Raw genomic sequence first — 112776 nt, forward strand, 5'->3', positions numbered from 1 at the left:
ACTATATACGTGTAAACGTTTACAGTTGGATTGTTACTGCGAATGCAGGCGATACCTAATCAAATAGAAAAGTGTTTAGCTAATTTATTTGTTTTCGTATAGGCTGCATTTTTCTTTTACATAAGGAGAGCTGGTGCGAATAGATGATTGTCAATAAAAAATTTAACAATAACGTTTTAATGTCTGTAGATGACAAGGGGCAGGAAGTAGTGTTGATGGGAAATGGTTTAGCGTTCTCATGCAGACCGGGAGATTTGGTCGATGAAAGTAAGATTGAAAAGACCTTCGTGATAGAGAAACATGATTTTCCAGAACAGTTCGTTCATGCACTGACAGATATGAGTGAAACCGAGATACAGATCATTAATAAAATATTAGAAGATGCCTCTGTTGCACTCAATACCGTATTTAGTGACTATCTATATCTTGCTCTAGCTGACCATATCCGTTATGCTTTGAAACGTTATGATGAACAGACAGAATTGACAAACCCACTTTTATGGGATATCGAACAAATATATCCGCAAGAATTTAAAGCAGCATTATCGGCTCTGAACACGATTTTGGAATATACAGGAAAACCGTTAAAAAAGGATGAGGCAGCTTATATTGCACTTCATTTTGTAAATGCCCAGCAAGAGAGCCTACCTTTATCTGAAACGATCAAGACACCAAAAATGATCAAACAGATCATCCGCATTATTGAATATCATTATGCGATGGAACTGGATAAAAATTCGGTATCTTATCAGAGATTTTTAGTCCATATGAGATTTTTTGCTCAGCGTGTAATCGCAAATGAGAAACTTGAGCATAACGAGTTATCCGTATTCACTCATCTAAAAGAGAAATGGAGCCGTGCATATGGATGTGTAGAAAAAATTGAAGCATTTATCCAACGCCAGTATCAGAAAGAAATTGGTGAAGACGAAAGATTTTATTTGATGGTCCATATCCAGCGTATGACAGGGTATGAAGAAAATTAAAAGGATTGTTACTGAAATCAGGCGATACCTAAACATAACTGCATTTTTGCGGTTTCGTTTAGGTATTTTATTTTATACTAGGAGGACATTATGAAAAAAATAGATACATTTAAAGATGATTTTTTATGGGGTGGCGCAATCGCCGCAAGCCAGATTGAAGGAGCATGGCAGGAAGATGGAAAAGGAATCGGGATATGTGATTTATTCGCATATCATCCAGAGAAAGATACATCATCGCTCCATAGTTCTCATATGACAAAAGAAGAAGTAGCCTTTGCACTGCAGGACAAAGATGGATATTATCCAAAGCGTTATGGAATTGACTTCTATCATACATACAAGGAAGATTTAAAATATCTAAAAGAAATGGGATTCAAAACACTACGATTTTCAATCAATTGGTGTCGTATTTTCCCAAACGGGGATGATGCAGAGCCAAACGAGAAAGGCTTGCAATTCTATGATGATTTTATCAATGAGGTAATTGCCAATGGTATGGAACCAATCGTTTCCATGCTCCATTATGAGATACCAATTGGGATCACGCAAACTTACGGAGGATGGAATCATAAAAAAGTCATCGACTTATTTTATCAATATGGGAAAACACTACTTGACCGTTATGGGGATCGTGTCACCTACTGGATTGCAATCAACCAGATCAATTTATTCCATATTGAACCATTTAATTCTCTGGGAATCTGCATTGACAGTATGGATAATTATGAAGAAGCGGCGTATCAGGGAATTCATAACCAGATGGTTGCGACAGCGATGGTGAAACAATATGCAAAAGAACATTATGGACAGGTGAAGATCGGAACCATGCTTGCAGATTTAACAGCATATCCGGAAAGTGGCAAACCTGAGGATGCAGTTCTGGCGCTTCACCATAATCGTATGAGCTATTATATGAGCGATGTTGCCTTCAGAGGATCATATCCTCAATATATCCTTCGTTATTTCATGGATCATAACTATTGTATTGATATCAGTGAGGCAGAAGAGATTCTATTAAAAGAAAATACTCTAGACTTTCTTGCAGTATCGTATTACTTCTCACAAATGGTTTCCTATGATGCTTTGCAGGATGATTATATCGGATCTGTAAAAAATCCATATCTGAAAACAAATCCATGGGGCTGGAATATCGATCCGAAAGGATTGTATCACTGTATTTCTCAATACTGGGATCGCTACCAGAAACCGATCATGATTGCGGAAAACGGATTTGGACAGTATGATAAAATAGAAGATGGATGCATTCATGATGATTACCGCATTGCATATCTAAAGGCACATATCGAACAACTGAAAGAATGTATCAAAGATGGCGTTGACGTATTTGCCTATTGTTCTTGGGGTCCGATCGATCTGGTTAGTGCCTCTACTCAAGAAATGGAAAAACGCTATGGCTTCATTTATGTAGATCAAGATAATTTAGGCAATGGAAGCAAAAAACGAATCCGCAAAGATTCCTTTGCTTGGTATAAAAAAGTAATTGCATCAAATGGTGAGGAATTATAGGAGGTCATTATGAAATATACTACATTAGTAAAAGATATTGTTAGAGAATGTGGGGGTAAAGAAAATATTCAAAACGCATGGTGCTGTACAACAAGATTACGCTTTAATATGGTGGATATGGGAAAAGTACAGGTAGAGCATATTCAAAAGCTTCCTCATGTTATGGGTACACAGGAGAAAAATGGACAATTCCAGATTATCATCGGTAATGATGTAGAAGAGGTTCTGGGAGAATTGATGCCACTTCTGGATGTTAAACCAAAGGAACCAGTAAAAAAAGAAAAAGGAAATGTCATCAGCACACTGATAGAGACGATTTCGGCAATTTTTACGCCAATCCTTCCTGCAATCATTGGCGCCGGTATGTTAAAATGCCTGCTTTCCATTCTTACCCTTGCCGGTATTGCTACGGAAACAAGTGACCTATATCAACTTCTCTATATGGTAAGTGATGCAGCATTCTACTTCCTACCATTTTTAATCGCAGTCTCCGCTTCAAGAAAGTTTAATACCAATGAGTTTTTAGGTGTAACGGTTGCCGGTATTCTGCTATATCCTACCTTGATCAATGGAGCAGCGCAAGGGTTAGAGCCAATGATGATTTTTGGTCTTCCGATACCCTATCTATCATATAGCTCCTCAGTGATTCCGATTATCTTAGGTATTTATCTATTTAGTATAATCTACCGCTTTTTGGAGCGTGTGATTCCTAATATATTCCGTTTTATTCTAACGCCGATGCTTGCGATTTTAATTACCGTACCATTTCTGTTGATGTTATTGGCACCAATGGGATTCTATATTGGAAATTGGCTGTCTGCAGGACTGATCTGGCTGTTTGATAAAGCAGGCCCAGTTGCTGGATTTATTCTGGGAGGCGCTAACCCTTTGATCATTATGACAGGTATGCATTATGCATTTATGCCTGCAGCAATTCAAAGTATTGCTACCAATGGATTTGATAACTTCTGGCTTCCATTTGCATTAATTTCTAATTTAGCAACTGCCGGAAGTATCCTTGCTGTCGTTATAAAAACGAAAGAAAAGGATGGTAGAGCATTTGCATTATCCACAATGATATCCAGTGTTTTTGGAGTTACTGAACCTGGATTATATGGGGTTCAGCTTAAGTTAAAGAAACCATTATACTGCAGTATGTGTGCAAGTGCGATTGCTGGCTGTGTTGCAGTTCTGTTAGGCGCAAGAACATATTCCTTCTCAGCTCCGAATATTTTGATTTTGCCAACATACATTGCACCGGATGGTGATATCAGTCCAATGATCGCAATTATCGTCGGTTTGCTAATTGCATTTATACTGGCATTGGTACTTACATTATTCAGTAAGTGTAAAGGCTTATCTGAACCAACAAAACAAGACAAACCAGTGGCTACAGATAAAGAAGAAAGCATCTACTCACCAATCCATGGCCGCTATGTACCTTTAGAAGATGTACAGGATATGACATTCTCCAGTGGCGCAATGGGAAAAGGATTTGCCGTATTGCCGGAAGATGGACACGTTTATGCTCCTGTTGATGGAGAAATTATCATGATATTCCGAACGAAACACGCCATGGCAATACGATCAGTATCTGGTATGGAAATTATGATACATATTGGTATTGAAACAGTCAACCTGGATGGTAAATACTTTGATGTTAAGGTAAAAGAAGGCGATTTTGTGCATAAAGGAGATCTGTTAAGTGTATTCGACTTGGAAGCATTACGAAAGGAAGGGTATGATCTGACTACGCCTGTTATTCTGACGAATGCCAGTGAGTTCCCTGAAATTGCTGTACAGACAGAAACAAAAATGCTGGATACAACAAGCGTGGTTATGAATAATCAGAGTTTGTAATATTGATACATCATTTTACATACTACTATAGAAAAGAAGACAGTGTCCCTACATTGTCTTCTTTTTGTAATATTTTGTAACAAGCATACTATCATACCATTTGTAAGAGATTGTTTGGTCTTATTTTCAGCCATTTTTTATCATACGTACAAGATAAGCTTGCATTTAATCATACATTAAATCATCTTACTTCAATAAAATGAAAAGTATGGTATCGTTGAGAACATAATCGGTAATTATCTCATAACGGATAAATAGATGATTATTATCAAGTATGGATCGAATATTTTATTCTTGTATTCCTTTTAGCGTTGTAGTTCTAGCTTGTTCTAATATTTTTGCATTTTGTATCTTAAAGAAACAGTTTTCCTGATAATTTTGAACAAAATAACAAGAAAACAATACATTTAAAATAAATGAAATGGATTCTTCTGTCGCAAAATTTGATATCTTTGTATATAGACGTTCTTTTGAGGATATTGTCAAAACACAATCCGTATGCTGACGTATAAAATTATCTCCACCACCGGTAATACCTATCAGTGGCACGCCTTGAGCTGCAAGTGTTTTTACATGAGAAATCGGATCTGCATTTTCATTATTTCCTGAATAAGATATGATCATAGCACAATCATCTGGACCTAGTGTTTTCGACATAATACCGGATTCTCCGGATCTTGCGATATCTACCTGTTTCCCTATCGTCACAAGCTTCCTGCGAAAAAGTTCTCCTAAATAAATATTGGGACTTAATCCGAAAATCACAATATGATTTGCCTTTAATAAATATTGTGTCGCTTTTTCTATCTGTTCATCCTCCATAAGATCTGCGGTATCCTGAATACTTTCGATTTGAAGTTTTTTCATTTTATTGATCAGATCTCTTGTGGAATCTCCTTCTTTAAACGGATAATTTACATCTACATCGCCTTGATGTGTCTGTTGATACTTAACCTCTGCGATGAATGCTTTCATAAAGTCCTTCCAACCGTCAAAGCCTAACGTCTTTGCAAATCGAGTAACCGTTGCTTTCGAAGTATAAGTGTATTCCGCTATTTCTGTAATTGTATAATGATAAAGATTTGCTTGTTGTTGCATGACAAATTCTCCAACTGCATGTCTTGCGTCATGATGTGTCATCATCAATTCCTCTATTTTCTGAAACAGATACATAAAGATCCTTCCTCTCATTATCTTCATTATACAGTATAGGCAATATGAAATCATTCGAATTGGAAAAAAACTGTATAAATCTATTTCTTGAGTATGACCGTCATCTATGTTTTTCCTTATATAAAATCAGAACAATTTAATACCAATCATGTTTTTCATTACGATCAAGATCTCGAATTTGTTTCATTTCTTTTTCGGTCAATGAAAATTTGAATATATCAAGATTTTCTTTGATATGTTTGGAATCGCTAGAGCCCGGTATAACAATAACACCTTTCTGTAAATTCCACCGTAATATCACTTGTGCTGAAGAAACACTATGAGCCTTGGCAATCGCAGAAATCGTATCATCCCCCAATAGTTCAGCAGTATGTCCTCTACCTCCTAGTGGATACCAACCTTGTACAACGATTCCAAGATTTTGAATATAGGGGATGACTTCATTTTCCTGATAATATGGATGGATTTCGTTTTGTATAAGAGCAGGTGTAATATCAACCTGTGGCAAAAAGTTTTCTAATTCTTCCACATACCAATTAGATAAGCCTATCGAATGGATCTTGCCATCTTTTACAGCTTGTTCCATTGCCTTATATGCATCAACATCATGGTCCCCAGGATGATGTAAAAGCATCATATCAATATAATCAAGACCCATACGTTCTAAAGCTTCATCAATTGCACTTGTTGCATTTAAAAACTGATTAGGATATAGCTTTGTGGTAACGAAGATTTCTTCTCTAGGCACATCAGATTCTCTAACGGCTCTACCTACTGATGCTTCGTTATGATACATATATGCGGTATCAACTAAACGTCCGCCATGATTCAAATGAGTCATTACCGAATGATAGCAGTCTTCATCTGAAAGGCTGTAAGTTCCTATTCCTAGAATCGGCATTTCATAACCACTATTCAAGAGTACAGTTCGTTCATCAAAATCAAATTTGCCGATTTGTTTCGTTGAAGTCTTACGCAATCCGTTAGTTTCAAGCCAAGTTGCGATTTCTTCTTTAGTTGTATTAGAAGAGAAACGTTGTCCATCCAACCAAGTTGCATGGTCTGCAAGAAAATGAAGTTCATGATCACTTGATCCTATATCACTACTCTGAGAAGTGCAGAATGGTAATATCGTTTTTTCTGAAAAATCGTAGCTTTCAAGAAAAGTGCTTATGATTCTTGGCGCCTGTCCATGCCAAATAGGATAGCCCAGAAGGATCGTGTCATATTGTTCCATATTCTTGATATTCCCTGATATAGCAGGACGTACATCCTTATCATTTTGTTCTTTATCCGCACGTCCATCTGTATAGTAAGCAAGATCTTCTTCTGTATATGGCTGTTTTGGCACGATTTCATAAATATCTGCATTCAGGATTTCTTTTGCATATTCTGCTAGATGTTTGGTTGTTCCTGTAGCAGAAAAATACACAACTAATGTTTTATTTGTCACTGTCCCATTTCCTTTCTCATTTGTTGAAACTTGGGCTTTTGAAGCATTATCTGATTGTTCTGATTTGTTGTCGCAAGCAGTTAGAGTTAACAGTGTAATAAAAATCATACATATCGTGATTGCTCGTTTCATCATTGTATCCACTCCTTATCTTTTTATCGCAAAGATAATCCAAAATCTTTTAATTCCTTCAATTTTTCCATTGAGCCATTCTGTTCACCATAGGCTGTAAACACGCCCATATCTTCTAAACCTAGGTAGTCAATAAAATCCCCTTTAAAAGAGAATAATGCTCCTTCATACATAGCATCATCACCAGAGCTTAAAATCATCGCAACTTTCTTAAGAAGTGGTGGTTTTTTCGGATAAGCAACAGAATAAAAGCGGTCGATCACACACTTCAATTGTCCAGATATACCGTGATAGTAAATTGGTGAAGCTATCACAAGCATCTCTGTTTCTGTTAAAAGATGATAAATTTCCTGCATATCGTCTTTTTGAACACAAGTACCATTTCCTTTTGTATGACAGTATTCACAGGCTAGACAGCCTTTGATTTTTTTCCTGCATACATCTATCACCGTTACTTTATGTCCTGATAATTCTGCACCTTCCTGAAATGCTGTTATCATCACTTTCGTATTTCCATTGGGACTTGGACTTCCATTCAGCACTAAAATGTTCATGATTTTCCTCCAATTGTCTTCAATATCTTTGCTGGCACTCCACCAACTATCCTATTTGCTGGCACGTCTTTTGAAACGACTGCTCCTGCTGCAATGATTGCATTATCGCCAATACTTATCCCTGGTAGTAAGGTAACATGTGCGCCAATCCAAACGCCCTTTCCAATATGAATAGGAGCAGGACGATTATCTGTTCTTTCACTTGGATCATGACCATGATTAATCGTGGCCATTACCACATTGGATCCAATCAAAGTATTGTCATCAATATAGATACCACCATGATCTTGAAAGTGACAGCAACAGTTAATGAAGACATTTTCTCCAATAAAGATGTTCTTTCCACATTCAGTATAAAAAGGTGGAAACAAGGAAAATGATTTAGGTACAGGTTTTCCTATCAGTTTAGAAAATAGTGTCTGAATTTCATCCATATCATGATATCCATTGTTTATTTCTGATGTGATCTGCATTGCTTCTGTTGCAAGTTGATGCATGATTTCATACATTTTTGATCCTCTGCTCACTACCTGACCTTTTTTTAAATAGTCTAAAACTTCTTGTGTTGTCATATAAAACAGTTCCTCAACTATCTGTATGATTTTTCAAAAATAGCTGCACAATCCTCATCATTTAATTCACAAGGATTGGCAAGGAACAATCCACCCATGGTTTCCCTGGCATTGATCGCTAAAGTCATACACTCTGATTTTTCAATTCCATAATCACTCATTTTTAAATCTGCAACACCGCATGCTTCCTGTAATGAAACAAGTGCAGTAATAAAATCTTCTGGTTTATTGGCATCTTTTATTCCCATTGCTTTTGCCATCTTAACAAACTGATCATCACAAGCATGTTTTTCAATAAAATAATCAGCAAATGCTTTTGAAATCATGATTAGTCCTGCACCATGAGGTAAATTATGGTGATATGCGCTCATTGCATGTTCCATACTGTGCTGTGCAGTCGTTGAGGTCAATTGCATCGCCATACCTGCCATCGTGCTACCATAAGCAATGTGCTCTCTTGCCTCTATATCCTTGCCATCTTTAACAGCACGAGGCAGGTATTTTGCGATATTTTCAATCGCAGAAAGAGCAATTGTTTCACTTAAAAGATTAATACCTTTGGACATCATTACCTCTGTGTTGTGAAACAATGCATCAAATCCTTGATAAGCAGTGTATTTAGATGGTATCGTAACCATAAGTTCTGGATCCACCAATGCCATTACAGGCGTAAGAATAGGATTACCAAAACCTATTTTTTCTTTTGTTTCTAAATTAGAGATGACACCCCAACAATTTATTTCAGAACCCGTTCCTGCTGTTGTTGTAATCGTTACGATTGGAAGTCCTGCTTCTTTTAATGGCAATGCTTTCCCTGTGCCTCCAACAACATAGTCCCAAAGATCCCCATCATTAGTCGCCATTGCTGAAATTGCCACTGAGCTGTCAAGTACGGCACCACCACCAAGAGCAACAATGAAATCACAATGATTTTCTTTCGCAAAGGCAGCACCTTCCATGACGATCTCACGAATAGGATTTTCCATAATCTTATCAAATACTACTGCTTCTATGTTTGCTTTTTTAAGTTGTTCAAGGGTACGATCAAGCGTTCCGTTTACCTTTGTTGATTTTCCATTTGAGGTAAGTACAATTGCCTTCTTTCCCGGCATTGATAACTCACTCAATTGATTCAGCATTCCTCTGCCAAAATAAAGATTTGTTGGATTATTAAAATTAAAGTTTATCATAAACAGTCCTCCTATATGGTTTCTTTTTGTAATTTATAAACTAAAAAATCTAGACAATCGATTTGTTCTTGCTCTTTTCGAACTTTACCGAGTAATTCATACTTATAGTTTTTAAGTAATGGCAACATATCTTGTGCATTTCCCTTTTTCACAAAAAACATGCATTTTAGAATAAGTGCTTCATCACAGCCCGCATCTTTTAAGTTTTGATATATCATACCTTGTCTATCTGTTGCTTCTGCCACTCTTTCACCTCCTACACTTTGATTATATTTTCCAAAACGCATTATGTCTAATACCTATAATTCATATCACATTATTCTTGACGAGAATAATGGTGATTGTTATACTGAGTATACTGTAGAATAGATCAAGGAGATGTCATATGGAAATACGTGTTCTTCGTTACTTTTTGGAAATCGCCAGAACCGGCAACATGTCAAGAGCCTCAGAAACGCTACATGTGTCACAGCCCACATTATCAAAGCAAATGAAAGAGCTAGAAATAGAGCTTGGAAAGAAATTATTTCGTCGTGCAAGTGTAGGTCTGATCCTTACTGATGAGGGAATGCTACTTCGAAAACGCACCGAGGATATTTTGGATATGATTGATAAAACAATGGATGAATTTGGGGCTCTTGATACAGTAACAGGTGGAGAAGTACATATTGGGTGTGCAGAATCTCATCAAATTAAATACCTGGCTCGCATCATAAAAAAATTCAGAGAGAATTATCCCCTATTTCACTATCATTTAACAAGTGGAAATACTGAACAAGTGATCGAACGCCTTGATAGAGGACTCATTGATTTTGCGGTAATCGTAGAGCCTCCTAATTTATCAAAGTATAACTATATCGAAGTACCTGAAACAAATGTATGGGGACTTGTTATGAAAAAAGATGACCCTTTAGCACTCAAGAAAAAGATTGAAATTCAAGATATCATAGGTCTTCCTCTGATATGCTCAGCTCAAGCTATGAAAGTGGATATTCCTAGGTGGTGTGGCGAATATATAGACCGTTTAAATTTATCTGGTACGATCAACCTTGCCTATAATGGGTCTATATTGGTGAAAGAGGGGGCTGGCTATATGCTGACCTTTGATAAATTAATCGATACCGGTATGGATAGTTCCTTGACTTTTCGTCAATTATATCCGACCCTAGAAACTAAAATGTATATCATTTGGAAAAAATACCAGGTATTTACACCAATTGCTGAATTATTGATCAATGAGATGAAAAATGAGTTAAAACAAACACAGTAACGATATAGCGTTGTTGTTTAGCGTTTATAAAGAAATAAATTTGACAAAAAAAAGGTTGTACCTGTAGCATCCATATTGCCTCGTACAACCTTATTTCTTTTATCGTTCCATCATACTGATGGATTCGATTCCTACACTTCCACCTCGTACAACCTCAATCGTCTTAAATTCTTCTTTCATTAATTTGATGACAGCATCATTTTTGGTAGCTGTTTGTACAAATTCCAACAACAAACTATCTCTACCATAATCAATGACCTTTGCTTTGAATGTTTGCGCAATTTGAAATAGCTCGGTTTTTTCTTCTAAAGTACAGTTTTGTACTTTTACATATAAAATTTCTTTCATTCGTACAAAGATATCTGTAAAATCAATCACTTTGATTACTTCAACCAATCGATTCAGCTGTTTTTTGATCTGTTCGAATGTTTCATCATCACTAACCGTAGCGATGGTCATTCTAGATATGGTTTCATCCTCAGTGGTTCCTACAGTCAAACTATCAAGATTATAGGACTTTCCAGAGAACAAACCTGATATTTTCGATAATACACCTACTTGATTTTCTACATACAGTGATATCCATCTTTTTTTCATACCATTTCCATTCATGATATTCACGCACCTCTCTTATAATATGCTAACAATCCATGATCATATCCTTCAGTGTTCCATTTGGTTGTATCATAGGATAAACCAAATCTTCGGGATTGATCAAAAATTCAATGATGACCGGTGTTTTTTTACTGTTCATCGCTTCACGAAATGCCGGTTCTATTTCTTCCTTTTTACTAACTCGAATACCTTTTGCGCCATAGCTTTCTGCCAATTTCACAAAATCAGGAGTATATTCAGGACAGGATACTTCGCCACAACGATTTCGACATGCGGCACCAGAACGAAGACAAGTCATTGCATAGCGTTTTCCATAGAACAGTTTTTGCCATTGTCTTACCATACCTAAATTATTATTGTTGAAAATACAGGAGATAATAGGAAGTTCTTCTAATACCGCAGTTGCTATTTCCTGAATATTCATTTGCATACCGCCATCTCCTGAAATCGAAATCACAGGCGTATCCGGATTTCCTATTTTTGCGCCAATGGCACCAGGAAGTCCATAACCCATGGTTCCTAATCCACCTGACATCAACAAACGTTTCTTATGTGTAATTTCCAAAAATTGTGCTGTAAACATCTGATGCTGACCGACATCGGTTACAACGATAGCTTCTTCAAATAACCGATTGATCGTTTCAATGATATCCTGAGGTGTTAAATCGGATTTCTTTTTCATCATCAAAGGATGTTCTTGTTTCCATTCATTGATTTGCTCTTGCCATTTTGAAGTGTTGCATTCATCAACATATTCCAGCATCTTATCAATTGCTTCCTTTGCATCAGCTACGATCGGTATATCTACTTTAATATTTTTAGAAATCGCTGCGGTGTCTATATCAATATGAACAATATTTGCATTAGGCGCAAAAGAATGTAGTTTCCCGGTAATACGATCATTGAATCTGGTACCGATGGAAAATAATAAATCACATTCATTTACAGCCATATTACAAGCATAAGAGCCATGCATACCAATATTTCCGATATAAAGCGGATGAGTTGTCGGTATCGCTCCTCTTCCCATAATTGTTGTAATGACTGGCACATTTGTTTTTTCTGCTAATTGAGTGAAATCCTCATTGGCATGAGCGATATTCACACCACCTCCGACAAGAAACAATGGTCGTTTTGCTTTTTGAAGCATTTTGATTGCTCTTTTCAACTGTCCGATATGTACCCCGGTATAAGGCTTATATCCACGAATATTTACCTTATCCGGATAATTCGCATCTCCAAGCTCACCCATAACATCCTTCGGTAAATCGATCAATACTGGACCGGGTCTTCCACTAGAAGCAATATAGAATGCCTCTTTGATGATACGTCCCAAATCCTCTCTATTTCTTACAGTAACGCCATATTTTGTAATACTACGTGTGATTCCAACAATATCTACCTCTTGAAACGCATCATTTCCGATAAGATTTCTTGCGACCTGTCCTGTAAAACATACCAATGGAACACTGTCGTAATAAGCTGTCGCAATGCCTGTAACAAGATTGGTTGCCCCAGGTCCGCTTGTCACAAGACACACACCAACCTTACCTGTCGAACGTGCATACGCATCTGCTTCATGTACCAATGCAATTTCCTGACGTGGTAAAATAATTTTCATACAATTCTGCTTATATAGCTCATCACTGATATCTATCGTACATGCTCCCGGATAAGCAAAAATAGTATCCACACCCTCTTCCTGAAGTGCTTTTACCAATAATTTGTTTCCACTGATTTTTTTCATAAGCATACCTCCCAAGTTTTATTTCTTATACTGTAACACAATCTTCCTTGGATTAAAACACCTTAATTGCATAGAAATGTAATCGCTCCCACATTTTTTTGCATAAAATTACATTTATTTTGCCTTTTATCTATCATTTTTACATATCCTTGTGATCTGCATCATCATAAAACAAAAAAATAGCATCTCTATTAAAATGCTATCTTGATTAGGCTAGTCTTTCTTCCATAATCATCTCTTCAAATGCAAGCTTCTTTAACATAGGTTCCATCTTTTTGGAAAACATACCGATAAGTTTCCCTGTCAAAATTGCTGAAATCAAGGTACCCTCTCTTATCGCAATGATACCGCCAAAGGAAACAAGTGATATGATTGCTCCAACGGAAATAAACATACAATCAGATAAAATCTTACTTTTTGAAAAAGATAACTGAAATCTTTGCGCAACTGCCAAATTGAATCCTTCTGGTGCATTGGGAACAATATCCATCGTAATATATATGGTTGCCCCGATTGCACAGATCACAACTCCTATCAGCATCACAAACAGTCTACTTATATAAGCATCCGGCTGTAAGAATTGAAGCATATGACCGGTGAAATCCACAAAGAAACCAAAACATATACTAAAAGGTATTTGTAATAAATCTTTTTTCTTAAATTGATCTTTTAATAAGATCCATTGAATCAATACGAGTATGGTATAAGTACTGACTGTAATCGTACCTAAAGATATTTGAGATGCCTCACTAAGCGGATAGGTAAACGCCGATACCGGTGATATGCCCAAAGCAGATATAATAGACAAATTGATACCAATCGTAATCAAAAATAGCCCAAATAAATATAATAGAATACGTATCCACATCTTCATAAACAACACTCCTCTTCTTTGTTATGAATTCATTGTACCCTCGATATTTAACTATGTCTAATACCTATCCTGTATTCTTTTCCATGCCAAATAGGCATAAACTAGCTTAGGATTCATAGCTTTAAGATGATATAACTTCTTTTTGATAAAGAACTAGTACTACTCTTTTGAACCTTCCTAATACATATTAAATACATAGAAAACTCATGGTAAGATGTAAAATACCACCTAACATTATAGAATCTATACCTCTCACTTGAATAAAAAGTCCATAAAGTGTAGTCTTGATCGTCGTACCTAAATTGGTAGCTGCTAGGAATCATCCATTTCCAAATTCCGGCTCACTGTTCACTGTACTAGTAATCCGATATTGATTGATATTCTCGGCTACTCTTACCAATCCCCAAGCAAAAGTTATCATTCTCTCATAAAGAAAAGCGCAAAATAGATGATATAAGTATAAAGATAATGACGTTATATTTCATATCATCTTTTTATCTTAAACTTGGTTTCCCATATCAAAAGCTTCTTTGCATAGTTCAGGATGATTCAATAGTTCTTTTTTCGTATCCAAAGCTGTACCGTAAACCACGCCTTTTAAACTAGCCTTATCAAAGCAATCGATCCATCCTTGTAGACCTTGAATAGCAACATCCATAGCACTCTTTTCTTCATCTGCTGCAGAAGTCATTAAATAGATATCTCTAAATTGATAGTCTATCGGATATAAAGGATTGCTTCTATCTAAAAGGGTTTTCATCTGTGCACACATTGAATAAAAATAAATTGGTGTCGCAAATGCAATCACCTCTGCTTTCGCCATGTTAGAAACGATAACGTCTAGATCATCATGTTGGATACAATGTCCGTCTTTCTTCACTTGACATGCCAAACATCCTTTACAAAAAGACAGTGTTTTCTCAGATAGTGAAATAAGCGTTACCTCATTACCTGCCTCTTTTGCGCCTTTCGCAAATGCCTCAGCCAATCCATATGAATTTCCCATTTCTCTTGGGCTTGTGGAAATAACCAATACTCGTTTACTCATTTTTATCCTCCTCTAAATTTTTCTGTTTCAACACTTCTATCAGAATATGTATCATATCAGTACATACTTGTTTTCTTATACAGTGTCAAAGCTTATCTTTCACAAAGAACACTTGTATTCTAGCATCTGCATTTCTTCTATACAAATGCTTTTATTAAATAGCTTCCTATGTTTTACAAGCATAGTAGATTTTGTTATAATGCAACTATAGGAGGCGATGTTCATGGAACTAAGAGTCTTGCAATATTTTCTGGCAATTGCACGAGAACAAAGCATTTCCAAAGCTGCGGAATTTTTACATATTTCTCAACCCACATTATCCAGACAAATCAAGGACATGGAGGAAGAGCTTGGAAAGCAGCTGTTCATTCGAGGAAATCGTAAAATCACACTTACAGAAGAAGGAATGATCCTTCGCAAACGCTCCGAAGAGATTTTAAATCTTGTGAAAAAAACAGAGGATGAAATCGCAATAAGTGATGATATCAGTGAAGGAGATATTTATATTGGCGCAGGTGAAAGCCATGCAGTTCATCTATTGGCAGATGGCGCAAAACAACTCCAGATGAATTATCCGAATATTCGCATTCATATCGCCAGTGGGGATACCAAGGATGTTTTGGAAGATCTTGATAAAGGATTGATTGATTTCGGTTTGTTGTTTGGAACCATCGATAAATCAAAATATGAATATTTAGAACTTCCTCATAAGGATACCTATGGTATTTTGATGAGAAGAGATTCTCCACTAGCAAATAAAGAAGTCATAACACCAGAGGATTTATGGGATAAACCCTTAATTTGTAATCGTAACACCCAACATAATGAAAACGAAATCTTTCAATGGTTAAAAAAGGATGCATCAGAAGTAACTTTGATTGCATCTTATAATCTTTTGTATAATGCTTCCATCATGGTAGAAGCGGGTATCGGGTATGCCTTCGCTTTAGATCACATTATTAATGTGAGCGGTAATAGCTCTTTGTGTTTTAAACCGCTATCTCCTCAATTACCGACTACTATGTTCTTTGTTTGGAAAAAATATCAGGTATTTTCTAAGGCCGCAGAAAAATATTTAGTACAAATGCAACAGATTTTATCATCATGATACCAAAAACGTAGGAACTCATAAAAATCCTATGTTTTTATTTTGTATTTAATAATTCAAAAGTCACGGTTACATCTGTTTTTCCTAAAGCCTGTTCAAGCCCTGTTGGATCATCGATCTTCCCTAATTTTGTATAAGGAAAAGTTGTAACGAAATCTTTATAAAACAAGACTAGACAGTCATCATTATATAAATATAAATCTCCTGTATGGATTTGGGAAACATGTTGTTGTGATTGGGGTAACCCTTCAGAAAATTCATAATATTTTTCATTTCCATGTAATTCCTTCATCATCACTGTCATGGGAAATCTTTTTAATAAAGCTTGTACTGTTTCATTATCATATAAACTTGCGGTGACTCTTTGTTCACCAATGCTAAGCTGTATTTTTCTCATGTGCTCTCCCTCTTCATTTTGTTTGATTGCATCTACTTTTTCGATTGAGATAGTTCCATTGAGTTGTGATATATGATCTCTTCCTGATATCACTTCACCTAATTCATATAAACCATCTGCGGCTTCACTTTCACCATAAAACAAAACCACATCTCCCCAAGGCTCATAATAGGCAATCGTATCGATCGCTCCCTTTGAAAAAGGAGTGTCCTTTATATCTAGCTTTTCAGGTGGATATAATATTTTTTCATTATCTCCATAATTTTCAACTTCGATCGTTAATGGTAATTGATCATAAAATGATTTTGCTGCTGGTGAATTATTTAATTCTAATATCATAATTTGATTTTGATTTCCTTCTATGATGACTTGCTTACTGCTTTCAATCTTTTGTTTTTCCGGCATGGACTTATCACACCCACTACATATGGATAATAGAAACAAGACCATATACAAGAATCTTAACTTTTTCATAGACATCCTCCTCTCTCTTTTTCATTATAGAATCCAAATATCCTACTATCAAATACTTAGTTTGTATGTTGTTTTATAACCGAAAAGCATAGATGTTATAGTAACACGAACATCAGTAATTAAAAGCGATTACTTATATCTATTGATATCAATTAAATTCTTATTTACATATAAGTAAATTACATATATCATGTATAAGAAAGTGTTATTTTAGTTGTGTCATGCTAAATCATACAACTTAATTTACTAGGAGGTTATTTTGATGCAAGATAAAGTTAGAACGTTTGTTAATGATTACTCAGTTAATCATAATGAAAAAATATGATATATTGATTTAGTAAGTGAAATAGGTGAATTAGGAAAAGAAATACTAAAAGCTACGGAGTATGGAAATAAAAAAGTTATTACGAATACAACTAGCATAGAAGAAATGGGAGATTGTTTATTCTCTATTCTAGCCTTATGTTGTGAAATGAATATAGATGCAGAAGAAGCTCTGAATTTTGCATTAAATAAGTATAAGCAACGTAATGAACTCAAAGGAAATATTGGTTCAAATACGTAATCTTCTATATTTAACAAGATGGTAATTATAACCCAGAATCAATGAATTTTCATTTATGCTCGTTTTCTCATATTGTACCATTTTTATATATCCAAAAAAAGAAGCAGATTTTCATCTACTTCCTTTGCTGATTATTATTTTTTTGATAAACGTGTTTTTAATATTTCTAAAGAATCACAGCTTAAAATATGTATGGTAGCTTCTTCTAATTGCTCTGGAGTTAGTGTTAATAACCACTCTCTTGCATCTTCATGATATTTGGCTTGAATCAATGCTTGAAGCGTTGTAATTTTTCCTTCAATTAATCCTTCATTTTTTCCATCAGCTTTTCCACTATCATACATCTCTTGCTGTATCGCTCTATCTCTGATTTCCGCAATCTCACTTTGTACTGCATACGACCATAGATCCTTATCATTTTGCAAATCATCATATTTTTTCATATACTGATCCACCACGCCTTCCTTTGCTTCCAGTATAGCATCGTATAACGTATTTATAAATAGGTAATCGTAAAAAAGAAGCAGATTTTCATCTACTTCCTTTGCTGATTATTATTTTTCTGGTAAACGTGTTTTTAATATTTCTAAAGAATCACAGTTTAAAATATGTATGGTAGCTTCTTCTAATTGCTCTGGAGTTAGTGTTAATAACCACTCTCTTGCATCTTCATGATATTTGGCTTGGATCAATGTTTGAAGCGTTGCTTGAAGCGTTGTAATTTTTCCTTCATTTTTTCCATCAGCTTTTCCACTATCATACATCTCTTGCTGTATCGCTCTATCTCTGATTTCCGCAATCTCACTTTGTACTGCATACGACCATAGATCCTTATCATTCTGCAAATCATCATATTTTTTCATATACTGATCCACCACGCCTTCCTTTGCTTCCAGTATAGCATCGTACAACATATTTATAAATAGGTAATCGTAAAAAAGAAGCAGATTTTCATCTACTTCCTTTGCTGATTATTATTTTTCTGATAAACGTGTTTTTAATATTTTTAAAGAATCACAGCTCAAAATATGTATGGTAGCTTCTTCTAATTGCTCTGGAGTTAGTGTTAATAACCACTCTCTTGCATCTTCATGATATTTGGCTTGAATCAATGTTTGAAGCGTTGTAATTTTTCCTTCAGCTTTTCCACTATCATACATCTCTTGCTGTATCGCTCTATCTCTGATTTCCGCAATCTCACTTTGTACTGCATACGACCATAGATCCTTATCATTCTGCAAATCATCATATTTTTTCATATACTGATCCACCACGCCTTCCTTTGCTTCTAGTATAGCATTATCGGCTTCGTTTTTAAATAGGTAACATAGTTTTTCTACATCTGTCATGTCCTTTACTTTTTTATTCAAATATTTCAGTGATGGCAACGATACAAAATATATGACCGCCATATCATTCTCTAACAATGGTCGACCCGTTTTTTTCATCATTTCATAGCGATTGATCAACTCATGATCTTCGTCCATTTCAAAATCCACAAAGATGATTAGATAGGTCGGATGGAAAGTGGTGTAATCATTTCCTCTATTCAATTGATCTAACATCATCCTCATCAAATACATAAAGAATCGCTTCTTTTCAGTAGCCACAGCACCATAGCTTTGCATTTCAATATTGTATTCTCGTCCCTCCTTGTCCTTGACATGCACATCCATGACAATTTTCTTCCCATCAAACGATATGGGAAGGTATTCTGTTTTTTCAACATAACTTTCCACTGGCTCAATACCTGTAATATCTTTGATCACAGTATCTCTGATATTACGAGATATTACATCCTCACCGGATAAAGCATACTTAAAACAGACATCATTACGATAACTAACTTTTACTTCATTTTTCTGCAAATCATTATTCATTTTAAAACCTCCTTTGTAAGTAAAGGTATTGCAGCCAAGAAACCCTTACATATATCTAATACGTAAAGAAGGTGAAAAATCCTAAAAATAAGAGAGAAAAATTTATGATATTTTCTTAAGATTTATGAATTACGACAAATACGGACAATATAACCTAATAAAATAAACAAGACACTCATTAGAATTTGATAATCATACAAATAAAACTATTAAGATTCCACATGCTTTTCATATTCATCTTAGGCATAGCTTTCTATTTATCATAAGTATTTGAAATAGAAACGATTGTAGCTATACTGAAATAGAAGATCTTCCATGGTAATTTTTTCTATCAACGAAACTCCACAAAACGATATTCCCTATGCTATACTAAAAGAAAAGGAGGGCGTCTCTTATGAGAAAGTTTTTTTCTATTTTCACTGTATGCTTCCTAATATTAGGAACATCTGGATGCATACAAAAAACCGACACCCAGAAGGCACAAACGGTTAATGATAAACAAAACAAAGAAGATACTGCCATAGATTCCAACAAAATATTGATTGTTTATTATTCAAGAAGTGGTAATACGGAACAACTTGCACAACTTATTCACAGCTATGTTGGTGGCGATATGATTGAACTTGAAACAGAAAAACAATATGCTGAGGATTATGATACCATATTAGAAGAAGCCGAAAAAGAACTGCAAGAACAAGCACGGCCTGCATTAAAAAGTACGATTGAGGACATCTCACAGTACGACTATATTTTCATAGGTTATCCTATCTGGTGGGCAGACACGCCTATGGCTATTCTAACCTTCATGGAAAGTCATAGCTTTGCGAATAAAACACTAATTCCTTTCTGTACCTCAGGTGGTGGTGGATCCGGTTCCAGTTTTGAAAGTATCACAAAAGCAGCAAATCAAGCTACAGTTCTAGAAGGGTATTCTATTATAGATACGAAGATAGAAACTGCGGCTCCTGAAGTAAAGGAATGGCTTAAAAAAATTGGTTTTTAAAATTATATAAAAACTGCTCAAATGTGGTGACACATCCAAGCAGTTTTTTTCATTTAATCTAAGTCATCTCCATTTGATGCAATTACCTGTTGATACCAATAGAAGGAATCTTTTTTATAACGATCTTTTGTTCCGTTTCCTTCATTATCTAAGTCTACATAAATAAAACCATAGCGTTTTTTCATTTCACCTGTAGATGCACTAATCAAATCAATACAGCCCCATGGTGTATAAGCTATTAAATCTACTCCATCTTCTATTGCTTCTTCCATAGCCTTAATGTGGCTTCTTACATATTCAATACGATAAGGATCATGAACACTTCCATCTTTTTCTAAAGTATCTGTTGCTCCTAAACCATTCTCTACAACCATAACAGGAATCTGGTAGCGATTATAAATTTCGTTTAGATAATAGCGAAGCCCATCAGGATCCATACCCCATCCCCATTCAGAATATTGAATATAAGGATTTTTTGCACCTAAAGATAAATTTCCAACACCATCCATTTCTACATTATCATGTGTTGTGACACAGCTCGTAGAATAGTAGGAGAAACTAAAGAAATCAACCTTACCCTTTAATAAATCCTGAGCATCTTGCGGTTCCATATTGAGAACGACTTCATCTTCTTTCCACACTCGATTCGCAAAAGCCGGATAAGCGCCTCTCACCATAACATCGCCACAATAATAGAAAGAATCTTGCATTTTCTTTTGTGTTTTTAATACATCTTTTGGATCACAAGTTAAAGGATAAGAACACATACCCGCAATCATGCATCCAACTTTAAATTTTGGATTAATTTCATGTGCACGTTGTACAGCTTTTGCGCTTGCGACAAATTGGTTATGTAATGCTTGATAATTTTCTTTCAATTCGTCTTTTGTTAAATTTGGCCAAAACTCTTTCACCATTAACTGATTATTAATCTCATTAAAGGTTAACCAATAAGTAACCAAATCTTTATATTCGTGAAATATCACTTCGCACAAACGACCAAAAAGCTTAATAAGCTCACGATTACTCCATCCTCCTAGTTCTTCTTCTAAATATAAAGGTGTATCATAATGCGATATTGTTACCAATGGTTCTATATGATATTTCCTTAATTCTTCCAATACACTACGATAGAATGCCAATCCTTCTTGATTTGGTTCTTTTTCAATACCTTTAGGAAAAATTCTTGACCATGAAATACTCATCCGAAACATCTTGAAACCCATTTCGGCGAATAATGCAATATCTTCTTTATAGCGGTGATAGAAATCTATTCCCTCATGATTAGGATAATAATAGCCATCTAAAACACATCCTTTTGCATCTTTAGGTAAGGATCCTTCAAATTGTGAAACTGCTCCTGTAGTGCCATCAGATAAACGATAAGTTATTAGACGTGATGTTGTTGCGGTTCCGCCTGTTGTAACATCGGTTCTAGCAGGGCCACGTCCTCCTTCTTGCCATCCACCTTCACATTGGTTTGCTGCTGTGGCACCACCCCAATAAAATCCTTTTGGAAAACTCATATTTTTATCCTCCTTAACATATTGCGGTGAGTAATTCTTCACCGATATTTACATGTTTTGTATTCATTTCTACAATATCCAAATAATTATCACTATTTGTTATGATGATTGGTGTTGATAAATCATAGCCTTTAGCTATTAAATCATCACGTTCAAAATTCAGTAGTTCTTGTCCTACTTTTACTTGATCCCCTTGTTTTACTAAAGCATGAAACCCTTCTCCTTCTAAACGTACTGTATTCATACCTACATGAATCAAGACTTCGCATCCATCTTCTGATACGATTCCAATAGCATGTTTTGTAGGAAATAGAGTTCTTATTGTGCCATTACATGGTGCTTTTACAACACCTTCTTCTGGAATAATGACAACCCCTTTTCCTAAAGCACCGCTAGAAAATGCCTCATCGTTAGAATCATTTAATGAAATAATTTGACCTTTCATAGGTGATACGATAGTTTCCTGATGGATTGTTTTAGGTGAATCTATTTTTTCAGGAGCTTCTACAACATCATCTTTATACATCATATAAGCAACAATAAATGAGAATACAAATGGAATCACTACCATAAGAGCAATAGGAAGTATCTCAGCACCTGCTGGATTCAATAATCCTAATAAACCGACAACTCCCATCCCTGCATAAGTATACGCAGTGATATTCGTTATGGCTACTATAAGACCTCCAATAGCACCACCGATACAAGATATTACAAACATCTTTATTCTAGGTAATGTAACTCCATAGATTGCTGGTTCTGTGACACCAAAAATTCCAGAAATAAATGCAGGAAGTGCTACTGATTTTAACTTCTGATCTTTTGTCTTTAGATATATAGCTAACACAACACCAATTTGAGCGAAACTTACGCAACTGGTAAATGCTAATATCTGACTTGGATGTCCCTGCATAAGTTCCATAAAAGGAAACATTACTAGTACACCATGAACACCAAACAATACCAATATCTGCCATGTACCTGCTAATAAAGTTCCTGCAATCAAAGGACTGATATTAAACAAGAACGTAATTGCTCCATTAATTCCTACACCGATTAAGTTAGCCAATGGCCCAACAATAATGAATGTCAACGGGAAACAAATTAATAATGTAATCAATGGTGTCGCAAAACCACGAAATGAGGATGGTATGATTTTATTAAAGAATTTAAAAAGTGGTGCGGCTATTGCTATGCCAAATACTGCTGGTAAAAAAGTAGAGGTATATGTAGCATTCACGACGTACCCAAATAAACTAATATCTATACCTTGGATAGCTGGATAACACAGTGCTGCAGATAGAATGAAACCAAATACAGGATCTATTTCTAGCTTTTTCGCTACATTATATCCTAATAATAATGGCATAAACCAGAAGAAACAATCTCCTGCTGCATTCAATAATGCATAAATACCGGATTCAGGTGTAATACCTACCATGGTCGCAACTACAAGTAGACCTTTGATAATACCACATGCACACATTAAATTTAAGGTTGGACCCATCGCTGCCATTACAACCCCCAAGATTCGTTGCATGACACTTCCTTTTGGTTTTACTTCTTCATCTGAATTAGTTGACACATTGTCTAATCCTGCTTCTTTACAAACTTCCTCATACACATAAGGTACGTGCTCGCCAATTACCACCATGTATTCACCCATGGCTTTCATTACGGTAATGACACCATCCAAATTCTTCAGATAGTCATCATCTGCTTTCTTTTCATCTAATAAATTAAATCGTAAACGAGTAACACAATGACGTAAACCAGTGATGTTTTCTTTCCCACCGACATGGGCAATAATATCTTTTGCTAAACTGTTATACTTTTCCATTTTTGTTTTCCTCCATTTTATAAAAAGTATGTAATATGAAGGTTAAGCCAACTTAATGTTACCATCCTATATGTGAAAAGTTTTCATATTCTATCTCATCACATCCTTTTCTTTTATTTCTGATCGATCATTTCTTCCTTTATATACCGCTCGCTGAACGTGAATAGTTAAATACAATTTTTCTTCATCAGTGAGCGTATACTGATATTTCTTTTCTAAAAACGTTCCTATTTTACATACACATTTATACGAAGTTTCATATTTTACTTTGACAACATCCAAGAAATCTAAATCATCTTCACTTTGATACTGTTTTTTTGCAAATAAGCGTCGTGCAAAGAATTTCAAATGTGTAATAAATCGGTAATAATAAGCAGATTTTGTATCAAACTCAATAGAGAAATAATACTTTACAATATTTGTGATATCTTGTATAACTTTGGTTATGTTATAGACTTCTTCCATATTTGAATCATCCATTTCTGCATTGACCAAATGGAGAGCAATATAGGCTGCTTCTGCTTCAGGAAGACGTACTTTAAAGGTTTCTTCGATAAGATCTAAAGACTTACAGCCAATTTCAAATTCTTCTTCATAAAATTGTTTGATATCCCAAAGTAAACCATTGGATATATTTACACCATCCAAAAATCTCTGCATAGTCGCATAAAGATGATCACTTAACGATATCAATAAACTATCATTCATCTTTTTTCCCAGATCGACCCATGCCATTTCAATGATCTTATTGGATGTTTCGATATATTCTAAGGGGATATCACATAACAATTGCTCTAATTGCTTTGTTAGTGTACTACGTGCCAAGATAAAGACTTTATTAATCATGGCTTGATCAATTTCATCACCAATATGTTTCTTATACCCAATGCCTTTTCCACAGACGATTTGTTCTTTTCCCTCATCATTAAGTGTGATTAATGCATTATTTGTAAGAATTCTTTGTATTATCATATTCTACCCTTCTTTCCCTTTACACATAAAAAACCTATTCACAATACGAAAAACAATCGTTTGTAAATAGGTTAAGCTCGTCTTGATGACAATTACCATCCTAATTGCATTTTTATAATAACACAAGAAATACCGTTATGCAAGCGTTTTCCTAAAATGTTTTCAACCATAAAAATTAGAATAAAAGTCAGAATATACATCATAAAGAAATAACCCTAACTTTTTAATAATTCTATTTCTTTTTCACTAGTAAATAGCTTTCTTCTATCAGATTGATCACCTTTTCAAAGGTAGCTCTTTGATTCAACATGACCGTTATCCAATATTTCTTATTCATATGGTAAGCCGGAAAGAAACTTTCATGATCTATCAAGCTCTCTATCGTTTCAGGTCTTACTTTCAGATTGATGACATCAATGACACCTTCTTTTTTCATTCCTAAATAACGATATGGAATTCTCATCATCAACGCAAACCATTTCTTAGATTCCGGTATCTTAAAAACAGCATAGGTTGGCTGATTATCCCAAGGATATTCAGGATCTACTTGATACGCCTCTTTCATATGAGAAAATATTTCATTTCTAAGTCCGATCGGTGTCATACATGTTTCTATGATATCCTGAACCACTACCTCAACTTTTTTTCTGATTTCTGTCACAAAGCTACCGGATGCTGAGGATAATTGAAAGGGTATATATTCCTCATTCAACTCTTTATCATACACATTCACACGAAACCTTTGATCATTTATTTCAATTTTCAGATATAAAGTTTCATTACATTCTTGTTGATAGGTATATCCATTCCTACTTTCACAAAAACCATAAGCTTTTAAGGCAGAAACATTTAATTCATAGGCATCTAAAATCGCATCCTTATTCATCTTTAACACCCTCTCTGTAAATCATTATATCTACTTTTGATATTATCTACAATGAATTCGTGTTGATTCTAATGCTCATCATGAATTTACCAATAAATAATTACTTGTATCTCATAAAATATCTTCTATAATGTAAGAGTGTTTAAGGAAGGATCGGTGATGATATGACAAAGTTTGATTTACATATGCATTCATGCTATAGCAAGGATGGCGAATTTACACCAAAAGAGCTGATTCAGATTGCAAAAGAGAAACAGTTACAATATGTTGCCTTAAGTGATCATGATTGTATGCGAGGCATTGATGATATGATAGAAGAAGGTGCTAAGCAACATATACAAGTTATTCCCGCAATAGAGTTTTCAACGCTATTCACTCCGGATATCGAATGCCATCTTTTAGGTTATGGATTTGATTATCATCAAGAGTATTTTATTCATTTACAGGATAAACTTCAAAAACTTTCCGATGATGCGTTTACGATAAGAGTTCAAAAATTTAAAGAAATTTATGGAATCGAAATAGATGAAAAGCAAATCATTGAAGAAGCGAATGGAAATAACCCTTGGTTTTTATTGTGTACCAAGATTTTTCAAGACCCGGCAAATGCGAATATCAAAGACTTCCAAGATTATTTACCGGGAGGTAAACGATCTGATCCTGCACCTGTCAATTTCTTTTGGGATCAATGTCAAAAAGGATCACCTTTATATGTTCATGTCGCATATCCTTCCTTTGAAGAAACTGTACAATTGATACATGATGCCGGTGGTATTGCCATCCTTGCACATCCTTTTCAAACCTTTTATCAAAGAGAAGATTTATTACAAATGGCAATCAATTATGGAATCGATGGAATTGAGGTCTACAGCAATTATCATGAGCCAAAACATAATCGATTCTATGAAGAATTTGCGAAAAAACATAACTTATTGATGACCTGTGGAAGTGATTTCCATGGTAAGTTAAAGCCAAGTATTCAGATGGGAGATTTTGGTGAAGAAGTCATTCATAGTGATATGATTTTAAACCGATTTTTAGATGCTTTAAAATAGATCATACAATCAGACATGAAAAGAGATTTCTGAAATGATGAATGAAACATACAGTCATTTTCGAAATCTCTTTTTTGCGTTTTTATTTTGTTTGCTTTATATATTCTTTTACATTCTTTTCTACAACACTGAAAGGTGCAGAACCACTTTTTAGAATTGCCTCATGGAATTCCTTCTCATTGAATTTATCCTTAAGTGCTTCTTGAGCATCCTTTTTCATATTTGCCATTTGTACATAGCCAACATAATACGAAATAAATGCAGTAGGGTTTGCTTGGACTTGATAATAGAAACTATCGATATCAGAAATGTCAAGACCATAATCTGTTAGGAATTTCTGTGTTTCTTCTTTTGTCCAGCCTTCATAATGAATACCAATATCCGCAAGGGCAATCAAACAGTCTTGATATACCATCATATTCTGATGTAACTTTACTACATCCTCAGATACGCCATCAAGGTATTTTAATACATATAGCTCTACATAGGTTGCATAACCCTCAGTATAACCAAGATAATTGGCAAGGCTGTTTCTCCATGGATCTTGGATATTCTTATAAGCATATCCAATCTGATACATATGACCCGGAACTCCTTCGTGAGCAACTGTTGAAAATGTTTCTAAAGATTGAACATCCAAAGCATCTTTTAACATATTTACACGAATTTGTTTTGGCGTCGTACCATCAAGTGCTGGAATATTAAAATATGCCGCAACACCACCAGATGCAAGATCTTCACCAATAGGTTTGATTTGATAGTCCAGATTACCTATTGAAGGGAAATCTTCTTTTATTTCTGTTTCAAGATCCTTCAACATACTTTCAAAATCTTCATATTTTGTTTTAATTTCGTCATTTATATAGGACTCGTATAATTCTGTTTGATCAGTGATGATTGACTGAAAATTTAATAAAGATGATTTTAACATACTCATCAATTCCTCTTTGACCTCTTTTACAGATTTATCCAAACCAGTAGCCTGTTTAAATAATAATTCATAATATTCTTTTCCATTTTTTATATGAGAAAGACCCATTGTTTGATTTTTAGATGGATCAAGTTCATCCATCACTTTCACAATATCACTATAGGTTGGCAAGAAATATTCTTGGAATACGTTCTTCAATTCCTCTTTATAAAATGATGTCTTTTCCTCCCCTAACTGAAGATGATCTATACTTTCATTAAGACCAATCAACACACTACTGTCTACATCTTCTTTTACGACCTTTTCACAATATTCCTTCACGTTATTGATATCCAACATCAAAGTACCCTTTTCTTCTTGTTTCTTTGTATAATCAAGAATACTGTCCATATATGGTCTTACCGATTTCATCAATTCTATGACATCCTTGACATCCTGTTCATTACGTAATGTCCAATCAGAAAACATAGTAGGAAGCTGTGTGTGCATTCCTGTCATGGATTCTAAAGGCATTGCCATATAATCAAACTTAGAATCATTCATCTCCAGAGTGTAATCCATCATAAACTTATAAATATCGTATGTGTCTTTCTGCTCATCTGTCAGTGCATCTCGATCAATTTTCGCAAAAGCTGTTGCTGAGCTGTTTGTAAGCTCTCTGTTTTCCTCAAAGACAGCCTCTGTCATTTCTCTGTCGATTTGAATCTTGGTTTTACTTGTATCCACCCCATAATTTTCTGGATGCTCCAAAATAATATGTGTGTTAGGATAGCTCATTTCCATTGAATCCACAAACTCTTGTTGCATAAAATCATCAAATTTTTTCTGTTCCTCAGCATAATCCTTCTGAGAGCATCCACCGATAGATAATGCCATCAAAACGGATAAAGTAAGAAGCGTGAGTCTTTTCGTTGTTTTCATATAATCTCCTCTCTTGTATTACCTACATTATAGCGAACAGTAATCGAAGAAGCAATTTATATTCGAAGGATATTCCTTTCATCGTGATATCATCTAGTGAATAGTCTATCTAAATATTTTGTATTCAATAATAGATTAACCGTGATAAACTCCCCTTGATAACATACTGCCCAATTATGAAACACAAATGGAAGCTGTTTTGCTTTTGTAACACTATCTATTGGTATTAGATGATATGGTAGCTGTTTTTCTTCACAATACTTTTTGATGATTTCTAGATTTTGACAAATATAGGGACATTGCATACTGTAATAAACGCTTAGATCTTGATATTCGACTTTATGATTTTTTACGGTAGGCATAAACTTAGGTTTATTTCCATCAAAGGAAAGCGCAAGTAATTCATAACCATATGTTGTGGTATCGACAACTTCAAAACCAAAGCTCTTCGCAAACGCTTGATCTGTAAGCCAAGCCTTTTGTTTTTTGGCACCTAATAAACAAATACCGGATAATCCTTTTTCCATAGCATCACGGATACATGATTGCATTAATAATTTTCCATATCCTTTTCCTTTTAAGTTACCATTGACCCATAAGCAATAAATATATAGATAACGCTCTCCTTGAATCGGAACCCATGCGGTTTCTAAAGGTGCATATTCGATAAAAGCAATGCCCTCTACATTTAATTTGCGAAATACATGTCCTTCTTGAAATCGGTCTATCAACCAGCGTTTTTTGGCTTCAATACCTTGATGTGGCTTCCTTTTACGTATGATACAACACAGATGTTCTTCTGAGATATTATGTTCATTAACATCTATAAACTTCGGTATGATTTGTTCCATATGGCATTCTCCCTTTATTTCTTATGTATTGGTCTAACATATTTCCAAGATCGTTTTGGATCATAGTAAAGATATAAGATCCTTCCCGGTGTGGTATCGTATTCATATTCACTATTTTCAAAATCATACTCTGCCATTGCTTTTTCCATTTTGGCTTCTAACTGCTGTTTCTCTTGATCATAATCAAAGGGACCGTGTTCAAATACGATATATTCAGCTTCAAAGATATCGATCATTTGCATTTGTGAGGGTATTTCACCTTGATAATCATAAGGAAGTCGTGCCCCATAACACTCTGATCGTAGAAATCCCCAATCACATAGCCTTCCATTTGGATCACTGATATATGCGATAAGCTGACCACTTCCACTATTCGCTTCACTATCACCAAAATCGTCCAGTTTTCCTTTGATACTGTCCAATAAGCCACAAATGGTTTCTCTATCTTGTCCCGGAATCAAAGCCTGTTTTTGCCAAAAATCCCAATAACCATTGCTTTCATCATTTTTGATAAATAGAAATTTATGTGCCGGTATGGTGATAAAATAGGTCGTAATCGCTTCGTTTGATGTGAAATTTCCTATTTCTTCTTGACCTAAAAGATAACGATCAAAAGGATTGAGCTTGCTACGAAGTACGATTGGCTTAGGATCTTTACGATAGGCACTGGGAGATATACCATACGTATGTTTAAATGCTCTGGAAAATGCTTCATGTGTACTAAAACCATAGGAAAGTGCGATATCTAAAATACTTTTCTGACTATCACGTAGTTCCTTTAACGCAAAAGCCAATTTTCGTTTGCTTAAATAATCACGAAACTGCATCCCTGAGATTTCTTTGAATTTTCTTGTCATATGATATTCAGAATAACCAAATTGTTTAGATAGATAGGTTAAGGTCAATGCTTCATCATCATACTGTCTGATAGCGTGATCGATTTCATCTACGATCGTTTGCATTCGTTTGTGCCATTCATACATAAAACATTTCACCTCATTCATAACTATCATGATACTTGATTTTTTCTTACATTACTTGATTTTACTTGCGCATTTTCTTTCCTTTTATTCGATTTTTTCAATGGTTACACTGGTACCGTTCATGATGACACCGATCATATCACTACGAAACATCGTATACTCAATATCTACTCCTATCAAAGCATTGCCTCCTGCTTTGATACAGTTGCTAACAATACGTTTTTTGGCATAAGCTCTTGCTTCTTGTAGCTTATCAGTAAAACTTTCGGATTCTGCACCTAACATATCTGATATTGAGGCATTCCAACTACTCAAAAAACCTGTACCTAATACACTTTCTCCACTTACTACACCATGATAGGCAACAATGTGATAGCCTTCAAAGCCAGGGCATGTTGTCATCATAAAGGTTTCTGATTCATCCACTTTCTTTTTTACTTCCAGTTCTTCTTCCCTTTGATCAAACCATAGATCCACTTGTTCGATAACCTTTTGCGGATATCCTTTTTGTTGCATTTCTTTGATGGCAAGTTCGTGTTTTTGTTTTAACTTCTCCTGACTTTTTGCGCCTCGCCCATGAGCGAAAGCATCTAAGCTTTCATAACAATTACTACAGAGTACTACATCATTAAATTTTGTTGCACAAGTTCCTAAACCTTCTGCTTTCTTACCACATACATCACAAATTTTTTTCATATCGATTACACCTCTCTTTATCATTATAAAGCTTTTTTTAGAAAGAAGCCATCCATTCCATCATGTGTCACATATACGTTTGATAAATATATAAAAAGTAGCAGTTTTACGAAATAAAAGCTCTTTTTATCACAAAATCATGGGAACTTGTGAATTCATTACCAAATGTTATGAAAAATCATGTATAATAAAGATATGACGATTACATGATGTAATCTCTTACAAATTAAAAAAAAGATAGACTGGTGAGGCTATGCAAACGGAATCAAACAAACAACAGAGCCATTATGTGCTAGAAGCAACATGTGGTAATCTTACATTATTGTTTCCATTAGAGATGATGAAAACCATACTTTCAAAAAATGATATTCAACCATCAGATAAAAATAAGCATTGTGTTATCTATGAAGATGTGGAATATCCTTTCTACTCTTTGTCTGCGCTTTTTCATCGCTTACCGGCAAAAGAAGAGCTTTATGCGATCGTTACGCAAATAGAGGGAAAAGAGCTTATTGTATATCTAGAACATATCGAGATGGTAAGATACCTTGATAAACAAGTGTATGCACTTCCATCTTATATGAAGATAGATAACTTGAATTATCTTAAGGGATGTTATCTTCTAGAAGATAACCGTATAGCATATGAAATAGATTTCACCAAACTGATAGAAAGATGTTATCCATAATCTATGGAAAGGAGAACCATGAAAGAGGACGAGTGTAGAAAGTTAGATACGCTAACCAATTTTTTTGTATACGATAATGCATGTATCGAAATCGCCAAAGCTTTACAAGGTGGAAGAAAAACAGATACTGTATTTTTAATTCGCTCTGGCGATTGGGATCAAATGAAAGCAAACTATGGTGAAAAAAATGCAAATCTTTCTCTTGCGAAGTTTTCCTTTCTTTTGACCAAAGTATTTCATAAAACAGATATTTTTGTCAGAGTAAGTGCTGATACTTTTTTTATATAATTTTGGTTCTATGAATACCTTAGATATCAAACGAACCCTTCAGCAGCTTCAAGTTTCCATCGATCATTCCGATTTACTTTCCAAATGTATGATCATCCAACACTTTCATGTTGGTGTTTATCATGTGGATGAAGAAAAAACCTTTGATGAATTGCTAAGGAAGACTCAATCCTGCCTTGATGTCGCAAAACAGACACATAGCATGCTTGTCGTTGATGATACCACACAGATACCGAACATCTCACGTTATCCTCTTACGATTCCTGAATATAAATTGGATTCACAAGATGTAGATACGTTATATATCACGGATATGATGAATTTTCTGTTTGACTGTTCTGATTTATCTTTTGGTATCGAAATGTTACTTTCTCGTATGTGTGACTATTTTAAGACCCAGCAAATTTATGTAACAGAAAAAGATTGTTTTGATGAGGGTTATACCATCACTCATGACTGGTATCGTCAAGATGTTTTATTGGAAAACGATAATTTTAAAAAAGGACCTTTATCGATTGGAAATCGTCATAAAGAAGTGTTTGATGAAAGAGGTCTTTTGGTATGCAATCAAATAAGTGATATGTTCAAACACGATGTCTTTATGGCATTAAGAGCTAAGATCAGAGGAGCACAATCACTTCTTCAAAGTGCTCTATATGATAATGGAGAATACATTGGTTATATTTGTATGATCGATAGCAAAAAGGAACGTGTATGGACTGCCAAAGAAATCGCAACTTTTTCTATGTTATCCAATATCGTGACAACCAATATTCTACAATTAAGAGCACAACGCATTCATCAGTTGGTTACCAATCGAGATCCTTTGACCAATGCATGGAATTTAAATAAATTTACTTCTGTTATGGCACAAAGACAGTATTTCTATCAGGATCAACATAAGGCTTTGATTACAGTAGATATTAAGAACTTTAAATTTATCAATTCTGAATATGGCTATCAATATGGCAATGCAATCTTGATCTCGATTGCTCAAATCTTACACTTATTCATAGAATCAAATGAATGCTATGCGAGAATTGACAGTGATACTTTTGTGTTATGTCTTTATTATAAAGATTTAGATCGATTGAAACAGCGAATAACTTCTTTACTTAAAAAGTTAGAGCGTTGTTCTATCAGTTTTGAAAATAAGGCCAGAATTTTATGTATGGCTGGTATCTATTTATTTGAACGTACAGATAAAACAGTAGCCGAAATGATCGATTATGCAAATATGGCTAGAAAGTCTATCAAAGATTCTCATAAAAGCAGTTATGCTTTCTTCAATAATGAAATTGAAGCACAAAACATAAAAGAGCATCACTTATCGCAAATCATGAAACAAGCATTACAAGATGAAGAATTTGTTGTATATTATCAACCTAAAATCAATATCAAAACACATCGTTGTATAGGTTTGGAAGCATTAATTCGTTGGTATCGTAGTGAAAATGAAATCATACAACCAAATGATTTCATCCCTTTATTCGAACGAAATCACTTTATTTTAGAACTGGATCTCTATGTATTGAAAAAGGTTTGTATGCAAATCAAATCATGGATCGATCAGGGATTAGAACCTTTGCCTATTGCGGTAAACATTTCTCGTGTTCATATGGAAGATTCACAGATTGTACATCAAATCGTGAATATTTGTGACTTATTGCATGTGCCAAGGAATTTGATTGAACTGGAAATCACAGAAAGTGCCTTCCTTGAGAATGAGGTAGTTGTCATACAAAAGGCAATGGAATTAAAGGCCGCAGGGTTCTCTTTATCTATGGATGACTTTGGGACAGGCTTTTCTTCCTTAAATCTTTTAAAGGATCTTCCCGTAGATTCCTTAAAACTGGATCGTGCGTTTTTCCTAAAAGACAGCAATCATCGAGAAAAAATCATCCTCAGTAATATCATCAATATGGCAAAACAGTTGAATATGGAGGTTATTTCCGAGGGCATTGAAACAGAAAAGCAAATCAACTTCTTAAAGGAAATCGGTTGTGAAATCGCACAAGGTTTCTATTATTCTAGGCCGGTGCCCATCAAACAGCTCTTACCACAGCTTTGGAATGAATTCTCTGGAGGAAACGTGTGATGAAAGAAACCTATTTACATTTTCAACAAGGTGAACATCATTATGCAATGGAGAACAATAACATACTGCGTATCCTTCCGGCAACTGATTTATGGGAGCTTCCTATCAAAGAACCTTTTATCAAAGGAATCGTTCTTGTAGATGAGCATTTGACCGCCATCATTGATACTGAAGAGATCCTATTTCAACAGCCTACAAATAGCGCAGCTTATTATATTATCGTAGAAGCGCAAAAGGAATACCTAGGATTATGTGCTGAGCATATCTATGGTACCATAGCAATCAAAGAACAAGCTTGGTGTTTAGAAGAAAATGGAAGTTTGCCATTTTCCTGTAACATTCATGATCAAAAAATATATCATCTACAATTGGAGGATCTAGATAGGAGGTGACACCATGATTCGATTGACGGATAATGAATTTATCTCACTTTGTAATTTTATGAAAAAGAAGTATGGCATTAATCTTGAAAAAAAGCGTGTTTTGATCGAATATCGATTAATGAATGTGTTATCTCAATTAAAGGTGAAAAGCTATACAGAATATATGCGACTCATACAACAGGATACCAGTGGAAAATTACAAGAGGAATTGATCAATAGAATAACGACCAATTATACTTTTTTCATGAGAGAGCCTTCTCATTTCCAGTTCATCGAAGAGCGTATCCTTCCTCATGTGGATCAACATCTTCCGATGCATATCTGGGTGGCAGGCTGTTCCAGTGGACAAGAATGTTACACCCTTGCGATGTATCTTGAGGATTATAGAAGGAAGAACAAAACCTTACCTAAAGTTACGATTACCGCAACAGATATCAGCACGAAAGTGCTTGCACAGGCAAGAGAAGCCCGTTATCCTATCGAAGCCATGGAAAAGCTTCCGAAACATTGGCAACATCATTATTGTACCGTAATCGAAGATGGTACGATGTTTCAAATGAAAGATAACATAAGAAAACAGGTAACCTTCTCTTATCACAATCTCATGGAACCTTTTCGCTTACATCAGTTTCATTTGATTCTTTGTCGTAATGTATTGATCTATTTTGATGAGGCCTCCAGAAGTAAAATTTGTCACAGCTTTGCGAATTGTTTAAAAAAACAAGGTTATCTTATTTTGGGACATGCGGAAATGATGCCGCAAAGCAATCCGGATTTTGAATATCTGAAATCTTCAGTGTATCGATTGAAGGAGATGAATGGAAAATGAATCAACTGCATATCTTATTGTTTCAAAAACATGTCCAAGATGAAGCAGCGCTTCCTGCATTATTAGCAACTGATCATAGCTTAGCCTTACACATTGTTCATTATGCTTCTTCTTTACAAGAACGTATAGAGCATTATCCTATCTATGGCTTACTATATGAATGTGATGTGTTGGGTAGTGAGGAGCTAAACGAGGTTACGCAAATACAAGCACTTAAGATGCCTTACCTATTGCTTATCAGAAAAAAAGATCCTGATGTAGATATCTCTCATATGATGGATAAGGTAATCATAAAGCCGGAAAATCTTACATCACCTACTTTTGTCAATAAGCTTCTTGTGATGGTTAAAATGATGAGAGATATGAGTGAGGAACAAAAAAAGCCCCTACACATAAAGAAACTACCTAGTATCAATGTCATAGCCATAGGAGCATCTACAGGTGGTCCTAGAGCATTGGTAGAAGTATTAAAACATTTACCCGATACCATTTGTGGAATCGTCATCGTACAACATATGAGTGAAGGCAATTCCTATGCCTTTGCGGATTATTTAGATCGTCAATGTGATTTAAACGTTCAAATTGCAAAAGAGAACGATCTGATACAAAATGGCAATGTCTATATTTCAAAACAAAAAAAGCACTTCATTATGAAAAGAGAATCAGATGGCTTTCATTTACATTATATACAAGGAGAACGACTTCATTGTGTTTGCCCATCCATTGATATCCTATTCGAGTCGGTAGCTACTGCTGCCGGTTCCTTGGCTGCGGGTATTTTATTAACCGGTATGGGAAGTGATGGCGCAGTTGGATTAAAGAAAATGAAGGATGCCGGAGCTTTTACCATCATACAAGATTCCTCCACCAGTGAGATCTACAGTATGCCAAAGGTAGCGAAAGAGCTTCATGCACACAACAGAGAACTTGCCCTTTCTGACATCGGGCCTTGTCTGATTCAACATTTCACAATCACAGGAAAGAGGAGATAGAGAATGGAAAAAACAATCATGATCGTAGATGACGCATTGTTTATGAGAAAGCTGATCATCAAAACTTTAACAAAACATGGATATCATCATATTATTGAAGCTACCAATGGGGAAGAAGGCATTTCTCTTTATAAACAACATCAACCGGATATTGTCTTATTAGATATTACAATGCCTGATAAAACAGGAATCGATGTGTTACAAGAGTTATTGATGTTAGATGCCGATGCAAAGGTCATAATGTGTTCAGCGGTCGGTCAAGATAATATGATCGCCAATGCATTGAGGATAGGCGCAAAGGATTTCATTGTGAAACCTTATAAAGATGAGCAATTGATCCAAATGATCGACACTTTGATAATATGAAAACAGATACCTTAACGATACAGGTTCAGGACACTATGCATGAACTGGGTAATATCGGAATTGGCGCAGCAGCTACGGCTCTATCCTCAATGTTGCGACGATCCATCAAAACATCTACCTCAACGTTAAAACCAATCGATCATACTTATTTATCTGAGGAAACACAAATGCAAGATGAAGTGATCGGTATCCTTTTTCCCTTTGATAAAAACATTCAAGGCTTTGGCTTATTCCTCTTAGAAAAAGAATTCGTAGAGAAGATCCTAAACAACTTAGCCTTTTCCCATTCAGATTTTTCAAATTTAGATAAAGAAAGTATTTCTATCTTACAAGAAATTTGCAGTATCATGACCTCTTCTTATCTAGAAGCAATATCATCAGAAACAAAATTGAATATACGAATTCAATTACCTGCTGTATCCATGGATATGAAAGGCTCAATCATCAATGATGGTTTATCTTACATCCTTCAACAAGGGCAACCGTCTTATCGCTTAGATCATGAATTCAGTATTGAAAACGGTTGTATCAATCATCTGATGTTTATGCTTCCGCAAGAATGTATCCTTACGATCATGGATGCTTTGGAGGTGAAGCTGACATGAAAGAAATTATCGCAAGACCCGGTGAATTGATCATCGATACAGGTGAATCTGTCATTACCTCATATGCTTTAGGTTCCAGCCTTGGTATTTGCTTATATGATGCATCTCATCAATTAGGTGGATATGTCAATAGTCTTCTTCCGATAAACACATCAAAGGATTTTGATACCAAGTATGTGAACAGTGCCATTCATTTATTATATGAGGGAATGTTACAGCGAGGTGGGGATCCTAATCAAATCCAAGCAAAACTCATTGGCGGTGCTAAATTGTTTCGATTACCTGAAATAGAACAAGAAGAGGATATCGGTAAATCCAATATCCGTTCTGCCTATCATGCTTTGATGAAACTTCATGTTCCTATCATCAGTGAAGATGTCGGAGATTGCTATGGCAGAAGCATCCATTTTCATTTAAAGGATGGATTGGTCTATATTGAAACAAGAAATAATTATTTATATCATATTTGAAAAAGGACGGTAAAATAAGATGATAACCTATTTAAAGAATCTAAAAATCAGAAATAAGCTACTACTTAGCTTCGCCATTGTATTGATATTTTATATATGTACGGTTGCGACAGCCGTGGTAGGTGTACGCAATATTACAGAAAGCTTTGGTAATTTTCACAATATTTCCTATAAGATCGTAAATGAATCTACAAGCTTTCGTCTTAATCAATATATCGTAGGACGAGATATGTTACAAATTGTTTATAGAAGAGATGTTGTAAACAATGAAGAAGATTTTGCGGAAATGAAAAGAAGCATTAACAATGTTGAACAAGCCATCGCTAATTTAGAGGAACTATATACAGATACAGAAAAAATGGCAGAGATGAAAGCCATGTATGAAAATTTAGTAGGTCCTAGAGATAAGGTCGTATCTTTGTTGGAAAACGAAAAATATGATGAAGCAATGACGGTTTATCAAAATGAATATGAACCTGAAGCAAGACAGGCCAGAGCTTTCCTTCGTGACATGGAAGCCACGACCAAGGAAGAAGCAACCACATATTATGAAAGTAGTGATCGTAGCGCAGACATCATGTTAAAAACATTGGTCATACTTGCGATCATTACCATTATCTTTGTAAGTGTCGTTTGGTATATCATTTCCAGAAGCATTACAAAGCCATTGATAGAATTAAAGAATGCCGCTAAAGAATTATCTGATGGAAATCTGCATTCTGAAATAACGTATACTTCTAAAAGTGAGTTGGGAATACTTGCGGATAGTATGAGGGAAACCATTGCGACATTGCGCACTTATTTAAATGAAATCGAACATTGTATGACCATGCTTGGTAAAGGTAAGCTGAATTATAAAACCAATATGGTCTTCAAGGGAGATTTTGTAATGTTAAAGACATCCTTAGATAAAATCTCAACACTGTTAAGTGAAGCAATGTTAAAAATCAGTAATTCCGCAGAACAAGTATCCGGAGGTGCTCAGCAGATTTCTAATGGAGCACAAATGTTATCTCAGGGCGCAAGTGAGCAAACCGGCTCTATTGAAGAGCTTGCGGCCAATATCAATGAAATCTCCGATAATGTAAAAAACAATGCGAACGATACTGTAGCGGCTAGTAATCTTGCGGATGCGGTAGAACAGGAAATATTAGACAACAGTGAACAAATGAAGGCTGTTACAGAAGCAATCAATGACATTCGTCAAACCTCTATGAATATTACGGGTATCGTAAAAGAAATCGAGGATATCGCATTCCAAACAAATCTATTATCTTTAAATGCCGCAGTTGAAGCTGCACGAGCAGGTGATGCAGGTAGAGGCTTCTCTGTTGTTGCATCTGAAATCAGAAAGCTTGCGACTAAGACAACGGATGCTAGTAAGATTACTGCGGATCTGATTCAACAATCTACAAAATCCGTAGAAGAAGGTAGTGCTTTGATCGTTTCTACAGAAGAAAGTCTCAAACATATCGTTGATGGAGCTCGTAATGTTGCCACAAAGATCGAACGCATTTCTCAAGCAAACATTCAACAAGCAAATTTCATTGTTCAGATTCGTCAATCCATTGAACAAATTTCCGATATCGTACAAGGCAATTCCGCAACCTCTGAAGAAAGTGCCGCAGCTAGTGAAGAACTTGCCGCACAAGCACAAATCTTACGAGATCTAGTCAATCGTTTTGAAATACAAGAAAGAGATGAGATATAAATATGTTAGCGAAAATACTAATCGTAGATGATGCAATGTTTATGCGTACCAAATTGAAAGATACACTTGAATCCGCAATACCTTGTGAGTGTTTAGAAGCTAAAAACGGACAAATAGGTTGTGAATTATTTGAAACCATGCATCCTGATTTGGTCTTACTTGACATTTCTATGCCGGTCATGGATGGCATTCGTGCCTTAGATATCATGAGAAAACACGATAAGACGATTCCCATCATTATGTGCTCTGCAGCAGGTCAACAATCACAAATCATGAAAGCGATCGCTCTAGGAGCCAAAGATTTTATCGTAAAACCGTTTCAAAATGAACAGATCATCAACGCAGTAAAACGTTATTTGAAATAGGAGGAATATTTCATGTTAAATAAATATTCTGATTTAAATGAAAATGCTTTGGATGCCTTAAGAGAAATCGGGAACATCGGTACAGGTCATGCGACAACTGCACTTTCTGCCATGACAGGAAAAGATATCGAAATCGACATTCCTCTCATACGTATCATTTCTTATAAAGATGCTCCTTCTTTGTTGGGAGGGGCTGAGGAATTCAAGGTTGGCATCTTACTACGTGTAAACGGCTTATCCGGTATCTTCATGTTTCTTTTAAATGAAGAATTCACAAAACAAATGTTGGAAACCTTACTTGGCACAAAAGTAGACGATGTGAGAAATTTAGATGAATTATCTAGTTCTGCCATATGTGAAACAGGTAATATTATGTGCTGTTCATACATCAATGCAATTTCTAAGCTTACCGATACAGAAATGACAGTATCTGTCCCTTCTATTTGCGGAGATATGGTAGGAGCTTTGCTAAGTGTTCCTATGATCCTATATGGCTATCAATGTGATGAATTGATGTTTATTGAAAATCGTTTTCAATTTGACCAGAAATCATTTGTCAGCCATATCTTATTCCTTCCTGAACTAGACGCATTAGAACACATGCTAATCAAATTAGGCATTCCTTATGAATGATCTTATTACGGTAGGAATTGCAGATGCACATATTGCTCATCATGATCAGACATTGGTTACTTATGCGCTTGGCTCTTGTGTCGGTGTCTGTCTATATGAAAAAAACAAACATATGGCAGGTATGGTGCATATTCTACTACCAACGCATTATGATGATACCATCATAAACCAACCATTTAAATTTGCGGATAGCGGAGTCACAAGATTAGTAACGATGATGATCCATAAGGGTGCAGATAAAAAAAGGATCATCGCCAAGATCGCAGGTGGTGCAGAGATGTTTCAAACAGAAGAAACCAAAACAGGGATAGGACAACGAAATATTACTGCTGTAAAAGAAACATTAAGAAAACTGCATATTCCCATCATAGCGGAAGATACCGGAAAAAACTATGGACGTTCTATTTGGTTTTCCTCAAAGGATGGTAGTTTAAAAGTGAAAACGGTCCAACATGGCATACAGTATATTTGAATTATGGGAGAGTGAAGATCATGAACAATATACCTAGATTATTAGTGATTGATGACAGTGAATACATCTGCCAACAAATCGAACAAATATTTAAAAATGAAAGCATAGAACTTCAAAAAGCACATGATGGTGCACAAGCTTTACAACAAGTTTCTAACTTTCAACCGGATTTGATTCTATTAGATGTCATTCTTCCGGATACGGAAGGATATGAGCTTTATCATAAAATCAAAGCCATAGATAAAAATCAGACTTCCATTATCTTTCTTACCTCAAAAGATCAAGATAGTGATATCGTAAAAGGATTTTCATTAGGTGCATGTGATTATATTAAAAAGCCTTTTCATAATGTTGAGCTGAAATCTCGCATTCAAGTTCATCTTCAAGAGAAAAAAATGAAAGATGAATTAAAAAAGATGAATGAAGAAATGGAAGCAAATATGAAAAAACTAAATGCGTTTGCCTTTCGTGATCCTTTGACCGGTCTTTATAATCGCCGATATGTAGAAGAAGAATTAAAACAAAAGATCACAAGTGATCAACGAGATACCTTTTTGTTGATGTGTGATGTTGATGATTTTAAACATATCAATGATGATTATGGTCATGAAATCGGAGATATCGTTTTGATCGGAATCGCAAACATTATGGAAAGCATCTCTTCTAAGGCCATTACGATACGATGGGGTGGTGAAGAGTTTCTGATCATTTTACATGGATTAAGCCATGAAGAAGCATTTTCCATGAGTGAACGTATTCGTAAAGATATTGAGAATTTCCCTTTCTATTCTAAACAAGCACCCTTTCGCTGTACCATTTCCATAGGTATCAGCACGTACCAAACAGATGTAAGCTTTGTTGAAAATCTAGAACATGCTGATGAAGCATTGTATATCGGAAAAAGGAGTGGCAAAAACTGCTCGATTTGGTATGATGAAACACAACAATAAAAGGCAGGTGCCAAACCATGAGTATATTTGATGAAGATCAGATGTCTATGCTGGATGTCTATCTATATGAAACAAATTCCTTATTTGAACAACTAGATACCATTTTAATGCGAACAGAGAAAAGCAATGCCTTTACCAAAGAGGATATTCATTCTATATTTCGTATCATGCATACAACGAAAAGCTCATCCTCAATGATGAACTTACAAGGGATTGCGACCTTAATGCATACTGCAGAAGATCTTTTCGCTATATTTCGAGACCATCCGACGAAACTACAAGGTTTTGAAACAGAAACCTTTGAGCTATTATTTGCGATATCTGATTTTATGCATCGTCAATTAGATCACATCAAATCGGATGATTATATACCGGATCCAACTACAGATTTGATCAATCAAACACAGACGTTATTAGAAGAACTCAATACATCACAAAAAGTCGATGATAAGACATCGATAGAAAAAGAAGCACCACGTATATCTTCCACAGGTATGTTTGTACGTTTGACTTTTGAAAAAGATTGTCGGATGGAAAACATTCGTGCATATATGATTTCAACGCAAATCAAACCTTTGTGTATCACTTTAGAATATCATCCTTTTGAATTAGAACAAAATCCTGAAACAGCTCAATGGATCCAAGAAAATGGCTTTTTCCTTCATTGTGAAACGAAACAACAACAGCAGATATTAGAAAAACTACATCGTGCATTATTTGTCGAAAAATGTGAGATCATTGATCGAGATACTTATCAAATGAGCATTCAAAAAAAGGAAAAGAAACCATCTAGTGCATCTATGGAATCATCTACTTCTTCTCTAGAGCCTTCTGCACTCATCCCGGTTCATGTATCTAAACTAGATCAACTACAAAATCTAACGGGAGAATTAATGATCGCAGAGTCTACGATGATTACCAAAATGGAAGAACTTGGTCAAAAGGAGCTTCTTCAACAGTTTGAACGAAGTTTTCATAAAACACTATTGGATATGGAAGAAATTGTTATGACAGCCCGTTTGGTGCCAATTGCACAAATAATGCCTAAGCTAAATCGTGTTGTAAGAGATATCGCTCATAAAGAACAAAAGGATATCAATTTTGTTGTAAAAGGAGAAGATATTGAGATTGATAAAGAAATTGTCGATAGCCTATTTGATCCTTTGATGCATTTATTACGTAATGCTGTTGATCATGGCATTGAAAGCAAAGAAGAGCGTTTATCCAATCATAAGCCCACAAAGGGAACGATTGAATTAAGTATTGAAAATACCAATGGTGAAATCGTCATTTGTGTTCGAGATGATGGATGTGGGATGGATATTGAAAAAATCAAAACAAAAGCACAAGAAAAAAATTTATGGAAACCGGATTATCCTTATCGTGAAGAAGAAATTTTTTCTTTCATCTTATTACCCGGTTTTTCAACCAATCAAAAAGCCAATGAGTTTTCAGGAAGAGGCGTAGGTCTGGATGTAGTGAAAAACATGACCGATCGTTTCAAAGGCCATGTCTCCATTTCAAGCGTTCCGCAAAAAGGCACAAGTTTCACGCTATATCTACCTTTAACTCTGACGATCATTGAAAGCTTATTATTTCGTTGTGGCAACAATACCTTCTCTATTCCTTCCCATCATGTTCTTCATCTGTTTGCCTATGATGAGCATGATCCTAATATCCTAATGGAAAACGGACATCAGCTCTATTTATACAAAGACAAGGTTCTTCCTATCCTATCTTTACATGATTTTTTCCAATTAGAAAGTCCACAAGCCACTACAAGAACCTTAATTTATGTAGAATCTTCCTCCTTGGAAGCATGCTTGATCGTAGATTCTATCATCAGTTATCAACATATTGTAGATAAGCCTTTACCTATGATGATCGGTACGGAATTCAAAAAACATACAGGTATATCCGGATGTAGTCTATTAGGAGATGGTAGTATTTGTATGACACTGAACACAGAATATTTATTAAATTGCTGTTTAAAGAAGAGGTGATGTTATGAGTGATTTGTTATGTTTTCATGCATTTGAAAATATTTATGGTATTCCTTTAGATATGGTACAGGAATCCTTTGATGAACAAAAGGTAACACCAATGCCTCGATTAAATCCTGTATTTACAGGATTATGTAATCATAAAGGTGTCATTTATCCCGTATTATCCTTTTCTCATCTAATGAATAAGGACATTCCGGATAAACGTTGTTGTATGTTACTTCTTCAAGTGGATAAATATCAATTGATCCTTCGTATGAATGATATTCCTTTTATCATTTATGAATCCACCTTAACGCAGGATACTCCCTACAACAACGATAATGGTAAAGTCATCATACATCGTTTATGTATGCAACAAAGTCGTTGTATTTATATATTGGATATGAAACAGACATTAGAACGATTGTTAGAGGATATCTTGACATAGAAAAAGCTATGAAATGATCATAGCTTTTTCTATGCTTCTAGTGTCAAGATCGTCTTTTTCTTGACAATTTGTAAATAAACAAAGGCTAGTACACTGACGATAGCTTCGGTAATCGGGAATGCCCACCACAAAGCATCTAAGCCAAACTGTTGCGCTAAGACATATACCAAAGGCAACAACAACACCATTTGCCTTAATAAGGTGACTACTAAGGATTTATTCGCATGATCCACTGATTGAAATACAGAACTTAACACCAAAGATACTCCCGCAAAGATAAAGGATAGACTGATGATTCGTAACGCAGGTACACCGATACTCATCATTTCCTCCTTCGCATCAAATAAATACATTAACTGTTGTGGGAATATTTGAAATATCATGGTACCTACGACCATGATCACACAAGCGATAAGAAGTGAAAAATGAATGGACTCCATGATTCTTTTTTGTTTCTTTGCGCCATAATTATATGAGATGATCGGTATCAACGCATTGTTCATTCCATTCACTGCCATAAACACAAACTGTTGTAGCTTAAAGTAGATACTAAATGCGGATACGGCAAGCTCACTGAATCGAACTAAGATCATATTCATAAATACCGTCATAAAGCTCATGATAGATTGCATCAAAATTGCGGGAATCGCAATACGATACATATCTTTTATCATTTGCATATGAAACTTAAACTCTTTGAAATGAATTTGTACTTCCTTGATTTTCTTTTGGGTGATGATGATACCCATTAACATCGCAATGATCTGTCCTGTTACGGTCGCAATAGCCGCACCTGTAACACCTAGCTTTGGCATACCAAACATACCAAAGATAAAGATAGGATCTAATAGGATATTTACCAATGCTCCTACGCCTTGAATGATCATATTGTAAACAGTGTTTCCGGTTGACTGCATGATTCTTTCATAAGTGATCTGCATAAAGACACCAAAGGATAAAATCGTACAAATACGCATATAGCTGATTCCCATTTGAAGAATTTCCTCATCTGTTGAGAATAAACGTAAGAACGGTTCGGAAAAAAAGATACCGATGATTGCGAAGACGATCCAATTCACAACTGCCAAAAGGATGCCATGTAACGCAACCTGATTGGCTTCTTTTTGCATCTTTTGTCCAAGATAGCGTGATAACAAAGCATTCAAACCAACTGCAGTACCACAAGCTAGCGCAACTATGATCATTTGAATCGGATAACAAAGCGATACTGCCGCAAGTGCATTATCAGATACTCTGGCAACAAACATACTGTCTACGATATTGTAAAGTGCTTGTACCAGCATAGAGATCATGATCGGTAAAGACATCGTCATGATTAGCTTTTTGATTTCCATTGTGCCCATTTTGTTTTCTTTCATAAATTTACCTCTCTTTCAAACAAAAAAGGAACCCCGGGTTCCTTTTAATTCACTTCGATAGTTTCTTATGTTGTTATGCAAAGCGAGATACATGTGGTATGGGTTACACCACTGTATGGTTCTATTGTACAGGGTATTTATAAATATTTCAACTGTACATTTAAAATTTTAAAACAGTTTATTTAAACTCTTCCGACTGCATATCGGAATGCGTCCTTTTCTACTTTCTCAGGATCATAAGTTTCTAGGATCTTACCATAACGTTCTCTATAATCATTATCGATATCCATCTGAGGAATCACCTTACTGCCCTCTTCATAGAAATGTTTAGAATCTCTTCCCATTTCTTTTCCTCGTTTGGTATGCTTATCCAAAGCGATATCAATGATTTCCGGCACCTCACCCATTGCGGCTGTTTTTATCACGATATTCTTTAAAAAGTCACTGGAACGATCTTTTTGTGAAGCACAAAGAATACGAATTGCATGTATAAAATACATAGGCTGATCTACATCATCATAAGCATAATTTTTTCTCATTTCATTTAAAATATACATATGACGTGATGCATCCAGATTTCCAAAACCAACATCCTCAACGGATATGGTTAATAATCGACTCCATACCTTTTCTAATAAAACAGGGCTTGTTGTATAAAGTTCATAAGCATATCGACATGCCAGCTCAACCATAGATCTGCGAATCGCCTTTTGTAAACCAGATACGACCTCATCTACGGCAAGACCATGCTTTGTCTTTGCTTCAGCCCATAGGCTGTAATCTGTACTCATATAGAAATACCTCTCATTTCTTTATAAATATCAATATTCTCCTGTACTAAAATCTTAATTGTTTCAGCTCCCATTAGCTGATCCTCAGCATGTGTCAACAATAAAGTGATTTGTGGATCTTGTGTTGACATCTCATCACTTAATGTCTGAAGATGAGAGGAATGGGCTTGCGAAAAACTTTCATCTCCTTGACTAAGCTTCTCTTTACTTGCCTGATATTCCCCATGTTTACAAAGCATCAATGCTTCCATATAACATGATTTGGCAAGTCCTGCGTAGGTAATGATTTCCATCGCTACCTGTGATATTTTTTCTACATTAACCATAATTTTATCCTTATTTCATTAATGACACTGCAAAATCCAATGCCTTATCGCCATCCGCAAGTGCATAGGTTCTTGGTTCCACACTTGCCACCGGGATATTTAATTGCTGCTTGATAGAAGGCACTGCATAGATAAGCTGAGGACCTACCAGGCAGACATCCCATTTCCCAACCTGATCTTTAATGGATGAGTTTGCGACTGCTTTAATGGTTATATCGATTCCTCTTTTTTCACCGGCTTCTTTGATTCTGCTTACCAAAATAGAACTCGACATTCCTGCGTTGCAACACAATAATATTTTCATAGCGATTCTCCTCTCAGCTGTTATTTCAATTCAGGCCAATATTCTTTATTAGCCTCAATCATATCATCTAAAATTGCTTTCGCAACCGTAGCGTTTGGTACGATTTTTGATAATGTCAAAGCTTGCCATAGTTTTAAGTAACTATGCTCGATCCATGCATCTACTACCAATTTTTCTACAGCTACCTGTTCTTCCATAAGTCCTTTTTGGAAGGTTGGTATTTTACCGATAGATAATGGCTCATAACCATCTTTTCCGACAATACAAGGAATTTCTACCATAGCATCATCATCGAAATTTTCAATCGCTCCATTGTTTTCGACGATCAATAACATTCGCTCATGTGTATTAAATGCCAAAGCTGTCGCTAAATCAACAATGAAAGATGCGTGAATTCCGATTTCAAGTGTTGTATCTTTTGAAGTTCCTGCCTGTTCGATTCTTGCACATTCACCAAACACTCGTTTTTCTCTAGTATCCATAACCTGATTTGCTCTTGTATATTTTGGATCAGAGTGTGCAACAACTTCATCAGGAAATAGGTAATATTTCAGATAAGAATTCGGAGAAGTCGTAGGATCCAATGCAACGATATCTTTTACTTTACGTGCTGTTTCTTTCCAACTATCATCCGTATACATTCCTTCATCATCACCGGCAGGACAGTTTCCGTATTTTAATTGATGTTCTACCAATTTCGGTAACAATTCATTGCCATCTTTATCCTTGATAGAAGTCCACCAACCAAAGTGATTTAATCCGAAATAACGTACATCCATTTCTTTACGATCTTTGAAGCCTAAGATTTCCGCAAACCCGTTTTCCATACCGATTGGCATATCGCAGATATTGATCACACGAGAGTTAGGACGAAGTCTTCTACATGCTTCCGCAACGATTGCCGCCGGATTAGAATAGTTCAACATCCAACAATTAGGGGAATATTTTTCCATATAATCGATATTTTCCAATACCCCGGCAATGGATCTCATCCCATAAGCAATGCCTCCGGGACCACAAGTTTCCTGTCCTACAACACCATGTTTCAAACTGATCTTTTCATCCATCTCACGCATTGGTAATTGACCAACTCGAATATGTGCAAGACAGAAGTCAACATCTGTATATGCAATTTGGGGATCGATCGTTGCGACAAAATCGATTTCCGGATTTTTTTCTTTCACAAGAATTTCGCATGCTTTCGCTAACTTATTCTGACGTTCTTCATCATTATCATATAATTTAATACAACGCAAAGGGAGTTTATCCAAGTTATCTAATAACATCAAGATAATTTCCGGAGTATAAGTACTTCCTCCACCTGCGATTACAACTGAGAATTTATTCATATTCTTTACCTCTTTTCTTATTTAAACTTATTATAGTAAAGCATCTGGTTACACTCAACCTAACCTTTTCCTAAACCCTAGGAAAACCTCGAATTACAGCATTTGTGATAACTGCAATAATACCTGTTGTAGCTCTTGTGCATCATGTACTCTACTAAGCATTTCCATAGCTTCTTTTCTTGCGGCAATTTGTTTAAAGAAATGAAACAAAACATTGATATCATCATTTTGTTTTCTCTCGATTGCCAATGTAAATATAATCTGTATATGATGAGTATCCATTATGATCGGTTGTTTTATGATAGCGACTGCCACAGCTGTTCGCTTAGCGAACGTTGCCAATGGATGTGGGATCATAAAACGTTCATTTAAAAATGTTGGATAATTCACTTCTCGCAATAAGATATCATCATAAAATGCTTTTTCATCTTCGATATGTCCATAAGCCTTTAAAGTCTTACTTGTCACATCTATGACATTTTCAAATGTCGTCTCTTCTTCATAAATATGAAGTAATTCCGGATGAAATATTTTTTCTAAAATATCCTTAAAACGATAAGATACACGTACCTTTCGTATCATGGAATTGATTTGTTTTTGATCGATTTCACCTGGGAAATCAGATATTCGATACATAGGAACTTTAGGATGAATGATGGTATCTGATAATGCAATGATAAATTCTACATCTTGTTTTTTCACATACTCATCTAAAGCGTGTTGACCAATCACTTCAACGATTTCAATTTGATTATAAAAATGATTTTTTAGCCAAGATTGAATGATATTCATCACACTTTTTCTAGGTGTCGCAACAAGTGCGACCTTTAATTTTTGATTTACGTTTTCTACAAAATGTTCGATATAAATAGCAATATAAGATAATTCATCATCCTGAATATAACGATTTAAATACTTATAAACGATATGCACCAATAACATACTGATTTCATAAGAAAACGGATAATTTTTCTTTACATCTTTTAAAATAGGATTTAATAGCTCATAATCACCTTTTAACCGTCGTATCATATATTCGATATGAACAAGCATATTTTGATATAAAAAAGAAGAACTACGTAAATCAAAATTATATTTATCCATGACCTCATTACAAAATTCATCAAAGATACGAATACTGAAATCACTGATTTCATCCTCATCCTCATTAAAAGCGTTCAATTTAAAGATATGTAGAAAGTTATGCAAAAGAGCTTCATCATGTTCCATGATCACTACATCAGCTTTTCTTAATTCATCTAACAGCTGTGCTACAGCTTCATCTTTTTCATATGGTTCAGATTCTTCAATCAAATGATTGGTTAAATTTCTTACATAGCTAATATAAATGGCACTGGAAACCATGATCAAACAATCATCTGTCAGCATTACTTGTTTCTTTTGAAAATACTCTTCTATCATCTTTGTGATATAGGTGAATTCCATTTGATCATATGCTTCATATAAAAGTTCTTTTAAACAAGGTATTTTAGTGTTATCTGTCTTTAATACCTCATCTTTCATGATACGCATTAAAAGCTTTCTTAAAAGGTTCTCATGTAAGGAAAAACGAACCTCATCTGCCTTTACTGTGATCGCATCAACATCATATTCTTTCTTTAGATATCGTTTTAGCTTCTGTACCTCACGTAAGATCGATTGCGTAGAGAGAAACATTTCTTCACTGATATCAAATATATTCCAAGACTCTTTATGAATCAACATTCCTAACAGTGAAATGGTACGATTTTCATCTTCCTGTGAGTGGTATTGTGTACTTTCCTGATAAAGGAAATCACGTACAAAATGAATATCTTTATCATCAAAATAATATCCTATTTGATTGGAAGAAAGAATGCGACACTCTTTCTTCCATAGGTTATAGGTTATTGATCGTTTGTATTTCATTACGTACTGTTCTAGAAGACACTTGCAGCGTACTGGCTATCGTTGAGCCATAAATCCCTTGTACATTGCCTGCAATCAACTCAATAATTTTCTTTTGTCTTCCAGTGAACATAGTCTACCTCCAATGAAATGCTTATTCTTCCTCCACCGCTTGATTTTCCTTTTTTATTTCTTCTTTTTCCATCATTTTAAAGAATGGATAATAAATCAATCCCATCAAAATCAATGCACCGAATACGAATACGACTGCTTTCCAATCTAAAGTCATAAGGAATGCTCCTACACCTACCGGCATGAACCCTGGAGGATTTGCGATCGGCATACCGATCAACCCTGTTTGGAATGCGAAATAAGCAAGCACAGTTACGATCAATGGACCAAATACAAATGGAATGAACATAAACGGATTCAAAATGATTGGGGCGCCAAAGATCACAGGCTCATTGATACCGAAAATAGATGGCACGATGGCTGCTTTACCTACTGCACTAAATGCTTTACACTTTGAGCGGATCATTAAGATCACAAGCCCTAAGGTCAATCCAGAACCGGCTACTTGTAGAATATTGTAATACATCCCGAAAGTGAATATGTGTGTGACTGGTTTTCCTGCTGCGAAATTTGCGATATTCTCTGCACCATATGCAATCGCAAATGGTGACCAAACTGCGGATGTAATACTTGGACCATGCAAACCGAAGAACCAAAGGATCTGAGTGAAAAAGATAACCAAAAGTAATGCAGGTAAGGTATCCATAGTAGAAATCGCAGGTGCCAATAGTCCCATAATAAACTCAGGGAAGATCTTTCCTGTTGTGATAATGGTAACATTTGCGATAATGGATGCAATCGCAACATTGATAACCAAAGGGATCAATGCCGCAAAGCTTTCCCCAACCATTGCCGGAACACTAGATGGAAGATGAATGATGACATTCTTCTTGATAAGGAATCTTGTGACTTCCACTGATAAGATTGCGGAAATGATACTGACAAATAAACCACTGGCCCCCAAATAAGCAGTTCCGATACCGTTTTCTACACTAAAGCCAACCAGGATCAAATGGACTGCAATCGCAATGATTCCTGTTTCTGTGTTATCAATATCATATCGCTTCGCAAGCTGCTTGGCAATCAAATAAGCTGCATAAATGGATAAGATATCGTTTGTAAATAAGGATACGTAGCTAAAGAATGGGTTACATGCCTTTAATGCGTCAAATACTGGTCCACTGCCAAATAAATTCATTAATGCGGTAGGCAACAAACAGATTGAGCCAACGACGATAATCGGAATATTAGCAATCATACCATCCTTAATTGCTTGTAGATGCTTCTGCTGTTCAACCTTATTCGCAATCGGCATAAGGTATTTCATAAGGAAATTCTGTAATGCGTTCATTATTTTCTACTCCTTTTCAAATATGCAACAACTATATGAGCTCCGTTTGTTAATTGCTACCTTAAGTCTAAAAGAAAGACGCTGATTTATCAATTAAGGTTTTGCCATACCCCTAGGAAACAAACTTTTCCTTACCCTATGGAAATCTTTTATTTTTTCTAAACTGCAAATATGTCATATAATAAAAGATAGGAAATGAGGACTGATATTTATGATAAGGGATATTCATAAACCTGTATATTGGAAAAATATGGAATTGAAGAATGGATTTATTCGATCCGCAACAAATGAAAGTATGGCAAATGCACAACATACACCTTCTGAAAAGCTTGTCTTATATTATGAACAATTGGCTCAACATGTGGGTTTGATCATTACCGGATTCTGTTATCCTGATCCTTTGGAAATCGTGACCAAGCATATGCTTGGGTTCACACAACAAAGCCAAATAAAGGATTATCGTCATTTATGCCAGAGCGTACATAGAAAAAACAGTAAGATCTTACTTCAGATCGTAGCCGGTGGCGATCATAAAATAAAAACGATCAATGATTACACAACAAAGGAATTAAAGCGTCTACCTTCCTTATTTAGCAAATGTGCTTGTTTGGCTGAGCTTGCCGGTTTTGATGGTATCCAACTACACTTTGCACATGGATATCTATTATCACAATGTTTGAATCCAAATCATAATCATAGAACCGATGAATATCAAGGTGACATTTTACAACGTGGGGCTTTATGTTTAGAAATTCTTCAAGCGATCAAAGCATCCGTTTCTAAGCAGTTTCATATCAGCGCAAAGGTTCATTGTGCTGATTTTGAGCCCGGTGGAATGACATTAGAAGAAAGTCTTACTTTTGCTAGATCACTACAAGAAAACGGCTTAGATTCTATTGAAATCAGTGGAGGAGATTACAGAAAACGTAAAGGTGAAAGTTATTATTATCATGAAGCAATTCTATACGCAAACTCCTTAACGATTCCGGTTTTTTGTGTCGGGGGCAATCGTGATATCACAACTATGGAGAAACAATTCAAAGAAAGCCCTCTAGCCGGATTTTCTATGTCTCATGCGCTCATCTGTGAACCTGAGTTACCATACTATCAACAAAAGTCATCTTGTTTGACATGCAATCAATGTTATTCTCCTTCCGGAAGATGTATCTTACAAAAGAAGGAAAAATTGATGTTTTTATCTGACTTTGACGGAACCCTAAGTTTAGGCAATCATATCGTAAAAGAAAAAGATATCATGGCAATCAGAGCTTTTGCTACATCACATGTCTTTGGTTTGATCAGTGGAAGAGATCCTATATCCCTCATGCAAGTTTGCCAGAAGTATCATATCCCCTATGATGTATTGGTATGTTTCAATGGTGCCTTGATCCTTGATCTTCATGGAGATATATTATATGAACAACCGATCACATGTGATATTGATGCATTCTTATGTGATATCAAACGTAGTAACGCTTATACTTATCATGCCGTTGGATATCACAACGTTTGTTTAGGCTATCGAGAGCCATTACATGAAGCTTCTCTGGCGTTTGAAAAAGTTCAATTTGAAAAATTTCATAAAGTATCAAATATTTCGAAGCTTGATAAGCTATATATGTTTACTTGTGAATTTCCGGATGAAGATCATGCATTACGATATGCGCAACATATCAATGAAGTTTTTCCTGCACTTCACGCAAGCGCCAATAAACGTTTTATCGATGTTACCAAGAAGGGGGTAACCAAAGGAAACGTATTGCCATTTCTTGCTTCTTATTATGATATTGATAACCATCATATTTATACGATCGGTGATAGTTACAATGATATCGATTTGATTCAAAACAGCTATGGCTTTGCAATCATCGGGAATCAAGCACTCATGAAACATGCGAAGAAATGTGTCCATGATGTATCAGAAGCACTCGCATTCATCAAGAATTAGTATATAAAAAGACGATCAGACAGGATCAATTCTCCTTGTTTTATCGTCTTTTTACCATTATTCTGGATATACCATGTCTGTAGGTGTCCATTGTTGAATCACTTCACCATAATCTTTTGCATATGCCCTTGCTTTCGCTAGATCATGATCTAAGTAATTGCCACATTCTTTGCTTTCGGACGCTCCGGGAATATCATCATGAAAGTCCTTGATAAATGCCATAGCCTCCTGTAATAGTTTGATTACTTCTTCTTTTGACATACGATCTCTTGTCAAGAAATAAAATCCTGTTCTACATCCCATAGGTCCAACGTAGATGATTTGATCACTTTGATCGGAATTTCTAACATAAGTTGCCAGAAGATGTTCAAATGTATGTAACCCGGCATTATCTAAATATGTACCGGCATTGGGTATCACCATACGCATATCATAGGTGATCACATCTCCATCTATACGTGAAACATAAAGTCCTTTCCCTAATTTATCATGATCGATACAAAAGCTTGTAATTTTATTCATCGTTTTAACCTCCATTTTATTATACAAAAACAAAAGGCATGATTTCTCATACCCTTTATGATACTTAATTAACTTCAGCGTACTTTCTACGTTCCGGACTTAAATTATCTACATAATAACGAATCGTTAAACTAGCTGCACATTTGCTTTTGTTCTTAGGCTCTACGATAAAGCCATCCCCTTCCAGCATGGCATCCAGCATTGCTTTACAACAAACATTCTGGTTTTTTACCCCTGGTTCACATTCCTCCAAAAGGTCCTTTGCGTTAACTTCAATATAAAGCCACTGTTTGTCGTGTGCCTCCTGTTTTTTTGCCTGTAAACAATTTAAATAATCTTTCATCTCAAGTTTTGCCATGACAATCACTCCTTCTCACCTTGATGAAACGCTATACAACCGTATTATACCATGGTATGCATACCTTTATAAAGAAAATTTCTCTCATATTTTTTCTTTTAATTTATCAATACACCAATTAGCCCATTTGATTTCATTTTGATAATACATAAAACCATAGGTCATTGTCATTCCCCAATAAAAGGATTCATTATCCTTTTGTGTTGCGGCCTCAAATTCAGGTAACTTCGTGATATCCTCATTCATAGAATCAATGATAGCATTACATTCTTGTTTATATTTTTCCAATATCCTCATCGTTTGATCGATTTCCATGTTGCCACAAAAGAAAATCTTGATCAATAAAGGGTTTTTATACTTCATCATTTCACTTAGATCCGCATCTGCCAACCATCGATGAAGCTCTAATTGACCTTCCTCTGTGATATGATATACCTTTTTATTCGGCTTATCACTTTGATATATCAAATCATTGGTGACCCAGTTTTCCTTCAATAGATTATTTAATTCTTTATAAATCTGTGAAGTCTGTGCATGCCAGAAGAATGCTATACTGGATTTGAAATAGCGATCAATTTCATAACCGGTCATATCTTGATAATTCAATAACCCGAGAATCGCATGTTTTAAGGGCATTCTATACCTTCTTTCTACCTTAGTAATATTCTATTATTAGAATACAATGAATTGACCACGTTTGCAATCCTTAAAGGTAAAACTATACTTCTCTAAACACAACGGCAATCAAAACTCCTAATCCATCGCATGGAGAAACCATTTGTTGAAGAACCCATCCTTCAGAAATATATTGATTCAATAATTCTTCTGCCTGTAATAAATCCTTTTCTCTTAAAAACTTCATCCCTTTGTTTAAGTAAAGTAATTTGTATTCTTTCATTTTCTCCTCCTAAATTTTAACCTATATCATTTCCTATCTTGTGAAAACAGAAGCGATTTGACTTTTAACAATTCGCTTCTGTTGCTGTTATCACCATTCTTATTTTACTTTTTTTTCCTCTCAAAATCAAGTTGCATATCGTTAACAATGGTAATTCATAGGTTACTCTATCTCCTTATTTCCTCGATTTCTGATAGAAAAGATTGCCTTAGTGATACGCTCATTATTCTTATTTAAGAGCTCCTGTAGTTGTGTTTTCGTGGTATCGATCATCAACTCATAGTTATCGATCACGCCCTGTGTAACTTCTTTGATATCAATATCATTTAAGGATTGCACTGCTTTCTCTTTTACCTTGCCAAGTAGGTTTTTGGTTTTTCTGCGTTCAATCAGATCTTGGAATGTAATGGTTTGTATTTCCTCATAAGGGATATCCTCAAATAAGTTTGTATAATGAGAGATATGATATAGTAACACCTTATATAGCTCAAACATCGATAAAGAGCTATTAAAATAATCATCCATGCTTGCGACTACATGATGTAAACGTTCTTCCTTCAGATTCACAAAGAAGTCATTCACAAAATGATAAACGATCTTTGGTATTGCGGTTTTCTTTTCTGCCAATATATAATGGTTTTCATGAAAATCCATCGCATATATTTGATGATTGTGATAAAGTTGAATCAAATTGGTACATGGGATACTGGATTTGATATAAAATGGAGTCTTTAAATTTTCAAAAAAAGATGAAATACAGTCATTCTCACATTCAAATATTATGATCTTTTTCAAAAAATCAGGATCCTTCGCTCGTTGTTCATAAATTTCCAGGATATTTTTGGTAATACCAGGAGCATTGAAACTTACAACTGCTTGTAATTGATCTAAAAGCTCTGCTTTCATCGTTAATGCGACATACATAGCGAGATTTCCACCTTTGGAATGTCCGCAAATATAAAAAGGCTTATCTATTTGTCGTTTTTGTATCTCATGTAAGGCAATGAGTTGTTGGTACGTAGGACCTCCTAAAAACATATGAAAGTTATCTGTCCAATCCTGCCAACCGGTCTTATGATGAACATCATCCAATGTCTCACTTCCACGAAATGCGATAATATCTACATCTTCATAACTGAATATATAATAGACAACACCACTTGCGTCATTATCATTTACATAATCTTTGATATATAAATCCTCATATTCTCCAATAGGAATGTTTCTTAACAGCTCCTTATGATAAGGCAAAGTAATATCTTTATCATAGTCTTTCTCTAAAGACTCATCTTCAAGAATCTGGCGTATCAATGTATCGACACTGACTCCTGTTTCATATGCGTCGAAATAGCTCAATAAAGATAGATCATAAAAAATTTTTTCTTTTAACATTACGCCACGTCCTTCCTTTAGACTTCATTATAAATCTTTTTGTGAGGATGGTAAAGCTTTACGAAAAGAAGATTCGAGCATAAACCTGATCAAAAACATGTCGGAATCTTTCGATTTTCTTACATCTGTTTTAGTTTTATTTCCTTTTGTATTTGCATATTGTAAAATGAAGAAAAGGGTGAGTTTATGAAAAAAAAGAAAAAACGAGTCTCGTCGTTTAAAATCATAGTAACAGGTAGTTTGATTGCCGGTGCAATTATCTTATTTTGTTTTTATTTGGATACAAAGACAGATTATCATCTCATCATCATTGACAAAGATGGGGTTGCTTCTCAAATACAAACTTATGATTCTCTTTCTATGGCAAAGGATAACATGCGAAAGCTTCAACATGGAGAGAATGAAAACTATATGATTACCACAGATGATGGCACTCGTGTAGCAATGCGTTATGGTGTGCTTGATTTCCGCACGAAAAAATGCACAGTGAATACAGAATATACGATAGATGATCGTAAAGAAACAGGTTATATCAATGGTTGTTATGGCGCAGATGCCATATATTTAGATACCAGTAAAGATGGGAAACAGTTTAAGTTCATGATGGGTGGTGTCATTGGATGGGTGGATCGAAAAGATGTTCGTTTATTAAATTATTACGACGAAAAAGAAGTTTCAAGTGTAAGTCATTATGTTGTAAAAGATAAGACGTTTCTACATAAAGGGACAACTGACGTAACCAAAGCAGAATATGCCCTTTCACTTGATATCGGCCTTCCTTTCCAAGAAACCTCATATGATTATTATTACAGTTATGATGGCCATTATTTCTATTCTTCATTTTCCAGTATGAGCGATGATTATCAAAATGATACAAGAAAAAACAGCATCAATGCGAATGCTCCTTACCATAACTATTATCAATATTTATCTCATCGAAGCATATCCAATTATACCGCAGAAGATATCAATACCTATATCAGTAAAGAACTAGGCTATCATGCGTATCCAAAAGGATATCCTATGGGAAATGGAGAATCTATGTTGTATCAAAGTGGAAAAAGCTTTATTGATGCACAAAATAAATATAGTACCAATGCAATCATGATGATGAGTCTTTCCATTAATGAAACAGCATATGGAACAAGTGAACTGGCATTTACAAAAAACAATTTATTTGGCCATGCGGCTTATGATGCTTCTCCTAGTAAAAGTGCCAATCAATATGCCAGTAGCGCAGAAAGCATTTTGGTTCACGCCTCACATTTTTTAAATCAAGGTTATTTAAACGCCTGTGACGGATTCAAAGGAACCGGTACTTGTAATGCTGATCAAGCCAATCGTTATCGAGGAGCCTTCTTCGGGGATAAAGAAAGCGGAATGAATGTTCGTTATGCTTCTGATCCTTATTGGGGAGAAAAAGCCGCAGCCTTTTATCGTAAATTTGACAATGCCATGGGAAAGAAAGACGCAAACTTTTCACTTTTGATCATGGATGTAGATCATGTGCCCGTTTATCAAAAACCGGATAAAGACAGTACTATATTGTATTATACACCAACCATAAAGCATGCATCTTATCTTTTATTGGATACCATGAAAAACGATCAAGGAACTTGGTACAAAATCAAAAGTGATGCTCCATTAACAAGCGATGGTACCCAAGTTGACTTAAATAGTACGCAATATCAAGCCAAAGTACAAGAAGTTTATCTCCTTGCAGAGGACAAAAATAGGTAATATATGGTATTTATATGATAAAATTTAAAAAAAAATGAAATAAATTCCTCAATTCGAGCAAAATGTATTGATTTTCAAACCCAAATAGTTTATATTATACTCGTTAGTGTTATCAGCTGGTTTACCCTTTCTTCCCCCACCCATATAGGTAAATCAGTATATCTTCCCCCAGATCGATAACACTAACGCTTTTTTTTATGTATAATCAGCTATAATCAACAGTTCCTTTGGAGCTGTTTTTTTGTTGATGTAAAAATTACATGCTATTTCAAAAAAATGATATAATAGAAAAAAGGAGATTTATTGAGGGAGAGGATACCATGAAGAAGAAAGCATATCTATTCATTATCATTGCCATGATCCTATTATCTGGCTGCGACAAACAATCAACGACAAACAAAGCACCCTCTTTTGATGAACCACTATATGAATGGGGCAAAGTTGCTCAGGAAACCATTACCATATGGGGAGTGGAACCGGATATGGATCGCTCTTATATTCAAAAAGCATGCAAACGCTACGAGACTTTAACTGATAATCAAATTAAGATCGTTCAAATACCAAAGGATCAGATCGTAGAAAAGATGACAGCTGCTTTGCAAGGTGAAATAGAGGCACCTGATATCTTTGTGAATTATGGTGGAACCAATATTGATGCCTATGATCCTGATGAAAATTTCTATGATTTTTCCGATGCCGTTTGGGTACAGGATCTTACAGAAACCTCAATCAATCAAACCGTTTATCATGGGAAGATCATCGGGCTTCCTCATTGGGAAGCTTCCATCTCCGGAACGATCTATAATAAAGAAATCTTTGACAAATATCATCTTTCTATACCGACAACACAACAAGAATTTCTAAATGTTTGTGAGGAATTGTTAAGACAAGGTATTACACCGATGTATATGCCTGCCAAAGAAATTTCCATGTTATTATATCAGTTTCCTTTGGATACGGTAGTTGAGAATACTGCAATATTAGAACAGCTCAATCAAGGCGAGCTTGGTTATCGAGATTTACCGGAAATGAAAACGATCTTAACTTGGTATCGTACCATGGCAGAAAAGGGATACTTCGGTGAGCACTATATGGAAGATCACTGGAATGGTATGAGTGATGCATTAGAAAGTGAACAATATGCAATGTTACTATGTTGGGATACTTGGCTTTATACGGATTTTAAAGGTGATGCTTCAAAATTCGCTTTGATGCCTGCCTTTATGGGAGTTCCTGACCAAGGAACCTTTGAAGGGCCTAACCTAAATCTATTCATGGCAAACAAACATAGTGAAAAACTAGATGCTGCCTTAGACTTTATTACCTTTTTAGCTGATCCTTATAACTATAATGTTGCCTTTGAAAATATCAATACAGCTCCTGTATTCAAGAAACAAATTGATAGTATCTCTACTCCTCAATATCTTGAAAATGAACGTCTGATAGAGAAAAACTACCATGATTCCATTGCTTGGCTTAGAATCAAAGGTTACTCACAGATGGATGCCTCTAGCATTTATGAGTATATTCGCCCTGGAAGTACCATGAGCGAAAGTGAATGTTTAAAACAAATGGATGAGCTTAGAAATGCTAGAATCAAGGATTAGCAAGCTTAAAAGCAGGTGGTCATATGAAAAAAATAAAATCGTATCTTCATAACAAGCCTCATATCTGGATGATAGGAATTTCTATGCTGTTTATGATTGGAGTGTTTATTAGGATCTTTATTTCCTATATTCAAGCATTTGATACAGCACTCCTTGAGGAAAACAAGGCCTATCTCTCAGAAATTGCGGATCATATCGCAGTATATACAGAGTCGGTATTAAAAGATAGCGAAAATGCATTACAAAATGCAGGAAATGCGTTGTTTGTCTTTAAAGAAGATCAACGCATGAGATATCTAACTAATATGGTAAATAGAGAAGGCTTTACCTATGCTGGATACGCTGATCAAAGTGGTAATTTCATCGCAACAGATAGTTACATGAATCACAATATTACAAGTGAGGTAGCCTTTCAGAATGCTTTACAAGGAAAAAGCACCATAAGTGATCTAACGCAAGAAATCTTAAGAGATCGTGTTGCTTCTGGTATCGTCATCACGGTTCCTATATACGATAAAACAGAACAACCGGCAGGCGCCTTAAGTGCAATGATCGAGCTATCACGACTGGATGATGCATTGAAAGTAGATAGCTTTCAAGGAGCAGGATACTCTTATATCATAGATAACAAGGGTGATTTAATTTTACATAATAAAAGCATGGATTACAGCAACTTTTACTGGCTTTTAAAAAATGTAGAAATCAAAGATGATGCTTCCTTATCACAGATTCAACAAAACATTCAATCACAAGAATCAGGCATGATTTATTTCAATCAGCTTGGTGAAGATCGATATGCTTATTATACGTCTTTAGGCATGAATGATTGGACCATTGTAAATATTGTCGCAAAGGATGTAATTACAAACAAAACAGATGCTTTGATGAATCAGCTTATCATCATGAGCGTCGTTGTATTGATCGTCTTTCTTGGCTTATTGACAGGAACTTCTATCTTCTGGATCAATTCACAAAACCAAAAACACGCTGCAGAAGCAAAATCTATTTTCCTTGCGAATATGAGTCATGAAATCAGAACCCCGATGAATGCAATCATAGGAACCGGAGAAATCCTTTTACGAAGTGATCTTCAAAGCCAACAACGGAATTATGTATCAAATATCTTAAGTTCAAGCAAAGGACTTCTTGCGATCATCAACGATATTTTGGATTTTTCTAAAATCGAAGCAGGTAAATTCACTATCGTCCCGGCAGAATACGAACTAGAGCCTCTTTTCTATGATATCACATCCCTTGCGGTTGTTCGATTAAAGGATAAACCTATTGATTTCTTTATTGATTTTGATACAAACGTACCAAGTCATTTGATCGGTGACATGCTAAGAATCAAACAAATCTTGATCAACATTGTCGGCAATGCAGTAAAATTCACACAGAAAGGCTTTATCAAAGTTGAAGTTTCCTACTTAAAAAGAGAATCAAACAATGTCTTACAATGTAAGGTCACAGATACCGGTATCGGTATTAAAAAACAGGATTTAGATAAACTTTTTATCAGTTTCCATCAAGTAGATACCCATTATAATCATTCTAAAGAAGGAACCGGTCTGGGGTTGGCCATATCCCTTGGTTTGTGTACCTTAATGAATGGTACGATTCAAGTAGAAAGCGAATATGGAAAAGGCTCTGTCTTTACCATCACCATTCCTCAACAACAAACGAACAGTGATGTATTGATCAAGGAAACATTACATAAGGAACAAAAGCTTTTGATTTGGGAAAGTTCTGAAATATGGAAGCATTATTTCACTTCATGTCTGAAACGACAAGGTATCTTCTTTACTATTTGTGAACAAAAAGAGCAGCTTGCTTCTTTGATACAAGATCAACACTATGATTATATTTTATTTGATCATGAAAAACTTCCGGATATCCCTATCCATCTAAAATCAAAAAACACTGTTCTCGTAAGCATGTTGAATCAACAGGACCCTTCTTTATTATCAATCAAGGAAAAAGAACCTTCCATTTATAAACCAATGTTTTCGCTTCAAATATCAAGTTTATTAGATGGAGAAAGTGGCATTGAGCATGAAACTATGCAAGATGATCCTACGATGGATATCGATCCACTCCCAATGACCCATGTCCTAGTCGTTGATGATAATGAAATGAACAGAGAAATTGCGACAGAAATATTGAAACTTTATCAGATTCATGTAGATAGCGCTTCTTCAGGAGAAAAAGCTTTGGAAATGATCCGAAAAAAGAAATATGATATCATCTTTATGGATCACATGATGCCGGATATGGATGGTGTAGAAACATTACAACATATCAGAGAACTACCAGAAGAATATGCTCCATCTGTTCCGATCATTGCGTTAACCGCTAATGCCACTGCAAATGCCATGGCGATGTTTTATGAGGTTGGCTTTGATGATTTCCTTCCTAAACCTATTGAAATGAAAAAGCTTCATCAACTTTTAGAAAAATGGCTTCGCAAGATCAATACAGAAAGAATGTAAACAAAAGGAATCCAATCTAAAAAAGGATTCCTTTTTATGATAGAAAAAGCCTTCTCTTATCGGAAAGCTCATCATCATTCCAACAGAAAAGACTATTTGCGATCTATAGCGACACAAGAAAAGAACGAGAAAATGATTAGTTTGTAATGAAAGGATTTTCGTAGGAACTAAACTTGTGGAGCTACCTTTTTCTTTTTTATACCATAACGCAACAGCTACCAGCTCGTTGGTTATATATGTTATAACATAAAAAAAAGGAAAAGCAAGCTTTTTCCGGCTTTTCCCTAAAAGTTATGCTTTTTCCTATGAAATCGCTATGATGTAGCTTCCTTATAAAAGATCAATCATCGAAATAAGCAAAAGGTGCACAAAGCGTACACGCTGTGATCAAACCACAAAATTCTATAGATAATTGAACACTACAAGCCTCCTTTGGTATCTCAAAGAAAACAACGATATCTTGAAAATCTGCGCATATCTTTTCACATACATTTTGTTTTGCTGTCGCAATCAGCTCTTGACATCGATCATAAAAATCAGCACGTAATATTACTTGTTGCGCTTGAATTGCTCTTATACAACACCCCCATGCGATACAATGATGATCTAAGGTTTGAATGCTAAGATCATAATAAATACCTGCCGATGATTGATGACAGGTTGGAATACTTACACTACAAGTCCTGTTTTCATGAAGAAAAAATTCATCATAAGTGATAGGTCCGCAACTATGGAAATACGTTGGTCCTTCACAAGAGCTAGGACACCATTTAGAATTACAAATCAGATTATACATACGCTCCCTCCCTAACTTACTATATGTCAAGCACCCATATCACGATACAAAAAAGAACAGTTTCCTGTTCTAGTTCATATATGTTTTTATGAAGGCATCTACCTCTTTCCAGTAGCCTTCAGGATCAACATCTCTACTTTGTCCATGGCCTGCACCCTTTACGATAAACAGCTTCTTTTCGCAAGTTGCGGCTTCATAAAGAGGATATACCATTTCTGTAGGTACAAAGTCATCCGCATCTCCATGTATAAATAAGGTAGGTGTTTTTGACTGTTTCACCGCAGCAAGTGCATCGGCATCTTTTAAGTTATAACCGGCTCTTATCATTGTCATGATATTAGCGGCATCTAATGCCGGAAAAGATGGTAATCCAAATAGATCATCTAATTGAAAAGAAAATTCATCCCATGCGGATGTATAACCACAATCCTCAACAGCAACCTTCACCTGTTCAGGTAAGTTATGTCCAGTTGTCATCATGACCGTACTAGCACCCATAGAAACACCATATAAAGCAATACTAGCCTCTTGATCCTGTTCTAAGATATTATTGATCCATTCAACGATATCATCACTATCCCAAGCTCCCATTCCTATAGAAGTACCTTCGCTTTGTCCATGACCTCTTAGATCCGGTATCAATACTTGATAACCCTGTTCATAAAATCTATTTCCAACAGAAAGTTGATCCTTGCCCTCTCCCATATAACCATGTACTGCGATCAACCATTGATGACTGTTTTGATTCATTTCATAAGAATGAAGACGATATCCATCCTCATTTATGATCCAGCTATCTTTCCCATGACGCTTGAAGGTATCATATGCTTCTTGTCTTCTTTGTTCTTTTAAAGGATCTTCCTCACTATTTCCAAACACAATGGATTTATCTGTGGTAGCATCGATTGCAAGGGAGTAAAAATAATTTCCTGCATAACCTAATCCTCCCAAAAGTACCATTAGCAATACAACAAATAGTAGTAACAAACGTTTTGTTCTTTTTTTCATGTTATCACTCTTTCTTCAAAACTATGATATTATATCAGAAATAATTTGATAGTCAAATTAAATTATCTAAGAATCCATACAAGATCAAGTGAAAAAAATGCAAGGCATCCTATCCCTTGCATTTATTCTAAGTCTTTGGCATTGCTTAAGATAACATCTCGATACCACCAATAAGAATCCTTTGGATATCGATGATGAGTACCTTTACCCTCGTCATCTTGATCATTATATACGAAACCATAACGTTTTTTCATTTCACTTGTGCCTGAGGATACCATATCGATCGGTGACCATGCACAATATGCAAAGACATGTACACCATGTTGGATCGCTTTTTGTAAAGCTTTGATATGCTCTTTGATATACTCAATACGATAATCATCATGAACGGTATGCTCTTCATTTAATTCTTCTATTTGTCCAAACCCATTTTCAGCTATCATCAATGGTTTTTCATATCGATCCCAATAATTCAAAAAGCAATCATATAAACCAAGTGGATTTATTGTCCATCCCCATGGATTGGCTTTTAAATATGGATTTAATTCCGAATTACCGATTGCCATCGTATTCTTCTTATGATTTACTACATTAGAGTTATAATAGCTAATCGCTAGAAAATCTAAGGTATGCTCCTGTATCAATGCTAATTCATCTTCCTCTACATCAATCTTGATGTCATGATCTTTAAAATAACGTAATGCATAACCAGGATATTCACCACGAAGTTGTACATCTGCGAAAAAATACATGGTCATTTGATTTTTCTCTGTCGCAAAGACTACATCTTCCGGTTGACAAGTCATAGGATTCACCAAGAAATCCGCAAGCATTGCGCCAAAGCGGAATTTTGTGTTTATTTTTTTTCCTGCCTCTTTGATTTTTGCGCAAGCTATGAATTTATGATGGACACCTTGCCATTTGATCGCTTCTACATCATCTACCGTATCCTTAATGACACCAATAGAGCTAAGTCCAACTCTTGTTAGATTGATTTGATTCACAGGTATCCAATAAGTGACCTTATTTTGATATCGTTTCATTACCAAAACCGCATATTTTATAAATAGATCCACCACATATTTACTCATGAATCCATTGTAGTTCAGCGCAAGATTTATTGGCATATCGTCGTGATATAACGTAACGATCGGTTCGATCTTACTCTCATGTAACAAATCAAGTAAGTGATCATAAAACTGTAGTCCTTCCTCACTTGGATTGTTTTCTGCGCCATTAGGAAAGATTCTTGCCCAACTGATAGAAAAACGAAAGCATCGGATTCCCATTTCTTTTAAAAGCTTGATATCCTCTTGATATCGATGATAAAATTCTATGCCTGTTTTCTTAGGAAAGCTATAGCGATCTGGATGCGTTAAACGATCCATGATCTCATCTTTCGATAAATCTCCTTTTACCTTGGATTTATCATTAGGATCATAGTTTTGTAAATCTGCGACTGTAATCGCACGATCATCGATACCTTCTGCTTGTTTGGCACTGATCGCAACTCCCCATAAGAAATCCTCAGGAAATAAATCTTGTATCTTATCTTTTTTGTATTCTAAAATATTCATTCCGATCACCTCTCTTTTGAAAAAGCATCTTTCGATGCTTTACTTGTTTTGATAAAAGCTTTCAAATATTAGGATCATTTTCTCTGTCAAATTGACTTCACTCATAATCGTCATTAAAGTATCTTGAGCGTGTGTAAATAATAGACAGGATTCATAATGTTGCCCTGTTGCTTCTGCCTGTATAATTTCTGTTTGACATTGATGCGCCTTTGTAATATCTTCTCTTGCTTCCTTTATTTTCTCTTTGGCGATCACGAAATCAAAAGATGCAATGCTATCTAAAGCTTCATTTGCTTTCGTTCTTGCATTTCCTGCACTCATGATGATAGACATGGAAACAGGAATCAATGGATTATTTTCGTCCATAACTTACCTCCTCTCTTATGCAGTTTTCTTTATGGCTTCTTTTTCTTGTTCTTCTTTTACCAACTGTCTGTCATATTTCATTAAGAATGGATACCAGATCAAACCATAGATGGCAAATAATACAAAGAACCAGATAAACGCTCTATAATCATCTGTTGTTAACCATGTACAAATCGGTGCAGGAATACGAGATATATTATTTACACCAGCAGGAATATTTAAGAAACCGGCTCTCATGATAAACCAGATCATCAATGCACCAACAATAGAATTCATCCACATTGGGATCATTAACAAAGGATTGAACACAATAGGTGCACCATATACCAATGGTTCATTGATATTGAAAATGGAAGGTGCTAAACAAATTTTACCCATCGTCTTTAATTTCTTTGACTTACATTTGAACAGCATTAAGAAATTCAATGGTAAGGTACCACCTAAACCACCCATTGCGATTAACGCTGTTGTAAAAATAGTTTCTGTTGTGACAATGTTCACAGGCTGTCCACCAGCTAAAGCTAATTCTGCATTTGCGGCAATACCGGCCATCAAGATTGGTTTCACAATAGCATTTAATGACCATGCAGAAATTCCAACTGAATAAAGCAAGACATACAAGAAACAAATAATAACAAAGCCAGGTAAAGATTGACCGATATCAACAATTGGCTGGAAGACCATATTGATAAAACCAACAAGATCAAAGCCAACGGTAAATACTGTAATACCGAACAACAAATAAATCAGGGTCATTGGAATGATGTTATTGATCCATTCACATACGAAATCAGGCATAGAAGCACTGTTTTCTAATACATGTAGTTTCGCATAAAAGTGGAAAATAACCATAACGACCAATGCTACGATAATGGCGATAAATAAACCACTACCACCAAGGAAGTTAATATCCGTAATGGTTAGCTCAGTTTTACCGGTTGTTGCATTCTTTAACAAAGTTGCCATGGTAGGACAAAGTGCCATTAAGAATACAGTCAACGAAGTAAGACCGGCAGTTATCGTATATTTCGGATGGTCTAATTCTACCATTCCAAAATATGCTACCATGAATGATACGATAAGTGACATCATACCGAAGCTAAAGGTATTTACAAAACTCATATCAGGTAAAGATGGTATATATCTTACAAATACGTTATAGATGGATACAACAGATCCTACCAGAATAAACGGTAATATCTTTTGCATTGCACTTGCGACTGCCCCTACCCATGGATTTCTGAAGATTTTTTGCATCCCCGGCGCTAGTTTATCGGTAAACCAGCTCATAATGTGATTCATAAATGCTTTCCTCTCTTTCTTTTATTTATACTTTTCCAAGGTATCTACAGCTAGGTTTAATAACGCTTTTCCATCTAACATAGAATAGATTTCCTCAGGAATGACGATAACCGGAATATCATAAGGCGCTGCCATTTCTTCAAATGCTTTTAATCTGAATTCGTAATGTGGCCCAATACATAAGATATCCATTTTGGGAAGGTATTGTGTTACCTCACTTTCACTTTTTGCTTCAATCGTTGCGTCTATTTTTAATTTTTTAGCTGCTGCTCTTGCTTTTTGCGCAAGGAATCCAGAGGATAAACCGCCTCCACAGCAAAGATAAATATGCTTCTGTGTCATTTTATGACCTCCTTCTTTTGGTAAGCTCTTGAACTTTACACCTACATTAAACCATGTTCTTTTCGTTGTCTCAACTTAACATCTGCACTGTGCAAAAGGTGAGATTGCACAGTGCAATTTTACAGTTTTCAATCCTTAGGAAAGCCGTTATAATATACTTAAGAATTCTACAATAAGGATGTGAGAACATGAAAAGAAAACAAGAAGAATTAGTACGTTATTTATATGATCATGAAGAAAAACTTACCTCTGAAACATTGTCTAAAGTACTTTCATTATCTATTAGAACCATCAAATCCTATATTGCAGAATTAAATCTCAATTATCCGGGACTTATTCTATCCAGTAATCGTGGATATACCATTCATAAACAGAAAGCTGCTACTTTGTTGAAGTATAAAGATGATATTCCACAGGATTATGAAGGACGATGTATTTACTTAATCAAAAAATTATTACTCGAAAAACAAAATCAATTGGATATCTTTGATCTTTGTGATGAACTGTTTATCAGTGATTCCACCTTAAGAAATGATATTTATAAAATGAATACCAGTTTCGCAAATTTCCAGATTACATTTTCTTGTATAGGTCATCAAATCGAAATCAATGGTACAGAAAAAAATAAGCGAAGATTAATAACTCATGTTATGTCAGAGGAAGCAAGTGGTAATTTTCTAGATCTTTCTTTTCTTCAAGAAAGCTTTCCTAATTATGATATGGAAGAAGCATGTTCGCTGATTAAGGAAGTATTTCAAAAATATCATTACTATATCAATGATTTTTCTTTTATCAATTTAGTTTTACATGTCACTATTATGATCAATAGAATGCATAATGGAAATCACATTATCAGTAATCATGAACAACATGTCATTGATGGAACAGAAGAACAGCCAATCGTTGAAGAATTATGTTTCACACTAGAACAAATATTTGATGTAGAATTCACAAATAGCGAAAAGTTCGAAATTTATATCCTTTTTAAAACAAATGCCAATTATCATGTGAAAGACCAAATTGATGAATTATCTAAGGTAGTATCAGATGAAATTCTTTCGCTATCTAAAAAGTTAATACAAAATATCGATCAACACTTCTTTGTTAACCTAATGTCAGACAGCTTTTTAACTCCCTTTGCTTTACATTTGAAGAATTTAAAAAATCGATTAGATCAACATAGCATTATGAAAAATCCTATGCTGGAATCTATTAAAATATCCTGTCCTACAATTTATGACATCTCTACTTTCATGGCATATCAGCTCATGCAAGAATTTCATGAAGAAATCAGTGAAGATGAAATCGCATTTCTTGCGCTTCATGTCGGCACAGAAATCGAGCGTCAAAAAAAGGCCGAAACAAAAGTATCTTGCATCATTTTATGTCCGGAATATCTCAATATCGGCAATCTCTTATATAACAAAATACTTATGGATTTTGGTGAACAAATCAGTATTGAAAAATTAGTATCCTTTGAAAGTGAAATTGAAAATGAATCTTTCGATCTTTTGATTACAACGCTACCACTACCAGAATCCTCTGATTATATCACGGTTTTATTGCCACCACTTCCAATGAATTACGATAAGAATAAGATCATGGAAGCTATTACTCGCATTGAAAACATTAAAAAAAGTAGGATTCTTGCGGATAATATTGACTTTTATTTCAATGAGGATTTATTTTATCTTAAAACACATCAAACGGATAAGAAAGAAATCATTGATGAATTAGCTGAACAAATGATATCTCTTGGTTATGTACATAATGACTTCAAAGAGGAAGTATGGAAAAGAGAACGTGCTAGCTCAACAGCATTCATGAATATCGCAATCCCACATCCTATGAAAATGAGTGCTTATAAAACAAGTATTGCTGTGGTCATTTGTCCTAAAGGGATCGAATGGAAGGATCAACACTTTGTGAATGTTGTTTTTATGATTGCATTTAATAAAATCGACAATAAACACTTCCATAATTTATATGAATCCTTGATACTCTTATTTAATGAACCAGAGGTTATCACTGAAATCAAAAAATGTAAAAACTTTGAAGATTTCAAACGTATCATCATTAAGAACTATATCAAATACAATTAACATTGATTTCTTGCCCTGATGTCCCATAGAAAAAGCCTGTAATTCTTTGATTTACAGGCTTTTTTCTATATTTTAATTTTAGTAGTTTTTTGCTTCTTCAGCGAAGTGAGCTCCTGAATAACCGCAAACTGGGCAAGCACCTGGTGCTTTAGGACCTTCATGACGGTATCCACAGATATCACATACCCAAACAGTTGGTTCATCTTTTTCGAACACTTTACCATTTTTAACATTTTCTAACAATGCTAGATATCTTTCTTCGTGGTGTTTTTCGATTTTCGCAACTTGTTCCATTTGGAAAGCAATTTTTGCGAATCCTTCTTCTTTTGCAGTTTCAGCGAATCCTTTGTACATATCAGTCCACTCGTAGTTTTCACCTGCTGCTGCATCTTCCAAGTTCACTGCAGTTGTAGGAACTTTATCTCCATGTAATGCCTTAAACCATAATTTCGCATGCTCTTGTTCGTTACGTGCTGTTTCTTCAAAGATATCAGCGATTTGCTCCATACCTTCTTCACGAGCCATCTGAGCATAGTAAGTATACTTGTTTCTTGCCTGGCTTTCTCCAGCGAATGCTGCCATTAAATTCTGTTCAGTTTTTGATCCTTTTAATTCCATTTTTCTTTTCCTCCTATGTGTTTTTACTTTACTATGATTGACCGCTTTAACGGTATCATCCAACCTATTTCTGCTTCTCTAAGCAGTCTTTACAAATTCCTTCTACCATCATATCATGAGTTGTAATTGGCAATCCCGTTAACTCTGACATTTCTTTATTATAGTCTTCTTTATAAGGAAGATCTAAATCAAGAATTCTGTCACACTTGATACAATGCAAATGGTAGTGCGGCTTACATGTCTTATCGTATTGGTAGCCATCAATAGGATGGGCAATCTTTTTGATTTCATGCATATCACATAAAATATTCAAATTTCGATAGACAGTAGCTAGACTAATTTTTGTATCCCCCGTATTAAGATCCTGAAAAATCTGTTCAGCGGTTACATGTCCATTGATCTGTTTCATATAATTTAATATCAGATCTCTCTGCTTCGATGATTTATACATCCCATCAACCTCCAATCTTAAGAACCGTTCTTATTATAGCTCTGAAAATTGAAATTGTCAATACATTTTAAAAATTATTTTAAGAATTATTCTTATTTATATTTTATCCTCCAATATCTTCTACTCCAAATTCCACCCAATAATTTTTATGTGGTTCTATGATTAAGCCATAAGTCCCTTTCCACATGGCGTATAAGTTACCTAAGGTGTCTTTGCTAATGGTTCTATCATCTTTATTATATTGATTTGCGCTCTCTTGTGTAAGAAATAATTTCATTGATTGATATTCCTTATCATCCTGTTGGCGAGCAATCACCTCAACACCAAAGCTTTTACAATCCAAAGTAAAAGGCTCACCTAAATAATAAACTTCTTTCTTTTCCAATAAGGCGAATGCTTGATTTAATGGCATTTGATTCCTTGCACAAGCATACATGATACAAAAGCTATCAACGATATCACGGATTGGCTCTAAGTCCTCACTTGAAATCACAAGAGGTTTTGGTTGAAATCCATACATCTTCAAAGTAAGTTGTTGTTGGAGTGCATAATCAATCGATAATCCCATTACAGATTGCGAATATGAAAAAGTGTCTTTTGGATATTCTTTTTTCATGTCATCGATTGCTTGCGATAATGCTTCATTGGTTAAACAAATTACTACGCTATTCTTTATGATAGCTGTTTGGTTTTTTAAAATCAATGCTATATTTTGATCAAAATGTTCATGAAAATTCATTTGCTTTAGACTAACTTTTAATCCATTTGTACTATCATCTTGCTTATTTTTAAATATCTTCATAAATGACCTCCTGTTATGATTATTTTATCATGATTAGATTCCTCTTAGTCATTTTCTGCTTTATTTTGTGTTAGTAAAATCTAGCGTCGATGAAAAAAAGTAGATGATTTTCATCTACTTCCTGTTTTATTTAAGCATACCGATTTCATCAAACTCAGAATTAGGTCCCCATGCGACTTCCCAACAATAGCCATCTAAGTCTTGGAAATATGCATGATATCCACCCCAAAATACATCTTGTGGCTCTTTTAATATGGTTCCTCCGGCTTCTCTTACAAAAGCAATCACATCTTCCACTTCTTGTTTTGTTTGGACGTTATATGCAAGTGTAATACCCGCAAAACCAGAAGCGATCGCCGGTGGATTTACAGGATTGATATCCTCTGCCAATAATTGTAATGGATATAATTCGAATTTGGTTCCCGGTGTATCAAAGAATACTACATCGGGATTTGATTCTGTACAATCTGTATGAAAGCCTAATTTATCTCTATAAAAGTTCAATGCTTTCTCCATGTCTCTTACACCTAAACAAATACAAGTGATTTTATTCATTTCCATCATCGTTTCCTCCTAATATTGTAATCTTATTTTAGTTGATTTTAATATATAGAAATTGTAAAAAACAGACAAGAAAATCGAATAAGGATCACTTCATCTACTTTGCATGTGCTTTATTGTATTTTTCTTTTAATTTATCGAAATATAGTAAATATAAAGCAATCAATATACATATACCTATGATCATCATTGCCGGTCGATTCACAAAATAAAGAAAACTTTCATTCTGTGGCCTTTGATTTTCAAAGTAAAGACCATTGGCCATTTGAAAAATAATCGCAGTTGTTAAAACCGAAAGTACTAACATAGCATAACCTAATTTCCTTTTCATTTAAAATCCTCCTCATATCAATTGTGCTAATCCATTTCACTTCTATGAATAGCTTATCATTCTATAGAAAGCGTGTCAATCTTCTAATTGCAAAGGATAGAGCCAAAGAGTTATAGAGTAACAAGATTTTATGAATCATCTTATAAAATGAAAGTGCCTATAAAGCATCATAAGCTAACTATGTACCATAGCATTAATTAACAAATGAAATATTTGCTTATTTTTCAATAAAAAAAGTCTGTATCACAATACATCTATGTGATACAGAACTTTTTATCAAAATTGATTTTTATCATCATAGGAAGAAAGGATAACATATCCTTCTTCTATGGATCGTTTTACATCAATGATTCTTTGGTTTTTACTACCTTTGAATACAAGTCGATGATCCTTTTGATCCTGTATAAATTTCCCATCGACCAAAACATCTAGTTCCATTAATAGCTTTTTTTTCACTGGATCATTCCATAATTCCTCATAAGTAAATCCTGAATAAGCCCAGATATTTAAATGCATCTGTTTTGCGGCTTTGACAATTGGTAATAATGCCTCAGCTTGAAGAAAAGGTTCTCCTCCGGATAATGTCAATCCACTTTGTAATCTGGATTCCCTCATTTCAGATATGATGGTATCCACATCGTAAAGCTTTCCTCCATTAAGATCATGTGTATGAGGATTATGACAACCAGGACACTGGTGTAAACAGCCTTGTGTCCATAACACCATACGTATCCCGGGTCCATCTACAATACTATCTTGTTGTAAATCAGATGCAAGGCGTATACTAGCCATGCTTTACACGTTCTCTCTCTTCTGATGCTTTTGCGTTATTGAAACGATCAACAGTTCCTACTAAATAGCCTGTGATACGACGAATCTTTTCAAATTTATATTCGCCTTTTGTTTCATCACGACCACATTTAGGACAGATGTGACCTTCTATGACACCACTATATCCGCAACATGGATCACGGTCTACTGGATGATTGATAGAACCATAACCGATACCACTATCCTTCATACAACGAACGATAGCCTCAAATGCTTCAAGATTATTCGTAGGATCTCCATCTACCTCTACGTATGAAATATGTCCACCGTTGGTATATTCATGATATGGTGCTTCTTTCTGAATTTTCTTAAATGCAGTGATGTGATAATAAACAGGTATATGGAAAGAGTTTGTATAGTAATCACGATCAGTAACACCAGGTATGATACCGTAAACCTTTTTATCGATACGTGTAAATCTTCCGGATAAACCTTCTGCCGGAGTTGCGATCAATGAGAAATTCAAGTGATATTTTTGTGTTGCTTCATCACATACTTCTCTCATATGAGAAACAATTTTCAATCCTAATTCTTGTGCTCGTTCACTTTCTCCATGGTGCTCGCCGATCAATGCTTTCAAACATTCTGCAAGACCAATAAATCCAATGGTCAACGTTCCTTGTTTTACAAGTTCTTCTAACGTATCTTCCCAACCTAAATTTTCACTACCGATCCAAACACCTTGACCCATAAGGAATGGGAAATTCTTTACTTTTTTCTTTGCTTGAATTTGAAGACGTTCCATTAATTGTTGAATTACGATTTCCATCAATTCATCTAATTCATTGAAGAATGCCGATTCATTAAATTCTCCATTGGTAACAACGCCATGCTTGATACCAAGTCTTGGAAGATTGATACTTGTGAAAGAGTTATTTCCTCTTCCTGTCGCAATTTCAGGACCGTTGATATTTCCCATGACACGTGTTCTACAACCCATATAGGTAGTTTCCGTTTCCGGTTTTCCTTCTTTGTAATACTGTAAATTAAATGGAGCATCCATAAAGCTGAAGTTAGGGAATAGACGTTTTGCGGATACACGCATTGCAAGTTTAAATAAATCATAATTTGGATCTTCAGGATTGTAATTGATGCCTTCTTTTACCTTGAAAATCAAAATCGGGAAGATCGGTGTTTCACCATGTCCTAATCCGGCTTCTTGAGCAAGCATTAGATTTTTTGATACCAGACGTCCTTCACTTGTCATATCTGTACCAAAGTTGATGCTGGAAAATGGCACCTGTGCTCCTGCACGAGAATGCATTGTATTCAGATTATGTACAAACCCTTCCATTGCCTGATAGGTTTTCTTGTTTGTTACTTTCATTGATTCTTGATAAGCAAAGGTAGTTATTAATTCTGCTTTTTCTTTATCTAAAGCATATTCTTTCATCAGCATATCATTCATTGCCTCAGTAAATGCCGGCTCGATATCGATACGTGCAGTTGTCTTGCATGCTTCTTCCACCGCCTTGAAGTTTTCTTCTACATCAACATCAAGTGAAATGAATAATTCCAATGCACGATTGATATTACTACGATATTCTTTACGGAATGTTTTTGCGACACCTTTGGCAAGATAGTAATCAAATGCCGGAATACTTTGTCCACCATGTTGATCATTTTGATCACTTTGTATTGCGATAGCAGCCAATGCTGCATAACTTGCGATATCTTGTGGTTCTCTTAAATGACCATGTCCGGTAGAAAAACCGCCTTGGAAAAGCTTATCCAAGTCAATTTGACAACAAGTTAACGTACCCATATTCATAAAGTCCATATCATGAATATGAATATCTCCATTTTCATGTAATCTTGCATGCATTGGATTCATCAATTGACTCATACAGAATTCTTTTGATACCGCACTTCCATATTGAAGCATGGTTCCCATTGCTGTATTACCATCGATATTTGCATTTTCACGTTTGATATCCGCATCATTACTATCCGCAAATGTGATTTCTTCAATGCTTTTCATCAATCTGGTTTTCATATTACGAATACGGTTTCTTTCTGCACGATAAAGAATATAAGCTTCACTTGTACGAGCATGTCCGTTTTCAATCAATACTTTCACAACTGCATCTTGAACCTCTTCTACGGTTGGAACCTCATCCTGATATATATTATTCAAATAACCGGTAACCTGTGAAGTCAGCTGTTCGGCTGTTGCATAATCTGCTTTTACGCCTTCTTCATTTGCTACACTATCTGCGGCAAGGAAAATGGCTCTTGTAATTTTCTCCGGTGAAAAGTGAATTTCCCTTCCATCACGTTTTTTTATGGTTGTGATCATATAATAACTACCTCCTAGTTTACATAAGCTAGGAACTATTATAGCTTATTTTTCCTGTTTTGGGGAATGTAAATGCTCTTACATTTATGAAATAATTTTTCTATACATTTGGTAATGGAAATCAAACGCTTTCTTTCTACAAAATGAACTGATTTATGATATAATTTCAAAAAAGAGGATGATGACATCATATGACCCTAAATCAAGAAGAAAGTAAACTTATCAAAATAATCGTTTGTGATCTAGATGGCACATTATTAAACCACAACAAGGATATTTCACCTGCAACGGTTGAGTATTTGATTCAATTACAAAAAGCCGGCTATTTGTTGGTATTGGCAAGTGGACGCTTTTTTTATGAGTTAGAACCTTATATTCATCAGTTACATATGAAAAAGTATCATGGCTTCGCAGTTTGCGCAAATGGTTTAGAGGTCCATCATTTAGAAACCGATACGATTGATCGTTTTGACTCATTAACTGAAAAGGAAATAAAGGAAATTTTGACCGTGAGTAATCAAAAACATATCAATGCATACGCCAATGATAAACGCATGTATCAAGCTTTTTGTAACCTATGGTTATTTTATAGCATCCAATTGGCTCAGATGCTATTACGTCCATTCAAACATATAAAATATGATCCTATACAAGTTTTGTTTCATACAAAGTTTCTGAAAAGAAGCACTCCCTATCATTTTCAGCAGCTTGATAAAATTTGTTTCTTATCAAGCCATCGAAAACTCAAATCCTTTCAACGAGAAATTCTAAATGATTTTCCTAATCAATATAAGTTTTATTATATTAATCGCTTTGCAATGGAAATCGTGAAGCAAAACGTAGGTAAAAAGGATGCATTGTCTTATATTTGTGAACAACAACATTTGACTTTACAAAATGTCTTAGCTTTCGGTGATAGTGGTAATGATGAAGAATTATTACAATCTGCCGGTATTGGTATCACAATGAAAAATGGTTTTTATCAGACAAAGCGAAAAGCACGTATCTTATCTTATAAAACAAATGAACAGGAGGGCGTTTTAGATATGTTGAAACGTTTATCTCTGATTGGCTAAGGTCTCATACATATGTTTGGCATCTAGTATATGATAAGGCTTTGTGGTAGCATCACCTTTTGCATTAGCGCTGATAAATAGATAGTATTTACCTTGAACCTTACCTTGACTTGCTAAACAAAGACCTGCATCTAGGGTATAACCTGTTTTGCCTCCTATAAGATAAGGGGAGCTGATATCATGCTGCTGCATTGTTTGCCACATGGTCGAAGTCATCATAAAACCATCAGGATATTCTACACTTGGTTGCGTGTAATAAGATTTTGTTTGGAATATCGTTGAGAAGGTATCATCTTTTAATGCTTCTCTCAATAACAAACCAATATCATAAACAGAGCTAACATGATCATCTTCATCCAAACCGGTACAATTAGAAAAATGGGTATCCGTCATTCCGATCCGTTTTGCTTCTTTATTCATCAACTTCACAAAGTCATCTTCACTACCGCTTATTTGCATTGCTAAAGTTTCACAGGCTTCTGCACCACTTGATAATAAGGCACCATACAACAGATCTTTGATACTTACCTTTTGATATGGCAAAAAGCCTGCCATAGATGCATTTTCCTGTTCCAGATAAGGAAAAATATCGGGTGATATTGTAATCATTTCATTCAAATCTTGAACGTGTTGTATTGCAAGATATACCGTCATGATCTTTGTCATAGAAGCCGGATGCATCTTTTCTTTATCGTGTTTCCTAAATAGGATCTCTCCACTTTGTTGTTCCATCAAGATGGCATATTTACTTGTTAATGTTACTTGTTTATCCAAGTTTGTGTCAATGTGACTGCTATCCTCGTCTTTGAATCCCTTTTTTATGATAGCATCTATGTCATGTTCCATAGCATAAAATCCTCCAGTAACAATACATAGACATAAAGTTAGTATCCTATATTTTTTCATATTGAAATCACCTTCCTATCTCTATTAAATCATTATCGGTAATTTCATATAAAAAGACATACTTAGAAGCTACTTAACTTTTGCTTAATAAAGCATATCATCTAAAACAAACAAAAAGGCACCCATATTTAACAGGCACCTGTCACCGTGATCGGTAATTTAATGATAAAAACAGTCTCTTTCAAATTACTTTCAACGGATATCGTTCCATCATGAGCGGTAACGATTTCTTTCGCAATCGCCAATCCCAAACCGGCTCCACCCGAATTTGTGGATCTTGCTTTATCTAAACGATAGAATTTCTCAAAAATCATATCTAGTTTTTGTTTCGGTATTTCATCACCTTGATTATGGAAATATAGAATAAGCTCTTTATCCGTTACTTCACTACGTATGATGATATCGGTATTCGCATAGCTATAAGCAATTGCGTTTTTCAATACATTGTTAAATGCCCTTGCTAATTTATCTGCATCGCCATAAAAAATGAGATCCTCTTTTATTTCTAAGATGATATTTTTATGTTCTTTCATCAATACTGGATAAAATTGCTCTTTTAATTGGTCAAATAGGAATTTCATTTCTATCCTTCCACGTGAAATGACGATATCATGTAAATTGAATCTTGTGATATCAAAAAACTCATCAATCAATGACTCTAAACGGTTTGCTTTATCCAAAGCAATCTTAATATAGGCATCATTTTGTTCCTTTGGTATATCATGAACATCATGAAGTAGGCTTAGATATCCGATCACCGATGCAAGTGGTGTTTTCATATCATGGGCTAGATAAGAGATCAAATCATTCTTTTGACGTGTTTGTTTCTCTAACATATCGATTTGTTTTTCTTCTTTATTTTTGATTTGCATCAATAACACATCAATTCCCTTATATTCCTTTGGAAGCTCTTGATAATCTTTGCCATCAAGAAAGCTGGTTAGTGTATGTTCCATAGTTTGAATCATAAGATTTTTTTGTTTCACTGTGTTTCGATCAGATATAAATTTCAATAAGCATGAAAACACAGATACCGTAATGATCGCAAACACAAGTACTCCTTTATAAATTTCATCCCATAGAGGTAATACGGTTTGATGTACGATGGAATCAAACTCGTATTCATTTTCGATAAAGAATTTATCTGTCACCCAATTTCGAAACCAGCTACCACTGCCTGAACTAACAAACACATATAAACAACTGATACTTAAGATGACCGCTAAAATGATTTTAATATATTTTTTCATACTTACCCTCCAAGTTTATATCCTACACCCCATACATTTTTAATGTATTTTGGATGTTCCGCATCATCTTTCATTTTTTCTCTGATATGTCGTATATGTACCATCAAAGTATTGTTACTGGAAGTCAAGTATTCTTCTTTCCAAATCGCTTGATATAGCTCTCTTGCGTTTACTACTTTTCCTTGTCTGGAACACAAATACCAAAGGATAGAGAATTCAATAGGAGTTAAGTTTAACGGTTTTTCATTAAGCTTTGCTAAATGTTGGTCTTGATCCAGATATAATCCAGAGTAAGTTCGTATGCTATTATGTATCGGTGAAGAATGGTTATAGCGTTTATATCTTCTCAACTGTGCTTTCACTCTAGCCACCAATTCCAATGGTTGAAATGGCTTTGTCATATAATCATCAGCACCTATAGTTAATCCGGTAATTTTATCAATATCTTGTTCTTTGGCCGTTAACATAATGATTGGATACGTATGACGTTCTCTAATTTTTCTACAAATGGTAAACCCATCGACATCAGGCAACATGACATCCAAAATCGCCAAGTCATATTCTATGTGTTGAATTGATTGTAGTGCGTCTTCTCCATTATAAAAAACATCTACTTCATAACCCTCATTTGTCAAATATATGGTAACTAAATTCGCAATTTCTTTTTCATCATCTACAACTAAAAGTTTCATAAGCATCCCTCTTTTCATTTATTATATCAAATTATGTAAGCATACTTACTTAAGTTTCACTTAAAAAGTACGAAGCTAGCCTTCGTACTTTTTTACTTTATGCATTCAACCCTGTAGGATCTTGTCCATCTATGGGCATTAATTTAGTTATTAACGTAAATAGATCAGTTTCCTCATAATCTTTGAAATCCGGAAATTCCAGATCTTTATTTTGATTGATTTGATCAAATTTCAATGTAAAGACGATCTGCATATTTCCGGCACCTGAATTATTCGACTCATCCTTTACGATCATGTTGATATTACAGGTAAAATTACCATCAACGATAAATCCGTCTTTTATTTCAACTTGTGCACTTGTCTTTTTCACTTTTACTTCCATATCATAGCCATATGTTTGTTTTGCCTGTTCAATGGATTCCTTCAAAGCTTCTTGTACTTTCTTGTTATCAAACTCTAGAAGAATGGTATTTCCATCCATGCTTGCTTTTGTTAAGTATGGTTTGATTTCTTCTTTTTTAAATGCTTTCTCTTTTTTTTCTGTTTGCTCAGGCTCATCTTCTGTATCTTCCATCAAATCTAACAGCTCATTCATATCCATTTGATATTTATCACCTAAAAATTGTATAAACAATCGATCATCTTTATAATAAATTTCAAACATATTATCAACAGAAGTTCCATCTTCTTCTGCATCGATGATCATAGAAAAATTCAATTTACCATCTTTTTCTAAATATCCCCCATGTAAACCGATATTCGCTTTTTCTCCTTCGACATCCATCCCCATATTAGCATCATACATTGCACTTTCCATATTCTCTATCTGATTCAATCCATCCTCTAAAGCAGTCAATGCATCATCATCTACTTTACTGGAAGAACAAGATGTCATAGAAAGTAACATGCCTGCGCTTAATAACAGCGCAAATAGTTTTTTCATAATAAGTTCCTCACTTTCCCTTTGTTACTATTACTATATCATATTCCTATTACATTGGTATTGTTTTTTCGACAAAAACACGCATAATATGCCTCTTTTTTACATTTTATCAGATCATAAGATGAATTGTAAAAAAGGCATAGTATCAAACACTATGCCTTTTCTTTCGTTTCATCAATGGGCAGGATAAACCAAAAATCTGTTCCTTCATTTACTTTACTTCTGACTCCGAATTCTGCTTGATGCAATTCCAAGATAGCTTTCACAATACTAAGTCCTAAACCGCTACCTACTTTTGAGCGTACATGTGTCTTATCTACCTTATAGTAACGATCCCAAATATAAGGTAATTGATCTTGATCCATGCCTTCTCCATGATCAATAAATTGGAAACAAGCACGATCATCATGAATCATCTGTTTGACGATGACCAGATGATCTTCACCGCAATAATTGATGGCATTATTGATCAAATTGTAAATCACTTGGTCTAGCTTCACACAATCTCCGTTTACCATAACTTCTTCTTCGTATATAAAATCTATTTTGATTTCTTGATTGGATAATAGTTTATCATAGCGAGCAATAATATTTTTTATTTCCCGGGTAATGTTGAATGTAGAAGTGTTTAATTCCATTACTCCTGATTGTAATTTAGATAAATCTAACATATCATTTACCAGGGTTGTTAAACGTGTCGTTTCATCAATGATGATCTGAACATTTTCCGGTGTATTTTCTCCTGGGATATCTCTCATCACTTCACCATAACCGGCAATCATGGTCAATGGTGTCCTTAAGTCATGACTCATATTCGCAATCAATTCTTTTCTGAGATTTTCTACCTTGCTTAATTCTATGGAAGCATGGTATAGGGTATCATTTAATTCTTTCGCTTCTAAATACCCTCTTCCTTTGAATTCTACATGATATTCCCCTTTTGCTAGCTGTTTTGCGCTTTCATTGATTTGAATGATTGGCGTTGCGATCTTTCTGGATAGATAAAAAGCTAAGCCAAACGCAACCAATACCAAAATGATGGTAATGATCGCAAACTGTGCTTTGATGGTATCGATGGTCGCATTGACAGGAGTTAGTTGTGCATCGATGATGATCGTTTTTAAGGTGTCATGATCGGACTGAACAACTGAGATATAGGTCATATTATAAAACACTTTTTTCTGCATTTGCATCATCGGATCAAGATTTACCCGTTGATCAAATGGATTTTTCCCTAAAGTTGATTTCAAAAGGGATGAATTGGCATCTGACTCTTCCATCAGCTTACTGGCAATTCCACCATTCTCTACAACTTCCTGTTGTAAGGCTGCGATTACTTTGGTATCTTTACGAATATCCCCGATGCGACAACGAAAGTCATCTTGATTGCTCGCAAGTACATCCTGTAGATTCCCTATTTCTGTTTCTTTTGTCTGATATACCGCTACACAAAAATCATTTTCTTTTGCAATCGATTGAATTTGAGAGGAGAAATTTTCTTCATTGATGATCTCATTAATTTTACTTGCGGCTTCTTTTACTGCATTACTTTTGATATACATATAAAAACGTTCAAGAAAAAACACCTGTAACAACCAAAGCACCAAAATAACGATGGCGATAAAAAATATCAAACCGCCAAAAAGCTTCCATTTGATGCTGACAGGTTTTCTAGCTTTGATCTCTTTCAGTTTCAAAACGATAACCTACCCCTCGTAAGGTAATGATCAAAGTATGGTACTCTTGAAGACTTTTTCTTAACAGCTTTATATGCGTATCTAAGGTACGATCATCGCCATAGAAATCATATCCCCAAACATCATGGATCAATTGTTCTCTGGTCAATGCGATTCCCTCATTTCTCACAAGATAGAATAACAGTTCATATTCCTTCGGTGATAATTCAATTAGTTTTTGATCAATGAAAACTTTTCTACCTGTAAAATCTATTTTCAGTCCTTGATAGGTATAAATTTCTTTCTGAGTTCCTTTTTCTCCTTGATATCGTTTTAAGATAGCGGATACTCTCATCATCAATTCTTTTGGTGAGAATGGTTTGACTACATAGTCATCAATACCAAGCTCAAAGCCATGAATACGATCATATTCCTCTCCACGTGCCGATAGCATGATAACCGGTGTGTTGGCTTTTTTTCTTATTTCCTTACATGTAGAAAAGCCATCTAAATTCGGCATCATGACATCCATGATGATTAAGTCATAGGTATTGCGATTACATATATGAATCGCTTCCATACCATCACTTGCTTCATCAATTTCATGACCTTCAAATTCTCCATATTTTCTAATGATAGATCGAATTCGTTCTTCATCATCTACAACCAACAGTTTACTCATCCAAATCACCTCATTTTCATTATACAAGGTTTTCTTCTATTTGTATGTGAGCGATTTGTGAACTTTAAGAAAAATACCAATAAGTCAAAGTTTTACTTACTTCAAGACCTGCTTTTTCTTGTAATTTAATACTTGCGATATTATCCTTTACGATTTCTCCATAAGGTATTCTCCCTTTATCCATTTGCATACCAACAACATAATGAATCAAGGCGATTGCTAATCCAATTCGACGATACTTTGGTTTGATTTCTAAAATTCCCATAGAACTTTGTTCATGGACACCCATAAAACCACACAAATCATCTTGATAAAAGACACCGGCCATGCCATCATTTAGACAATCCATTAAATAATCCTCTTGGTTACAATCTTCCATAGAATATAGTGCCATAATTTCTTTTAGATGACTTGCATCCAACATGGTAATTTCATATCCTTTTGGAAGTGTTACCATTGGTTTTTCTTTTTTGGTATACATGGTATGGTAGCACTCCAATGTACATGAAATATGAAATCGTTGTTGAATCATTTTATCTGTATATAGATCATGTGCTACGATCATTGAAAAATCATTTGGCATAGCCTCCACTAATTTCATTGCGCTATCCACTGTTTCACTTGCACAATAAAGCATTTGACTATGGTGATCTTGTACACAGATGGCATGTTCATCCTCATAGATGATCGATTCTTTTTTTCGTAAACATTCTAGGATATCCGCATATAAAACCTGATCGTTATCCAGCTTCATCTTTATCACCTCATTCCTTTATTATCCATGTGCTTTATGTGAAAGTCAAGAAATAGAGAAAAACGTGAATCTTCACGTTTTTATTGTTCTCTTAGATTGCCTTCATCCAATGATTCTTACGTATTCTCCATTCACTTGTGATACATTTGACGATTTGATCGCTTTTGATTGCGAAAAAGACAATGGCAAATGGTAACTTTAAGAGTACTGCACAGATAAATCCCAATGGAAGTGCCAGTCCCCAAAGAAAGATGATATCATTCATACAAGCAAATTTCACATCTCCTCCCCCTCGTAATATCCCCATCATATTCATACATTGAAATGCCTTAAAAACCTCTATGATCGCCCCGAGTATTAAAATTTGTAAAGTGATTGCTCGAGTTTGTTCATTCATAGGATACATAAGAAATGCAATCGGTATACTGCCTAACATTAACATCCCGTCAAAGCCACCAATCATAAGTGAGAGTTTTTGAAAATAGCTTCTTAATATATGAAGATCATCTAATCTTCTAGCTCCTAGTGTATTACCGATCAATACACAAGCAGCGGAATCTAATCCATTCATTAGAACACTGGATAACTGTGCAATGACATTATAAATTCCCATTGCCATGACAACACTTGGTCCTAATCTGCCGATAATCATAACAACGCAGCTCTCTCCCAAGGACCACATTGCTTCATTTGCACATACCGGTCCACATTTTTGAAAGAATAGGCGTAAGACATCTTTATCTAATGCTTTCAATTTATGTAGGCGTAAGTGTAGATTCTTTTCATATCGATATACATAAATCATTACTGCACATAATTCAATCAATCGGGCAATCGTTGTCGCAATACCGGCACCCATCAAACCTAGCTTCGGAAAGCCGAAATTTCCGAATATCAATACATAATTTAACAGGGCATTACATACCAAGGCAATGATAGAAGATATCATAGATATCTTAACTTCATGTACACTTCTAAGAATTTGTACAGTAATGGTAGATATCGCAAAGAACAAATAGGATAGACAGACATATCTTAAATATAGACTTCCCTGTTCGATGAGCTGAGCATCATTGGAGAAGATTTTCAATACCGTAGTTGGAAAGAAGAAAGAAAAGAATACGATCAAACAGACAAATCCTAATGCAAAGCGATAGGTATAGGATAAAACATGATAAATACTTTTTCGGTCCTTTCTTCCCCAATATTGAGAAATAAGAACATTACTTCCACCGGCAATTCCTGACAAAATCATCGTGATGATGAAGAACACCTGATTTGCTAGTGATGTTCCTGAAAAGGCAATTTCAGATATCTGACCAATCATAACGGTATCGATTGCATTTCCTAAAAACGCCACGAGATTTTGTATGGTTATCGGCAACGCTAATACAAATAAATTTCTTTTCAATTGCTTCTTTTCCATCATGCGTTCCTCCTCTGATTAAGAGTGAGTCTTGAAGTAAGATTCCATGGTTGAGTTATCGTGATGGGCATATAGATCTCGTCCTTGATCTTGTGCCAAACGATAGGCAAGCACTTGTAATACTGCGGCGTATTCGATACAGGCAAAGTACCTGGAGGAAGGTGTAAAGACAAAGTCTTCATCATCAATTCCTTCTTTTCCGATCATAAAACCATTATGCTTGCAATCCTTCATATAAGATGCCAATGCCTTACATTTCGCATCTTCTCTTCCGCCATTATTTAATACAATGACACAATGACGTTCATTATATCCATAATTAGGACCATGGATACCTTCCTCTATCTCATATCCTACACTGGCAATCTGAGGCGTTTCCCATACCTTCATAGCACCTTCCAAAGCTACACCATAATATTCATCAGCTCCGGTAAAAACGATCAAATCGCTTCTTAACATCTTTCGTTTTGCGAAATTCATCCAATTCATTGCAGCATCGATTAATTCGTCAAAATGAAGTGCTACTTTTTTCAAATCTTCCATATAGGCTTCATATTGTACCTCATTTAATGTTCCCTTTTTCAAACCTACTTCCATGCCAATCATCATAGAAGCAATCACACTAGCACAATACCCTGTGGTACGCATTGGATATTCTTCGATCCCACAATCCAAAGGCAGATAACAATCTGCATCATTTGCGATCAAGGTATCAGCAGCTTCGGATATCGCTACATTTGCATATCCTTTTTCTTTTACCAGCTGTAATGCCGCTCTTGATACAATGCTTGATCCTGTTTGTGAAATAAACACATATAAAGCGTTTTGAGGAAACACATAGGTATTATGAATGAAATCATTAGGATAAATGACACTTGTTTTACATAAACTACATTTTTCCACAAAGTTTCTTGCCGTTATCGCAGAAGTGGAACTAGTTCCACTTCCGACAAAAACAATTTCATTGATATCTTCAGTTAGATAGGCTCTTAATTCTTTCGTGTTTTCTTTTTGGTGTGATGTTATATTTTCTATTGCTGTTTTTGTGTTACGAATGCAATCCAGCATACTACATTGAAATCTTTCATTCATTAGAATAACCCCGCATATTTTCCAATCACACCAAATACAAGTAGAATCAGCATTAAGACTGCCGGATTCACATTTTTCTTAATTGCTTTATAGCAAGCGAAGGTCAATAACAATGGCAATAAATTAGGGAATATGGTATCTAAAATACTTTGAATAGCCAATTCAGAACCTTGAATCGTAAATACTTTATCGATCTTGAAATTGGTCATAGTACAAGCCATTGCGCCTACTGTCATTAAACCAACAATACCTGCACCTTTTGTGATTTTCCCCATAATACCGCTTTCACTTGCTGTCTTCATGAAATTACCACCCATTTCAAAGCCTAAGAAGACGCCAAAGTAACGGATAAGATGTGCTGGAATATTATAGATCAATAGATGAAGTATCAAACCGAGAATAGATCCGGATTGTGCTAGACCAATACCGACTCCTAAAGAAATCACTCGAATGCTTCCCCAAAATAAGGAGTCACCAATTCCCGCAAATGGTCCCATCAATGCAATCTTGATTGCTGATATACTGGAAGTATCAAAGTCCTCAGTTTCACTTGCTTCTTTTTCCATAGAAGCTGCCAGTCCTGTAATGATACCACCCATTGTCGGTGTAGTATTGAATAATTCATTGTGGCGTTTTAATGCTTCTGTACGTTCTTCTTTTGTATGATAGAAGCGATTGATTGCCGGCATCATAGCATACATAAAACCAAGTGCCTGCATGGTTTCATAATTATAAGTTGAACTTAAGGTCATAGTTCTCCAGAACATTGACCTACACATTTTCTTATCTTCACTTGTTAAGGTTGATTTTCTAGTCATTGAATAGCCCTCCATCATCTACAGTCGATTCTACAACCGTCTGTTTCTCTTTGTTTCCTTCCAAAGAAATCACGATAACCGCAACAATGACTCCCATCAAAGCCACAGATAATGTACCTTGTGCAAAGAAACAAGCTAATACAACGCCAAAGAAGAAATAAACAGCCATAGATTTGTTCCACATCATTTTCAACAGCAATGCGATTCCGACAGCAGGCATTAAGCCTGTAGCAAAATCCATACCATCTATAAAGGTCTGAGGAATGATCGCAATCAGATCCTCTGCAACTCCTGAACCAAATGCCAATACCGCAAATAACACGATATATTTAGGTAATTCAGGAAGGAATGCCAATCCAACATGTTCTAATGTCAAAGCACGTTGGTTTCCTGATTCCACAAATTTATGCGTGATTGGTGTAAATAGAGTACGAATCAAATAACCGATAAAAGTAAATGTAGAGCCAATTAAAGATACAGGTACTGCGAAAGTTAATGCGATTTCAACATCTTGTCCCGTTGTCATCGCTAACGCTGTTCCTACGATCGAACCTAAGGCCGCATCGGCAGGTAGTGTTCCTCCGATTCCCATAACTCCCAAAAATACCAGCTGTAACGTTGCCCCACAAACTATTCCCATGTTTAAATCCCCTAAAATTGCGCCTACTACCGGGCATAACACAAGTGGCGTATTGATCATAGGATAAGCAAACCATGCTTCACACCCATGAATTAACCAGCACACTATCGCAATCATCAATGCTTGTACAATCGTCATAATTTTTCTCCTTTTTCTTTTATTTTCCCAAAACTTCTTTTGCTGCTTTCGGTGAATCCGATGGTATCATTCTGAATTCTACTTCAGGTATCACATCACATAGCTGTTGTAGAGCACTTAAATCTTCATCATTTAAATACACAGCTGCTGCGACTAATTTTGCTCCCTCCTTTTTCTTTACACCACCGATATTGACCTTATGAATACAATTCGTTTTTTCAATCAATCGAAGCGCATCCTTAATGGTTTTTACGATCACAAAGATTTTTAACTTTTCTGCTCTTGGATCATTTAATACCTGTGCTCCTCCTTCGATAGAACGAATTGCCAGATTGACACCATTTGGCTTTACCATTTTCAAAGCCATTTTAGCCATTTCATTCTCCATGATTTCATCATTTGCAATCAGAATGGAATCAGGCTGTACCTCACTTACCCAAGTCACAGCGACTTGCCCATGAAGCAAACGTTCATCGACTCTTGTTAGCTCTACCATAATTTGTCCTCCTCTAGATTACTGTTCATAATGGTTTCTTTGTCAAAATACATTAGATTGTCCTTTGCTTCTTCCATGCAGTTCTTCAATTGATTTTTCTCCATGTCATTAGATAAGGACAGTGTCAATACCAGCGCTAGGTTCATACCTGAAATCAGAGATACCCTTTCATCTGCACACAGCTCTACCAGGATGTTATGAATACTTCCGCATTTGATATCGCAACAGATAATGAAATGCTCTTGTGGATATCGAGCAAATTCCTCTAACACCATTTCTTTTACTTTTTGCGGTGTATGATACTTCGTTAATCCAAAAGCACTCATTTTCTCTTGCTTTCCAGCTATCATTTCTACGGCACTTAACATCCCCTCAGCTAAAGATCCATGGGATGCTAATATGATGCGTGTTCCCAATGTGATTCCTCCTTTCTCTTTTACACCCTAATAACAAGAAAGAAACATGCCAACTCATAAAATCAGCATGTTTCCTAGGTTTTTTTCATAAAATTGATTTAAAACAGAGAATCTTCGACACTTCTATCCTTTTTTTCGACAGACTTCAGACGATAGATGTAATCATAAATATAGGCAATCTCACTAACCGGTATCTCCACACAATAATGTCGCTCTAAGTTATGAAATGCTTTTTTTACGATACGAATAAAATCAGGTTGCGTTTGAATGAATTGATCCAAATCATCATAGCGAGTGATATATTTATCCATGATCAAGCGTTCGATTAAGCAACTAATATGCAAATAGAGTCCTACAATGGTATTTCCTGACATTTGTAAATCCAAATCATGTTGTATGCTATTGATAATTTCTTCTACATAACCAATGATCTTTTTAGGATTTAGAATGGTTAAATAATCCAATAAATTCTGTAAGGAAAAGTTACGAATGATATTAGAGCTAAACACCTCTAATTCTTTAGGTGATAATACCTGTTGCATCAATTGCTCGATGCGATGCATATTCTGCTTCTCAATGATGTCTTCAATAGATAAAAAAGGAACACCATTCACTTGTGGATCTAAAGTTCCGATAATGAATTGCACATCATATTTATCAAAGATAGCGGCGTTTTTACCACCATGTGCTAAGGAGTCAAAGCTATATTCCAATACCTTTAATTCTGATTTAACCGGTAAACTTTCTAAAAGAAGATGTGATATTTTTTCTGCGGTTGCGATTCCTGTCGCACAAACCGTCAGTATTGCTTTTTCTTTTTTTCTATTTTCAATAAATACAGCCTTACTGCTATAGTCTTGCTTTTGAACACTTTCCATAATTCTTTCTACCGGAATATTCTGTTTTACCATCATTCCCACCTCTAAAGCTAATTTGATCGTAACATTATTCATAATGACGATATTGATATGATCGTTTAATACGACACGCTTATAGATATCCTCTAAAGAACCCATATCGACAAGGATGATCAAATCACGCATCTTTTTTCTTGTGGTAATATAATCACTTAATTTTTCTGCGATGGTTTTTACATTTACATCCATTGGCATATCCATGGCATCGAAAATATCATCCTCGACCATATAATTGGCAGTTGTCGCAAGGGAAGATGCTGTGGAATATCCATGTGCCAATATGATACAACGTGTTTCTCGTTCGATGATTCTGGTAGATAATTCCTTCAGATATAAAATAGCATCTAAAAACATCAAGGGATTCATTTCAAAGTTCAAAAGGCTTTTTGTCTGTGTTGCAAAATCAGAAGTCATTGCGACGATATCGGGTATGATTTCCGTAAATTTGGCAATACTTTTTTCGATTTGATCACTGTGTGTTTGTAATAAAGAATCACAAGAGCTTGTATTAACGATATAATCATTGTATAACTTCGCTAGATTGATCAAAGCATTGTTGCTGAATGTGATTGCATATTTCTTTCCTAGTTTCGCACATATGTTTTCCAGTACACTATAATATAACAATTCTTTTACGGAAGAGGCTGTATCTTCTTCAAAACAAATGGCATCCATATATTGTTGGAATCGACGAGAACAACGATGAAGTAATAGATCTACATCTTCTTGATATTCTTCACAAATCGTTATGATATCACGATTAAACGCATAAAGCTTTAATTCCCGTTTTTGATTAAGCTTTAAATCTTGTAAAGAAATGCTAGCAGTATCTCCATATTGTACAAATAAGCCTTCTCGATTACATTGTTCGATTCGTTCATCATTCAGATATTGAATATCCAATAAAAGAGATCCTTCTTGATTCGCAACATAAGCATTAGCTACCAAAACCCTGATACAGTTCATAAACTGACCGATATTTTCCGGAAATTCCAAATGTTCGATAATTTGACATAATCGTTGTGTGATTTTAATTTCTCGATGAATCCGATGAGCTTCTTTCTCTAATAAATACACCATCAATTCTTGTTTTTCTTGTTTTGGTCGTTCACTCAAAGAAGGAATTTGTGTCACGATGGGTATTCTTCGATATAAAGTCTTCAATAATGCTGTTTGGGGATTTTCTGTTGTCGCAAACACCAGATGTTCATGTGCTTCATACCATTTATCATTATCACCGACCATATGATATATGCCTTTGTCCATAAATAAAAATAATTTCTCCTGACATTCTCTGGAAAGACAATGGACTTCATCCAAGAACAGCATTCCACCATTTGCTAAAGAAATTAAACCTTCTCGATCCTTATCAGCTCCTGTATAAGCACCTTTTTTACAGCCGAATAAATTGGTCAAAAAGAATTCCGGATTATCTGCGTATTCCGAACAATTTACGGTAATACAACGCCCCTGTTCCTGAAAGATCCCTTTTTCTACACCATATTCATACATCGTATTGGCAATCAAGCTTTTACCGACACCGGTAGGTCCTAATAATAAAATCGGTAATCCACCATTGGGATAAGTAATCGCAGATTTACATTGTTGAACAATGCTACTTAAAGATCCCTTGTATCCGATCAATTTGGTAAATGCCATAGATTTTCTATTTAGCTTATGCACGTCTTTTTTCAAAGCATCATAACTGGTATAGCTATTCATCAGTTCTTCCCCATGCTCACAAATATCTCTTGTGAAAAACAAAATCGGTCTTTCATTCACCTTAATGAGCATACCATCATCATAATATTCATTCAAATATTGGGAAACCACATTTCTGGAAGCATCCAGTTCTTTTGCTAAGAAAGAAGTGGTATAAAGATTTGAATCACTTTCCTCAAATGCCAGTGAGTATTCCTTTAATCTTTGATAAACCTTTGTTTTTATATTATTCATCGATCTTCTCCTTCCATCTTCTTCTCGTCTGTGTATTGGGAATATGATGCTCCATGCGATATTTTGCAATCGTTCTTCTAGAGCATGTAATACCTTGTTCTTTTAAACATTCAGAAAGTTGGCGATCTGATAATGGCGCATGACGATCCTCCTGTTCGATCAATTTTCTCAACATGAGATAAATAGAATCTACCGATGTCTTATGTACCTGTTTACATAAGAGATTTTTCATAGGATAAACTATACCATTGTATTCATAATATTTATCCTTCATCGCTCGTGATATGGTACTTTCATGAACAGATAATGCTTCCGCAACATCTACCATACGCAAATAGTTTAAAGGCTTTTGATATCGTAAATGACCTTGTTGTACTTCTACTAGTACACTCATGATTGCATACAAGGTTTCTTTTCTCCGATTCAGACAATCAATGATGACTTTTCCTTGTTCCCTTTTTTCTTTGATAAAGTGTTTATCCTCTTTATTGAAATCATACCCCTTATCATAATCATATTCCTTTATGTTAAAGTAATGAGGCATTATGATTTGAAGTTCTTCCTCTTTCATTTTCAAAATGACATCAGGCTTCACAAATTGAATATGCTCCATATCATAAGAACTCGCCGGTCTTGGATCCAGGGTTTGGATGAGTAAGATGGCTTCTTTGATGGCTTGTTTTTCAACGTGATATTTTTGTGCTAACTTTTCCATACGATTCTTGGCGATATCTTGCAAATCATATATGACAAGTTGTTGCGCTAATGTATGATCTGGATACATTTGTTTCAACTGAAGATATAAACATTCACTAAGATCCTTAGATGCAATACCATAGGGCATACACTGATGAATCAACTCAAGCACATATTCTACTTGAGGTAATGGACTATGAAGTTTATCAGCAAGTTCTTCTTTTGTGACAAGCAAATACCCATTTCCATCACAGTTTTGCAAAATCATTTCTAAAATACCGAGGTTTAAATGTTTATCATTGATTTGAAGCAACAATTCTTCTTGTAAGGAATGTTGTTCATCTGCGATATCAAAGTCCTGATGATAATGGACGTTGGAAGGTTCAAAGAAATCTATTTCATAAAGTGGATTTTCCATTAATTCTTTTTCCAAAAACTCCTTTAATTGAAGGCTATTTAACTGTAATAAAGAGATGGAAAGCTTCATTCCATATGATAATGACATGGTTTGTAGCTGTTTCTGAGACAGCTTTTGAGAAAATGCGCTCATTGATCTGCCTCAAATACAATGCCAGCATAAGCTCTTGCCTGTACCAACAAAGACATGACATCTTTGGTATGTTGTAATCTTCTTATACAGGCATGATGATCATGTTCTTCCACCATACGAACAAACTGTTTTATGTAGTAATAATGTGTCAATATATGATCTTGTTGTTGGCAACTTTCCTTAGTTCCATCCAATAAACATAAAGAAACCTTAGAAAGTGTCGCTGCATCACTATCGATTTGAATCATTCCTTTTTCTCCCTGAATCTGTACAAAACTGTTTACTTGGCTATCTTTGGCCGCAATACAAACACCAGTCATTGTTTCATATTGTAATATCGCACATCCCGAAAAATCAATTCCATCTTTTATATTGGCATGATATGCGATGGAAGTAGGCATATCAAACATGGTAGTCATAAAATGTAAATTGTATACGTTAAGATCCATCAATGCTCCTCCGGAATATTGACATTGAAAGACATTTGGTTTTTCCCCTTTCAAATAGGATTGATACTTACTGGAAACCTTTGACATATTAGAAACCACCATATGAATCGGCATGATACGTGGCATCCATTCAGCAATTAGTTTTAAATGAGGAAGATCAACTACCGTAATTCCTTCCATTAAAAACAATGCTCTGTTTTTTGCGATTTGAATCAGTTCTTCGCATTCTTCCAATGTAGATGTGAATGGCTTTTCTAAAATAACGTGCTTTCCTGCCAATAATGCTTTTTTTGCATGTGAAAAATGCAGACTATTGGGTGAAGCAATATACACTACCTCTATCCTTTCATCTGCCATCATTTGATCTAAATCCGTATAAACAATGTTCCCCTGAAATTTCTCCCTCAATTGCTCTCCTTTTTCAAAGCTACGAGAATAAACAGCATGACAACTATGTCCTGCTTCTATCCAGCAACTTAAAAACCAAGAGGTAATTTGCCCAGTTCCAATCGTTCCAACATTCATTTTGTATATCCTCCTTTAAAATATAATATTTTAAATGAAGATTTGGTGCTCTACAAAAGTAGTCTATCATTTTTGATATGTAATGTAAAGGCTATACAAAGTTCCATATTCTTACAAATTTCATCAAACAACTATTTTGCCCATATATAGCAAAAAACCTCTAAACATGATGCTTCACAATGGTTAGAGGTTCTATTTGATGAAATCTTGTGGTATTTCTTAACTCCTCATCAGCTTTTTAAAATCGATTTGATAAATAAAGATGATCATCATAATCAAGAGCAATATTTGAAAACACAAGCTGTAACTAACAAATGAAAGAAACCATGAGGAATCCATCAGATATCCCAAGGCGAGCTGAAAAATTAAAATCCCAGCATTTTCAAGAAATGCCAAAGATAAAAGTTGCCTTTTACTGAACCCATCAAAATAGCGAATGGTCCATTCTTTTCTTCTGAAATAACAATACAAAGCAGCAAACAATACTGATATAATTACAAATATAATAGAAATGATACGCATACTGTTTTTCTGATTGTTCTGTAAGTCTTGATGATCTTCACACAATTGAATATCACGAAGAAACACAATTCTGGAATCATCAAACGTCCTTAATTCTTCCAATGTATCAACAAAAAATGCCGGTTCACTTTTCGTCAATGATTGATAGGTTTCTATTGGTAAGAACAGGTAAAAGTCTTGTTGCACGCCGTTTATGATATCACTTTGATCCATAATTCCCGCAACCGGAACTATTATCTGCTGATCTTGGTAAGAAAGATCTAAACTGCGACCCTTTAAATCTTGATGCAGATATTGAAACAGATTCTGATTGATATAACAGCCATCAATTTTATAATCCTGTCTTAGATAATGTTCCATTTGATTCTGTGGATAGTAAAACATCAGGTCTACTTCAACACCTTGTGCCAGCATTCCTTTTTGTGTTTGATATTCCTCATTCAAAACTTCCTTTTGCGCCGATTGTGACAAAGTAGCGCATTGATCTTCAAAATAAATTGACAGACCTTGTTGTAATACCAACGCAAACAAAGGAACAAAGATTAGAATCACGCATAATTTTAGATAAAAGAAACAATCTTTCTTTTGCTGGATCTTTATGATACTGAATAGACGTACTCGTTGGGTTCTTTCCTCATGATCCTTAAGAAGGTATGGTTTTTTCATGTCTTTTATCAAACGCAGCTGCTGATTCTCCATCATATAGATTTTATCTGCATAGTCATCAAGATTTCGATGACTTGTCATCACAACACAAACCTGATAATCACGAGCGATGCTTTGAATCCATTTCATCATAGAGCGCTCATTATCACTATCCAATTGACTGGTAGGTTCATCAAGCAAAAGCAAATCCGGTTGCTTCGATATTGCACACATGATTGCTATTCTCTGCTTTTCACCACCAGATAGATCGTTTACTTTTCTAGAAATTAATGCTTCCAATCCAGACCTTTTCAATAACTGCCATATCTCATCTTTCGATAATATAATTCCATTTAATTCCGCATAGTATCGGATATTATCCTCTACCGTGATATCTTCAATTAACATCTTGCTTTGTAGTACAAAGCTAATCTTTTCTCTTCTGATTGTGGCTTTTTGCGAGTTACCTAAATGGTCAATTCGTTTTTGATCCCATAGAAATTCACAAGTCATGGTTCCAACCAGACACATTTGATACAATAGCGTTGTCTTTCCACAACCACTTTTTCCTTTAATCAGAATCACTTCTTTTCGATTTCCCTGAAGATATCCATCATGTAACAGTTTTCTGTTTTTATAGGATAATTGAAGATGTTTCAACTCAATCATACGCTGACTCTCCTGCTATACAGCAAGGAACTTCCTTCAATCAACAGGGAGAATAAAAAGCAAATGACATAAGTAAACCATGGAAGAGTATAGGTTTTCTGAAATCCCTGAGAAGCAATCAACAAGATGAGAAGACAACAAAGCATCGCTACCAGAAAGTCAAAGCAAGCACGATAACATAAGCATGTTCGATACGTTCTTTGACTAAAGGAAACATCGTTAGAAACAGCTTTGATATAGTAGAAAAACTGCAAATCGATGTTTCTTTTCAAATATTTTAATACCAACACTAGCAACACCATTCCACCGCATAGGAGTAACGCAAACCGCTGTTGAAATGCCTTGGTGCTTGCTTCTGTCTGCAAATATGCATATACATCAAAATATTCTGAATCACAACCCAATCCCAACTGTACCAGTTTATCCTTAAATTCGGCTATATCTTTTACAGACGTTAATTCTACAACATATGCATTGGGCTGATAAGGCCGATACTCTGCCTCACCTTCTTTATAACCTGTTGATGGATTCTGTTCATTGATATATGTCTGATAAACGCTTTGTGGCAGATAAATGACATTTTCTACTGTTGATATCGACATCCCCATTTTGGAAATATCATCCTTTAAAACACCCGCAATTGGGAAAGTGACTTCCATTGCATGTTCCTTTGGATATACAATATAATAGAGTGGATTTCCCATATCATCACCAACAAAGCCTTCATTGAATACATTGTATTCTGGTACAGGAAGAGAAAACGTCAGGCTGTCTCCTTGTTGCAAATTTCCCATATGTTCAGCTAATTCTTTTGTGATATAGATACCCTCATCATTTATCTTCTGATCAATATATTGTTCAATATCCTTAGTATCATCATAAGAAATATACTCAATAGCTGTATCCTTATCTCCTGGGAATAGTAGCTTATTTTTCAATTTCATTTCCTTTGCGTTAGTTTCGATATAACAATATAATTCTCTCACGGATCGTACTGACTTCATACTTTTCAACTCTGCCAGTTGTTCCACTGTCAACGGATATTCATTTTGATTATACGTAGCACCTTCTATCAATGGAGCATAGACAACAAATTGATTCGTAAATAAGGAATTCAATTGTTCTTCTTGATCCTTCACATAAACATCAACCGAAAAAAGGCCAAGACCCAATGCGCAGATGGATATCGTAATCAAACATTGTGCAATGATATGATATACTTTATGATGTTTCAAACTTTTCCAATAGTAATTCAAAAGATCCGGCTTTTTCTTTTTAATTTCAAGACAGAACTTATCATCTGTGATGGTTCCTTCTTTACTAACATCCCCTTGTAGAAGAGTATAAACAACATCACATATTGCTAAGACCTTTTGCTCATGCGTGGATATGATGACTGCGCTGTTGGAAAGATATTTTTGAATAATTCTTAAAGTCTTATCAACCATCTCATCATTGAGGGATGCTGTTGGCTCGTCCAACAACACAATTTTTCTTTGCAAAACACAAGCGATCAGCAAAGAAAATCTTTTCTTCTCACCATCAGACAAAGTATTGGGATAAAGTAAAAACGTATGGGTGATTTCTAATTCCTCTGCCAATACTTGTTCTAATTCAGAATCTTTTGACTTTTGATCATAAGCATATAACAGATTCAAATTTTCCCTCATTGTCAAATCCTCTTCAAATAACGGATCCTGTCTAACATACCATACATTTTGATTCAGAAGTTGAGAATCTATCTGTTCTCCATCTATTTCATAAGTCTTGTAGCCTTGGATGTTTTGTGAAATCAAATTCAATAACGTTGTTTTTCCGAATCCACTTTTTCCTGATATGGCAGTAATCTGGTGAATACCACAAGAAAAATCAAAATCATGAAACAAGACTTTATCAAATTTAATATTAATTCCCTTTATGCTCAACATACCCTCACGCCCCTTTCATAAAAAACAGTAGAGCAATATAAACAACTGCTCTACTCCGACGCATTCATTGTTAATGTTTATGAACTTCTTTTCCAGAGTCAACAGTATTGTTTTTTGAATCTTTCAAAGTCCAATTCCAAGTTATAATCACATTACCGCCTTGATAAGTTATTGCGCCATCCCAATATGATTTGTACTGAAGGAATATCCATTTTCTTTCGTAATCTTTTGAATAATGACTGATTGCCTAGACTTAACTAATCACTAACTTAATTTGATGATATAAATCTAAAATAAAACATATATCACAGCATAGTAATAAATAAGCCTGTATCTAAGAAATAATGAAATAACCATTAAGAGTTCAACTATTTCATTACATACAAAATAACTCTATTTACCTAATTTGTCAACGTTTTTTAAACGTAAGGTTATATGTTTTCATCTAATCCTTTATCATTATGCTCAAAATACAACACCTTATCGGGATGTACCAACATATTTTTCATATACAAGCTATATTTCTCACAAGTGTCACAATAAAGATGTATTGTTTCATCATCATGTACCATTACTTTATATGGTTTGCTCATACAATGATCAATCCTTGCACATAATTCATGTTGCCCGAAAGGTAATGTAAGTCTTAGTTGTTTTCCCCTTTTTAATCGCCCCACTCTTTTACCATCAACATAAATGACAAAGCTTCGAAAACATAACAACTTTCTTTTTCTTCGTTCGATAACGATCATAGTGTCCTCCATTTACGGTTCCATCAAAATTCTAACAATAAAACGACGATTTTCTACGGAAATATTCATACATCCCTCATATTGTTCAACAGCATGGCGAACATTTTTTAATCCATATCCATGATATTCACTTTCCGGTTTTTTCGTTTCCAAGTGAAGTTCTTCTTCCATATAATCATTGGATACCTCTAAAAATAGCTTATGATAAAATTGTCGAATCAATATATCGACTCTTCCTTTGCATTGTTGTTCCTTCAGATACTCTACTGCATTATCCAAAAGGTTTCCAAGAATCGCACATAAATCAGAATCGCTAATAGCTAACTCTTTTGGTGCTCGATATGATATCGTTATTTCTATATCGGGATATCTCGTCATTTTATCATGAAGAATCGCTGCGACAATATCATTTTCAACAGGGATGATATGATCTGCCTTCGTATAAATTTGCAAATAACTTTCTAGATAGGATTTCGCTTTATCCGTTTTTCCTTCTTCTAATAAATAGGTAATCACATGAAGATTGTTTTTCATATCATGTTTAAAGCTTTTGATTTCCTCAAAACTGTGTTCTCTTTCCAATAACTGTTCTAATTTCATTTCATTCATTTTGCTTTGTGCTTCTACCACTTGTTTTAAAGAAATAGATGCTACCAAGTCTTTAAAGAATAAATATAACAGATATACAAGATAGAATAACAGTCCTGCCATAAAAGCATATAAAACAACCTGACGTTGATCTCTTGCTCTGGTCGCAAACAAACCGAGGATAAAGATGATGATCATTGCGAAAATTAAAAACAAACGCATTTTAAACCAATATTTGATATCAAAAGAATGCTTATATTGTCGCTGGGACAAAATCAAAACTACACCGGATAAATAAAGCATTTTACACATAAACTCATTTCGTTCTAACAAGAAATCACTGGTTTCTAATTCTGTTGCGCTTAAATAATTAAACATAGAGTTCGCAAAAAACAAATAATTTAACAGCCAAATAATCACAAACAATACCCCGGTATAAAGAACCCAAGACATGATGATTCTCATATCAATTTTTTTACCATAGGTCCAAATGGCGAGAATAAGAAATACCGCACTACTTAATATGATATAGTGTAAAGAAGTAAAACAACGAAGAATGATAGCGACTAAACATAAAATTAAGAGTATCCAATGATTTGTTTTTGGCTTATCTAAACAATATACTTCAAAACTTAATATTGGTAAAATGACATCTGAGGCCCCAATCATCAGCATTAATAAATAAGTTAACATACTTTCACCAACTCATTGACAAATAAGTCAAAATCTGATCATTGATTGCTTTTATCTTATTTTGACTGATTGCAATTTCTTCCTTTACTCCATCTAACTTCGCAATACCATGTTTGGTACTTTTGATATAACGTATATTTACTAAAATCCCACGATTCAAAAAAATAAAAGCATCATCGTGTAACTTATGATGGATAGAAGTTAAGGTTTCGGCATGAATTTCAAAGGAATCGAAAATCGTTTGTGCACATATCTTCCTACCAACATAAGAAAAATAAATAATTTCGTCTTTTTTAAGCTGAACATAACCTTGATTTGTTTTAAAACTGACACTAATATTTTGTTCGATATAGTGGATACAACGAAGTATGGTTGTTTCTAAATGTTCATCAAGCTTTTGTTTATCAATAAAAGAAAATACATTGACACCAAAGGCTTCCGGCATATAATACACCTCAGAAGTGATATAGATAATGATTGGCATCTGCTTATGCAGACGTAATTGTTCAGCAACCTGAAGGCCATTTAGATCCGGCATATCGATATCTAATAATAGGATATCCATTGGTTCTTTATCTATGATATTTAAAAGCTCGGCACCATTTTCAAACATATGGATCCGATAATCCTTTGCTGTTGGAAATAATATTTTTTCTACTCTTTCTTTGATTTGAATACAGATATCCTTTGCATCATCTACAATAGCGATTTTCAACATTTGACTTCCTCTTTTCCATCCTCTTTATCTATAAGGTACAGGAAAAAATTTGATTATGCAAGAAAAATATCTAACTAAGCCATAAGAACTTCCATATCAAAATCAGTATCGTACAAGGCATTTTTAGAAATGAAAATAAGAATATACAAAGAAACAAAAGAAAGGATATGAGATATAGAAAACAAAATCTAAGTAATGTATTACCTGTCACCATCCCAATGATGAATATAAGAAAACTGATCCATATCATATCATCACAAACCTTTTGTTTCATTACCCTAGAAAATTCCATCGTTCTTCCTCTTTCTGACGTATGATTCTTCTGATTTGAACAATCACTCCAACGATCAATAATATAAAAACACCAAAGATAACAGCAGCCTCTTTATAGCGTAAAACAGTAATCAAATAAGAGCCGAAAGTCATTAATGATCCAAGAATCAACAGCAACACGATAACAAATATGATATTCAAAATACGTGTCACCCATTTGTTTTTGATCAATGAAGATAAAAATTCTATTATGATTTCAAATAAGATCTCAAAAATCAATTCTAAAAAGAATTCTAACATAGTGATTCCTCCTCTTTTCATATACATCCTTATGTTATCAATTTTTATCTTTGATAGAATATTTCTTGTATGAATGAGGATGTTTTTTGTATGAAAAAAGTGCAAACTTCTTTGATTCAAAGTCTGCACTTTCTTTTTATGATTTAAGATACTTCATGATATTCTTTATACACATCATTACGAGATAATCCTCGCTCTTTGGCAACTCGCTTGATTGCTTCATTTGTGGATAGCCCATGATCAATATATTCTTTGATTTGTTCATGAACCAAAGGTACAGCGGCATCTTCGCCATCATCTTTGATGTTTTGACTACCTTCAACGACAATCACCATTTCACCTTTTAAATCATCAACAACATCTAAAATTTCTTCTAATGTTCCCCGTAGAAATTCTTCATGCTTTTTGGTCAATTCTCTAGCAAGGCAAATATGACGATTACCGAACACTTCCAACATGCTTGTCAACATTTTCTTGATACGATGAGGAGCTTCATAGAACACCATCGTATAAGGGAAATATTTTAACTCACATAATTCTGAGGTTCTTCCCTTTTCACTTGCTTGTAGAAAGCCATAAAACATAAAATGCTGTGTACTTAACCCTGAACCAACAAGAGCAGCTAACATTGCGTTACTACCGGATACAGGTACTACCGGAAAACCGGCTTCCGTGATTCTCTTTACGGCAACACTGCCTGGATCAGATATCAAAGGATAACCTGCATCACTAACGATTGCGACATTGTTTCCCTTTTCTAACAACTCCAATAATCCATTTGCACTTTGATTCTCATTATGCTGATGATGAGAAATCATTCTGGTTTTGATATGGAAATGAGTGAGTAGCTTCATGGTATTTCTTGTATCCTCTGCCGCAATCACATCTACCATTTCCAAAACCTCAATTGCCCTTGGTGTCATCTCTTCCAAATTACCAATTGGTGTCGCAACAACATAAAGTGTTGGTTGCTTTGTCTCGAAGCTTTTCTGACGAATCATATCCTTCACCTACCGATCTTTAAAATCAATATCCGGCCACAATTCTTTGAATGTTAAGAATTGTACGTCTTCTTTATTTTCAATCTTTACTTGTTGTAATAATACATTCATACTGGTAATACGATAACGACTTCCTTTATACTCGATTTGGGAGTTAAGCTTAGGCAATCCTTCTCTTAACTTTTTATATTGTTCATCTTCGAATTTTAAACAACACATCAACTTACCACACTGTCCGCTTAGCTTTTGAATATTCAATGCTAAAAGCTGATTTTTTGCCATATTGATAGATACAACATCAAAATCATTCAGGAAACGAGAACAACATGTTTCCATACCGCAACTTCCCAATCCTCCGATGATTTTGGATTTGTTTCTTGGCCCGATTTGACGAAGCTCAATTCTACATTTGAAGATTGCGGCAAGTTCTTTTAATAGCTCTCTGAAATCTACACGCTCATCTGCGACATATACAAAGATGATCTTACTACAATCTAACGTGTATTCCGCTTCTATCAAATTCATATCTAAGCCAAGCTTATGAATACATTCATTACATATGGTCAAAGCTTTTTTCGCTTTTTCGACATTCTGTTCTGCTGTTTTCAAATCCTTTGGTGTAGCCTTACGAATGATTGGTTTAATTTCCATTCCATTTGATAAAAAAGCTTCACTTTCTTTTACTATCTTACCAAGTTCTAGTCCACGTACTGTTTCCACAACAACATCATCTCCGACATGGAAATCATTGCTATCACTACCAAAGCTATACACCTTTTTTGATTCCTTAAAGGAAACAAAGGCTAAATATTTATAGGTACGTGTTGGTTTTTGTTCCGCTTTATGTCCTTTATTATCCTCGTTTTTATGTGGCTTATGTTCTTGCCTTGGAATATCTTTTCTAGGTTCCTTTTTTTCATTTTGCATTACGCACTCACCTCTTTCATTTGATATATCATAGAATCTATTAACAATTGGATATTGACAGATCGAAGTAGCTTATCTCTTGTTTCCATCAAAATCTGTAGCATTGCTAAATGATTGACTCTTTTTTGTTTCATCCGTTCCACATGTTCGTTATACCATGTATCCTTAATAAAAAGCTCTTGTTTCATACAATCCTTAAAGAAGATACTTAGCATATCGATCACATAAGTAAAAGCAACTTTACCATACTTCTTTTGTTTACTTGGAAAACCTTCTACTTGTAGGAATAATAGTGCTTGATAGGGATCTATTAAATATTGATCGATGGTACCAATCCATGAATGAAGTGCATGTTGATAATCTTCACTCTCAAAAGCTTCCAATATCGCATCTTTATTTCTTATCATGTTGCTTAACATATAAGCATCTAGTTCTGGCATAGCATCTTTCACTTCATCAAAGCACTGAGCAAAACTTAATGGTGTAAATGGTATATTCTGACAACGAGATACGATGGTCGCTAATACTCGTTCTAACTGTTCTACGATCAAGATTGCAATCATATCATTGGTAGGCTCTTCTAAAAACTTCAAAAGACTATTCAAAGCATCCGGTGTTGCATTTTCTGCATGATCCAGAATATAGACCTTTTTCCCTTTTGCTTCTAATCCTGTTTTATTGAAATTTTCTTGTAGCTTTATGATATCATCCTTTTTAATGGATGTTGTCGTACCATCTATGTAAATCAAATCTGCATATTCATTGTGAATCACACGCTGACAAACATCACATTCCTCACAAGCAAATCCAGACTCTTCACATACCAAGCTTTGTGCTAATAAATAGGCTGTCTGTTTCTTAGGTGTTCCACTTGGCCCGCTGAACATATATGCATGAGCTAGCTTATCATTCTCCAAAGCATGCTTTAAAGTATGATATACAACAGGTTGTTGTAGCTTTAATGTTTCCTTAAACATAAGGCTCAATGATCTCCTGTAGTGTGGCTATGGTCTGTTTCAATACTTGGTCTATATCTTGATTGGCATCTACGATATGCATACGATCTTTGAATTCTTCTTTGATCCATTCATATCCTTTGGCTACCATCTCATGAAAGGCAATGCCTTCACTATCCAATCGATCTAAGTTTCCTCGATTTGCTACACGAGCAAGACCTGTTTCTAAACTAACATCTAAGAATACCGTTGCATCAGGTAAATGTCCTTCTATCGCAAATTCATTGATTTGATAAACTTCATCAACACCTATGCCTCTGGCAATTCCCTGATATACCAAAGAGCTATCCACAAAACGATCACATAACACGATCATGTTTTGTTCTAATGCAGGTAACACTTTTTCTATCAAATGTTGCCGTCTGCTTGCAGCATATAATAATGCTTCACAACGAGCATCCATTGCCGTGTTTTTTGGATCCAAGATCACTTTTCGTATCTGCTCCGCAATATCGATGCCACCTGGTTCTCTGGTATATAGGACAGGATAACCCATTTCCTTCAACTTTTCATAAGCTTTCATGGAGATGGTTGTCTTTCCACTGCCATCGCTTCCTTCAAATGTTATAAATAGACCTTTTTTCATGTCGAAACACTCCTAACTCACTTTACTATTATATCATATGCCAGTCCTTGTGGGCATCTATAATCTTGAAAAGTTCATATCGTGAAAGAAACCTTTCCTTATAACGGGATTTGAAATGGCCACTATATAACAAATCTTCCAATTGTTTCTTCTAATTTTTTAATATCTAGTTACGTTCTATGAATAAAATATACGATATTAGCGTATAGTAGTAACAGGGAAAATTTTATTCCCTTTCACATACAGAAAGGAACAGAGTCCATCTGTTCTTTTCTCTTGTCTTTCGCTTTTCATAAATCGTGCTATAATAAAGACAAGCGAGGTGTATGATAATGAATAAAGAAAAGTTACAACAAATACAAAAAGAGCTTCCTGAACATGTTACATTGGTTGCCGTAAGTAAAATGCATACCAAAGAAGAGATTAATGAAGCTCATAAATATGGATGCACAATATTTGGAGAAAACAAGGTTCAGGAAATGAAGGATAAATATGATCCGGCCTACACCTGGCATATGATCGGTCATTTACAAAGAAATAAGGTCAAAGATGTCGTAGGTATTGCCAGCATGATTCAAAGTGTTGATAGTCTACGTCTTGCGGAAGAAATCGAGAAACAATGTGCAAAGATAGATAAAGTCATGCCTATTTTAATTGAGGTGAACATCAGTCGTGACCCTGGGAAAACAGGTGTACTTTTAGAAGAAGCTCCTGTATTTGTAAAGCAATGTATGAGATTAAAGCATTTGGATGTTCAAGGATTGATGTGTGTTGGTCCATTAACTGATGATGAGGAAAAAATCGAAGCATGCTTTGAAAGAATGCATGCCTTATTTATGAAATTACAAGGTGAATATGGAAAAGATCATTTCCATTATCTGTCTATGGGTATGAGTGATGATTATCATCTTGCCTTGAAACATGGAAGTAATATGATTCGTTTAGGAAGCGTTATTTTCGGAAAACGAAACTATCATCAATAAACCGGAGCGATATGCTCCTTTTTTGATATCAATACGTTATAATAAAACTAGGTGATACTTATGAACATATTTAAAAAACTGGAAACCATGAACAATTTAACAGCAAATGAAACACAAATCGTGAACTTTCTTCTCCAACATCCAAAACAATTTTTGGACATGGATAGTCAAGAAATCGCAAAGCATTGCTTTGTATCACAAACGACCATTTATCGATTATGTAATAAGCTAAATCTATCTGGCTTATCAGATCTGAAGATACAACTATCAGGTTCAATCGATAGCTATATGGTAGAGCATCAAGAACTTGACTTTAATTTTCCTGTTAAGATTGATCAAAATAGCCAAGAAATCTTAACTTTTATGAAGGAAGATTATACACAAACAATTACATCTACTTATGATTTATTTGATTGTAGACAGTTAGAAAGAGCTGTATCTTTATTGATTCGCTCAGCTCATATCGATGTTTATGCTTCTGCAGGAAATTGCTTTTTTGCACAAAATTTCAAATTTCAAATGAAAGAAATCGGTGTTACCGTAAATGTTCCCATAGATGAATATGATCAAAGATTGCATGCTGCATCCAGTGATTCTACCCATGTCGCTATTCTAATTTCATTTGGAGGACGTGGTATCCTAGTACAAAAGCTACTTTCCATGCTGAAAGAAAATCATACACCAATCATTTTGATCACATCTATGGAATATTTACAACAGGTAAAAGATATTGATTGCTTTTTAACACTTTGTTCTAATGAAGATCATTATCATAAAATATCTTCTTATTCAACAAGGTTATCCCTACTTTATATTTTGGATATTTTATACACCGGTTATTTTCAAAAGCATTATGATCAAAATATACAAAAGAAAATTGCTTACTATCATATGATTGCAAAAGAGAATCATAAGTAATCAATTTTGAAAATTATTTTTCATATAAATGAATGTTATGAAAGAAGGAAATGATAAAATTCTCCTATTAAGACTTCTCCTATTGATGTCACTATTCGCTTTTATTACAATAAGCTCATCAAGGAGGAATTACAATGAGAATAAAAGCAATCATGTGTGATATCGATGGTACCTTACTTAACGATGAAGGTAAGGTTACACCAAAAACGCTACAGGCAATCAAAGATGTAAAAGATCGGGGAATCATGTTCGGATTATCTACAGGAAGAGATGTACATAGTGTAAAAACATTATGTAAACATTGGGGTATAGAAGGATTGGTAGATGCTATTGTCGGAACCGGTGGTGCTGAAATATATGACTTTCATACCAATACAGGCAAAGATAGCTATCCCTTAGATGGATCCTTAATACGATCTATCATTGAGCACTATGAAGATATGGATGTTAATTTCGCCATACCCTATCAAGGTATTTTATATGCTCCAAAAGATGATCGTCATATTCAATCACTATCAAAAGCGGATAAAGTTCCTTATCAAGTTGTAGATTTTAATGAATTTTTAAAACAGCCAAGACCTAAGGTTATGATCGTATGTGATCCGGAAAAGATGAATGATGTAATAAAACGTAGTAAAACATTCCATGATGATCGGTTCAAATCTTCTGCCTTGAAAACTGCAAGTATCTTGTTTGAATATATGGATCCAAGAATATCAAAAACACATGGCCTAAAACAGGTCATGGAGCTATATCATCTTACTATGGATGAATTATGCACCTTTGGAGATGCTGACAATGATTATGATATGACTTTACATGCAGGTATTGGTGTCATTATGAAAAATGGCAGTGAGAAATGTAAAATGATTGCCGACCATATCACTGATGACAATAATCATGATGGTATCGCAAATTTTATCAATACCTTTATTTTACAATAACGGGCTATGTTTTATAGCTCTTTTTGTTTTTATTCATCAGTAAATTTTTCCAAAATGAAAAGAAATCTCAGTTTTATATATGCATTTTCATCAATCTTTGATAAAATAAAGCATTGTGATAGAAAGGGGCTTTGATATATGAAAGCATTCACAGGTTTTTTGGAGAAATATCTTTCTCCAATTGGAGCTAAGCTTGGCAATCAACGTCATTTACAAGCTTTAGCAAACGGTATGATGATGACACTTCCTTTATTAGTTATCGGATCTATCTTCATGATACTTGCTAATCCTCCAATCAATATGGATACAGTAGATTTAAACACGACGAATTTCATTCTTCGCTTTTTGATAGGATGGAAAGACTGGGCAACGACATATAACACAGAAATCATGACACCTTATTACATGACCTTTAATCTTTTAGGTCTGATGACTGCATTCTCTGTAGCTTATTCACTAGCAAAAAGCTATAAAATGAACGCAGCAATCAGTGGTATCATGAATATGTCAGTTTTCTTCATGGTATGTGCAAAGGTGGTACCTACAGAAATTGAGGGCATCAATGGTATCACAACAAATTATTTGGACAGTAATGGTTTATTTGTGGCTTTGATTTTGAGTATCGTCACAGTGGAAATTACAAGATTCATTGAAACTAAGGGCATTAAGGTGAAATTTCCTGACAGTGTACCAAGCATGGTCGCAGCATTTGTCAATTCATTGTTGCCTTTGCTTGTTAATATTGTTTTGATTTATGGTCTGAATTTAATCTTGATCAGCGCTTCTGGAAAATCACTTCCTGAAATGATCATGAGTATTTTGACTCCTGCAATTAATGTAGGAAACAATGTATGGGTATATGCATTGATCATTATGTTCTCTAATGTTTTATGGTTCTTAGGTATCAATGGTACTTCTGTTGTTTTCCCAATCGTCTTTATGATCGGTTTGGCAGGTACTGCAGCAAATGCAGAAGCTTTAGCAGCAAATCTTCCTATGGAAAACTCTATGAACCTTCAGCTATTCCGTTATGCAATGCTAGGAGGAGCCGGTGGAACTTTAGGTTTGATTATTCTAATGTGGAGAAGCAAAAGCGCAAAATTCCGTTCTTTGGCTAGAATTTCAATCGTGCCAGGATGCTGTTCTATTAATGAACCTATCACTTTCGGTGTTCCAATGGTTTATAATCCTATCTTGGCGATTCCATACATCTTAACTCCAAGTATTGCGGTAATTCTTGGATATTATGCACAAGAACTAGGATTGATCACAAGAGGCTTTGTGGCAGATCCAAGCTTTATTCCATTCTTTATTCAGGCATGGATGTCCGGTTCAGACTTTAGAAACGTAATTTTTATGTTCCTGTTAATTGCATTAAGTGTATTGATCTATTTACCATTCTATAAAGTCTACGAAAAAGTAGAATTAGAAAAAGAAGCACAAGAAGTTGCACAGGAGGATAACTAATGGCAAAACAAATGTATGATCCATGGTCTAAAATTACAACACGTAATGGCTATGCATGTGATGAAGTTATTTCAGCTTTACAAAAATCAATTCGTAGAGGTTTGGAAGAACAGGCTTGTATGTTTGCTTATGAGCTTTATATTTCATCCCCACAACTTGAAGAAAAATTATGGAGAAGATTATTAACAATTTCTGTTGAAGATATCGGAATGGGCAATCCTATGGCAGCTGTTGTTGTAAATTCTTTATCTCAAATGAGATTAAATTTTGATTATTCTGACAATGATAGGACGATTTATTTCATTCATGCAATTCGTTATATGTGTGCTAGTGAAAAAGATCGCTCCAGTGATTTATTGAAAAATATATGTATCAAAAGCTTCGCAATGGGCAAACTTCCTGAAATACCTGACTATGCTTTAGATAAACATACACAGCGTGGTCAAGCAATGGGAAGAGATTCCTTTCATTTCTTGAATGAAGCAAGTAAGGTCATTCCTCAAGCAGAAATCGATAACGATTACAAAGAACGCTATGCTGAAATTTTAAAGGAATATGACCCTGAAAATGTATCAGATACAGCCTTTACATTTAATGGATGGCAGTTTTAAGAAAGAGCGTAAGCTCTTTTCTTTTTACCCCTTAAGCCTATGAAGATATTGAATTAAAGAAAATTATTCACAAAGCTGTTAAAGATAATGTGAATTCATGTTATTATTATATATTAAAGTATAAGAGGGTGATGAAAATGGTAATATCTATGATTTAAAGAAATTCATTTTCTTTAACATATCGATTAGTAATATATAAAAGAATGATAGAAATGATTATCATAGCGTATCATTTTTGAGGAGGATCATTATGAAAAAGATTTCATCTTTACTCGTTGCCCCTTGTTTCGTTTCGGCAATCATATGTTTATGCTTTGGAATTTATACAAATATAGGTGATCTTACCATTTCTTTAACATTCGGAAGTTTTAATCAGAACGTTAATCCCGGTTTTATCTTTTATATTTTAGCAATCATCTTGATACTATCTACCATCTATTTCATCAAATTGATCTTGAAAGACGAAACATCATCTTAACCATCATAAACATAGAAAAAGAGCATTTGCTCTTTTTTCATAACTTATTTTATGAATTTCTTTTTAATGAAATCATTCAATCCGCAATCTGATATAAATCAGGATCATGACTAACATTTTGACTTTTTTCTTTTGGTTTCCTGTTAGAAGAATTTTCCGATCAAATAAAAACGATTCTTAGTAGAAAATAGAAGAATCGTTTTATTTATTAATATATTATTGTTCTTTTCCTATGTCTTGAAGCTTAAAATTAAAATCTAATAAATTTTGATAAACCTGAGGGAATTTATACAAACAAATGATATAGTTATCCTTCGATTCAAAATCACCTTCATGTACTTCTATATAATCTGTATCATTTTTATATATGTTAAAAGAAAATCCATCTAGCTTCTTGTCTGAATTATCAATCGCTATAGCAACATATTTTCCATCAGCTCTTCCTATACTATGAATAGCATATCCGTTTTCTACATCGTAAACCGTTGAAATTTGAGGTTCTTTGTCTTTTTTTTCAAAGACAACCATTTTAAGTGGCTCATTTTCTACTTGAATTAGATAAACAAGAACATCCTCATTTTCTTCTTGTTTCAATATTTCATAAGAGGTAAACTTCTCATTTAAACAATCAACTGGTTTTTTGACTTTATTGATACATCCAACCAAGCACAATAAACTCATGAAAATCATCAAAATCAAAATTATTTTTCTTTCTGTTTTTTTCCTTGTATTGATCATATTAAACACCTCTTTCTCTCTCAAATAAAGATTAGCACATATATATATATATATCAATAGTGCGTTAGATACTAATGCTACTTAGATAAAGATATTCCTCATGAATTCGTAATTTAACCTTCTATCTAATTAAAACAATTCTTCTAAATAAAATGCAGAAGAATTGTTTTAAAAATCATATATCATATTAGTTTATTTGCACGACTTGAGAAATATGCTAAAATAATGATGCTTCTACTCAGTAAAAATCAATCAGAATATGTAGTAATATCACATGCCAAATCCCAATAATTTGATGTTCCACTAACTGAGAAACTAGGTCCTCCTACAGAAAAGCCCCATGAAATTTGAGCAGATGACCATGTATGTACATATTCTCCAACATATAAACGTTGCCCTGTATAAGCTTTATAATTACACCCAGTATATAACGTTTGTGTTCCTGTATTCTCTCTAAATCTATATCCGACCCCATTTGTTGATCTACTTATAAAGGCAGGACTTGTTGCAACACCAGTCATACCATGAGTATTTATTGTATAATTAGCCGGAACAGTTAAAGCCATAGAATCATCATTTGCATTACTTGGACCAGTTTCACCAGAACCAGAACTCCAAACTGCCTGTTCTTGAACATCTGCATAACCCGGATTCCATGAATCTTTATAAATTTGTAATGAAAGAGTTAAATTTTTAAATTTACTTGGATTCGCTCTAGACATTTTCATTGATTCATATTCAGCGTTTGTCATTGGTTCTTCATGAATGATTCCATATTCGTTTATTTCTTTTAAATAAACACGATTATATGATATAGCAATCAACTGTTTTCCATTTTTTATATTACGTGATATTTCTTTTTCAATTTCTGGATTATCATTTAAAAAAGATTCAAATGCTTTAGAAGTTTCTAAAATTTCTGTAGATCTTTCATATGCATTTATAATTATTTTATCTGTGTTATTTTCTAAAGACAAAGAAAATCCGTTCAAATCAAACTGCTTTTTTTCTTCATATCTACTTGATTCATCTTTTGCTGAAATTACTGTTATGTTTGATATAGAAATCAAACATAGAATAAGCGATAATAAGCAATTAAAAAACTTTTTCATAAGTTCTCCTTTCTATGATTTTTTCATATTATAGTTCATAAATTTTAACATTTGAAACGCCAATTTAAAATTGGCCCTAATATAATGAATTTATTTTTCATATTAGCCTCCTATGAGAATACATATGTGAATAGATTTTTCCAGTTATCTAGATTTACTATTCGATAATATCCTCTTATATTTCATATTATATTGTTCAAAACAACTATTTGCAAACATATGGTTTTAAATCATGCTATTATAGGTATTCTTTATATAAAAACTTATTATCATAGATTGTTTTTTAAGCAAATTTTATTAATATATTCATTGACCTATTATAACAAAATTTATTTTCTATTTATTACTATTACGATAGTATAACAAAAAAACACCAACTCTGTTTTCACTTTTAAGCGTTATTTTCTCCAATTTCATTGGATACTATATAATATTTAATTAAAAAAAGTTAAGATCTTTTTTAATCCTTTTAGTTTACTATTTGATACAGGCAAAACAACATTTCCTTTCAATTGAACATTTCTCAATTCCATATTTAATTGAGTTATATAATAAATATTAATAAAAGTGTGATATGTGATTTCAACAAAGTATTCAGGTAAGTTATCAATTATATCTATTATATTACCTCTTTTTTT

At 34.8% G+C, this 112776-nt stretch carries 113 protein-coding genes; 36 read left to right on the forward strand and 77 right to left on the reverse strand.

All coding sequences use genetic code 11. The features are described from left to right. The first annotated feature begins 143 nt into the window (after positions 1-143). The 3 genes from licT (UGRO018_RS02485) (at position 144) to UGRO018_RS02495 (ending at position 4373) form a co-directional block, all read left to right on the forward strand. Positions 144-986, forward strand: a complete 843-nt coding sequence (licT, locus tag UGRO018_RS02485; protein WP_416324872.1) for a BglG family transcription antiterminator LicT — start codon at positions 144-146, stop codon at positions 984-986. Between the two features lie 90 nt (positions 987-1076). Next, positions 1077-2513 carry a glycoside hydrolase family 1 protein gene (locus tag UGRO018_RS02490; protein ID WP_416324873.1) on the forward strand — a complete coding sequence of 479 codons (1437 nt, stop codon included), beginning with the start codon at positions 1077-1079 and terminating at the stop codon, positions 2511-2513. A 9-nt stretch (positions 2514-2522) separates the two neighbouring features. Further along, positions 2523-4373 (forward strand): beta-glucoside-specific PTS transporter subunit IIABC, encoded by a 1851-nt coding sequence (locus UGRO018_RS02495; protein ID WP_416324874.1) that lies wholly within the window; start codon positions 2523-2525, stop codon positions 4371-4373. A gap of 288 nt (positions 4374-4661) precedes the next feature. On the opposite strand, the gene UGRO018_RS02500 is transcribed toward UGRO018_RS02495, so the two are convergent. The 6 genes from UGRO018_RS02500 to UGRO018_RS02525 all read right to left on the reverse strand — a co-directional run bounded on the left by UGRO018_RS02500 (position 4662) and on the right by UGRO018_RS02525 (position 9692). After that, complete coding sequence (locus tag UGRO018_RS02500) at positions 4662-5546, reverse strand: MurR/RpiR family transcriptional regulator (protein WP_416324875.1); 885 nt, start codon at positions 5544-5546, stop codon at positions 4662-4664. Between the two features lie 136 nt (positions 5547-5682). Continuing rightward, complete coding sequence (locus UGRO018_RS02505) at positions 5683-7134, reverse strand: aldo/keto reductase (protein ID WP_416324876.1); 1452 nt, start codon at positions 7132-7134, stop codon at positions 5683-5685. A gap of 20 nt (positions 7135-7154) precedes the next feature. Continuing rightward, positions 7155-7685, reverse strand: a complete 531-nt coding sequence (locus UGRO018_RS02510) for a flavodoxin family protein (RefSeq protein ID WP_416324877.1) — start codon at positions 7683-7685, stop codon at positions 7155-7157. Further along, on the reverse strand, positions 7682-8257 hold the full coding sequence (locus UGRO018_RS02515; RefSeq protein WP_416324878.1) for a DapH/DapD/GlmU-related protein: 576 nt from the start codon (positions 8255-8257) through the stop codon (positions 7682-7684). Before UGRO018_RS02515 ends, UGRO018_RS02510 begins: the two co-directional genes overlap by 4 nt. A gap of 17 nt (positions 8258-8274) precedes the next feature. Then, entirely contained in the window at positions 8275-9447 is a 1173-nt protein-coding gene (locus UGRO018_RS02520) for an iron-containing alcohol dehydrogenase (RefSeq protein ID WP_416324879.1), read from the reverse strand. A gap of 11 nt (positions 9448-9458) precedes the next feature. Next, a complete protein-coding gene (locus UGRO018_RS02525) occupies positions 9459-9692 on the reverse strand; it encodes a hypothetical protein (protein WP_416324880.1) in 234 nt (77 codons plus the stop codon). A gap of 140 nt (positions 9693-9832) precedes the next feature. Here UGRO018_RS02525 and UGRO018_RS02530 point away from each other — a divergent pair, with 140 nt between their 5' ends. Further along, positions 9833-10717: a LysR family transcriptional regulator gene (locus tag UGRO018_RS02530; RefSeq protein WP_416324881.1), complete on the forward strand. Its 885-nt coding sequence runs from the start codon at positions 9833-9835 to the stop codon at positions 10715-10717. 99 nt (positions 10718-10816) lie between these two features. On the opposite strand, the gene ilvN is transcribed toward UGRO018_RS02530, so the two are convergent. From ilvN to UGRO018_RS02550, 4 genes are all read right to left on the reverse strand, one after another. Then, positions 10817-11329: an acetolactate synthase small subunit gene (ilvN, locus tag UGRO018_RS02535; protein ID WP_416324882.1), complete on the reverse strand. Its 513-nt coding sequence runs from the start codon at positions 11327-11329 to the stop codon at positions 10817-10819. Positions 11330-11357: 28 nt separating this feature from the next. Next, positions 11358-13079, reverse strand: a complete 1722-nt coding sequence (gene ilvB, locus UGRO018_RS02540; RefSeq protein ID WP_416324883.1) for a biosynthetic-type acetolactate synthase large subunit — start codon at positions 13077-13079, stop codon at positions 11358-11360. A gap of 208 nt (positions 13080-13287) precedes the next feature. Further along, positions 13288-13953 carry a YczE/YyaS/YitT family protein gene (locus UGRO018_RS02545; RefSeq protein WP_416324884.1) on the reverse strand — a complete coding sequence of 222 codons (666 nt, stop codon included), beginning with the start codon at positions 13951-13953 and terminating at the stop codon, positions 13288-13290. 499 nt (positions 13954-14452) lie between these two features. Beyond that, complete coding sequence (locus UGRO018_RS02550; RefSeq protein ID WP_416324885.1) at positions 14453-15001, reverse strand: flavodoxin family protein; 549 nt, start codon at positions 14999-15001, stop codon at positions 14453-14455. 223 nt (positions 15002-15224) lie between these two features. Here UGRO018_RS02550 and UGRO018_RS02555 point away from each other — a divergent pair, with 223 nt between their 5' ends. Beyond that, positions 15225-16109 carry a LysR family transcriptional regulator gene (locus UGRO018_RS02555; protein ID WP_416324886.1) on the forward strand — a complete coding sequence of 295 codons (885 nt, stop codon included), beginning with the start codon at positions 15225-15227 and terminating at the stop codon, positions 16107-16109. A 37-nt stretch (positions 16110-16146) separates the two neighbouring features. Here the strand turns inward: UGRO018_RS02555 and UGRO018_RS02560 are convergent, their stop codons facing one another. Beyond that, positions 16147-16980: a cyclophilin-like fold protein gene (locus tag UGRO018_RS02560; protein WP_416324887.1), complete on the reverse strand. Its 834-nt coding sequence runs from the start codon at positions 16978-16980 to the stop codon at positions 16147-16149. Between the two features lie 346 nt (positions 16981-17326). On the opposite strand from UGRO018_RS02560, the gene UGRO018_RS02565 reads away from it, so the two are divergent. Next, complete coding sequence (locus UGRO018_RS02565; RefSeq protein WP_416324983.1) at positions 17327-17545, forward strand: MazG nucleotide pyrophosphohydrolase domain-containing protein; 219 nt, start codon at positions 17327-17329, stop codon at positions 17543-17545. A 134-nt stretch (positions 17546-17679) separates the two neighbouring features. On the opposite strand, the gene UGRO018_RS02570 is transcribed toward UGRO018_RS02565, so the two are convergent. The 3 genes from UGRO018_RS02570 to UGRO018_RS02580 form a co-directional block, all read right to left on the reverse strand. Further along, positions 17680-17988, reverse strand: coding sequence for a transposase (locus UGRO018_RS02570; RefSeq protein ID WP_416324888.1), 309 nt, complete (start codon positions 17986-17988; stop codon positions 17680-17682). Between the two features lie 111 nt (positions 17989-18099). Beyond that, positions 18100-18408 (reverse strand): transposase, encoded by a 309-nt coding sequence (locus UGRO018_RS02575; RefSeq protein WP_416324889.1) that lies wholly within the window; start codon positions 18406-18408, stop codon positions 18100-18102. A 111-nt stretch (positions 18409-18519) separates the two neighbouring features. Next, positions 18520-19425, reverse strand: a complete 906-nt coding sequence (locus UGRO018_RS02580) for a PD-(D/E)XK nuclease family transposase (protein ID WP_416324890.1) — start codon at positions 19423-19425, stop codon at positions 18520-18522. A gap of 394 nt (positions 19426-19819) precedes the next feature. Here UGRO018_RS02580 and UGRO018_RS02585 point away from each other — a divergent pair, with 394 nt between their 5' ends. Next, positions 19820-20428, forward strand: coding sequence for a flavodoxin (locus tag UGRO018_RS02585; RefSeq protein ID WP_416324891.1), 609 nt, complete (start codon positions 19820-19822; stop codon positions 20426-20428). A gap of 53 nt (positions 20429-20481) precedes the next feature. On the opposite strand, the gene UGRO018_RS02590 is transcribed toward UGRO018_RS02585, so the two are convergent. The 4 genes from UGRO018_RS02590 to UGRO018_RS02605 all read right to left on the reverse strand — a co-directional run bounded on the left by UGRO018_RS02590 (position 20482) and on the right by UGRO018_RS02605 (position 25652). After that, entirely contained in the window at positions 20482-21954 is a 1473-nt protein-coding gene (locus UGRO018_RS02590; RefSeq protein ID WP_416324892.1) for a glycoside hydrolase family 1 protein, read from the reverse strand. A 13-nt stretch (positions 21955-21967) separates the two neighbouring features. Further along, the gene (locus UGRO018_RS02595) at positions 21968-23794 is read right to left on the reverse strand and encodes a beta-glucoside-specific PTS transporter subunit IIABC (RefSeq protein WP_416324893.1); all 1827 of its coding nucleotides are present in this window, start codon (positions 23792-23794) and stop codon (positions 21968-21970) included. Between the two features lie 90 nt (positions 23795-23884). Then, entirely contained in the window at positions 23885-24766 is an 882-nt protein-coding gene (gene licT / locus UGRO018_RS02600) for a BglG family transcription antiterminator LicT (RefSeq protein ID WP_416324894.1), read from the reverse strand. Positions 24767-24998: 232 nt separating this feature from the next. Next, positions 24999-25652 (reverse strand): MmcQ/YjbR family DNA-binding protein, encoded by a 654-nt coding sequence (locus tag UGRO018_RS02605; protein ID WP_416324895.1) that lies wholly within the window; start codon positions 25650-25652, stop codon positions 24999-25001. A 164-nt stretch (positions 25653-25816) separates the two neighbouring features. On the opposite strand from UGRO018_RS02605, the gene UGRO018_RS02610 reads away from it, so the two are divergent. Next, on the forward strand, positions 25817-26707 hold the full coding sequence (locus UGRO018_RS02610) for a PHP domain-containing protein (protein WP_416324896.1): 891 nt from the start codon (positions 25817-25819) through the stop codon (positions 26705-26707). An 82-nt stretch (positions 26708-26789) separates the two neighbouring features. On the opposite strand, the gene UGRO018_RS02615 is transcribed toward UGRO018_RS02610, so the two are convergent. From UGRO018_RS02615 to UGRO018_RS02630, 4 genes are all read right to left on the reverse strand, one after another. Continuing rightward, complete coding sequence (locus UGRO018_RS02615) at positions 26790-28559, reverse strand: DUF885 domain-containing protein (protein WP_416324897.1); 1770 nt, start codon at positions 28557-28559, stop codon at positions 26790-26792. Positions 28560-28648: 89 nt separating this feature from the next. After that, positions 28649-29410, reverse strand: coding sequence for a GNAT family N-acetyltransferase (locus tag UGRO018_RS02620; protein ID WP_416324898.1), 762 nt, complete (start codon positions 29408-29410; stop codon positions 28649-28651). A 14-nt stretch (positions 29411-29424) separates the two neighbouring features. Then, the gene (locus tag UGRO018_RS02625; protein WP_416324899.1) at positions 29425-30393 is read right to left on the reverse strand and encodes a helix-turn-helix transcriptional regulator; all 969 of its coding nucleotides are present in this window, start codon (positions 30391-30393) and stop codon (positions 29425-29427) included. A gap of 84 nt (positions 30394-30477) precedes the next feature. Next, a complete protein-coding gene (locus tag UGRO018_RS02630) occupies positions 30478-31089 on the reverse strand; it encodes a heavy metal-binding domain-containing protein (RefSeq protein WP_416324900.1) in 612 nt (203 codons plus the stop codon). Between the two features lie 253 nt (positions 31090-31342). On the opposite strand from UGRO018_RS02630, the gene UGRO018_RS02635 reads away from it, so the two are divergent. Genes UGRO018_RS02635 through UGRO018_RS02710 form a run of 16 tightly spaced genes read left to right on the forward strand, consistent with a single transcriptional unit; the run spans position 31343 to position 44372 of the window. Then, positions 31343-31777, forward strand: a complete 435-nt coding sequence (locus tag UGRO018_RS02635; protein ID WP_416324901.1) for a chemotaxis protein CheW — start codon at positions 31343-31345, stop codon at positions 31775-31777. Between the two features lie 18 nt (positions 31778-31795). Then, entirely contained in the window at positions 31796-32065 is a 270-nt protein-coding gene (locus UGRO018_RS02640) for a diguanylate cyclase domain-containing protein (protein ID WP_416324902.1), read from the forward strand. 10 nt (positions 32066-32075) lie between these two features. Then, complete coding sequence (locus UGRO018_RS02645; protein WP_416324903.1) at positions 32076-34163, forward strand: putative bifunctional diguanylate cyclase/phosphodiesterase; 2088 nt, start codon at positions 32076-32078, stop codon at positions 34161-34163. Beyond that, positions 34163-34555 (forward strand): chemotaxis protein CheW, encoded by a 393-nt coding sequence (locus tag UGRO018_RS02650; protein WP_416324904.1) that lies wholly within the window; start codon positions 34163-34165, stop codon positions 34553-34555. The genes UGRO018_RS02645 and UGRO018_RS02650 overlap by 1 nt, the downstream gene beginning before the upstream one ends. Positions 34556-34559: 4 nt before the next feature. Then, on the forward strand, positions 34560-35375 hold the full coding sequence (locus UGRO018_RS02655) for a CheR family methyltransferase (protein WP_416324905.1): 816 nt from the start codon (positions 34560-34562) through the stop codon (positions 35373-35375). Beyond that, positions 35372-36367 (forward strand): CheB methylesterase domain-containing protein, encoded by a 996-nt coding sequence (locus UGRO018_RS02660; RefSeq protein WP_416324906.1) that lies wholly within the window; start codon positions 35372-35374, stop codon positions 36365-36367. Before UGRO018_RS02655 ends, UGRO018_RS02660 begins: the two co-directional genes overlap by 4 nt. 3 nt (positions 36368-36370) lie before the next feature. Continuing rightward, positions 36371-36733 (forward strand): response regulator, encoded by a 363-nt coding sequence (locus tag UGRO018_RS02665; protein ID WP_416324907.1) that lies wholly within the window; start codon positions 36371-36373, stop codon positions 36731-36733. Positions 36734-36768: 35 nt separating this feature from the next. Continuing rightward, positions 36769-37338 (forward strand): chemotaxis protein CheC, encoded by a 570-nt coding sequence (locus UGRO018_RS02670; RefSeq protein ID WP_416324908.1) that lies wholly within the window; start codon positions 36769-36771, stop codon positions 37336-37338. Then, positions 37335-37808 carry a chemotaxis protein CheD gene (locus UGRO018_RS02675; RefSeq protein ID WP_416324909.1) on the forward strand — a complete coding sequence of 158 codons (474 nt, stop codon included), beginning with the start codon at positions 37335-37337 and terminating at the stop codon, positions 37806-37808. The genes UGRO018_RS02670 and UGRO018_RS02675 overlap by 4 nt, the downstream gene beginning before the upstream one ends. A 19-nt stretch (positions 37809-37827) precedes the next feature. Then, positions 37828-39519, forward strand: coding sequence for a methyl-accepting chemotaxis protein (locus tag UGRO018_RS02680; RefSeq protein ID WP_416324910.1), 1692 nt, complete (start codon positions 37828-37830; stop codon positions 39517-39519). Positions 39520-39521: 2 nt separating this feature from the next. Next, positions 39522-39884: a response regulator gene (locus UGRO018_RS02685; RefSeq protein WP_416324911.1), complete on the forward strand. Its 363-nt coding sequence runs from the start codon at positions 39522-39524 to the stop codon at positions 39882-39884. Between the two features lie 12 nt (positions 39885-39896). Beyond that, a complete protein-coding gene (locus UGRO018_RS02690) occupies positions 39897-40517 on the forward strand; it encodes a chemotaxis protein CheC (protein ID WP_416324912.1) in 621 nt (206 codons plus the stop codon). Continuing rightward, positions 40510-40989 (forward strand): chemotaxis protein CheD, encoded by a 480-nt coding sequence (locus UGRO018_RS02695; RefSeq protein ID WP_416324913.1) that lies wholly within the window; start codon positions 40510-40512, stop codon positions 40987-40989. Before UGRO018_RS02690 ends, UGRO018_RS02695 begins: the two co-directional genes overlap by 8 nt. Before the next feature lie 20 nt (positions 40990-41009). After that, on the forward strand, positions 41010-41939 hold the full coding sequence (locus UGRO018_RS02700) for a GGDEF domain-containing response regulator (protein ID WP_416324914.1): 930 nt from the start codon (positions 41010-41012) through the stop codon (positions 41937-41939). A gap of 17 nt (positions 41940-41956) precedes the next feature. After that, positions 41957-43942 (forward strand): ATP-binding protein, encoded by a 1986-nt coding sequence (locus UGRO018_RS02705; protein ID WP_416324915.1) that lies wholly within the window; start codon positions 41957-41959, stop codon positions 43940-43942. Between the two features lie 4 nt (positions 43943-43946). Beyond that, positions 43947-44372, forward strand: a complete 426-nt coding sequence (locus tag UGRO018_RS02710; protein ID WP_416324916.1) for a chemotaxis protein CheW — start codon at positions 43947-43949, stop codon at positions 44370-44372. A 29-nt stretch (positions 44373-44401) separates the two neighbouring features. Here UGRO018_RS02710 and UGRO018_RS02715 read toward each other — a convergent pair whose 3' ends face one another. From UGRO018_RS02715 to UGRO018_RS02750, 8 genes are all read right to left on the reverse strand, one after another. Then, positions 44402-45751: an MATE family efflux transporter gene (locus UGRO018_RS02715; protein ID WP_416324917.1), complete on the reverse strand. Its 1350-nt coding sequence runs from the start codon at positions 45749-45751 to the stop codon at positions 44402-44404. A gap of 182 nt (positions 45752-45933) precedes the next feature. Further along, positions 45934-46542, reverse strand: coding sequence for a hypothetical protein (locus UGRO018_RS02720; protein ID WP_416324918.1), 609 nt, complete (start codon positions 46540-46542; stop codon positions 45934-45936). Further along, positions 46539-46868 carry a PTS lactose/cellobiose transporter subunit IIA gene (locus tag UGRO018_RS02725; protein WP_416324919.1) on the reverse strand — a complete coding sequence of 110 codons (330 nt, stop codon included), beginning with the start codon at positions 46866-46868 and terminating at the stop codon, positions 46539-46541. The genes UGRO018_RS02720 and UGRO018_RS02725 overlap by 4 nt, the downstream gene beginning before the upstream one ends. Positions 46869-46878: 10 nt before the next feature. Next, positions 46879-47172 (reverse strand): PTS sugar transporter subunit IIB, encoded by a 294-nt coding sequence (locus UGRO018_RS02730; protein WP_416324920.1) that lies wholly within the window; start codon positions 47170-47172, stop codon positions 46879-46881. A 20-nt stretch (positions 47173-47192) separates the two neighbouring features. Beyond that, on the reverse strand, positions 47193-48521 hold the full coding sequence (locus tag UGRO018_RS02735) for a 6-phospho-alpha-glucosidase (protein ID WP_416324921.1): 1329 nt from the start codon (positions 48519-48521) through the stop codon (positions 47193-47195). Between the two features lie 93 nt (positions 48522-48614). Next, positions 48615-50429, reverse strand: coding sequence for a BglG family transcription antiterminator (locus UGRO018_RS02740; protein WP_416324922.1), 1815 nt, complete (start codon positions 50427-50429; stop codon positions 48615-48617). Next, on the reverse strand, positions 50401-50541 hold the full coding sequence (locus UGRO018_RS02745; RefSeq protein WP_416324923.1) for an HTH domain-containing protein: 141 nt from the start codon (positions 50539-50541) through the stop codon (positions 50401-50403). The genes UGRO018_RS02740 and UGRO018_RS02745 overlap by 29 nt, the downstream gene beginning before the upstream one ends. 21 nt (positions 50542-50562) lie before the next feature. Then, positions 50563-51831, reverse strand: coding sequence for a PTS sugar transporter subunit IIC (locus tag UGRO018_RS02750; protein ID WP_416324924.1), 1269 nt, complete (start codon positions 51829-51831; stop codon positions 50563-50565). 211 nt (positions 51832-52042) lie between these two features. Here UGRO018_RS02750 and UGRO018_RS02755 point away from each other — a divergent pair, with 211 nt between their 5' ends. After that, the gene (locus UGRO018_RS02755) at positions 52043-53779 is read left to right on the forward strand and encodes an HAD-IIB family hydrolase (RefSeq protein WP_416324925.1); all 1737 of its coding nucleotides are present in this window, start codon (positions 52043-52045) and stop codon (positions 53777-53779) included. A gap of 57 nt (positions 53780-53836) precedes the next feature. Here UGRO018_RS02755 and UGRO018_RS02760 read toward each other — a convergent pair whose 3' ends face one another. From UGRO018_RS02760 to UGRO018_RS02780, 5 genes are all read right to left on the reverse strand, one after another. After that, a complete protein-coding gene (locus UGRO018_RS02760; RefSeq protein ID WP_416324926.1) occupies positions 53837-54301 on the reverse strand; it encodes an S-ribosylhomocysteine lyase in 465 nt (154 codons plus the stop codon). A gap of 64 nt (positions 54302-54365) precedes the next feature. After that, positions 54366-54659, reverse strand: a complete 294-nt coding sequence (locus UGRO018_RS02765) for a hypothetical protein (protein WP_416324927.1) — start codon at positions 54657-54659, stop codon at positions 54366-54368. An 84-nt stretch (positions 54660-54743) separates the two neighbouring features. Then, positions 54744-55295: a PadR family transcriptional regulator gene (locus tag UGRO018_RS02770; RefSeq protein ID WP_416324928.1), complete on the reverse strand. Its 552-nt coding sequence runs from the start codon at positions 55293-55295 to the stop codon at positions 54744-54746. An 82-nt stretch (positions 55296-55377) separates the two neighbouring features. Beyond that, on the reverse strand, positions 55378-55557 hold the full coding sequence (locus UGRO018_RS02775; RefSeq protein WP_416324929.1) for a hypothetical protein: 180 nt from the start codon (positions 55555-55557) through the stop codon (positions 55378-55380). Between the two features lie 162 nt (positions 55558-55719). Further along, complete coding sequence (locus UGRO018_RS02780) at positions 55720-56949, reverse strand: Mbeg1-like protein (protein ID WP_416324930.1); 1230 nt, start codon at positions 56947-56949, stop codon at positions 55720-55722. A 186-nt stretch (positions 56950-57135) separates the two neighbouring features. Between UGRO018_RS02780 and UGRO018_RS02785 the strand changes: the two genes are divergently transcribed. The 3 genes from UGRO018_RS02785 to UGRO018_RS02795 all read left to right on the forward strand — a co-directional run bounded on the left by UGRO018_RS02785 (position 57136) and on the right by UGRO018_RS02795 (position 62785). Next, positions 57136-58689: a glucosaminidase domain-containing protein gene (locus UGRO018_RS02785; protein WP_416324931.1), complete on the forward strand. Its 1554-nt coding sequence runs from the start codon at positions 57136-57138 to the stop codon at positions 58687-58689. Between the two features lie 320 nt (positions 58690-59009). Further along, on the forward strand, positions 59010-60296 hold the full coding sequence (locus tag UGRO018_RS02790; RefSeq protein WP_416324932.1) for an ABC transporter substrate-binding protein: 1287 nt from the start codon (positions 59010-59012) through the stop codon (positions 60294-60296). 23 nt (positions 60297-60319) lie between these two features. Continuing rightward, a complete protein-coding gene (locus tag UGRO018_RS02795; RefSeq protein WP_416324933.1) occupies positions 60320-62785 on the forward strand; it encodes a hybrid sensor histidine kinase/response regulator in 2466 nt (821 codons plus the stop codon). A gap of 340 nt (positions 62786-63125) precedes the next feature. On the opposite strand, the gene UGRO018_RS02800 is transcribed toward UGRO018_RS02795, so the two are convergent. The 6 genes from UGRO018_RS02800 to UGRO018_RS02825 all read right to left on the reverse strand — a co-directional run bounded on the left by UGRO018_RS02800 (position 63126) and on the right by UGRO018_RS02825 (position 68176). Further along, positions 63126-63581, reverse strand: a complete 456-nt coding sequence (locus UGRO018_RS02800; protein WP_416324934.1) for a hypothetical protein — start codon at positions 63579-63581, stop codon at positions 63126-63128. A gap of 69 nt (positions 63582-63650) precedes the next feature. After that, positions 63651-64589: an alpha/beta hydrolase gene (locus UGRO018_RS02805; RefSeq protein WP_416324935.1), complete on the reverse strand. Its 939-nt coding sequence runs from the start codon at positions 64587-64589 to the stop codon at positions 63651-63653. Between the two features lie 122 nt (positions 64590-64711). Then, complete coding sequence (locus tag UGRO018_RS02810) at positions 64712-66166, reverse strand: glycoside hydrolase family 1 protein (protein WP_416324936.1); 1455 nt, start codon at positions 66164-66166, stop codon at positions 64712-64714. Between the two features lie 39 nt (positions 66167-66205). After that, a complete protein-coding gene (locus UGRO018_RS02815) occupies positions 66206-66532 on the reverse strand; it encodes a PTS lactose/cellobiose transporter subunit IIA (RefSeq protein WP_416324937.1) in 327 nt (108 codons plus the stop codon). Between the two features lie 15 nt (positions 66533-66547). Next, complete coding sequence (locus UGRO018_RS02820; RefSeq protein WP_416324938.1) at positions 66548-67834, reverse strand: PTS sugar transporter subunit IIC; 1287 nt, start codon at positions 67832-67834, stop codon at positions 66548-66550. A gap of 21 nt (positions 67835-67855) precedes the next feature. After that, complete coding sequence (locus tag UGRO018_RS02825) at positions 67856-68176, reverse strand: PTS sugar transporter subunit IIB (protein ID WP_416324939.1); 321 nt, start codon at positions 68174-68176, stop codon at positions 67856-67858. Positions 68177-68364: 188 nt separating this feature from the next. Here UGRO018_RS02825 and UGRO018_RS02830 point away from each other — a divergent pair, with 188 nt between their 5' ends. Continuing rightward, a complete protein-coding gene (locus tag UGRO018_RS02830) occupies positions 68365-70278 on the forward strand; it encodes a BglG family transcription antiterminator (RefSeq protein ID WP_416324940.1) in 1914 nt (637 codons plus the stop codon). Positions 70279-70356: 78 nt separating this feature from the next. Here UGRO018_RS02830 and rbr read toward each other — a convergent pair whose 3' ends face one another. From rbr to UGRO018_RS02865, 7 genes are all read right to left on the reverse strand, one after another. Then, positions 70357-70896 (reverse strand): rubrerythrin, encoded by a 540-nt coding sequence (gene rbr, locus UGRO018_RS02835; protein WP_416324941.1) that lies wholly within the window; start codon positions 70894-70896, stop codon positions 70357-70359. Positions 70897-70960: 64 nt separating this feature from the next. Further along, on the reverse strand, positions 70961-71347 hold the full coding sequence (locus UGRO018_RS02840) for a Fur family transcriptional regulator (protein WP_416324942.1): 387 nt from the start codon (positions 71345-71347) through the stop codon (positions 70961-70963). A 103-nt stretch (positions 71348-71450) separates the two neighbouring features. Next, positions 71451-72149: a hypothetical protein gene (locus UGRO018_RS02845; RefSeq protein ID WP_416324943.1), complete on the reverse strand. Its 699-nt coding sequence runs from the start codon at positions 72147-72149 to the stop codon at positions 71451-71453. 126 nt (positions 72150-72275) lie between these two features. Beyond that, complete coding sequence (locus tag UGRO018_RS02850) at positions 72276-72704, reverse strand: VOC family protein (protein ID WP_416324984.1); 429 nt, start codon at positions 72702-72704, stop codon at positions 72276-72278. Between the two features lie 103 nt (positions 72705-72807). Continuing rightward, positions 72808-73041, reverse strand: a complete 234-nt coding sequence (locus UGRO018_RS02855) for a hypothetical protein (protein ID WP_416324944.1) — start codon at positions 73039-73041, stop codon at positions 72808-72810. A 276-nt stretch (positions 73042-73317) separates the two neighbouring features. After that, positions 73318-73833, reverse strand: coding sequence for an anaerobic ribonucleoside-triphosphate reductase activating protein (nrdG, locus tag UGRO018_RS02860; protein ID WP_416324945.1), 516 nt, complete (start codon positions 73831-73833; stop codon positions 73318-73320). Continuing rightward, positions 73826-76171, reverse strand: coding sequence for an anaerobic ribonucleoside triphosphate reductase (locus tag UGRO018_RS02865; RefSeq protein WP_416324946.1), 2346 nt, complete (start codon positions 76169-76171; stop codon positions 73826-73828). Before UGRO018_RS02865 ends, nrdG begins: the two co-directional genes overlap by 8 nt. Before the next feature lie 191 nt (positions 76172-76362). Here UGRO018_RS02865 and UGRO018_RS02870 point away from each other — a divergent pair, with 191 nt between their 5' ends. Continuing rightward, positions 76363-77247 (forward strand): Cof-type HAD-IIB family hydrolase, encoded by an 885-nt coding sequence (locus UGRO018_RS02870; protein WP_416324947.1) that lies wholly within the window; start codon positions 76363-76365, stop codon positions 77245-77247. On the opposite strand, the gene UGRO018_RS02875 is transcribed toward UGRO018_RS02870, so the two are convergent. From UGRO018_RS02875 to tmk, 26 genes are all read right to left on the reverse strand, one after another. Beyond that, entirely contained in the window at positions 77230-78153 is a 924-nt protein-coding gene (locus UGRO018_RS02875; protein ID WP_416324948.1) for a D-alanyl-D-alanine carboxypeptidase family protein, read from the reverse strand. The two genes, UGRO018_RS02870 and UGRO018_RS02875, sit on opposite strands and share 18 nt — an antisense overlap. A 128-nt stretch (positions 78154-78281) precedes the next feature. Next, positions 78282-79403 (reverse strand): sensor histidine kinase, encoded by a 1122-nt coding sequence (locus UGRO018_RS02880; RefSeq protein ID WP_416324949.1) that lies wholly within the window; start codon positions 79401-79403, stop codon positions 78282-78284. A gap of 2 nt (positions 79404-79405) precedes the next feature. Continuing rightward, entirely contained in the window at positions 79406-80101 is a 696-nt protein-coding gene (gene vanR / locus UGRO018_RS02885; protein WP_416324950.1) for a VanR-ABDEGLN family response regulator transcription factor, read from the reverse strand. A 91-nt stretch (positions 80102-80192) separates the two neighbouring features. Next, complete coding sequence (locus UGRO018_RS02890; protein ID WP_416324951.1) at positions 80193-81038, reverse strand: hypothetical protein; 846 nt, start codon at positions 81036-81038, stop codon at positions 80193-80195. A 152-nt stretch (positions 81039-81190) separates the two neighbouring features. Further along, positions 81191-82735 carry a sensor histidine kinase gene (locus UGRO018_RS02895; protein WP_416324952.1) on the reverse strand — a complete coding sequence of 515 codons (1545 nt, stop codon included), beginning with the start codon at positions 82733-82735 and terminating at the stop codon, positions 81191-81193. Beyond that, entirely contained in the window at positions 82710-83396 is a 687-nt protein-coding gene (locus UGRO018_RS02900) for a response regulator transcription factor (RefSeq protein WP_416324953.1), read from the reverse strand. Before UGRO018_RS02900 ends, UGRO018_RS02895 begins: the two co-directional genes overlap by 26 nt. Positions 83397-83460: 64 nt before the next feature. Continuing rightward, a complete protein-coding gene (locus UGRO018_RS02905) occupies positions 83461-84150 on the reverse strand; it encodes a GNAT family N-acetyltransferase (RefSeq protein ID WP_416324954.1) in 690 nt (229 codons plus the stop codon). 91 nt (positions 84151-84241) lie between these two features. Continuing rightward, entirely contained in the window at positions 84242-85576 is a 1335-nt protein-coding gene (locus UGRO018_RS02910; RefSeq protein ID WP_416324955.1) for an MATE family efflux transporter, read from the reverse strand. A gap of 18 nt (positions 85577-85594) precedes the next feature. Continuing rightward, positions 85595-86668, reverse strand: a complete 1074-nt coding sequence (locus UGRO018_RS02915) for an SIS domain-containing protein (protein WP_416324956.1) — start codon at positions 86666-86668, stop codon at positions 85595-85597. Continuing rightward, complete coding sequence (locus UGRO018_RS02920; RefSeq protein WP_416324957.1) at positions 86668-87486, reverse strand: PTS system mannose/fructose/sorbose family transporter subunit IID; 819 nt, start codon at positions 87484-87486, stop codon at positions 86668-86670. Before UGRO018_RS02920 ends, UGRO018_RS02915 begins: the two co-directional genes overlap by 1 nt. Then, positions 87479-88264, reverse strand: a complete 786-nt coding sequence (locus UGRO018_RS02925; RefSeq protein WP_416324958.1) for a PTS mannose/fructose/sorbose/N-acetylgalactosamine transporter subunit IIC — start codon at positions 88262-88264, stop codon at positions 87479-87481. The genes UGRO018_RS02920 and UGRO018_RS02925 overlap by 8 nt, the downstream gene beginning before the upstream one ends. 19 nt (positions 88265-88283) lie before the next feature. After that, positions 88284-88760 (reverse strand): PTS sugar transporter subunit IIB, encoded by a 477-nt coding sequence (locus UGRO018_RS02930; protein WP_416324959.1) that lies wholly within the window; start codon positions 88758-88760, stop codon positions 88284-88286. Beyond that, a complete protein-coding gene (locus UGRO018_RS02935) occupies positions 88754-89176 on the reverse strand; it encodes a PTS sugar transporter subunit IIA (protein ID WP_416324960.1) in 423 nt (140 codons plus the stop codon). The genes UGRO018_RS02930 and UGRO018_RS02935 overlap by 7 nt, the downstream gene beginning before the upstream one ends. 98 nt (positions 89177-89274) lie before the next feature. Continuing rightward, positions 89275-92049: a sigma 54-interacting transcriptional regulator gene (locus tag UGRO018_RS02940; protein ID WP_416324961.1), complete on the reverse strand. Its 2775-nt coding sequence runs from the start codon at positions 92047-92049 to the stop codon at positions 89275-89277. Next, positions 92042-93295 (reverse strand): RNA polymerase factor sigma-54, encoded by a 1254-nt coding sequence (rpoN, locus tag UGRO018_RS02945; protein ID WP_416324962.1) that lies wholly within the window; start codon positions 93293-93295, stop codon positions 92042-92044. Before rpoN ends, UGRO018_RS02940 begins: the two co-directional genes overlap by 8 nt. Next, positions 93292-94269 (reverse strand): Gfo/Idh/MocA family protein, encoded by a 978-nt coding sequence (locus UGRO018_RS02950; RefSeq protein ID WP_416324963.1) that lies wholly within the window; start codon positions 94267-94269, stop codon positions 93292-93294. Before UGRO018_RS02950 ends, rpoN begins: the two co-directional genes overlap by 4 nt. 219 nt (positions 94270-94488) lie before the next feature. Further along, on the reverse strand, positions 94489-96105 hold the full coding sequence (locus tag UGRO018_RS02955) for an ATP-binding cassette domain-containing protein (RefSeq protein ID WP_416324964.1): 1617 nt from the start codon (positions 96103-96105) through the stop codon (positions 94489-94491). Further along, positions 96102-98033: an ATP-binding cassette domain-containing protein gene (locus tag UGRO018_RS02960; protein WP_416324965.1), complete on the reverse strand. Its 1932-nt coding sequence runs from the start codon at positions 98031-98033 to the stop codon at positions 96102-96104. The genes UGRO018_RS02955 and UGRO018_RS02960 overlap by 4 nt, the downstream gene beginning before the upstream one ends. A gap of 431 nt (positions 98034-98464) precedes the next feature. Beyond that, a complete protein-coding gene (locus UGRO018_RS02965; RefSeq protein ID WP_416324966.1) occupies positions 98465-98785 on the reverse strand; it encodes a hypothetical protein in 321 nt (106 codons plus the stop codon). Between the two features lie 12 nt (positions 98786-98797). After that, positions 98798-100066 (reverse strand): sensor histidine kinase, encoded by a 1269-nt coding sequence (locus UGRO018_RS02970; RefSeq protein WP_416324967.1) that lies wholly within the window; start codon positions 100064-100066, stop codon positions 98798-98800. Between the two features lie 4 nt (positions 100067-100070). Then, positions 100071-100784 carry a LytR/AlgR family response regulator transcription factor gene (locus UGRO018_RS02975; protein ID WP_416324968.1) on the reverse strand — a complete coding sequence of 238 codons (714 nt, stop codon included), beginning with the start codon at positions 100782-100784 and terminating at the stop codon, positions 100071-100073. 273 nt (positions 100785-101057) lie between these two features. Then, entirely contained in the window at positions 101058-101357 is a 300-nt protein-coding gene (locus UGRO018_RS02980) for a hypothetical protein (protein ID WP_416324969.1), read from the reverse strand. Between the two features lie 143 nt (positions 101358-101500). Next, entirely contained in the window at positions 101501-102358 is an 858-nt protein-coding gene (gene rsmI / locus UGRO018_RS02985; protein WP_416324970.1) for a 16S rRNA (cytidine(1402)-2'-O)-methyltransferase, read from the reverse strand. Between the two features lie 9 nt (positions 102359-102367). Further along, complete coding sequence (gene ricT / locus UGRO018_RS02990) at positions 102368-103285, reverse strand: regulatory iron-sulfur-containing complex subunit RicT (RefSeq protein WP_416324971.1); 918 nt, start codon at positions 103283-103285, stop codon at positions 102368-102370. Further along, positions 103285-104262 (reverse strand): DNA polymerase III subunit delta, encoded by a 978-nt coding sequence (locus tag UGRO018_RS02995; protein ID WP_416324972.1) that lies wholly within the window; start codon positions 104260-104262, stop codon positions 103285-103287. Before UGRO018_RS02995 ends, ricT begins: the two co-directional genes overlap by 1 nt. Beyond that, positions 104255-104887 carry a dTMP kinase gene (gene tmk, locus UGRO018_RS03000; RefSeq protein WP_416324973.1) on the reverse strand — a complete coding sequence of 211 codons (633 nt, stop codon included), beginning with the start codon at positions 104885-104887 and terminating at the stop codon, positions 104255-104257. The genes UGRO018_RS02995 and tmk overlap by 8 nt, the downstream gene beginning before the upstream one ends. A 332-nt stretch (positions 104888-105219) precedes the next feature. Between tmk and UGRO018_RS03005 the strand changes: the two genes are divergently transcribed. The 6 genes from UGRO018_RS03005 to UGRO018_RS03030 all read left to right on the forward strand — a co-directional run bounded on the left by UGRO018_RS03005 (position 105220) and on the right by UGRO018_RS03030 (position 110288). Further along, positions 105220-105870 (forward strand): YggS family pyridoxal phosphate-dependent enzyme, encoded by a 651-nt coding sequence (locus UGRO018_RS03005; protein WP_416324974.1) that lies wholly within the window; start codon positions 105220-105222, stop codon positions 105868-105870. Positions 105871-105930: 60 nt separating this feature from the next. Then, the gene (locus tag UGRO018_RS03010; protein WP_416324975.1) at positions 105931-106788 is read left to right on the forward strand and encodes a MurR/RpiR family transcriptional regulator; all 858 of its coding nucleotides are present in this window, start codon (positions 105931-105933) and stop codon (positions 106786-106788) included. Positions 106789-106922: 134 nt separating this feature from the next. Continuing rightward, positions 106923-107732 carry a Cof-type HAD-IIB family hydrolase gene (locus tag UGRO018_RS03015; RefSeq protein WP_416324976.1) on the forward strand — a complete coding sequence of 270 codons (810 nt, stop codon included), beginning with the start codon at positions 106923-106925 and terminating at the stop codon, positions 107730-107732. Between the two features lie 138 nt (positions 107733-107870). After that, positions 107871-109199, forward strand: coding sequence for a PTS sugar transporter subunit IIC (locus tag UGRO018_RS03020; protein WP_416324977.1), 1329 nt, complete (start codon positions 107871-107873; stop codon positions 109197-109199). Next, on the forward strand, positions 109199-109810 hold the full coding sequence (locus UGRO018_RS03025) for an AAA family ATPase (protein WP_416324978.1): 612 nt from the start codon (positions 109199-109201) through the stop codon (positions 109808-109810). Before UGRO018_RS03020 ends, UGRO018_RS03025 begins: the two co-directional genes overlap by 1 nt. 250 nt (positions 109811-110060) lie before the next feature. Next, positions 110061-110288, forward strand: a complete 228-nt coding sequence (locus UGRO018_RS03030; protein WP_416324979.1) for a hypothetical protein — start codon at positions 110061-110063, stop codon at positions 110286-110288. Between the two features lie 216 nt (positions 110289-110504). On the opposite strand, the gene UGRO018_RS03035 is transcribed toward UGRO018_RS03030, so the two are convergent. The 3 genes from UGRO018_RS03035 to UGRO018_RS03045 form a co-directional block, all read right to left on the reverse strand. Then, on the reverse strand, positions 110505-111026 hold the full coding sequence (locus UGRO018_RS03035) for a hypothetical protein (RefSeq protein ID WP_416324980.1): 522 nt from the start codon (positions 111024-111026) through the stop codon (positions 110505-110507). Positions 111027-111274: 248 nt separating this feature from the next. Beyond that, a complete protein-coding gene (locus UGRO018_RS03040; protein ID WP_416324981.1) occupies positions 111275-112138 on the reverse strand; it encodes a hypothetical protein in 864 nt (287 codons plus the stop codon). Between the two features lie 434 nt (positions 112139-112572). Further along, positions 112573-112776 (reverse strand): LytTR family transcriptional regulator DNA-binding domain-containing protein (locus tag UGRO018_RS03045; protein ID WP_416324982.1); only part of this gene is annotated, 204 nt, incomplete at its 5' end.

It is taken from the genome of Hoskinsella mucinilytica (assembly GCF_045223415.1).
GTDB lineage: Bacteria > Bacillota_I > Bacilli_A > Erysipelotrichales > Erysipelotrichaceae > Hoskinsella > Hoskinsella mucinilytica.

Bases quoted from the DNA above. Each gene is read 5' to 3' on its own strand.
- UGRO018_RS02645 (WP_416324903.1), top strand. From the start codon at position 32,076: ATGAATACCTTAGATATCAAACGAACCCTTCAGCAGCTTCAAGTTTCC.
- UGRO018_RS02695 (WP_416324913.1), top strand. From the start codon at position 40,510: ATGAATGATCTTATTACGGTAGGAATTGCAGATGCACATATTGCTCAT.
- UGRO018_RS03015 (WP_416324976.1), top strand. From the start codon at position 106,923: ATGAGAATAAAAGCAATCATGTGTGATATCGATGGTACCTTACTTAAC.
- UGRO018_RS02630 (WP_416324900.1), bottom strand. From the start codon at position 31,089: ATGAAAAAAATTTGTGATGTATGTGGTAAGAAAGCAGAAGGTTTAGGA.
- UGRO018_RS02900 (WP_416324953.1), bottom strand. From the start codon at position 83,396: ATGAGTAAACTGTTGGTTGTAGATGATGAAGAACGAATTCGATCTATC.
- UGRO018_RS02735 (WP_416324921.1), bottom strand. From the start codon at position 48,521: ATGAATAAATTCTCAGTTGTAATCGCAGGTGGAGGAAGTACTTATACT.
- rpoN (WP_416324962.1), bottom strand. From the start codon at position 93,295: ATGAGCGCATTTTCTCAAAAGCTGTCTCAGAAACAGCTACAAACCATG.
- UGRO018_RS02690 (WP_416324912.1), top strand. From the start codon at position 39,897: ATGTTAAATAAATATTCTGATTTAAATGAAAATGCTTTGGATGCCTTA.
- UGRO018_RS02965 (WP_416324966.1), bottom strand. From the start codon at position 98,785: ATGATCGTTATCGAACGAAGAAAAAGAAAGTTGTTATGTTTTCGAAGC.
- UGRO018_RS02820 (WP_416324938.1), bottom strand. From the start codon at position 67,834: ATGAATCACATTATGAGCTGGTTTACCGATAAACTAGCGCCGGGGATG.
- licT (WP_416324872.1), top strand. From the start codon at position 144: ATGATTGTCAATAAAAAATTTAACAATAACGTTTTAATGTCTGTAGAT.
- UGRO018_RS02585 (WP_416324891.1), top strand. From the start codon at position 19,820: ATGAGAAAGTTTTTTTCTATTTTCACTGTATGCTTCCTAATATTAGGA.
- UGRO018_RS03035 (WP_416324980.1), bottom strand. From the start codon at position 111,026: ATGATCAATACAAGGAAAAAAACAGAAAGAAAAATAATTTTGATTTTG.
- UGRO018_RS02825 (WP_416324939.1), bottom strand. From the start codon at position 68,176: ATGACACAGAAGCATATTTATCTTTGCTGTGGAGGCGGTTTATCCTCT.
- UGRO018_RS02790 (WP_416324932.1), top strand. From the start codon at position 59,010: ATGAAGAAGAAAGCATATCTATTCATTATCATTGCCATGATCCTATTA.
- UGRO018_RS03020 (WP_416324977.1), top strand. From the start codon at position 107,871: ATGAAAGCATTCACAGGTTTTTTGGAGAAATATCTTTCTCCAATTGGA.
- ricT (WP_416324971.1), bottom strand. From the start codon at position 103,285: ATGCAAAATGAAAAAAAGGAACCTAGAAAAGATATTCCAAGGCAAGAA.
- UGRO018_RS02870 (WP_416324947.1), top strand. From the start codon at position 76,363: ATGACCCTAAATCAAGAAGAAAGTAAACTTATCAAAATAATCGTTTGT.
- UGRO018_RS02705 (WP_416324915.1), top strand. From the start codon at position 41,957: ATGAGTATATTTGATGAAGATCAGATGTCTATGCTGGATGTCTATCTA.
- UGRO018_RS02875 (WP_416324948.1), bottom strand. From the start codon at position 78,153: ATGAAAAAATATAGGATACTAACTTTATGTCTATGTATTGTTACTGGA.
- UGRO018_RS02920 (WP_416324957.1), bottom strand. From the start codon at position 87,486: ATGACTAGAAAATCAACCTTAACAAGTGAAGATAAGAAAATGTGTAGG.
- UGRO018_RS02530 (WP_416324881.1), top strand. From the start codon at position 9,833: ATGGAAATACGTGTTCTTCGTTACTTTTTGGAAATCGCCAGAACCGGC.
- UGRO018_RS02980 (WP_416324969.1), bottom strand. From the start codon at position 101,357: ATGTTAGAATTCTTTTTAGAATTGATTTTTGAGATCTTATTTGAAATC.
- licT (WP_416324894.1), bottom strand. From the start codon at position 24,766: ATGATAATACAAAGAATTCTTACAAATAATGCATTAATCACACTTAAT.
- UGRO018_RS02515 (WP_416324878.1), bottom strand. From the start codon at position 8,257: ATGACAACACAAGAAGTTTTAGACTATTTAAAAAAAGGTCAGGTAGTG.
- UGRO018_RS02715 (WP_416324917.1), bottom strand. From the start codon at position 45,751: ATGAAAGAAAACAAAATGGGCACAATGGAAATCAAAAAGCTAATCATG.
- UGRO018_RS02495 (WP_416324874.1), top strand. From the start codon at position 2,523: ATGAAATATACTACATTAGTAAAAGATATTGTTAGAGAATGTGGGGGT.
- UGRO018_RS02655 (WP_416324905.1), top strand. From the start codon at position 34,560: ATGATTCGATTGACGGATAATGAATTTATCTCACTTTGTAATTTTATG.
- UGRO018_RS02750 (WP_416324924.1), bottom strand. From the start codon at position 51,831: ATGAACGCATTACAGAATTTCCTTATGAAATACCTTATGCCGATTGCG.
- UGRO018_RS02960 (WP_416324965.1), bottom strand. From the start codon at position 98,033: ATGTTGAGCATAAAGGGAATTAATATTAAATTTGATAAAGTCTTGTTT.
- rbr (WP_416324941.1), bottom strand. From the start codon at position 70,896: ATGGAATTAAAAGGATCAAAAACTGAACAGAATTTAATGGCAGCATTC.
- UGRO018_RS02570 (WP_416324888.1), bottom strand. From the start codon at position 17,988: ATGAAAAAATATGATGATTTGCAAAATGATAAGGATCTATGGTCGTAT.
- UGRO018_RS02880 (WP_416324949.1), bottom strand. From the start codon at position 79,403: ATGAAAAAATATATTAAAATCATTTTAGCGGTCATCTTAAGTATCAGT.
- UGRO018_RS02490 (WP_416324873.1), top strand. From the start codon at position 1,077: ATGAAAAAAATAGATACATTTAAAGATGATTTTTTATGGGGTGGCGCA.
- UGRO018_RS02670 (WP_416324908.1), top strand. From the start codon at position 36,769: ATGCATGAACTGGGTAATATCGGAATTGGCGCAGCAGCTACGGCTCTA.
- UGRO018_RS02685 (WP_416324911.1), top strand. From the start codon at position 39,522: ATGTTAGCGAAAATACTAATCGTAGATGATGCAATGTTTATGCGTACC.
- UGRO018_RS02550 (WP_416324885.1), bottom strand. From the start codon at position 15,001: ATGAGTAAACGAGTATTGGTTATTTCCACAAGCCCAAGAGAAATGGGA.
- UGRO018_RS02575 (WP_416324889.1), bottom strand. From the start codon at position 18,408: ATGAAAAAATATGATGATTTGCAGAATGATAAGGATCTATGGTCGTAT.
- UGRO018_RS02700 (WP_416324914.1), top strand. From the start codon at position 41,010: ATGAACAATATACCTAGATTATTAGTGATTGATGACAGTGAATACATC.
- UGRO018_RS02730 (WP_416324920.1), bottom strand. From the start codon at position 47,172: ATGAAAATATTATTGTGTTGCAACGCAGGAATGTCGAGTTCTATTTTG.
- UGRO018_RS02635 (WP_416324901.1), top strand. From the start codon at position 31,343: ATGCAAACGGAATCAAACAAACAACAGAGCCATTATGTGCTAGAAGCA.
- UGRO018_RS02925 (WP_416324958.1), bottom strand. From the start codon at position 88,264: ATGACGATTGTACAAGCATTGATGATTGCGATAGTGTGCTGGTTAATT.
- UGRO018_RS03010 (WP_416324975.1), top strand. From the start codon at position 105,931: ATGAACATATTTAAAAAACTGGAAACCATGAACAATTTAACAGCAAAT.
- nrdG (WP_416324945.1), bottom strand. From the start codon at position 73,833: ATGGCTAGTATACGCCTTGCATCTGATTTACAACAAGATAGTATTGTA.
- UGRO018_RS02680 (WP_416324910.1), top strand. From the start codon at position 37,828: ATGATAACCTATTTAAAGAATCTAAAAATCAGAAATAAGCTACTACTT.
- UGRO018_RS02595 (WP_416324893.1), bottom strand. From the start codon at position 23,794: ATGGAAAAGTATAACAGTTTAGCAAAAGATATTATTGCCCATGTCGGT.
- UGRO018_RS02580 (WP_416324890.1), bottom strand. From the start codon at position 19,425: ATGAATAATGATTTGCAGAAAAATGAAGTAAAAGTTAGTTATCGTAAT.
- UGRO018_RS02765 (WP_416324927.1), bottom strand. From the start codon at position 54,659: ATGGCAAAACTTGAGATGAAAGATTATTTAAATTGTTTACAGGCAAAA.
- ilvN (WP_416324882.1), bottom strand. From the start codon at position 11,329: ATGAATGGAAATGGTATGAAAAAAAGATGGATATCACTGTATGTAGAA.
- UGRO018_RS02850 (WP_416324984.1), bottom strand. From the start codon at position 72,704: ATGAATAAAATCACTTGTATTTGTTTAGGTGTAAGAGACATGGAGAAA.
- UGRO018_RS02770 (WP_416324928.1), bottom strand. From the start codon at position 55,295: ATGCCCTTAAAACATGCGATTCTCGGGTTATTGAATTATCAAGATATG.
- UGRO018_RS02805 (WP_416324935.1), bottom strand. From the start codon at position 64,589: ATGAAAAAAAGAACAAAACGTTTGTTACTACTATTTGTTGTATTGCTA.
- UGRO018_RS03005 (WP_416324974.1), top strand. From the start codon at position 105,220: ATGAATAAAGAAAAGTTACAACAAATACAAAAAGAGCTTCCTGAACAT.
- UGRO018_RS02780 (WP_416324930.1), bottom strand. From the start codon at position 56,949: ATGTTAAAAGAAAAAATTTTTTATGATCTATCTTTATTGAGCTATTTC.
- UGRO018_RS02510 (WP_416324877.1), bottom strand. From the start codon at position 7,685: ATGAACATTTTAGTGCTGAATGGAAGTCCAAGTCCCAATGGAAATACG.
- UGRO018_RS02975 (WP_416324968.1), bottom strand. From the start codon at position 100,784: ATGTTGAAAATCGCTATTGTAGATGATGCAAAGGATATCTGTATTCAA.
- UGRO018_RS02625 (WP_416324899.1), bottom strand. From the start codon at position 30,393: ATGTATGAATGGCACAAACGAATGCAAACGATCGTAGATGAAATCGAT.
- UGRO018_RS02745 (WP_416324923.1), bottom strand. From the start codon at position 50,541: ATGTTCACTGGAAGACAAAAGAAAATTATTGAGTTGATTGCAGGCAAT.
- UGRO018_RS02605 (WP_416324895.1), bottom strand. From the start codon at position 25,652: ATGAATAAGGATGCGATTTTAGATGCCTATGAATTAAATGTTTCTGCC.
- UGRO018_RS02845 (WP_416324943.1), bottom strand. From the start codon at position 72,149: ATGAAGATATTTAAAAATAAGCAAGATGATAGTACAAATGGATTAAAA.
- UGRO018_RS03025 (WP_416324978.1), top strand. From the start codon at position 109,199: ATGGCAAAACAAATGTATGATCCATGGTCTAAAATTACAACACGTAAT.
- UGRO018_RS02930 (WP_416324959.1), bottom strand. From the start codon at position 88,760: ATGGTAGAGCTAACAAGAGTCGATGAACGTTTGCTTCATGGGCAAGTC.
- UGRO018_RS02640 (WP_416324902.1), top strand. From the start codon at position 31,796: ATGAAAGAGGACGAGTGTAGAAAGTTAGATACGCTAACCAATTTTTTT.
- UGRO018_RS02970 (WP_416324967.1), bottom strand. From the start codon at position 100,066: ATGTTAACTTATTTATTAATGCTGATGATTGGGGCCTCAGATGTCATT.
- rsmI (WP_416324970.1), bottom strand. From the start codon at position 102,358: ATGATTCGTCAGAAAAGCTTCGAGACAAAGCAACCAACACTTTATGTT.
- UGRO018_RS02865 (WP_416324946.1), bottom strand. From the start codon at position 76,171: ATGATCACAACCATAAAAAAACGTGATGGAAGGGAAATTCACTTTTCA.
- UGRO018_RS02725 (WP_416324919.1), bottom strand. From the start codon at position 46,868: ATGGTTAATGTAGAAAAAATATCACAGGTAGCGATGGAAATCATTACC.
- UGRO018_RS02500 (WP_416324875.1), bottom strand. From the start codon at position 5,546: ATGTATCTGTTTCAGAAAATAGAGGAATTGATGATGACACATCATGAC.
- UGRO018_RS02890 (WP_416324951.1), bottom strand. From the start codon at position 81,038: ATGAAAAAACTATTTGCGCTGTTATTAAGCGCAGGCATGTTACTTTCT.
- UGRO018_RS02740 (WP_416324922.1), bottom strand. From the start codon at position 50,429: ATGAAATACAAACGATCAATAACCTATAACCTATGGAAGAAAGAGTGT.
- UGRO018_RS02795 (WP_416324933.1), top strand. From the start codon at position 60,320: ATGAAAAAAATAAAATCGTATCTTCATAACAAGCCTCATATCTGGATG.
- UGRO018_RS02840 (WP_416324942.1), bottom strand. From the start codon at position 71,347: ATGTATAAATCATCGAAGCAGAGAGATCTGATATTAAATTATATGAAA.
- UGRO018_RS02775 (WP_416324929.1), bottom strand. From the start codon at position 55,557: ATGAAAGAATACAAATTACTTTACTTAAACAAAGGGATGAAGTTTTTA.
- UGRO018_RS02995 (WP_416324972.1), bottom strand. From the start codon at position 104,262: ATGTTTAAGGAAACATTAAAGCTACAACAACCTGTTGTATATCATACT.
- UGRO018_RS02590 (WP_416324892.1), bottom strand. From the start codon at position 21,954: ATGAGTTTTCCAAAAGGATTTTATTGGGGTGGTGCCACAGCAGCAAAC.
- UGRO018_RS02955 (WP_416324964.1), bottom strand. From the start codon at position 96,105: ATGATTGAGTTGAAACATCTTCAATTATCCTATAAAAACAGAAAACTG.
- vanR (WP_416324950.1), bottom strand. From the start codon at position 80,101: ATGCTTATGAAACTTTTAGTTGTAGATGATGAAAAAGAAATTGCGAAT.
- UGRO018_RS02855 (WP_416324944.1), bottom strand. From the start codon at position 73,041: ATGAAAAGGAAATTAGGTTATGCTATGTTAGTACTTTCGGTTTTAACA.
- UGRO018_RS02675 (WP_416324909.1), top strand. From the start codon at position 37,335: ATGAAAGAAATTATCGCAAGACCCGGTGAATTGATCATCGATACAGGT.
- UGRO018_RS02615 (WP_416324897.1), bottom strand. From the start codon at position 28,559: ATGAAAACAACGAAAAGACTCACGCTTCTTACTTTATCCGTTTTGATG.
- UGRO018_RS02610 (WP_416324896.1), top strand. From the start codon at position 25,817: ATGACAAAGTTTGATTTACATATGCATTCATGCTATAGCAAGGATGGC.
- UGRO018_RS02810 (WP_416324936.1), bottom strand. From the start codon at position 66,166: ATGAATATTTTAGAATACAAAAAAGATAAGATACAAGATTTATTTCCT.
- UGRO018_RS02755 (WP_416324925.1), top strand. From the start codon at position 52,043: ATGATAAGGGATATTCATAAACCTGTATATTGGAAAAATATGGAATTG.
- ilvB (WP_416324883.1), bottom strand. From the start codon at position 13,079: ATGAAAAAAATCAGTGGAAACAAATTATTGGTAAAAGCACTTCAGGAA.
- UGRO018_RS02505 (WP_416324876.1), bottom strand. From the start codon at position 7,134: ATGATGAAACGAGCAATCACGATATGTATGATTTTTATTACACTGTTA.
- UGRO018_RS02915 (WP_416324956.1), bottom strand. From the start codon at position 86,668: ATGAATGAAAGATTTCAATGTAGTATGCTGGATTGCATTCGTAACACA.
- UGRO018_RS02665 (WP_416324907.1), top strand. From the start codon at position 36,371: ATGGAAAAAACAATCATGATCGTAGATGACGCATTGTTTATGAGAAAG.
- UGRO018_RS02720 (WP_416324918.1), bottom strand. From the start codon at position 46,542: ATGAGTACAGATTACAGCCTATGGGCTGAAGCAAAGACAAAGCATGGT.
- UGRO018_RS02910 (WP_416324955.1), bottom strand. From the start codon at position 85,576: ATGGAAAAGAAGCAATTGAAAAGAAATTTATTTGTATTAGCGTTGCCG.
- UGRO018_RS02620 (WP_416324898.1), bottom strand. From the start codon at position 29,410: ATGGAACAAATCATACCGAAGTTTATAGATGTTAATGAACATAATATC.
- UGRO018_RS03030 (WP_416324979.1), top strand. From the start codon at position 110,061: ATGAAAAAGATTTCATCTTTACTCGTTGCCCCTTGTTTCGTTTCGGCA.
- UGRO018_RS03040 (WP_416324981.1), bottom strand. From the start codon at position 112,138: ATGAAAAAGTTTTTTAATTGCTTATTATCGCTTATTCTATGTTTGATT.
- UGRO018_RS02950 (WP_416324963.1), bottom strand. From the start codon at position 94,269: ATGAATGTTGGAACGATTGGAACTGGGCAAATTACCTCTTGGTTTTTA.
- UGRO018_RS02710 (WP_416324916.1), top strand. From the start codon at position 43,947: ATGAGTGATTTGTTATGTTTTCATGCATTTGAAAATATTTATGGTATT.
- UGRO018_RS02660 (WP_416324906.1), top strand. From the start codon at position 35,372: ATGAATCAACTGCATATCTTATTGTTTCAAAAACATGTCCAAGATGAA.
- UGRO018_RS02545 (WP_416324884.1), bottom strand. From the start codon at position 13,953: ATGAAGATGTGGATACGTATTCTATTATATTTATTTGGGCTATTTTTG.
- tmk (WP_416324973.1), bottom strand. From the start codon at position 104,887: ATGAAAAAAGGTCTATTTATAACATTTGAAGGAAGCGATGGCAGTGGA.
- UGRO018_RS02650 (WP_416324904.1), top strand. From the start codon at position 34,163: ATGAAAGAAACCTATTTACATTTTCAACAAGGTGAACATCATTATGCA.
- UGRO018_RS02785 (WP_416324931.1), top strand. From the start codon at position 57,136: ATGAAAAAAAAGAAAAAACGAGTCTCGTCGTTTAAAATCATAGTAACA.
- UGRO018_RS02555 (WP_416324886.1), top strand. From the start codon at position 15,225: ATGGAACTAAGAGTCTTGCAATATTTTCTGGCAATTGCACGAGAACAA.
- UGRO018_RS02760 (WP_416324926.1), bottom strand. From the start codon at position 54,301: ATGAATAAAATTACAAGCTTTTGTATCGATCATGATAAATTAGGGAAA.
- UGRO018_RS02815 (WP_416324937.1), bottom strand. From the start codon at position 66,532: ATGGACGAAAATAATCCATTGATTCCTGTTTCCATGTCTATCATCATG.
- UGRO018_RS02905 (WP_416324954.1), bottom strand. From the start codon at position 84,150: ATGAAGCTGGATAACGATCAGGTTTTATATGCGGATATCCTAGAATGT.
- UGRO018_RS02830 (WP_416324940.1), top strand. From the start codon at position 68,365: ATGAAAAGAAAACAAGAAGAATTAGTACGTTATTTATATGATCATGAA.
- UGRO018_RS02940 (WP_416324961.1), bottom strand. From the start codon at position 92,049: ATGAATAATATAAAAACAAAGGTTTATCAAAGATTAAAGGAATACTCA.
- UGRO018_RS02800 (WP_416324934.1), bottom strand. From the start codon at position 63,581: ATGTATAATCTGATTTGTAATTCTAAATGGTGTCCTAGCTCTTGTGAA.
- UGRO018_RS02560 (WP_416324887.1), bottom strand. From the start codon at position 16,980: ATGAAAAAGTTAAGATTCTTGTATATGGTCTTGTTTCTATTATCCATA.
- UGRO018_RS02520 (WP_416324879.1), bottom strand. From the start codon at position 9,447: ATGATAAACTTTAATTTTAATAATCCAACAAATCTTTATTTTGGCAGA.